This is a genomic window from Streptomyces sp. SID14478, from assembly GCF_010548525.1.
Lineage (GTDB): Bacteria > Actinomycetota > Actinomycetes > Streptomycetales > Streptomycetaceae > Streptomyces.
On sequence record NZ_JAAGMG010001065.1, the window covers coordinates 1 to 115,343 of the forward strand.

General features: G+C 70.6%; 91 protein-coding genes, 2 pseudogenes and 1 riboswitch (1 of these 94 running past the window's edge). Of the genes and pseudogenes, 58 read left to right on the top strand and 35 right to left on the bottom strand.

Annotated features, from left to right (window positions below):
* The coding region (locus G3I40_RS34025; protein WP_164558692.1) for an ATP-dependent helicase at positions 1–4,078 on the bottom strand (4,078 nt) is incomplete at its 3' end.
* A gap of 87 nt (positions 4,079–4,165) precedes the next feature.
* On the opposite strand from G3I40_RS34025, the pseudogene G3I40_RS34030 reads away from it, so the two are divergent.
* From G3I40_RS34030 to G3I40_RS34040, 3 genes and pseudogenes are all read left to right on the top strand, one after another.
* Positions 4,166–4,915, top strand: a pseudogene (locus G3I40_RS34030) (AraC family transcriptional regulator); the annotation flags it as partial.
* 143 nt (positions 4,916–5,058) lie between these two features.
* Positions 5,059–5,811: an AzlC family ABC transporter permease gene (locus tag G3I40_RS34035; RefSeq protein ID WP_164558804.1), complete on the top strand. Its 753-nt coding sequence runs from the start codon at positions 5,059–5,061 to the stop codon at positions 5,809–5,811.
* On the top strand, positions 5,808–6,116 hold the full coding sequence (locus tag G3I40_RS34040; RefSeq protein WP_164558693.1) for an AzlD domain-containing protein: 309 nt from the start codon (positions 5,808–5,810) through the stop codon (positions 6,114–6,116). Before G3I40_RS34035 ends, G3I40_RS34040 begins: the two co-directional genes overlap by 4 nt.
* Before the next feature lie 78 nt (positions 6,117–6,194).
* Here the strand turns inward: G3I40_RS34040 and G3I40_RS34045 are convergent, their stop codons facing one another.
* Complete coding sequence (locus G3I40_RS34045) at positions 6,195–7,484, bottom strand: MFS transporter (protein WP_239092112.1); 1,290 nt, start codon at positions 7,482–7,484, stop codon at positions 6,195–6,197.
* Positions 7,484–8,875, bottom strand: a complete 1,392-nt coding sequence (locus tag G3I40_RS34050) for an alkyl sulfatase dimerization domain-containing protein (RefSeq protein ID WP_164558695.1) — start codon at positions 8,873–8,875, stop codon at positions 7,484–7,486. The genes G3I40_RS34045 and G3I40_RS34050 overlap by 1 nt, the downstream gene beginning before the upstream one ends.
* Before the next feature lie 180 nt (positions 8,876–9,055).
* On the opposite strand from G3I40_RS34050, the gene G3I40_RS34055 reads away from it, so the two are divergent.
* On the top strand, positions 9,056–10,234 hold the full coding sequence (locus G3I40_RS34055; RefSeq protein WP_164558696.1) for a helix-turn-helix domain-containing protein: 1,179 nt from the start codon (positions 9,056–9,058) through the stop codon (positions 10,232–10,234).
* A gap of 17 nt (positions 10,235–10,251) precedes the next feature.
* On the opposite strand, the gene G3I40_RS34060 is transcribed toward G3I40_RS34055, so the two are convergent.
* Positions 10,252–11,202, bottom strand: a complete 951-nt coding sequence (locus tag G3I40_RS34060; protein WP_164558697.1) for a hypothetical protein — start codon at positions 11,200–11,202, stop codon at positions 10,252–10,254.
* A gap of 80 nt (positions 11,203–11,282) precedes the next feature.
* On the opposite strand from G3I40_RS34060, the gene G3I40_RS34065 reads away from it, so the two are divergent.
* Together G3I40_RS34065 and G3I40_RS34070 are read left to right on the top strand one after the other, a co-directional pair.
* On the top strand, positions 11,283–11,477 hold the full coding sequence (locus G3I40_RS34065) for a DUF3046 domain-containing protein (RefSeq protein ID WP_164558698.1): 195 nt from the start codon (positions 11,283–11,285) through the stop codon (positions 11,475–11,477).
* A 59-nt stretch (positions 11,478–11,536) separates the two neighbouring features.
* Positions 11,537–12,775 carry an AI-2E family transporter gene (locus tag G3I40_RS34070; RefSeq protein WP_164558699.1) on the top strand — a complete coding sequence of 413 codons (1,239 nt, stop codon included), beginning with the start codon at positions 11,537–11,539 and terminating at the stop codon, positions 12,773–12,775.
* A gap of 21 nt (positions 12,776–12,796) precedes the next feature.
* Here G3I40_RS34070 and G3I40_RS34075 read toward each other — a convergent pair whose 3' ends face one another.
* Complete coding sequence (locus G3I40_RS34075; RefSeq protein WP_239092111.1) at positions 12,797–13,558, bottom strand: hypothetical protein; 762 nt, start codon at positions 13,556–13,558, stop codon at positions 12,797–12,799.
* A gap of 186 nt (positions 13,559–13,744) precedes the next feature.
* Between G3I40_RS34075 and G3I40_RS34080 the strand changes: the two are divergent.
* The 5 genes and pseudogenes from G3I40_RS34080 (at position 13,745) to G3I40_RS34100 (ending at position 20,134) form a co-directional block, all read left to right on the top strand.
* Positions 13,745–14,810 (top strand): annotated as a pseudogene (locus G3I40_RS34080) (NADP-dependent oxidoreductase).
* 40 nt (positions 14,811–14,850) lie between these two features.
* A complete protein-coding gene (locus G3I40_RS34085) occupies positions 14,851–15,222 on the top strand; it encodes a MerR family transcriptional regulator (protein WP_164558806.1) in 372 nt (123 codons plus the stop codon).
* Positions 15,223–15,450: 228 nt separating this feature from the next.
* Complete coding sequence (gene recA, locus G3I40_RS34090) at positions 15,451–16,575, top strand: recombinase RecA (protein ID WP_164558700.1); 1,125 nt, start codon at positions 15,451–15,453, stop codon at positions 16,573–16,575.
* 3 nt (positions 16,576–16,578) lie between these two features.
* Positions 16,579–17,364 carry a recombination regulator RecX gene (gene recX / locus G3I40_RS34095; protein ID WP_164558701.1) on the top strand — a complete coding sequence of 262 codons (786 nt, stop codon included), beginning with the start codon at positions 16,579–16,581 and terminating at the stop codon, positions 17,362–17,364.
* Positions 17,365–17,593: 229 nt separating this feature from the next.
* The gene (locus G3I40_RS34100; RefSeq protein ID WP_164558702.1) at positions 17,594–20,134 is read left to right on the top strand and encodes an ABC transporter permease; all 2,541 of its coding nucleotides are present in this window, start codon (positions 17,594–17,596) and stop codon (positions 20,132–20,134) included.
* Between the two features lie 226 nt (positions 20,135–20,360).
* On the opposite strand, the gene G3I40_RS34105 is transcribed toward G3I40_RS34100, so the two are convergent.
* The 7 genes from G3I40_RS34105 to G3I40_RS34135 all read right to left on the bottom strand — a co-directional run bounded on the left by G3I40_RS34105 (position 20,361) and on the right by G3I40_RS34135 (position 26,771).
* The gene (locus G3I40_RS34105) at positions 20,361–20,762 is read right to left on the bottom strand and encodes a rhodanese-like domain-containing protein (protein WP_343245107.1); all 402 of its coding nucleotides are present in this window, start codon (positions 20,760–20,762) and stop codon (positions 20,361–20,363) included.
* Complete coding sequence (locus G3I40_RS34110) at positions 20,759–21,337, bottom strand: cysteine dioxygenase (protein ID WP_164558703.1); 579 nt, start codon at positions 21,335–21,337, stop codon at positions 20,759–20,761. Before G3I40_RS34110 ends, G3I40_RS34105 begins: the two co-directional genes overlap by 4 nt.
* A 219-nt stretch (positions 21,338–21,556) precedes the next feature.
* Positions 21,557–23,176: an FAD-dependent monooxygenase gene (locus G3I40_RS34115; protein ID WP_164558704.1), complete on the bottom strand. Its 1,620-nt coding sequence runs from the start codon at positions 23,174–23,176 to the stop codon at positions 21,557–21,559.
* Positions 23,177–23,410: 234 nt separating this feature from the next.
* Positions 23,411–24,301 carry an amino acid ABC transporter permease gene (locus G3I40_RS34120; protein WP_164558705.1) on the bottom strand — a complete coding sequence of 297 codons (891 nt, stop codon included), beginning with the start codon at positions 24,299–24,301 and terminating at the stop codon, positions 23,411–23,413.
* On the bottom strand, positions 24,298–24,963 hold the full coding sequence (locus G3I40_RS34125) for an amino acid ABC transporter permease (RefSeq protein ID WP_164558706.1): 666 nt from the start codon (positions 24,961–24,963) through the stop codon (positions 24,298–24,300). Before G3I40_RS34125 ends, G3I40_RS34120 begins: the two co-directional genes overlap by 4 nt.
* 98 nt (positions 24,964–25,061) lie before the next feature.
* Positions 25,062–25,898: a glutamate ABC transporter substrate-binding protein gene (locus G3I40_RS34130; protein WP_164558707.1), complete on the bottom strand. Its 837-nt coding sequence runs from the start codon at positions 25,896–25,898 to the stop codon at positions 25,062–25,064.
* A 93-nt stretch (positions 25,899–25,991) separates the two neighbouring features.
* Positions 25,992–26,771: an amino acid ABC transporter ATP-binding protein gene (locus tag G3I40_RS34135; RefSeq protein WP_164558708.1), complete on the bottom strand. Its 780-nt coding sequence runs from the start codon at positions 26,769–26,771 to the stop codon at positions 25,992–25,994.
* Positions 26,772–27,024: 253 nt separating this feature from the next.
* On the opposite strand from G3I40_RS34135, the gene G3I40_RS34140 reads away from it, so the two are divergent.
* The gene (locus G3I40_RS34140; RefSeq protein ID WP_164558709.1) at positions 27,025–27,711 is read left to right on the top strand and encodes a response regulator transcription factor; all 687 of its coding nucleotides are present in this window, start codon (positions 27,025–27,027) and stop codon (positions 27,709–27,711) included.
* Between the two features lie 21 nt (positions 27,712–27,732).
* Positions 27,733–29,184 (top strand): HAMP domain-containing sensor histidine kinase, encoded by a 1,452-nt coding sequence (locus G3I40_RS34145; protein WP_164558710.1) that lies wholly within the window; start codon positions 27,733–27,735, stop codon positions 29,182–29,184.
* Here the strand turns inward: G3I40_RS34145 and G3I40_RS34150 are convergent.
* The gene (locus tag G3I40_RS34150; protein WP_164558711.1) at positions 29,163–30,158 is read right to left on the bottom strand and encodes a TAXI family TRAP transporter solute-binding subunit; all 996 of its coding nucleotides are present in this window, start codon (positions 30,156–30,158) and stop codon (positions 29,163–29,165) included. The two genes, G3I40_RS34145 and G3I40_RS34150, sit on opposite strands and share 22 nt — an antisense overlap.
* 114 nt (positions 30,159–30,272) lie before the next feature.
* Positions 30,273–31,202 carry a TIGR01777 family oxidoreductase gene (locus tag G3I40_RS34155; RefSeq protein ID WP_164558712.1) on the bottom strand — a complete coding sequence of 310 codons (930 nt, stop codon included), beginning with the start codon at positions 31,200–31,202 and terminating at the stop codon, positions 30,273–30,275.
* A 205-nt stretch (positions 31,203–31,407) separates the two neighbouring features.
* Between G3I40_RS34155 and miaB the strand changes: the two genes are divergently transcribed.
* Positions 31,408–32,931, top strand: coding sequence for a tRNA (N6-isopentenyl adenosine(37)-C2)-methylthiotransferase MiaB (gene miaB / locus G3I40_RS34160; RefSeq protein ID WP_164558713.1), 1,524 nt, complete (start codon positions 31,408–31,410; stop codon positions 32,929–32,931).
* Positions 32,932–33,187: 256 nt separating this feature from the next.
* A complete protein-coding gene (locus tag G3I40_RS34165) occupies positions 33,188–33,904 on the top strand; it encodes a class III extradiol dioxygenase subunit B-like domain-containing protein (RefSeq protein WP_164558714.1) in 717 nt (238 codons plus the stop codon).
* 80 nt (positions 33,905–33,984) lie between these two features.
* On the opposite strand, the gene G3I40_RS34170 is transcribed toward G3I40_RS34165, so the two are convergent.
* Both G3I40_RS34170 and G3I40_RS34175 read right to left on the bottom strand, forming a co-directional pair.
* On the bottom strand, positions 33,985–34,239 hold the full coding sequence (locus G3I40_RS34170; protein ID WP_164558715.1) for an antitoxin: 255 nt from the start codon (positions 34,237–34,239) through the stop codon (positions 33,985–33,987).
* A gap of 22 nt (positions 34,240–34,261) precedes the next feature.
* Entirely contained in the window at positions 34,262–34,555 is a 294-nt protein-coding gene (locus tag G3I40_RS34175; protein ID WP_164558716.1) for a hypothetical protein, read from the bottom strand.
* Positions 34,556–34,737: 182 nt separating this feature from the next.
* Here G3I40_RS34175 and miaA point away from each other — a divergent pair, with 182 nt between their 5' ends.
* The 6 genes from miaA (at position 34,738) to hflX (ending at position 42,750) form a co-directional block, all read left to right on the top strand.
* Positions 34,738–35,676: a tRNA (adenosine(37)-N6)-dimethylallyltransferase MiaA gene (gene miaA / locus G3I40_RS34180; RefSeq protein WP_164558717.1), complete on the top strand. Its 939-nt coding sequence runs from the start codon at positions 34,738–34,740 to the stop codon at positions 35,674–35,676.
* A gap of 107 nt (positions 35,677–35,783) precedes the next feature.
* Positions 35,784–36,251 carry a hypothetical protein gene (locus G3I40_RS34185; protein WP_164558808.1) on the top strand — a complete coding sequence of 156 codons (468 nt, stop codon included), beginning with the start codon at positions 35,784–35,786 and terminating at the stop codon, positions 36,249–36,251.
* Positions 36,252–36,285: 34 nt separating this feature from the next.
* Positions 36,286–37,209 carry a diaminopimelate epimerase gene (gene dapF / locus G3I40_RS34190; RefSeq protein WP_164558718.1) on the top strand — a complete coding sequence of 308 codons (924 nt, stop codon included), beginning with the start codon at positions 36,286–36,288 and terminating at the stop codon, positions 37,207–37,209.
* Between the two features lie 139 nt (positions 37,210–37,348).
* On the top strand, positions 37,349–39,475 hold the full coding sequence (locus G3I40_RS34195; RefSeq protein WP_164558719.1) for an HD domain-containing protein: 2,127 nt from the start codon (positions 37,349–37,351) through the stop codon (positions 39,473–39,475).
* A gap of 78 nt (positions 39,476–39,553) precedes the next feature.
* Positions 39,554–41,023 (top strand): M1 family metallopeptidase, encoded by a 1,470-nt coding sequence (locus tag G3I40_RS34200; RefSeq protein ID WP_164558720.1) that lies wholly within the window; start codon positions 39,554–39,556, stop codon positions 41,021–41,023.
* A 230-nt stretch (positions 41,024–41,253) separates the two neighbouring features.
* Entirely contained in the window at positions 41,254–42,750 is a 1,497-nt protein-coding gene (hflX, locus tag G3I40_RS34205; RefSeq protein WP_164558721.1) for a GTPase HflX, read from the top strand.
* 67 nt (positions 42,751–42,817) lie between these two features.
* Here the strand turns inward: hflX and G3I40_RS34210 are convergent, their stop codons facing one another.
* Together G3I40_RS34210 and G3I40_RS34215 are read right to left on the bottom strand one after the other, a co-directional pair.
* Positions 42,818–44,014 (bottom strand): hypothetical protein, encoded by a 1,197-nt coding sequence (locus tag G3I40_RS34210; RefSeq protein ID WP_164558722.1) that lies wholly within the window; start codon positions 44,012–44,014, stop codon positions 42,818–42,820.
* Between the two features lie 273 nt (positions 44,015–44,287).
* Positions 44,288–45,514: a hypothetical protein gene (locus G3I40_RS34215; protein WP_164558723.1), complete on the bottom strand. Its 1,227-nt coding sequence runs from the start codon at positions 45,512–45,514 to the stop codon at positions 44,288–44,290.
* Positions 45,515–46,021: 507 nt separating this feature from the next.
* Between G3I40_RS34215 and G3I40_RS34220 the strand changes: the two genes are divergently transcribed.
* The 5 genes from G3I40_RS34220 (at position 46,022) to G3I40_RS34240 (ending at position 54,411) form a co-directional block, all read left to right on the top strand.
* Positions 46,022–47,446 (top strand): diaminobutyrate--2-oxoglutarate transaminase family protein, encoded by a 1,425-nt coding sequence (locus G3I40_RS34220; protein WP_343245109.1) that lies wholly within the window; start codon positions 46,022–46,024, stop codon positions 47,444–47,446.
* A gap of 96 nt (positions 47,447–47,542) precedes the next feature.
* Positions 47,543–49,612 (top strand): IucA/IucC family protein, encoded by a 2,070-nt coding sequence (locus G3I40_RS34225; protein ID WP_164558725.1) that lies wholly within the window; start codon positions 47,543–47,545, stop codon positions 49,610–49,612.
* Positions 49,613–49,664: 52 nt separating this feature from the next.
* Positions 49,665–50,456 carry a GNAT family N-acetyltransferase gene (locus G3I40_RS34230; protein WP_164558726.1) on the top strand — a complete coding sequence of 264 codons (792 nt, stop codon included), beginning with the start codon at positions 49,665–49,667 and terminating at the stop codon, positions 50,454–50,456.
* Positions 50,457–50,513: 57 nt separating this feature from the next.
* Positions 50,514–52,373, top strand: a complete 1,860-nt coding sequence (locus G3I40_RS34235) for an IucA/IucC family siderophore biosynthesis protein (protein WP_164558727.1) — start codon at positions 50,514–50,516, stop codon at positions 52,371–52,373.
* Positions 52,374–52,413: 40 nt separating this feature from the next.
* Entirely contained in the window at positions 52,414–54,411 is a 1,998-nt protein-coding gene (locus G3I40_RS34240; RefSeq protein WP_164558728.1) for an ATP-dependent DNA helicase, read from the top strand.
* Positions 54,412–54,491: 80 nt separating this feature from the next.
* Here G3I40_RS34240 and lexA read toward each other — a convergent pair whose 3' ends face one another.
* On the bottom strand, positions 54,492–55,277 hold the full coding sequence (gene lexA, locus G3I40_RS34245) for a transcriptional repressor LexA (RefSeq protein WP_164558729.1): 786 nt from the start codon (positions 55,275–55,277) through the stop codon (positions 54,492–54,494).
* Between the two features lie 517 nt (positions 55,278–55,794).
* Here lexA and nrdR point away from each other — a divergent pair.
* Both nrdR and G3I40_RS34255 read left to right on the top strand, forming a co-directional pair.
* Positions 55,795–56,340 carry a transcriptional regulator NrdR gene (gene nrdR / locus G3I40_RS34250; protein WP_164558730.1) on the top strand — a complete coding sequence of 182 codons (546 nt, stop codon included), beginning with the start codon at positions 55,795–55,797 and terminating at the stop codon, positions 56,338–56,340.
* A gap of 139 nt (positions 56,341–56,479) precedes the next feature.
* On the top strand, positions 56,480–59,392 hold the full coding sequence (locus G3I40_RS34255) for a vitamin B12-dependent ribonucleotide reductase (protein ID WP_164558731.1): 2,913 nt from the start codon (positions 56,480–56,482) through the stop codon (positions 59,390–59,392).
* 68 nt (positions 59,393–59,460) lie between these two features.
* On the opposite strand, the gene G3I40_RS34260 is transcribed toward G3I40_RS34255, so the two are convergent.
* Positions 59,461–59,997, bottom strand: a complete 537-nt coding sequence (locus G3I40_RS34260) for a TerD family protein (protein WP_164558732.1) — start codon at positions 59,995–59,997, stop codon at positions 59,461–59,463.
* 156 nt (positions 59,998–60,153) lie between these two features.
* Here G3I40_RS34260 and G3I40_RS34265 point away from each other — a divergent pair, with 156 nt between their 5' ends.
* The 3 genes from G3I40_RS34265 to G3I40_RS34275 all read left to right on the top strand — a co-directional run bounded on the left by G3I40_RS34265 (position 60,154) and on the right by G3I40_RS34275 (position 62,564).
* A complete protein-coding gene (locus tag G3I40_RS34265; protein WP_164558733.1) occupies positions 60,154–60,759 on the top strand; it encodes a YdbC family protein in 606 nt (201 codons plus the stop codon).
* A gap of 92 nt (positions 60,760–60,851) precedes the next feature.
* Entirely contained in the window at positions 60,852–61,505 is a 654-nt protein-coding gene (locus tag G3I40_RS34270) for a histidine phosphatase family protein (RefSeq protein ID WP_164558734.1), read from the top strand.
* Between the two features lie 147 nt (positions 61,506–61,652).
* Positions 61,653–62,564, top strand: coding sequence for an ADP-ribosylglycohydrolase family protein (locus tag G3I40_RS34275; protein ID WP_164558735.1), 912 nt, complete (start codon positions 61,653–61,655; stop codon positions 62,562–62,564).
* Positions 62,565–62,700: 136 nt separating this feature from the next.
* On the opposite strand, the gene G3I40_RS34280 is transcribed toward G3I40_RS34275, so the two are convergent.
* Complete coding sequence (locus G3I40_RS34280; protein ID WP_164558736.1) at positions 62,701–64,176, bottom strand: MFS transporter; 1,476 nt, start codon at positions 64,174–64,176, stop codon at positions 62,701–62,703.
* A 297-nt stretch (positions 64,177–64,473) separates the two neighbouring features.
* Complete coding sequence (locus tag G3I40_RS34285; RefSeq protein WP_343245110.1) at positions 64,474–65,703, bottom strand: MFS transporter; 1,230 nt, start codon at positions 65,701–65,703, stop codon at positions 64,474–64,476.
* Between the two features lie 98 nt (positions 65,704–65,801).
* Here G3I40_RS34285 and G3I40_RS34290 point away from each other — a divergent pair, with 98 nt between their 5' ends.
* The 4 genes from G3I40_RS34290 (at position 65,802) to G3I40_RS34305 (ending at position 68,681) form a co-directional block, all read left to right on the top strand.
* Positions 65,802–66,263: a helix-turn-helix domain-containing protein gene (locus G3I40_RS34290; RefSeq protein ID WP_164558738.1), complete on the top strand. Its 462-nt coding sequence runs from the start codon at positions 65,802–65,804 to the stop codon at positions 66,261–66,263.
* A gap of 355 nt (positions 66,264–66,618) precedes the next feature.
* Positions 66,619–67,245: a TetR/AcrR family transcriptional regulator gene (locus tag G3I40_RS34295; RefSeq protein WP_164558739.1), complete on the top strand. Its 627-nt coding sequence runs from the start codon at positions 66,619–66,621 to the stop codon at positions 67,243–67,245.
* A gap of 51 nt (positions 67,246–67,296) precedes the next feature.
* Positions 67,297–67,998 (top strand): ribonuclease HII, encoded by a 702-nt coding sequence (locus G3I40_RS34300; protein ID WP_164558740.1) that lies wholly within the window; start codon positions 67,297–67,299, stop codon positions 67,996–67,998.
* Between the two features lie 68 nt (positions 67,999–68,066).
* The gene (locus tag G3I40_RS34305) at positions 68,067–68,681 is read left to right on the top strand and encodes a hypothetical protein (protein ID WP_164558741.1); all 615 of its coding nucleotides are present in this window, start codon (positions 68,067–68,069) and stop codon (positions 68,679–68,681) included.
* Between the two features lie 72 nt (positions 68,682–68,753).
* Here G3I40_RS34305 and G3I40_RS34310 read toward each other — a convergent pair whose 3' ends face one another.
* Entirely contained in the window at positions 68,754–69,392 is a 639-nt protein-coding gene (locus G3I40_RS34310; RefSeq protein WP_164558742.1) for a hypothetical protein, read from the bottom strand.
* A 211-nt stretch (positions 69,393–69,603) separates the two neighbouring features.
* On the bottom strand, positions 69,604–71,766 hold the full coding sequence (locus G3I40_RS34315) for a RecQ family ATP-dependent DNA helicase (RefSeq protein ID WP_164558743.1): 2,163 nt from the start codon (positions 71,764–71,766) through the stop codon (positions 69,604–69,606).
* A gap of 133 nt (positions 71,767–71,899) precedes the next feature.
* Here G3I40_RS34315 and G3I40_RS34320 point away from each other — a divergent pair, with 133 nt between their 5' ends.
* The 7 genes from G3I40_RS34320 to G3I40_RS34350 all read left to right on the top strand — a co-directional run bounded on the left by G3I40_RS34320 (position 71,900) and on the right by G3I40_RS34350 (position 82,636).
* Positions 71,900–73,267, top strand: coding sequence for a DUF4192 domain-containing protein (locus G3I40_RS34320; RefSeq protein ID WP_164558744.1), 1,368 nt, complete (start codon positions 71,900–71,902; stop codon positions 73,265–73,267).
* Between the two features lie 482 nt (positions 73,268–73,749).
* Positions 73,750–75,672, top strand: a complete 1,923-nt coding sequence (locus G3I40_RS34325; RefSeq protein ID WP_203645269.1) for a glycogen debranching N-terminal domain-containing protein — start codon at positions 73,750–73,752, stop codon at positions 75,670–75,672.
* Between the two features lie 106 nt (positions 75,673–75,778).
* Complete coding sequence (locus G3I40_RS34330) at positions 75,779–76,540, top strand: NUDIX domain-containing protein (RefSeq protein ID WP_164558746.1); 762 nt, start codon at positions 75,779–75,781, stop codon at positions 76,538–76,540.
* Positions 76,541–76,687: 147 nt separating this feature from the next.
* Positions 76,688–78,610: an ABC transporter ATP-binding protein gene (locus tag G3I40_RS34335; RefSeq protein WP_164558747.1), complete on the top strand. Its 1,923-nt coding sequence runs from the start codon at positions 76,688–76,690 to the stop codon at positions 78,608–78,610.
* 163 nt (positions 78,611–78,773) lie between these two features.
* A complete protein-coding gene (locus G3I40_RS34340; protein WP_164558748.1) occupies positions 78,774–79,658 on the top strand; it encodes a FadR/GntR family transcriptional regulator in 885 nt (294 codons plus the stop codon).
* 438 nt (positions 79,659–80,096) lie between these two features.
* Positions 80,097–81,632, top strand: a complete 1,536-nt coding sequence (locus G3I40_RS34345) for an RNA polymerase sigma factor (protein WP_164558749.1) — start codon at positions 80,097–80,099, stop codon at positions 81,630–81,632.
* 173 nt (positions 81,633–81,805) lie between these two features.
* A complete protein-coding gene (locus G3I40_RS34350) occupies positions 81,806–82,636 on the top strand; it encodes a serine protease (protein WP_164558750.1) in 831 nt (276 codons plus the stop codon).
* Between the two features lie 94 nt (positions 82,637–82,730).
* Here the strand turns inward: G3I40_RS34350 and G3I40_RS34355 are convergent, their stop codons facing one another.
* Positions 82,731–82,961 carry a hypothetical protein gene (locus tag G3I40_RS34355; protein WP_018535956.1) on the bottom strand — a complete coding sequence of 77 codons (231 nt, stop codon included), beginning with the start codon at positions 82,959–82,961 and terminating at the stop codon, positions 82,731–82,733.
* Between the two features lie 441 nt (positions 82,962–83,402).
* On the opposite strand from G3I40_RS34355, the gene G3I40_RS34360 reads away from it, so the two are divergent.
* From G3I40_RS34360 to G3I40_RS34385, 6 genes are all read left to right on the top strand, one after another.
* Positions 83,403–85,526, top strand: coding sequence for a DNA topoisomerase IV subunit B (locus G3I40_RS34360; RefSeq protein WP_164558751.1), 2,124 nt, complete (start codon positions 83,403–83,405; stop codon positions 85,524–85,526).
* Between the two features lie 137 nt (positions 85,527–85,663).
* Complete coding sequence (locus G3I40_RS34365; protein ID WP_164558752.1) at positions 85,664–86,170, top strand: DUF1453 domain-containing protein; 507 nt, start codon at positions 85,664–85,666, stop codon at positions 86,168–86,170.
* Complete coding sequence (locus tag G3I40_RS34370) at positions 86,167–87,324, top strand: histidine kinase (protein WP_164558753.1); 1,158 nt, start codon at positions 86,167–86,169, stop codon at positions 87,322–87,324. Before G3I40_RS34365 ends, G3I40_RS34370 begins: the two co-directional genes overlap by 4 nt.
* A complete protein-coding gene (locus G3I40_RS34375; RefSeq protein WP_164558754.1) occupies positions 87,321–88,022 on the top strand; it encodes a response regulator transcription factor in 702 nt (233 codons plus the stop codon). The genes G3I40_RS34370 and G3I40_RS34375 overlap by 4 nt, the downstream gene beginning before the upstream one ends.
* Positions 88,023–88,074: 52 nt before the next feature.
* Positions 88,075–88,704 (top strand): DUF485 domain-containing protein, encoded by a 630-nt coding sequence (locus G3I40_RS34380; protein ID WP_164558755.1) that lies wholly within the window; start codon positions 88,075–88,077, stop codon positions 88,702–88,704.
* Entirely contained in the window at positions 88,701–90,305 is a 1,605-nt protein-coding gene (locus tag G3I40_RS34385; RefSeq protein ID WP_164558756.1) for a cation acetate symporter, read from the top strand. The genes G3I40_RS34380 and G3I40_RS34385 overlap by 4 nt, the downstream gene beginning before the upstream one ends.
* A gap of 46 nt (positions 90,306–90,351) precedes the next feature.
* Here the strand turns inward: G3I40_RS34385 and G3I40_RS34390 are convergent, their stop codons facing one another.
* From G3I40_RS34390 to G3I40_RS34405, 4 genes are all read right to left on the bottom strand, one after another.
* Positions 90,352–91,029, bottom strand: coding sequence for a response regulator (locus tag G3I40_RS34390; RefSeq protein WP_164558757.1), 678 nt, complete (start codon positions 91,027–91,029; stop codon positions 90,352–90,354).
* Positions 91,026–92,669, bottom strand: coding sequence for a sensor histidine kinase (locus G3I40_RS34395; RefSeq protein ID WP_164558758.1), 1,644 nt, complete (start codon positions 92,667–92,669; stop codon positions 91,026–91,028). The genes G3I40_RS34390 and G3I40_RS34395 overlap by 4 nt, the downstream gene beginning before the upstream one ends.
* Positions 92,670–92,747: 78 nt before the next feature.
* Entirely contained in the window at positions 92,748–93,674 is a 927-nt protein-coding gene (locus G3I40_RS34400; RefSeq protein WP_164558759.1) for a sucrase/ferredoxin-like family protein, read from the bottom strand.
* Positions 93,675–93,701: 27 nt separating this feature from the next.
* On the bottom strand, positions 93,702–94,970 hold the full coding sequence (locus tag G3I40_RS34405; RefSeq protein WP_203645271.1) for a citrate synthase: 1,269 nt from the start codon (positions 94,968–94,970) through the stop codon (positions 93,702–93,704).
* Between the two features lie 111 nt (positions 94,971–95,081).
* Here G3I40_RS34405 and G3I40_RS34410 point away from each other — a divergent pair, with 111 nt between their 5' ends.
* Complete coding sequence (locus G3I40_RS34410) at positions 95,082–96,251, top strand: citrate synthase/methylcitrate synthase (protein ID WP_164558761.1); 1,170 nt, start codon at positions 95,082–95,084, stop codon at positions 96,249–96,251.
* 51 nt (positions 96,252–96,302) lie between these two features.
* Here the strand turns inward: G3I40_RS34410 and G3I40_RS34415 are convergent, their stop codons facing one another.
* Together G3I40_RS34415 and G3I40_RS34420 are read right to left on the bottom strand one after the other, a co-directional pair.
* Positions 96,303–96,539, bottom strand: a complete 237-nt coding sequence (locus G3I40_RS34415) for a hypothetical protein (protein WP_164558762.1) — start codon at positions 96,537–96,539, stop codon at positions 96,303–96,305.
* A gap of 95 nt (positions 96,540–96,634) precedes the next feature.
* The gene (locus tag G3I40_RS34420; protein WP_203645272.1) at positions 96,635–97,135 is read right to left on the bottom strand and encodes a DUF6082 family protein; all 501 of its coding nucleotides are present in this window, start codon (positions 97,133–97,135) and stop codon (positions 96,635–96,637) included.
* Between the two features lie 328 nt (positions 97,136–97,463).
* On the opposite strand from G3I40_RS34420, the gene G3I40_RS34425 reads away from it, so the two are divergent.
* Positions 97,464–98,600: a GTP-binding protein gene (locus G3I40_RS34425; protein ID WP_164558763.1), complete on the top strand. Its 1,137-nt coding sequence runs from the start codon at positions 97,464–97,466 to the stop codon at positions 98,598–98,600.
* A gap of 172 nt (positions 98,601–98,772) precedes the next feature.
* Here the strand turns inward: G3I40_RS34425 and G3I40_RS34430 are convergent, their stop codons facing one another.
* A complete protein-coding gene (locus tag G3I40_RS34430; protein ID WP_164558764.1) occupies positions 98,773–101,229 on the bottom strand; it encodes a DNA topoisomerase IV subunit A in 2,457 nt (818 codons plus the stop codon).
* A 299-nt stretch (positions 101,230–101,528) separates the two neighbouring features.
* Between G3I40_RS34430 and G3I40_RS34435 the strand changes: the two genes are divergently transcribed.
* The 4 genes from G3I40_RS34435 to G3I40_RS34450 all read left to right on the top strand — a co-directional run bounded on the left by G3I40_RS34435 (position 101,529) and on the right by G3I40_RS34450 (position 106,406).
* On the top strand, positions 101,529–102,878 hold the full coding sequence (locus G3I40_RS34435; protein WP_203645305.1) for a pitrilysin family protein: 1,350 nt from the start codon (positions 101,529–101,531) through the stop codon (positions 102,876–102,878).
* A 17-nt stretch (positions 102,879–102,895) separates the two neighbouring features.
* Positions 102,896–104,263: a pitrilysin family protein gene (locus G3I40_RS34440; RefSeq protein WP_164558811.1), complete on the top strand. Its 1,368-nt coding sequence runs from the start codon at positions 102,896–102,898 to the stop codon at positions 104,261–104,263.
* 258 nt (positions 104,264–104,521) lie between these two features.
* Positions 104,522–104,686, top strand: a riboswitch (cyclic di-AMP (ydaO/yuaA leader).
* 12 nt (positions 104,687–104,698) lie between these two features.
* Positions 104,699–105,487: a M23 family metallopeptidase gene (locus G3I40_RS34445; protein WP_164558765.1), complete on the top strand. Its 789-nt coding sequence runs from the start codon at positions 104,699–104,701 to the stop codon at positions 105,485–105,487.
* Between the two features lie 232 nt (positions 105,488–105,719).
* Complete coding sequence (locus tag G3I40_RS34450; RefSeq protein WP_164558766.1) at positions 105,720–106,406, top strand: GntR family transcriptional regulator; 687 nt, start codon at positions 105,720–105,722, stop codon at positions 106,404–106,406.
* A gap of 129 nt (positions 106,407–106,535) precedes the next feature.
* On the opposite strand, the gene G3I40_RS34455 is transcribed toward G3I40_RS34450, so the two are convergent.
* Positions 106,536–106,817, bottom strand: coding sequence for an HPr family phosphocarrier protein (locus G3I40_RS34455; protein ID WP_030021209.1), 282 nt, complete (start codon positions 106,815–106,817; stop codon positions 106,536–106,538).
* A 176-nt stretch (positions 106,818–106,993) separates the two neighbouring features.
* Here G3I40_RS34455 and G3I40_RS34460 point away from each other — a divergent pair, with 176 nt between their 5' ends.
* The 4 genes from G3I40_RS34460 (at position 106,994) to G3I40_RS34475 (ending at position 112,405) form a co-directional block, all read left to right on the top strand.
* Entirely contained in the window at positions 106,994–109,822 is a 2,829-nt protein-coding gene (locus tag G3I40_RS34460; RefSeq protein WP_164558767.1) for a bifunctional GNAT family N-acetyltransferase/acetate--CoA ligase family protein, read from the top strand.
* 83 nt (positions 109,823–109,905) lie between these two features.
* The gene (locus tag G3I40_RS34465) at positions 109,906–110,496 is read left to right on the top strand and encodes a DUF5998 family protein (RefSeq protein ID WP_203645275.1); all 591 of its coding nucleotides are present in this window, start codon (positions 109,906–109,908) and stop codon (positions 110,494–110,496) included.
* Positions 110,493–111,680 (top strand): nucleotide pyrophosphatase/phosphodiesterase family protein, encoded by a 1,188-nt coding sequence (locus G3I40_RS34470; protein ID WP_164558769.1) that lies wholly within the window; start codon positions 110,493–110,495, stop codon positions 111,678–111,680. The genes G3I40_RS34465 and G3I40_RS34470 overlap by 4 nt, the downstream gene beginning before the upstream one ends.
* Positions 111,681–111,754: 74 nt before the next feature.
* Complete coding sequence (locus G3I40_RS34475; RefSeq protein ID WP_164558770.1) at positions 111,755–112,405, top strand: thymidine kinase; 651 nt, start codon at positions 111,755–111,757, stop codon at positions 112,403–112,405.
* A gap of 256 nt (positions 112,406–112,661) precedes the next feature.
* Here the strand turns inward: G3I40_RS34475 and G3I40_RS34480 are convergent, their stop codons facing one another.
* Positions 112,662–114,836, bottom strand: a complete 2,175-nt coding sequence (locus G3I40_RS34480) for a TerD family protein (protein ID WP_164558771.1) — start codon at positions 114,834–114,836, stop codon at positions 112,662–112,664.
* Between the two features lie 132 nt (positions 114,837–114,968).
* Positions 114,969–115,343: the final stretch of a VOC family protein gene (locus G3I40_RS34485; RefSeq protein ID WP_164558772.1), read on the bottom strand. Its footprint extends 417 nt past the window's final position; 375 of the gene's 792 nt are visible here — the last part of the coding sequence; its start codon lies beyond the right edge, outside the window; its stop codon occupies positions 114,969–114,971.

A 115,343-nucleotide genomic window follows, 5' to 3' on the forward strand; every position in this document is an offset into this window, starting at 1 on the left:
GGGCGTGGGCGCGCACCGTCGGGTCGGGCTCCGGGGCAGGCAGCAAGGACCAGCGTCCGGCGACGGTGGGCGGGCCGGTGCGCGAGGTGGGCCGGGCGGCACCGGTCAGGCTGCCGTAGCGGCCGCGCGGGACGGCACGGCGGGCACGGTGGGCGGTGGAGCCGGCGGTGCGGCCCGAGCCGAGCAGGGAGCGCATGGGGGCGAGCGTGTCGTTCGTGAGGCGGCCCGACCAGGCCAGCTCCCACAGGGCGTCGGCCAGTTGGGGGTCGGCGGGTTCGAGGGGGGCGCCCGAGGGATCTGTCAGGCCGCTGGAGTGTGCGGTGGCGCGGACCTGGTCGGCGATCTGCCGGAAGAACAGTCCGTAGCCGCCCGAGAGGGTGTCCATGATCGACTGATGGAGCGGCGTGAGCTCCAGGGGGTGTGCGGGAGGCAGGAGGAGCGGGGCCGCGTCGGCGAGGTACAAGGAGACCCAGCCGTCCTTCCCCGGGAGCGAACCCACGCCGGCCCACAACACCTCGCCGGACGCCGTGAGTTCGTCGAGCATCGCCGGTGCGTAGCCCGAGACGCGCGAGGGCAGGACGAGCTTCTCCAGCGCCGAAGCGGGCACGGAGGCGCCCTGCAGTTGCTCGACGGCCCGGACCAGGCCGTCGATGCCGCGCAGGCCCTGGCCGCCCAGGTGCTGCCACTGGGGCAGGAACTGGGCCAGGGCGGCGGGCGGCACCGGTTCGAGTTCGTGCCGCAGGGCCGCCAGGGAGCGGCGGCGCAGCCGGCGCAGGACCGCTGCGTCGCACCATTCCTGGCCGATCCCCGCCGGGTGGAACTCGCCTTGCACGACGCGGCCGTTGGCGGCGAGACGCTGGAGGGCGCCTTCGGTGACCGCGGTGCCGAGGCCGAAGCGGGCGGCTGCCTGGGTCGACGTGAAGGGGCCGTGCGTGCGCGCGTAGCGGGCCAAGAGGTCGCCCAGGGGATCCTTGACCGGTTCGGTGAAGGCTTCCGGGACGCCTACGGGCAGTGCCGTACCGAGGGCGTCGCGCAGGCGGCCCGCGTCCTCGATCGCCGCCCAGTGGTCGGTGCCGGCGATGCGGACGCGGAGGGCGCGCCGGGCGGACGCGAGGTCCTCGGCCCAGCCCGGCTCGGCGCCGCGCTCGGCCAACTCGGCGTCCGTGAGCGGCCCCAGGAGCCGCAGCAGGTCGGCGACTCCCTCGGCATCCTTGACGCGGCGGTCCTCCGTGCGCCACTGCAGCTCCTGCTCGAGGTCGGTGAGGACGTCGGCGTCGAGGAGCTCGCGAAGTTCGGCCTGGCCCAGCAGTTCGGCCAGCAGATGGGAGTCGAGGGACAGCGCCGCCGCGCGGCGCTCGGCGAGCGGGGAGTCGCCCTCGTAGAGGAACTGCGCGACGTAGCCGAACAGGAGCGAGCGGGCGAAGGGGGACGCCTCCGGGGTGGTGACCTCGACGAGACGCACCTTGCGGGACTCGATGTCGCCCATCAGCTCCGCGAGGCCCGGTACGTCGAAGACGTCCTGGAGGCACTCGCGCACCGCTTCCAGGACGATCGGGAAGGAGCCGAACTCGCTTGCCACCTGGAGCAGTTGGGATGCCCGCTGGCGCTGCTGCCACAGCGGGGTGCGCTTGCCCGGGTTGCGCTTGGGGAGCAGCAGCGCGCGGGCCGCGCACTCGCGGAAGCGGGAGGCGAAGAGGGCCGAGCCGCCCACTTGGTCGGTGACGAGCTGGTCCACGTCCCCCTTGTCGAAGGCGACGTCGGCGGCGCCGATGGGCGCCTGCTCCGCGTCGTACTCCATGCCCGGCTTCGCCGGTTCCTGGTCGAGGAGGTCCAGGCCCATCAGATCGGCGTCGGGCAGGCGCAGCACGATGCCGTCGTCGGCGTGCATGACCTGGGCGTCCATGCCGTACTTCTCGCTGAGGCGGGCGCCGAGGGCCAGTGCCCAGGGCGCGTGCACCTGGGCGCCGAACGGGGAGTGGACGACGACGCGCCAGTCGCCCAGCTCGTCCCGGAAGCGCTCGACCACGATGGTGCGGTCGTCCGGGATGTGGCCGCACGCCTCGCGCTGCTCCGCCAGGTACGCCAGCACATTGTCCGCGGCCCACTGGTCGAGGCCCGCCGCGCTGAGCCGCACGCGCGCGTCGTCGGGCTTCGAGGAGCCGACCTCGCGCAGGAACGCGCCCACCGCACGCCCCAGTTCCAGCGGACGGCCCAGCTGGTCGCCCTTCCAGAAGGGGAGGCGGCCCGGGACGCCCGGCGCGGGGGAGACCAGGACGCGGTCGCGGGTGATGTCCTCGATGCGCCAGGAGCTGGTGCCCAAGGTGAATACGTCGCCCACGCGCGACTCGTAGACCATTTCCTCGTCGAGCTCCCCGACGCGGCCGCCGCCCTTCTTGGGGTCGGCTCCGGCGAGGAAGACCCCGAAGAGCCCGCGATCGGGGATCGTGCCTCCGGAGGTGACCGCCAGGCGCTGTGCCCCGGGGCGGCCGGTGACCGTGCCGGCGACGCGGTCCCACACGACGCGCGGCCTCAACTCGGCGAAGGCGTCCGACGGATACAGGCCCGCCAGCATGTCGAGGACGCCGGTGAACGCCGATTCGGGCAGGGAGGCGAAAGGAGCCGCCCTGCGGACGAGAGCGAGGAGATCGTCCACCTGCCACACGTCCAGGGCGGTCATGGCGACCACCTGCTGGGCGAGCACGTCCAGCGGATTGGCGGGGACGCGCAGCGACTCGATGGCGCCCGAGCGCATCCGCTCGGTCACGACCGCCGACTGCACCAGGTCCCCGCGGTACTTCGGGAACACGACTCCCGTCGACACCGCACCTACCTGGTGACCCGCACGACCCACGCGCTGCAGGCCGGAAGCCACGGACGGCGGTGACTCCACCTGGACGACGAGATCGACCGCGCCCATGTCGATGCCCAGCTCAAGGCTGGACGTGGCGACGACGGCGGGCAGACGGCCCGCCTTCAGGTCCTCCTCGACCAGCGCGCGCTGTTCCTTGGAGACCGAGCCGTGGTGGGCGCGGGCGATGACCGGTGGCGCGCCCGCGGCCGCGCCGGAGCCGCCCATCAGCTCGGCGGGGGAGTGCTCCTCGGGGAGGGGCTCACCGGTGGCGCGCTCGTACGCGATCTCGTTCAGCCTGTTGCACAAGCGCTCGGCCAGGCGGCGGGAGTTGGCGAAGACGATCGTCGAGCGGTGGGTCTCGATGAGGTCCGCGATGCGCTCCTCCACCGAGGGCCAGATCGACGGGCGCTCGGCCCCCTGGTCGGAGTCGGCGACGGGGGAACCGCCCAGCTCGCCCAGGTCCTCGACCGGGACGACCACGGACAGGTCGAACTCCTTGCCGGACGGCGGCTGGACGATCTCCGCCTTGCGCTGCGGCGACAGATAGCGCGCCACCTCGTCGACCGGGCGCACCGTCGCGGACAGGCCGATGCGGCGCGCCGGGCGGGGCAGCAGCTCGTCCAGGCGCTCCAGGGACAGCGCCAGGTGGGCTCCGCGCTTGGTGCCGGCCACCGCGTGCACCTCGTCCAGGATCACCGTCTCGATGCCGGTCAGCGCGTCACGCGTAGCCGACGTCAGCATGAGGAACAGCGACTCCGGAGTCGTGATCAGGATGTCCGGCGGGCGAGTGGCCAGTGCGCGGCGCTCGGCGGGCGGGGTGTCGCCGGAGCGGATACCGACCTTCACCTCGGGCTCGGGCAGGCCGAGGCGGACGGCTTCCTGACGGATGCCGGTGAGTGGGCTGCGCAGATTGCGCTCCACGTCGACCGCGAGGGCCTTCAACGGCGACACGTACAGGACGCGGCAGCGCTTCTTCGGGTCCGCGGGCGGGGGCGTGGACGCGAGCTGGTCGAGGGCGGCGAGGAACGCGGCGAGTGTCTTGCCCGAGCCGGTCGGGGCGACGACCAGCACGTCAGACCCCGCGCCGATCGCCCGCCAGGCACCGGCCTGCGCGGAGGTGGGCGCGGAGAAGGCCCCCGTGAACCAACCACGCGTCGCGGGGGAGAACCCGTCAAGGGCGCTGCGGGCATCGGGGGCGCCAGGGGCCCCTTGCCTGGACCTGACCATGCCCCCATCCTGCACCCCACCACTGACAATGGCCTTGACCTGCGGAAACGACTGGTTCACCGGAGTGACATGACGCAGAATGGGCGTATGGCGGGAAAGGGCGAATGGGCGCGGCACTGGCGGTACGAGCGGCTGCCCGGGCTCGATCTGCTGCAGGCCCGCTACCTTCGGCACACCTTTCCGCGCCACAGCCACGACGGATATGTGTTCGGCGCGGTCACGCGCGGCGTGGAGGAGGTCGGCCTGCCCGACGCCACCGTGCATGCGGGGCCCGGCAGCGTCGTCATGATCAACCCTGAGGTCGCCCACACCGCACGGGCGGGCGGGCCCGACGGCTGGTCGTACTTCACGCTCTATCCGTCGGCGGACGTCGTCGCCGAGATCGCCGCGGAGACGGTGACGGTCCGGGGCACCGCGGGCTTCGGCGAGACCATCGTCACCGACCCGCAGGCCGCGCAGCTGATCGTGGAGGTGCACCGGGCCGCCGAACAGGGCAACGCGCTGGCGGCCGACAGCCTGCTGCGGATCGTCCTCGCCCGGCTGCTGCGTGAGCACGGCACGGCGCTCGCCCACCGGCCGCGCCGCTCCGCCGGGGCCAGGGCCGCCTCACGCGCACGCGAGCTGCTCGAAGGGAACATGACCGATCCGCCGTCCCTGGAGATCCTCGCCGCCGATCTCGGCACCAGCCCGTTCGCACTCCTGCGCGCCTTTCGTGACGCCTACGGAATGCCGCCGCACGCCTGGCTCACCAACGCGCGGGTACGTGCCGCACGCGGCCTCCTGGAGAGGGGAACCGCCCCGGCCGAGGCCGCCGTGGCCGTCGGCTTCACCGACCAACCGCACCTGAACAGGCACTTCACCCGGATAGTCGGGGTGCCCCCTGGCGCGTACCAGCAAGGGCGCAAGAACGTACAAGACCCTGACGCGACGCTCCTCGTACCGTCGGGGACGTGGCAGCAGAACAGACAGCAACCGCAGACATACGAACAGCCGACGGCCCCCGACCCGAGCACGACGGAGCGCTCACCAAGCCCGACGCCGCCGTCGTCCGTGACGCGCTCGGCGTCGGCATCGCCGTCGGACTCTCCGGATTCGCCTTCGGAGTGACCTCGGCGGGCAGCGGCCTCAGCGTGCTGCAGACCTGCGCGCTCAGCCTTCTTGTCTTCACCGGGGCGTCCCAGTTCGCGCTCGTCGGCGCGCTCGCGGCCGGCGGCAATCCCTTCACCGCTGCGGCGGGCGCGTTCTTCCTCGGGGTGCGCAACGCGTTCTACGGGCTGCGCCTCTCGCAGTTGCTGGCCCTCCCGCGCGCGGTGCGGCCGCTCGCCGCGCACTGGGTGATCGACGAGACGTCGGCCGTCGCGCTGGCCCAGCCGACGCGCCGCAGCGTGCGCATGGGCTTCACCGTGACCGGGGTGAGCCTGTACGTCCTGTGGAACCTGACGACGTTCGTCGGCGCCCTCGGGGCCCGGGCCATCGGGGACACCGACGCGTGGGGGATCGACGCGGCCGGTCCCGCGGTCTTCCTCGCGCTGCTCGCGCCGATGCTGAAGACCACCAGGGAACGTGCTGCCGCGGGCCTCGCCGTCGTGCTGATGCTCGGGCTGCTACCTGTGCTGCCCGCCGGAGTTCCCGTTCTGGCGGCCGCGCTCGCCGCGCCGGCCGTGCTCTACGTAGAGGGGCGCCGCCGGGGTGCGGCCTCCGACTCCGATGCCGTACAAGGAGGGGGCCGATGAACATCTGGATCGCCATCGCTGTCACCGCGGTGGGCTGCTATGCCGTCAAGCTGATCGGTCTCCTTGTGCCCGCCGGCGCTCTGGAGCGGCCTGTGGTCAAGCGGCTCGCGGCGCTGTTGCCGGTCGCCCTGCTCGCCGCGCTCACGGCCCAGCAGACGTTCGCGGACGGGCGCACCTTGATCCTCGACGCCAAGGCCGTGGGGCTCGCCGCGGCAGCCGTGGCGCTGGTGCTGCGTGCGCCGTTCCTCGTGGTCATCGCCGTCGCCGTCGTGGTCACGGCAGGAGTGCGGGCCCTGACCGGGTGACGTGAACCGCACAGCGCGACATGTAGGGCCCGACTTGCTGTGGTGAAGTGCGGGCCTCTACATGTCACTTGAGGACCTTCAGTGCGCTACAGGGGCAGCTGGCGCAGTGCTCGCGGTCTCCGGGACACCCAGTTGTCGTGCTGTGCGTTCCGGGCGGAGGAAGAGGGTCGCGAGAACACCGCCGGCCACCAGGAGCCCCGCGGTCAGCAGCCAGCCGTGTTCGTAGCCCACGGAGACGGTGGCGGCGCTGTCCACCATGCCGCCCAGTACGAGGGGCGAAAGGATGCCTCCGAGCGCGTACACGAAGGTCAGCGCGCCCAGGACGACGCCTCGTTGTGCGGGCGGCGTGATGCGGGCACACGTGGTCGACGCGGCGGTGAGCATCACCATGGCGAGCGCCATCGGGCCCAACATCATGATCACCCTCACCGCCATGGACCCCGTCGTTCCGTAGACGGCCGTGGCGCAGCCCGCGAGTGCGACAAGGATGCCCGCACCGGCACCTACGGGGAGGCGTGGTGGCGTCCCGCGCAGCGCCGAGCGCCGCGCGAGCAGGCCGTGCACCAGAAGCACGGCACCGTTGGCGAGGGCTCCTATGCCGACCATGGTGCCGGCCTGGTGCAGGTCCCAGCCGACGACGCTCTCCAAGTAGTCAGGCGCCCAGGTGAGCAGCGTGCTCATCGACCAGTAGGCGGCGAACGAACCGAAAGCCGCGGTCAGGAAGGTGGGCGACAGCAGGATCCGGCGCAGCGGCACGTCGGGGGTGTCCTGCACGGTCTGTGCCACCTCCTTGCGGGCTTTCGGGGCCAACGGGCCTTCCGCGCCCCACAGCCGCCACACCGACGCCCACACGAGGCCCGTCAGACCCACCACACCGAACGACCAGCGCCATCCCCAGTGCGTGATCACCCAGCTCAGGGCCGGCGAGGCCACGGCGACACCGGCCGCCGCGCCCACGAGCAGGATCGCCGTCGGCAGGGCCCGCTCGCGGTGCGGGAACCAGCCGTGCACGTGATGCATCGCGACCGGGGCCGCAGGCCCCTCAGCGGCACCGAGAAGGATCCGCGTGGCCACGAGTGCGCCGAACCCGGCCGCGCCCGCCAGCATCGGCAGCTGTGCCGCCGACCACAGCAGAGCGAGGATCAGGAGCAGCGTCGTCGTACGGACGCGTCTGGTGAGGGCCGACACCCCGAGAGCCGCGATCGAGAACAGCGCGAAGAACGCCGATTGCGCGATCCCGAACTCCTGGCGGCTGATGCCGAGGTCCGCCCTGATCTCCGGCCCCGCGAGACCCAGCACTGCTTTGTCGGCGAAGTTCACGACCATGAAGGCGAGCAGCAGCCACGTCGTGCGCCACGCCCCGCGCATCAGCAGCACCGGTCCTCGTCGTCGACCACGCCGACGCTGATCATGCCTCCGGCGCGCTTGCGGCCTTCTGGGGAGCGCGTCAGCTCCGTGGCCACGTCCGTGCCTTCGACCACCGCGGCGGACTCGGCGGCGGCCCAGTTGAAGACACCGCGCGCCATCGTGGAGGTCTCCTCCAGGGCCCGCTGCGCGTACACCTCCGCACGCGCGCGTGCCACCTCGACATCAGTGGGTGCGGCCAGCGCCGCCGTCTCCGCCAGATGGGAGGCGAGGCGCAGGTCCCCCTCGGCGAGGAGTTCCCGGGCCCGTCGGGCCAGCGTCAGGGCGCCACCGGCGGCGCGCGCGTACTCGGCCGCGACGGCCGCCTCCGGGGCCGGCTTGAGGTGCGCCGGGTTCTGGTCGTACCAGCCGCCCCACAGCCGCCACAGGTTCCGTACGACGAACTCGGGCTCGTCGTAGGCCGGGTGGAGGTACGGCCGGGACAGCAGCTCCTCGGGAACCTCCACGCCGTGGATCACCGCGTCGAGCCGGTGGCCGGCATTCATCAGCTCACGGGTCTGCTCGCACAGCGACTCCAGGAGGCGCGCGGTGTCGTCCAGCGCCCGGTTCACGCGCTCCGCCCCCATGATGGGCACCCCGTGACCGGGCAGCAGCAGCTCGGCCCCCAGCTCCTGCATCGCGCGCAGGGCCCGCGCCCAGTCCTCCGGGTAACGCTGCACCTTCTGGGGGTTGCCCGCGTTCGGCGTGTTCCAGATGAACAGGTCGCCCGTGCACAGGGTCTTCAGTTCCGGCACCCATACGTACGTGTGGTCGTCGGTCTCCCCGCGCGCGTGCACCAGCTCGAACGTCAACTCCCCGCGACGGAGGGACAGCCGGTCCTGGTAAACGGTGTCCGGGTAGCGGTACGTGGTGGGCCACTCCAGGGAGGGCACGCCGAACTGCCTGCGGTTGATCCAGGAGTTGTAGCCGGCCGTCCGTATGTAGCGATCGAAACGGGCCGCCACGGCCTCGTGTGCGACCACCTCAGGGCGAGCGGAACGCGCATCCTCCGCCTCCTTGTCGAAGGGCGACACCCCGAAGACGTGGTCCACATGCCCGTGCGTGTACACCACGGAACGCACCGGACCGGCCCCGAACGCCTTCACCGCCGTGTGCAGTTGGGCCGCAGTACGGAAGTCACCCGAGTCGACGAGCACCACACCGTCACCGGTGTCGAAGGCGGCGACGTTGGCGAACGCGGGGAAGAACCCCACGCGAGGGCGCAGCCGCACCAGCTCGTCCCCGGTGTACGCACCCGACAAGTGCGGCAGAAGCGTCTCCGAGCCCTGCCAGACCTGGTCCGCATAGGTGGCGTAGTCGGCCCGATCCTTCTCGGCTTCGTTGTGCTCTGTCATGTGTGCGGCTCCTCCATGTGCGGGTGGTCCGGCGGCGGGGCGAGGCCGTCGCCCCGCCGGTCGCACACGAGTTAAGGCGGCATCTGTGACATGGAACACCGCCCCGCGTCACACGTTGATCCCGTGGGTAATGTGACGCGTCACAACAAGCCGCCAGGTGCGCAGCCGAGGGAGGAACCCGTGCCTCTGTCGCCCGAAGCGCGCTCCCTCGCCGCACGCTGCGAGCCGCGTGTCAACGAGCTGGCGCGCCGCATGGCCCGTGAATCGTTCGAGGAACTTCCGGGGTACGCGGATCTGCCCGACGACGTGAAGGACCTGGAGATCGCGGCGACCGCCCGGCACGGCGTACGGCTGTTCCTGCGCCGCGTCAGCGACCCCGACCTGGACCGGCCCGGCAGCAACCGGCTGTTCCGCGAGAGGGCCGCACAGCGTGCCGAGGAGGGCATGCCGCTGCACCTCCTGCTGCGCACTCACACGCTCGGCGTCTACGTCCTGTGGCAGGCGCTGCGCGACGTGGCCCGGCCCGGTGAGGAGTCCGCCCTCATCGAACTGGTCGACATCCTGCTGCAGAGCCATCCCACCATCGTGGGCGCGGTCACCGAGACGTACCTGGACGAACGCTCCGCCCTGGAGGCCGAACAGCGGGCGCAGCAACGGTCGTTGGTGCGAGGGCTGTTGGACGGCATGGTCCCGCCCGGCCACGTGCTGCTCGACCAGCTCCGGCTCGAGGGTCCGGCGCTCGTCCTCGCGCTGGGCCTGGACTCGCCGCCGCTCGAAGGCCCGGTGGCGGTGCGGCGCCGGCTGCGGCGCGTTCAGACCGTTCTGGACCGCGCGTTCGGCGCGGGCGTGCTGGCGCTCCTGGACGGCGACGGCGGCCGCGTCATCGTCCCCGAGGACTGTGCCCCGCCCGACGACCTGCCGCAGCGCCTGAGCAAGGCCGGCGGGCTGCACGTGCGCGTCGCGGCGGTGCGGGCGGACGGGCCCGAGCACATCACCGACGCCGCCCGCACCGCGACCGAGATCCTGCGCATCACGCGCGCGTGCGGCCTGCCACCCGGTCTGCACCGGCTCGACGACGTCCTGCTGGAGTACCACCTCTCGCGGCGCAACGAGAGCAGCCACCGCATCGCCGCGCTCCTCGACCCCGTCGCCGAGCGGCCCGCGCTCCTGGAGACGCTGCGCACGCACCTGGCCCACCAGCAGGACCGCAGATCCACCGCCGCCGCCCTCGCACTGCACCCGAACACCGTCGACAACCGGCTGGCGAAGATCGCCGAGCAGACGGGCATCGACCTCTCGTCGCCGCGCGGAACGGCCCTTGCGATCGCGGCACTGCTGCTGCGCGACTCCGAGCTCTGACCCTGTAGGACGCCGTCCTACAGGAGGCGTCCGTAGGCGCGCAGGGTGCGCAACGCCTCGATCGTCACCATGGGGCGGGCCTCCAGAGCGGCGCTCGGCGCCCACTGGCGCCAGTTGACGGGCCACCCGCCGTCCTCCTGCTGCGCGCCCTCCAAGTGGTCGAGCGCCCGCACGATCTCCTCGTCGGTGAACCAGGTGCGGGCCAGCGACTCGGGCGCCTTCGCGTAGTCGTACGGGAAGTGGTGCTCCCCCGGTGCGTAGCCGGGCGCGACCGGGTAGGCGTCCCTTTGCCCCGGATCGAGCACGGCGAGGCGGTGCTCGCGCACGAGACGGCCGAGCCGGTCGGCGGCCACGCGTGCGCGCGAGCGGTCCGGCACGCCGTCCAGGAAGGCGACCGCGGCTTCGATCTCGTAGGGATGCGACGTCTTCAGGGACTCGACGGCGGACCAGCAGAAGTCCGTGGCCCGGAAGAGCCAGGCGTGCCACACCTCGTTGCGGTGCAGCAGACCGACGACCGGGCCGGTGGCCAGCAGCTCGCTCGGCGGGTCGTCCACCACGGGCACGAACGGCGCGTGCGGGTAGCCACGTTGGCTGGGATGCACTGCCGGAAGGGCGCCTTCCGGGGTGGAGACGTCGGTCAGATAGCGGCACACCCGATCCACACGCCGGCCCGAGCAGCGCCCGATCGCGTCCAGGACGCGCAGTGCGTGACCGGTGTGCAGGGGCTGGCTGACCGGGCCGCGCAGATCGGGTTCGAGACCGTGCCCGTAACCGTCGTCCTCGTTGCGGTAGGCGGCCAGAGCGGTCTCCACCGCATCCGCCGCGGCGGGCGAGCCGTCCAGGAAGTGGTACGCGAAGCGACGCTGTTCCAGGACGCGCGCGGTCAACCAGATGAACGGTTCGGCACGGGAGAGCGGGGAGCGTGCCGACGGCGATGAGGGGAGTGGGGAAGCTCCGGATTCGGCCATGCACCGCACCGTAGGGCGGAAAGCGTTCTCGGAAAGCCTCCCCGGCAAGGCTGCACTCTCAGGGGCGGGATACTGGAGGCATGCGGTTGACGGTCTTCTGGCAGCGAATGGCGGATCACTTCGGGTCCGGGTACGCCGACACGTTCGCGCGCGACCACGTGATGGCGGGTCTCGGCGGGCTCACGGTCAACGAGGCGCTCGACGCCGGCTGGGAGGCGAAGGACGTCTGGCGGGTGGTGTGCACCACCATGGACGTGCCCGCCGAGCAACGGTGACCGGGACGCCCGGCCGGGGGCGGCCACCGATTGTCGGTGACGTGGGCGAGACTGGCCCCGTGGCAGCGACAGACGAGACCCTTCAGGTGACGGCCGACGCCGCACCGCCCGGCACGACGCCCCCCGAGCACCCGGCGGGCCCGGCGCCGACTCCGCGTGCGCGCATGCCGCGCTGGCTGCCGCGTGCCATGGTGCTCGCCCTGGCGCTCATCGCCTGCTTCCAGTTGGGAAGTTGGGCCTTTCATCAGGTCACCGGGCTGCTGATCAACGTGCTGATCGCGTTCTTCATGGCGCTCGCGGTGGAGCCCGCCGTGAGCTGGATGGCAGCGCGTGGCCTGCGCCGCGGTCTGGCCACGTTCCTCGTCTTCCTCGGGGTGCTGATCGCGGGCGCGGGCTTCGTCGTGCTGATGGGGTCGATGCTCGCGGGTCAGATCGTGGACATGGTCGAGGACTTCCCGAAGTACCTCGACCAGGTCATCAACTGGATCAACGAGACGTTCCACACGGAGCTCAACCGCGTCGAGGTCCAGGACAGCCTGCTGCACTCGGACTGGCTCCAGAAGTACGTCCAGAACAGCGCGAGCGGTGTCCTGGACGTCTCCGGACAGGTGCTCGGCGGGCTGTTCCAGCTCCTGACGATCACCTTGTTCTCGTTCTACTTCGCCGCCGACGGGCCGCGGCTGCGGCGCGCGCTGTGCTCGGTGCTGCCGCCCGCCAAGCAGGCCGAGGTGCTGCGCGCCTGGGAGATCGCCGTCGACAAGACGGGCGGCTATCTGTACTCGCGCGGTCTGATGGCGCTCATCTCGGGGATCGCGCACTACATCCTGCTGCAGGCGCTCGGTGTGCCGTACGCGCCGGTGCTCGCCGTGTGGGTGGGGCTTGTGTCGCAGTTCATCCCGACCATCGGCACCTACTTGGCGGGCGCGCTGCCCATGCTGATCGCCTTCACTGTGGACCCCTGGTACGCGCTGTGGGTGCTCATCTTCGTAGTCGTGTACCAGCAGTTCGAGAACTACATGCTGCAGCCGAAGCTGACGGCGAAAACCGTGGACATCCACCCCGCGGTCGCCTTCGGATCGGTCATCGCGGGCACGGCACTGCTCGGCGCCGTGGGCGCGCTGATCGCGATCCCCGCCGTCGCGACGCTGCAGGCGTTCCTGGGGGCGTACGTGAAGCGGTACGACGTCACGGACGACCCGCGCGTCCATGGACACCGCAAGCGCAGCGGCGCGTCGATCCTCGCTCGGGCGCGGCGCGCCCTGAGAGGGCCGAACCAGCCGCACTCGGAGGAGCAGTAGGCCGGTGGGCGTGATTCCCGGTTAGTAGGTGACCGCAGCCCAGACCCCGGCGGTGAGAACTGCCGCCACGTAGCAGCCGACCGCCGCATACATGACGCGCTCCTTGGTGCGTTCGCCCCACGCCGTACGGGACATGAACCAGGCCAGGACCGGAAGCACGAGCACGGCGTGCAGGCTCACGCCGTGCAACGGCTTCAAGGCGGCTGTCGAGTGGTACGCCGCCTCCTGGTGACCCGTTCTCGTGAGGACGACGCCGCGCGCGATCATCGCCGCGCCGGACGCGAGCGCGACCAGAAGGGCGGCGAAACCCGCCCGTACGGCGAGGGACATCCCTGTAGGACCGCTCGGACGGTTCCTGAAGGAGGCGACGGCGAAGGCCGTCAGGAGTACCACCAGGATGCCGCCGCCCACGGCGAGGGACATGGAGACCACGGTGTTGAAGGCGCTCTCCATGTTGAGATGCGAGGGGACCTTGCGCCATGCCTGGAGCGTGATGCCACCGACCTCAAGCACACAGTCCGCCGCGAACACGACGAGCAGGACGGTACGCACCCGGGCACGCACTTGTAGATACGAGGTCACCCAGGTCAGAGCCATCAGCGTCAGCCCGAAGGAGAGCCCGAAGGTGAACGGCTTTCGCCAGGAGACAGGGCCGTCCCACGGGCCGCCGTCGATCCCGAGGACGGCGAGATGAACGAGCCCGGACGCGACCAGGGCGACACCGGTCGCGTAACACAGGCGCTCGGCGGGGCGAGCGGTGTGCCCGACCATCAGGATCTCCATGCCTCGAGCCTCCCCGGGCCGGACCGCGCCGTCGTCGTCCGGCCGAAGACACCCTGTGTACGGCGAGGGGAGTACGGCCCCGCGCGCCCTCGACCTTGACCTTGACGTACGGGTCAGGGGTTAGCGTCACCGCACTCCGGCGGCGACGGGCCGCCGGACCCGTCCGCGTCCGACCGGAGGCCGACCATGACCGCACCTCTGCCCGCGACCGCCCGCCAGATCCGGCTCGCCGCCGTTCCCCAGGGGCTGCCCGCGCCGGAACACTTCAGCGTCGTCGAGGAGCCGCTCGCGACACCCGGAGGGGGCCAGGTCCTGGTCAGGAACCGGCACTTCCTGGTCTTCCCCGGACTGCGCACCCTGATAGGCGGGGAGACGAACGAGGTGCCGATGCCCCAACTGCACCGCGGGGACGCACTGTTCGGCCCCGCGGTCGGCGAGGTGGTGGCCGCGCCCGCGGACGGACCGCTGCGCACCGGCGACCTGGTGACCCACATGCTCGGCTGGCGCGAGTACGCCTCGGTGGACGCCGCCGCGTGCGTTCCGCTGGACGGCGCGCTGCCCGACCCGATCGCTTCCCTCTCCCCGGGGTCGGCCGCCTACGGGGCGCTGACCCGTCTCGCCGGCGTAGGCCCGGGCGACGTCGTGCTGGTCACCGGAGCGGCGGGAGCAGTGGGGTCCCTCGCGGGGCAGATCGCCCGACTGCTGGGCGCCCAGAAGGTCATCGGCAGCACCGGGTCGCGGGCGAAGGCGGAGCGGCTGGTCGCCGAACTCGGCTACGACGCGGTCGTGCTGCGGGGCGCGGGACCGTTCGCCGACCAGCTCGCCGAGGCGGCGCCCGAAGGAATCGACGTCCTGGTGGACAACGTCGCGGGGGAACAGCTCGCGGCGGCGCTCGGCGCGGCCCGGCAGGGTGCGCGGTTCGCGCTGATCGGCGCGCTGTCGGGGCAGCTGGCGGCCGACCGGGCCGGTGGCAGCGCCCCCGTGGAGATCGACGCCTACCGCCTCGTGGTCAAGAGCATCTCGCTGCGCGGGTACAACGGCGTGGACCATCCCGAGGTCGAGAAGGAGTGGCACGGCCGGTTCGGGGACTGGCTGCGCTCGGGTGGGATCGTCTTCCCCCACGAGCGGATCGCGGGGATCGACCGCGCACCGCAGGCGTTGCGGGACGATCGCGGGGATCGACCGCGCACCGCAGGCGTTGCGGGACATGATGGAAGGCAGGTACTTCGGGGCTGTCGTCGTGGACGTCTAGCCGTCACGTCCAACCGTCACGGCAGGGGGAGTGGAGCGGTATGCGGATCGGCGAGGCGGCCGCTGCGGCCGGGACCACTCCTCGGGCGCTGCGGTTCTACGAGCAGCGCGGACTGTTGCCCCCGCCCGTGCGCACCGCCTCCGGCCAGCGCGAGTACGGCTCCGCTGAGATCGCTCAGGTCCGCGTCATCCGTGATCTGCTGGCCCTGGGACTCACCGTCGAGGACCTGCGCGGCAGCGCGGACCGGCTGCCGCTGCTCGCCCAGGAGTCGCCGCCACGGTGTGCCGCCTTCGAGCGCGACGCCGGTAGTTCCTCGGTCGTCGGCCGCCGGCTCGCCGCTCTCGACGCCGAGATCGACCGGCTGATCGGGCTGCGAGAGAGCCTCGCCCGACGGGCCCGCGGGGACGGGTGACCGCGGGTACTCCGTTCCGCGTGGTGCGCTTGACACCAAAATCGAACATCCATTCTTATGGGATGTCCAGGGGCGCTTTTCCCAGGAATCCCAAGGGATCCATGAAGAGTGACCGGGCGAAGAGCCTCGAGTTATCCACAGGCGGACGGGCGTCGAGGCCGATTGTCAGTGGCAGGCGTTAGCGTCTTTGACGTGAAGCGATCGACTCAAGCAAATCGGGTGGAACCCATGGCAGGAACCGACCGCGAGAAGGCGCTCGACGCCGCGCTCGCACAGATTGAACGGCAATTCGGCAAGGGCGCGGTCATGCGCATGGGAGAGCGGCCGAACGAACCCATCGAGGTGATCTCCACCGGGTCGACCGCGCTCGACGTCGCGCTCGGCGTCGGCGGCATCCCGCGCGGCCGCGTGGTGGAGGTCTACGGCCCGGAGTCCTCCGGTAAGACGACCCTGACCCTGCACGCAGTGGCCAACGCACAGCGGGCCGGCGGTTCGGTGGCGTTCATCGACGCCGAGCACGCCCTCGACCCCGAGTACGCCAAGAAGCTCGGCGTCGACATCGACAACCTGATCCTGTCGCAGCCGGACAACGGCGAGCAGGCTCTCGAGATCGTCGACATGCTGGTCCGCTCCGGCGCCCTCGACCTGATCGTCATCGACTCCGTCGCCGCGCTCGTGCCGCGTGCGGAGATCGAGGGCGAGATGGGTGACTCGCACGTGGGTCTGCAGGCCCGCCTGATGAGCCAGGCCCTGCGGAAGATCACCAGCGCGCTCAACCAGTCCAAGACCACCGCGATCTTCATCAACCAGCTCCGCGAGAAGATCGGCGTGATGTTCGGCTCGCCGGAGACCACGACCGGTGGCCGCGCGCTGAAGTTCTACGCCTCCGTGCGCATGGACATCCGCCGCATCGAGACCCTGAAGGACGGCACGGACGCGGTGGGCAACCGCACCCGCGTCAAGGTCGTCAAGAACAAGGTCGCGCCGCCCTTCAAGCAGGCCGAGTTCGACATCCTCTACGGGCAGGGCATCTCCCGCGAGGGCGGCCTGATCGACATGGGCGTGGAGCACGGCTTCGTCCGCAAGGCCGGCGCCTGGTACACGTACGAGGGCGACCAGCTCGGCCAGGGCAAGGAGAACGCGCGTAACTTCCTGAAGGACAACCCCGACCTGGCCAACGAGATCGAGAAGAAGATCAAGGAGAAGCTGGGCGTCGGTGTCCGTCCGGCGGAGGAGCCGGCCGCCGAGCCGACCGTGGACGCGGCGGCTGCCGTTGCCCCCGTCGAGGACGCGGCCAAGACGGTACCCGCACCCAAGGCGGCCAAGTCCAAGGCCACGGCGGCCAAGAGCTAGTCCGTGACACGACGAACCGACTGGGCCGAGTACGACGCCGGCCCCGCAGTCCCTGAGGGCCGGGGGCGCGGGGGCGACGAGGCGTACGACGATGCCGCCGTGCACGGGGAGACCGGGCACGACGGCACAGCGGGGGACAGCACGGTGGGCCGGCCGCGACGTGGGGGACGCGCGCGAAGCGGGACCGGGCAGCGCGGGCGCCGGCGCAAGGGCGGGTTCGGGGACCCGTCCGGCGCCGCACAGGACGACGGCCCCCCTGACTCGTCGAGGGCCGAGCGAGGGGAACCGTCAGGGGACCCGGCGGAGCGGGCGCGGAACATCTGTCTGCGCCTGCTCACCGGGACCCCGCGCACCCGCAAGCAACTGGCCGATGCCCTGCGCAAGCGGGAGATCCCGGACGAGGTGGCGCAGGAGGTGCTGTCCCGGTTCGAGGAGGTCGGACTGATCAACGACAGTGCCTTCGCGGATGCCTGGGTGGAGTCCCGGCACCACGGGCGGGGCCTGGCCCGTCGGGCGCTCGCCCGGGAACTGCGCACCAAGGGCGTGGATTCCACGGTGATCGACGAGGCGGTCGGGCAGCTCGACGCCGAGCGGGAGGAGGAGACCGCGCGCGAACTCGTCGCCCGCAAGCTCCGTTCCACGCGCGGCCTCGACCGTGACAAGCGGCTGCGCCGGCTCGCGGGGATGCTCGCCCGCAAGGGCTACTCCGAGGGCATGGCCCTGCGCCTGGTGCGCCAGGCGTTGGAGGAAGAGGGGGAGGAGACCGAGGACTTGGGGTTCGAGGAGTAGGAACAGGCGGTGGTGACGCGACGTGCAGGCGTCGCTCACCGCAAGACGGGAGCGCCAAGGCCGCACGGTGGACGGAGTGCGCGCTCCTCCGAGTACCTCGGCCCGCCCGAGATCCTCGGGCACGCGCCCTGGTGGGGTTTACCCCCGCCTGAAGACGCCTGACCGCCGCAGTGTCAGGGGCAGGGGGTGCGGGCGATCGTAAGCGCATGATGAAGAACTGCGGAACGTCATGATGCTGCGCTACGCCCTCGCGTCCGTTCGGGACCGCAAGGGTGGATTCGTCGGCGCCTTTCTCGCTCTGGTGTGTGCGGCCGCCCTCGTCGCGGCCTGCGGCACCCTGCTCGAGACGGGTCTGCGCGGCACCGTCCGCACCGAGCGGTACGCGGCGGCCCCTGTCCTCGTCTCCGCCGACCAGGACGTCCATCAGACGGTCGTCAAGCACAAGAAGGGCAAGACGAAGGTCAAGCACAAGGCCAAGCCGCTCGCCGAGCGGGCCTGGTTGTCGGCGGACGTCGCCCGGACGGTCCGGAAGGTGTCCGGGGTGCGGCGGGTGGTGCCCGAACTGACCTTCCCCGCGCAGCCGTTGGCCCCGGGGGCGGCCGACGCCGGTCGGCCCGCGTACGGGCACGCCTGGGACTCCGCCGCCCTCACGCCGTACGCGCTGGCCTCGGGCGCCGCTCCCCGCACCGCGGGCGAGGTCGTGATCGATCGTGACCTCGCGCGCCGCGCCCATCTCGCACCGGGCGACCGACTTGCCGTGCAATCGACACAGGACCCCCGGACCTACCGGGTCACGGGCATCGCCGCTCCCGGCGCGGGCGCCACGGTCACCCACCAGACGTCGCTGTTCTTCTCCACCGGCGAGGCCGAACGGCTGGCCGCACACCCCGGCAAGGTCACGGCCGTCGGCATCGTCCCCGAACAGGGCCAGGACGTCGGGGAGTTGAAGGCGGCCGTTGCGCGGGCGCTCGAAGGAACGGCCGCGCGCGTCACCACCGGGGACGCCCGCGGCCCGGTCGAGTTCCTCGACGCCTCGGCCGCCCGCGTGAAGCTCATCAGCATGGGCGGGGCCATGGGGGGCACGTCCCTGCTCGTCGCCGTCCTCGTGGTCGTCGGCACCTTCGCCCTTTCCGTGCAGCAGCGGTACCGCGAACTCGCCCTGCTGCGCGCCATCGCTGCCACGCCCCGGCAGATCCGTGCGCTGCTCGGGCGTGAGGCCCTGCTCGTCGGTGCTGCCGCCGGAGCCGTGGGGGCTCTCCTGGGACTGCCCCTCGGCGGATGGCTGTACCGCCGATTCGTCTACCTGGGCGCCGTACCGGCCACATTGGAGCGCACCGTCAGCCTCTTCCCGGTGGCCGCCGCGCTCGGTGCCACCCTGCTCGGCGCCTGGGCGGCCGCCCGGGTGGCGGCTCGCCGCGTTGCCCGCATCCGGCCCGCGGAGGCGCTCTCCGAAGCGAGCGCCGAGCCGAAGAGGCCGGCCGTCGCCCGGATCGTCGCCGGCCTCCTGGCCCTCGCCGGTGGCACCGTACTCGTCGTCGTACTCGGCGGGCTGCGCACCGAGGCGGCGTCAACTCCCGTGACGTTCCTGACCGTTGTCGTCCTCGCCGTCGCCGTGTCCCTTCTCGGCCCCCTCCTCGTCAAGGCGGTCATGGCCGTCCTGGGGCTGCCGCTGCGGTGGGCCGGACCCGGGTCCCGGCTCGCCGCCGCCAACCTCCGGGGCAACGCGGGCCGCATGGCCGCCGTCGTCACCCCGCTCACCCTGCTCGTCGGTATGGCCTGCACCGTCCTGTTCTGCCAGCCGACCCTCGGCAACGCCGCCCGCGCCCAGGTGCGCGACGGCGTCCGCGCCGACTGGGTGCTCGCGGCCCGGGGGCCGGGTGTTCCCGGAGCCGCCGTGCGCGCCCTGCGTGCGGAGCCGGGGACCACGGCCACCGAGATCGTCCGCTCCACCGTCCGGGTCGGCCTCGACAAGTACGCGACGCAGGGCGTCACCGCGGCGGGGCTCACCCGCACCTGGGACCCGCACGTCACCGCGGGGTCCCTCGACGGCTTCGGGGCGCACTCGGTCGCCGTCAGTGAACTCGCCGCCGATCAGCAGCACTTGAGGCCCGGCAGTCGGCTGAAGTTGACCCTCGGTGACGGCACGCGCACCACTCTCACCGTCGCCGCCGTCTACGCCAGGGGTCTCGGCTTCGGCGATCTGACCGTCGCCCACGCTCTGCTCTCGCGCCACATCGACAATCCGCTCGCCTCCTCCGTGCTCGTCTCCACCAGCCGTGCACAGGGACAACTCGCAACTACGCTCCGTGAGTTCCCGAACGTGCGGATTCTTTCCCCGGACGCGGCCGACGGATTGCAGGAGGCCAGGCAGCAGGCCAACGCCGAGGTCAATCTCCTCGCCATGGCGCTCGTCCTCGCGTTCACCGCCATCGCCGTCGTGAACACCCTTGCGATGTCGGTCTCCGAGCGGATCCGCGAGTTCGCGCTGCTCCGGCTCGCCGGCGCCACCCGGCGTCAGGTCCTGCGGATGCTCCGGGTCGAGGCACTGACCGTGGTCCTCATGGGAGTGGTGCTGGGCAGCGGGATCGCGCTGGCCGTGCTCACCGCGTTCAGCCTGGGCATGACCGGCGCCGCGGCACCGGCCGTGCTGCCTCTCGTGTACGCGACCGTGGTCGCGGCTGCCGCTCTGCTCGCCCTCACCGCGACCCAGCTGCCCGGACGGGCGGCCCTGCGGGTCCGGCCCGTCACCGTCGCCACCGCCAAGGAGTGACCAGCAAGGCGCGGCCACTCGGAACTGACCCACTATGAAGTGGCCCACTGAGAAGTGACCGGCAAGGTGCGGCCCCCATGACGTGATCAGCGCGCTGGGGCCGTCATGACGTGATCGGCGCGCTGTGGCGCCACCAAGAAGTGACCGGCGAGGTGGGTCCACCAGCAGTGGCCACCAAGAGGTAATTGCCACCAGGTAAGGGGCGGTTCGCTATGGCGGGCGCCCCTTACGCCTCGTCGATCGGCAGTCCCTCCGCCCGCCACGCCTGGAACCCGCCCACCAGGTCCGTCGCCCGGTGCAGCCCCAACTGCCGTAGGGACGCGGCCGCGAGGCTGGAGGCGTAGCCCTCGTTGCACAGGACCACGACGCGCAGGTCGTGGCTCGTCGCCTCGGGGGCCCGATGGCTGCCCTGGGGGTCGAGGCGCCACTCCAGTTCGTTGCGCTCGACCACCAGCGCGCCGGGGATCAGCCCGTCGCGCTCGCGCAGTGCCGCGTACCGGATGTCGACCAGGAGCGCCTCGCCCGACGCCGCCGCCTCGAAGGCCTGCCGGGCCTCCACCCGGTCGAGCCCTGAGCGCACCTGTTCCAGCAGTTCATCGATGCCGACCGGTGAAGGGGGAGTGCTCACTGCCAGTCCTCCGGGCGCTCCACCGACTCGAGCCGCAGGACCTGACCACTACGGCTGTAGCGGCGGATCTGCGGCAGCGGCGGGTAGTAGGCGTGCACCGAGACGGCGTGCTCGGTGAGGGACTCGTTCAGGACCTCGTGCACATGATGGCGGCCGAAGGCGCGGCCTTGGCCTGCCGTCAACTGCCGCTCCCTGTCGATCTTTTCGGACAGCTCCAGGGTCTTCCAGCCGTCGGCGGGCAGCCGGGCAGCGAGGGAGTTCTCCTTCAGCTCGCCCGAAGCGGTGAGGAATGCGCCGACGGACTCGGCGTGGTCGTGCCAGCCGGTGCCGGTGCCCGGCGGCCAGCCGATGAGCCAGGCCTCGCTGCCGCCGGGACCTTCGAGCCGCACCCAGGTACGGCCTTGTGGATCCAGCGGCAGGGAGGCGATGAGGTCGGTGTCCGCGGCGGTGCGGCGGACGAAGTCGAGCAGTTCGGCCTGGTTGGGCGCGGCCACGGCAGCGGGCCGCGGGCTCGCGGCGGCCGTGGGCGCAGGGGAAGCCGTCGTGGGCGCAGAGGAAGACGTCGGCAGTGACATGGGTACCGTCCTGAGATTTCGCGGAGGACGCGCGCAGCGGGTGCCGACCGACGGGACGGCACCACGGAACAGGCGCGCGGAAGGGAGGAGAGCGAATTCAGCAGGACGGGCGACAGACGCAGCCCGCGTAGCGGACGAGGTCCATATGGACCCTCCGCCACAGGCGTACATCGGTGTCGATCGTCACGGTCCGGAGTACACCACGGTGGTGGACCCCGGTCAACTCACGTCGGTGGAGGCCCCCTCGAGCGCGGGTGCGGACCCGCCCAGCGCCGTCTGCGCCGCCTCGTACAGCTCAGCGGGGCGCACTCCGCTCAGTGCGGTCACCAGATGGCCGTCGGGACGGATCAGCAGCACCGTGTGGGCGGCGGCCCCGGGGTAACTCTCCGTGACGAGGAGTTCGGCCTCGTGCGGGAGCGCCGTGACGGCGGCCGCGAGGCGCGGCATCAGCCCCGCCGACATCCAGTGCTTGCGCTCCCACACACCGGTGCCGGGCGCCACGAGGACGACGAGCAGCTGTCCGAGGCCGAGCCGGTCCCGCAGCTGTACGAAGGAGCCGTCGGGAGCCGTCACCCGCACGTCGGCGACCGGAGCGCCCGGCGCCGTGTCCGTCTCCGTCTGCGACTCGGCGGGCGCGGGCGCGAGGGGCGAATCGGCGTACGTACCGGGGGCGCCCAGCGGGCCCAGCCCGAGGTGGCCGTCCGTGAGCAGGGTGTCGTGACCGCGCGCGGCCCCGGGAACGTACGACCGAAGTCCCCTGCCGCCGCGCAGTATCGGCAGCGCCTGGTCGGCGGCGCGCAGTCGGCCCGCGACGACGGCGCGGCGCTCGGCCTGATAGCTGTCGAGCAGCGCGTCCTGGGCCGGGCGCGGTCCGTCGTGCCAGACGAGGGCGAGCTTCCACGCGAGGTTGTCCGCGTCGCGCAGCCCCTCGTCCAGGCCCTGGGTGCCGAGCGCGCCCAGTAGGTGGGCGGCGTCCCCGGCGAGGAAGGCGCGGCCCACGCGCCAGCGGCGGGCGAGGCGGTGGTGAACCGTGTGGACGCCCGTGTCGAGGAGCTCGTACGGCGGGGTGGAGCCCCCGCACCAGCCCGCGAGCGTCTCCCGGATGCGCGCCACCAGCACGTCCGGAGTGATCAGGTCGCTGCGAGGCGGCAGCAGCCAGTCCAGGCGCCAGACGCCGTCGGCGAGGGAACGGCCGACGATCTCCGCGCCCGAGGTCCGCCACGGAGGACTCCGATGGAGCAACGCTTCGCCGGGCCACGGAAGTTCCGTGCGCAGTGCGGCGACCGCGTGTCGTTCGACGGAGGTGCGGCCGGGGAAGCGGATGTCGAGGAGCTTGCGGACGGTGGAGCGCGGGCCGTCGCAGCCCGCGAGATAACTGCCGCGCCACCACGTGCCCTTGGGGCCGCGGGTGTGTGCGGTGAGGCCGGACCTGTCCTCCTCGATCGCGTCGAGCCGGCTGTCGACCGCGAGCTTGATGAGCCGTTCCCGTGCGGCGGCCTCGCGCAGCGCCCCGGTCAGTTCGTGCTGGGCGATGTGCAGGGGAGCCGACAGTGACTCTCCTGTGTCACCTTGCTCACCGAAGGTGAGCGTTCGCATCTCCTGCTTGCGGCGCAGCGAGCGCCAGCCGGTCCAGCGGGCACCGGGCGCGTCGAACGACGTACCGGTCAGACGTTCGGCGAGGGCCGCGGTGTCCTCGCGCAGCACCACGGTGCGGGCGGGGCGTTGCTCGTCCTTGCCGGGACCCTCGTCGAGCACCACGGACGGCACGCCGTGGCGGGCGAGGGCGAGGGACAGCGTGAGCCCGACGGGGCCCGCGCCGACGACGATCACCGGATCCACGGCGCGGCTCCTCCTGCCCCGTGGACCCCGCCGAGGAGCGCCCCGTGCGGGGGCGTGGGCGGTGTACTGGTCGTACAAGGACGGGCAGTTGGAGCGGGGTGCGCGTTCACAGAGCGTATGCAACCCATTGCCGGTGCTTGCGTCAAGTGACGGAGGCAGTGGCGATCACGCCACTGCCTCCGTGGTGCCGGGACGCTCGACCGACAGTAGGACGACCCGTCAAATGCTGGTGCCTTACCCGGCGCCACCGGCTCCGGTGGACTCCGCACCGCCGACGGACGCCGCCGGCAGCACCGCGCCGGTCGACTTCTTCCCGCGGCGCAGCCGCCCCTCCAGCCAGGAGGCGAAGGTCGTGAGCGAGAAGTTGATGGCCACGAAGATGACCGCGACGATCGTGAAGCACGCGATCGTGTTCGCTCCGTACGCGGCGCTCATCGGGCGGACGGACGCGAGGAGTTCGCCGAACGTGAGCATGGCGCCGCCCAGCGCGGTGTCCTTCACGATGACGACCAACTGGCTGACGATGGCCGGGAGCATCGCCGTCACCGACTGCGGGAGCAGGATCGAGCGCATGGTCTGGCCCTTGCGCAGACCGATGGCGTACGCGGCCTCGGACTGCCCCTTGGGGAGGGCCAGGATGCCCGCGCGGACGACCTCGGCGAGTACGGACGCGTTGTAGAGCACGAGGCCCGTGACGACCGCGTAGAGCGGGCGGTCGTCCGTGGGGATGTCCGTGTACTCGGCGAACGCGGCGTTCGCGAAGACCATCAGGATGAGGACCGGGATCGCGCGGAAGAACTCGACGACCGCGCCCGACGGCATGCGCACCGCCAGGTGGTCGGAGAGGCGCGAGATGCCGAAGAGGGCGCCGAGCGGCAGTGCGATGACCATCGCCAGTCCGGCCGCCTTCAAGGTGTTCTCAAGGCCCGGCCATATGTAGGTCTCCCACGGGCGGTGGTCCGTGAAGAAGGGCTTCCACTTCTCCCAGTCGAGCTGGTGCTTGTCGTTCAGCTGGACGACGACCCACCAGATCACGGCGGCGAAGGCGATCAGGAAGACGATCGAGTAGAGGATGTTGCGCCGCTTGGCCCGGGGGCCCGGGGCGTCGTAGAGGACCGACGTCATCGCTTCACCGCCACCTTCTTGCTCAGCCAGCCGAAGAACAGGCCGGTCGGCATCGTCAGGACGATGAAGCCGAAGGCGAAGACGGCGGCGATCAGGATGAGCTGGGCCTCGTTCTCGATCATTTCCTTCATCAGCAGCGCGGCCTCGGCGACACCGATGGCGGCGGCCACCGTGGTGTTCTTGGTCAGCGCGATCAGCACGTTGGCCAGCGGGCCCACGACCGAGCGGAAGGCCTGGGGCAGGATCACGATGCCGAGCACCTGGTTGAAGCTGAGGCCGAGCGCGCGCGCCGCCTCCGCCTGGCCGACGGGAACCGTGTTGATGCCCGACCGCAAGGCTTCGCAGACGAATGCCGACGTGTAGGCGATCAGGCCGAGCACCGCCAGACGGAAGTTGACCGTGTCGAAGTTGTCGGACCCGAACGTGACGCCCAGCGTCTGGTTCAGGCCGAGCGACGTGAACACGATGATGATCGTCAGCGGAATGTTCCGCACGATGTTGACGTACGCGGTGCCGAAGCCGCGCATCAAAGGCACCGGGCCGACGCGCATGCCGGCCAGCAGAGTTCCCCATATGAGGGAGCCGACGGCTGAGAGAGCGGTGAGTTTCACCGTCACCCAGAACGCTCCCAGCAGGTCGTAACCTTCAAGAAAGTCGAACACGATCTCCCGCGCTTCCGCGTGTGTGGAGGGCTGCCGGATGTGCTCAGGGCGCGGCGGTCCGCCCAGTGGTACGGACCGCCGCGCCCTGCGTCACCACGTCACTTGACGATGTTGCCGATCTTCGGCGCGGGCTCGTTCTTGTAGTTCGCCGGGCCGAAGTTGGCCTTCACGGCCTTCTCCCAGGAACCGTCCGAGACCATCTTCTCCAGGGCCTTGTTGATCTTGGCCTTGAGGTCGCTGCCCTTCTTGACGCCGATGCCGTAGTTCTCGTTGGTCATCTTGAAGCCGCCCAGCTTGAACTTGCCCTTGAACTGGGACTGCGCGGCGTAACCGGCGAGGATCGAGTCATCGGTGGTGAGGGCGTCGAGCGCGTTGTTCTCCACGCCCGTCAGGCACTCCGAGTAGCCGCCGTAGTTCTGGAGCTGCGCCTTGGGGGCGAGCTTGTCCTTGATGTTCTGCGCGGACGTCGAACCCGTCACCGAACACAGCTTCTTGCTGTTCAGGTCCTTGGGGGCCTTGATCGAGTTGTCGTCCGCACGGATCAGGACGTCCTGATGGGCCAGGAGGTAGGGGCCGGCGAAGTCGACCTTGGCCGCGCGCTCGTCGTTGATCGAGTAGGAGGCGGCGATGAAGTCCACGTCACCGCGCTGCAGCATCGTCTCGCGGTCGGCGCTCTTGGCTTCCTTCCACTGGATGTCGCCGGCGTCGTGGCCGAGCTCCTTGGCGACATACGTGGCGACGTCGACGTCGAAGCCCTCGTACTTGCCGTCCGGGGTCTTCTGGCCGATGCCGGGCTGGTCGAACTTGATACCGATGCTGATCTTGTCGCCACCGCCCGACGAACCCTTGTCGTCGTCACTGCCGCCGCACGCGGTGGCGGTGACAGCGAGGGCGAGGGCGGCGGACGTCGCCGCGGTGACCTTGCGGAGCTTCATGGGGAACTTCCTTCGTGTCGGCAGATTCGGCAGGAGGAAAAACTCAACACGCGCGCGCGGGACGCATCTTGGCGGCGTACGCGCACGCGCGCGTCAGTGGTGCAGGATCTTCGACAGGAAGTCCTTGGCCCGATCGCTGCGCGGGTTGCTGAAGAACTGGTCGGGGGTGGCCTCTTCGACGATCCGGCCGTCCGCCATGAAGACGACGCGGTTGGCCGCGGAGCGGGCGAAGCCCATCTCGTGCGTGACCACCACCATCGTCATCCCGTCCCGGGCGAGCTGCTGCATCACCTCGAGGACCTCGTTGATCATCTCCGGGTCGAGCGCCGAGGTCGGCTCGTCGAAGAGCATCACCTTCGGGTCCATCGCCAATGCCCGTGCGATGGCGACGCGTTGCTGCTGGCCGCCGGAGAGCTGGGCGGGGTACTTGTCCGCCTGCGCGCCGACGCCGACGCGGTCGAGGAGGGCGCGAGCCTTCTGCTCGGCCTGCTTCTTGTCCGTCTTGCGGACCTTGACCTGGCCCAGCGTCACGTTCTCGAGCACCGTCTTGTGCGCGAAGAGGTTGAAGGACTGGAAGACCATGCCCACGTCCGCGCGCAGTCGGGCGAGTTCCTTGCCTTCCTGGGGCAGCGGCTTGCCATCGATCGTGATGCTGCCGTCGTCGATGGTCTCCAGGCGGTTGATCGTGCGGCAGAGCGTCGACTTGCCGGAACCCGACGGCCCGATGACGACGACGACCTCGCCCGGCGCGATGGCCAGGTCGATGTCCTGGAGCACGTGCAGCGCACCGAAGTGCTTGTTGACTCCGCTCAGCGCGACCAGCGCGTCGCCCGCAGGGGGAGTCGCGTCCTTGGTCACCGAAACTTCGGTCATCGGGGTCTTGCTCCATCCTCCTCGGTTGGGAGGACAGTAGTAACGCCGTACGACCAGCGTCATTACATCTGAGGGGAAATTGAGCATAACGATCCGGCCGCAACCGGACACTATGCGTGAAGGGGGCGCGGCCCCGCGTACCGGCTGCATAACGGAACACGGACGTAACCAGTAGGGCCTTGACGACATCCTTGTGGATCGGCGTGGATGCCTTGGTGAACCTGAAGAGGCCGGGACATGAGAGGGGGCCGGAATGAGACTGCTGCTCGTCGAGGACGACGACCACGTCGCCGCGGCCCTGTCCGCCGTGCTGTCCCGGCACGGCTTCGCGGTGCAGCACGCCCGCAACGGGGAGGAGGCGCTGCAGGCGCTCGTCCCCGAGCCCGACGCCTTCGGGGTGGTCCTGCTCGATCTGGGACTGCCCGATCAGGACGGCTACGAGGTGTGCGGCAAGATCCGCAAGCGCACCGCGACGCCCGTCATCATGGTGACCGCGCGCGCGGACGTACGTTCCCGCATCCATGGGCTCAATCTCGGCGCGGACGACTACGTAGTGAAGCCTTACGACACAGGGGAGTTGCTCGCCCGTATTCATGCCGTCAGTCGGCGCAGCGCGGGCGGCGAGAGTGCCCCCGCGGCCGAGAACGGACTGCGGCTCGGCGGCGTGCACATCGAACTGCCCACGCGACAGGTCACGGTGGACGGGGCCGCCGTCCAGCTCACCCGCAAGGAGTTCGACCTGCTGGCGCTGCTCGCGCAGCGGCCGGGTGTCGTCTTCCGTCGGGAGCAGATCATCTCCGAGGTGTGGCGCACGAGTTGGGAGGGCACCGGACGCACCCTGGAGGTGCACGTCGCCTCCCTGCGCTCCAAGCTGCGGATGCCCGCACTCATCGAGACCGTGCGCGGCGTCGGGTACCGGCTCGTCGCCCCGGCCGCGTAGCGGAAGCCGTAGAGTCCCCGGGTGCGCGCCCGTCTGCTTCCGCTGCTCATCGTCCTCATGGCGGGCGTGCTGCTCGCGCTGGGCTTCCCGCTCGCGGTGAGCGTGGCCTCCGCGCAGCAGCAGAAGGTCGTGGTCGACCGGATCGATGACACCGCCCGGTTCGCGTCGCTCGCGCAGTTCGTCACGACACGTCCGGACGAGGGCGAACCGCACATGACGGACGAGCGGCAGCAGACGCTGCAGAACGAACTCGCCCGCTACCACGACGTGTACGGCATAAGGGCCGGTGTCTTCTACCGGGACTTCGAGCCGATGGGCCGGGCACCGGGAGACTTCCGGGTGCCCGCGGGCGGGGCCGTGCGCGCCGCCTACGACGAGGCACTGTACTCGCGCGGCAGCCACGACCCGTCGCAGGTGTGGCCGTGGCAGCGGGGCCGGCTCGTGGTCGCCTCGCCGGTCATCCGCGACGGCGATGTCGTCGCGGTCGTCGTCACGGACTCGCCCACCGGCGCGATGCGGGCCGCGACGTTGCGCGGCTGGCTCGTCATCGCGGCGGGCGAGGTGGCCGCGATGCTGCTCGCGATGGGCGCGGCGCTGCGGCTGACCGGCTGGGTGCTGCGTCCCGTGCGGGTGCTGGACGCGACCACCCACGACATCGCCACCGGGCGCCTGAAGTCGCGGGTCGCGGCGGCCGGCGGCCCTCCGGAACTTCGGCGCCTGGCCCGGTCGTTCAACGAGATGGCGGACAACGTCGAGGACGTGCTGGAGCAGCAGCGCGCCTTCGTCGCCGACGCCTCGCACCAGCTGCGCAATCCGCTCGCCGCCCTGATGTTGCGCATCGAAGTCCTGTCGTACGAACTACCGGAGGGGAACGAGGAGATCGCGTCCGTACGGGCCGAGGGCAAGCGCCTGGCCCGGGTCCTCGACGACCTGCTCGACCTGGCCCTGGCCGAGCACGCCGCCGCGGACCTGCAGCTGACCGACATCGGTGAGCTGGCCGCCGAGCGCGTCGAGGCCTGGCGCCTGAGCGCCGAGGAGAAGGGCGTGCGGCTGGTCGCCGACTGCCCCGCCGCGACCGGCTGGGCCGATCCGATCGCACTGTCCAGCGCCCTGGACGCGGTGGTCGACAACGCCCTGAAGTTCACGCCGGTGGGCGAGCAGGTCACCGTCAAGGTCGCGGCGAACGGGGACACCTGCTCCATCGAGGTCGCCGACCGCGGCCCCGGCCTGCGCGAGGAGGAGCTCGCGCGGATCGGCGACCGGTTCTGGCGCAGCGGACAGCACCAGAACATCAAGGGCTCGGGCCTCGGCCTGTCCATCTCCCGGGCGCTGTTGGCCGCGGGGGGCGGCTCTCTCACGTACGCGCATCACGAGCCGCACGGACTGAAGGTGACGGTGCGCGTGCCCAGGACCGCGCCGGTGCCGCAGGCGCGGGACGCCCTCTCAGGCGCTCAGGGCTTGACGGAGCGGTAGTAGCGGCGGGCGCCCTCGTGCAGCGCGAGCGGGTCCGTGTACACGGCCGTTCTGAGGTCGACGAGCTGCGCCGCGTGCACCTGTGTGCCGATGTGGTCGCGGCTGTCGATGACCGTACGTGTCATCGCCTCGGTCAGTCCCGGGTCCGTGCGGTCGGTGGTCACCAGCAGGTTCGCGACGGCCAGCGTGCTGACGGCCTTGCCCTGCTGGGCGTACGGGTAGGCGTCGGCGGGCATCACGGCGGCCCGGTAGTAGCGCGACTCGCCGCCCTGGTCGTGGAGCTTGTCGACCAGGCTGCCGAGTTCGACCAGACGGATCGGGTACGCCTTCGACAGTTCGCGGACGTGGTTGGTGGGCAGACCGCCGGACCAGAAGAACGCATCGATCTTCTGCGACTTGAGGGCGGTCGGCATGGTGTCTATGCCGATGCCCACCGGTGTGACGTCCTTGTCGATGTCCAGACCGGCCGCCTTGAGCACCCGCTCCGCGATCAGCCGCACGCCGGACCGTTCCCCGCCGACGGCGACCTTCTTGCCCCGCAGGTCCGCGACCGACTTCACGGACGAGGAGCGGGGCACGACGAGCTGCATGTAGTCGTCGTAGAGCCGGGCGCAGCCGCGCAGGCTGGCCGCCCCCGGCAGCTTCTCGCGCTGGTACTTGGCGACCGCGTCCGCCGCGGTGATGGTGAAGTCGGCCTTGCCGGTGGCCACCCGCTCGACGTTGTCCCACGAGCCCTCGCTGCCGGTGAGGGTCACGCCGAGGTCGGGGAGGTCGCGGGCCAGCGCCTTCTTCAGCAGCTTTCCGTAGGTCTCGTAGACGCCGGTGGAGGCGCCGGTGCTGATGGTGACCCGTCCCTTCTGGGTGGTCTCGCCCAGCGGAAGCAGCCACCACAGCAGCAGTCCGAACGCGACGAGCCCGGCCGTGGCGCCGGTGAGCGCACGGCGGCGGGTGATGCGGGCGAACGGCTGGGGCATGCGCGCGATCCTGCCAGTTCGCACCGCGCGCTGACCAGGCCTTGCGGTTCTCCTCGGAGCCGCACCTCGGTGGCGGTGCGGCTCCTGGTTCCGGCGGTGTACGAGGCCAGGTGTTCAGCGGCGTACGAGATCGCGTGCGGCGCTCTCCCAGTCGTCGTACGCGAAGGAGAACCCCGCGTCCAGGAGCCGGCCAGGCACCACCCGGCGGCTCTTGAGGAGCAGCTCCGTGTCCGAGCGCAGGGCGAAGGCGCCGAGCCCGGCCATCCACCGGGTGGCGGGCAGGCCGAGCGGGATCCGCCGCGCGCGGCGCAGGACGCGCATGAACTCGCGCTGGGGGAGCGGGTGCGGCGCGGCGAGGTTCACCGGCCCCCGGAGGTCCTCCCGGGCGATCAGGAACTCGACCGCGCGCACGAAGTCCTGGCCGTGGATCCAGGACATGTACTGGCGGCCGCCCGCGACCGGGCCGCCGAGGCCGAGCCGTGTCAGCCACGACAGCACGTCGAAGACGCCTCCGCGGTCGGGGCTCATCACCATCGCGGCGCGCAGGGCGACCTTGCGGGTGTCCGGGGTGTCCGCCTCCTCCTGTGCGCGCTCCCACTGCCGGGCGATGTGCACGCTGTACGCCCAGTAGTCGGGGACACCGGGTTCGGTGCCGCCGAGGACGCCGTTCGCCTCGTCGTGGGCAGCACCGAAAGTGTGGGCGTAGAGGGTTGCCGTGCTCATCTGCAGCCAGAGCGCCGGCGGGCGGCCCGCCGCCCGGATGGCCTCGCCCACGGCGCGGGCGGAGTCGACGCGCGAGTCCAGCATGGCCTTGAGGTTCTCGGGTGTGTAGCGGCAACTCACGCTGCGCCCGGCCAGGTTGATGACGACGTCGCTGCCGTCGATCTCCTTGTACCAGGCCCCGGCGCTCCGGCCGTCCCACGCCACCTCGCCCGCGCGCGTGGGAGCTCTGCTCAGTACGACGACCTCGTGTCCGGCAGCGGTCAGTGCGCGGCGCAGAACACTCCCGACCTGTCCGGTCCCGCCTGGAATCACGATCTTCATGACGCCCCCCTACGGTGAGTTGAACGTGTTCAAAATACCGTAGGCGACAAGAAGGCGAGAATCCGGGGCGGTCCTTGCCCGTCCGTTCCGTCCGCAAGCTCAGTCGTCGCTCCGACCTGGAGCGAAGTGAGGGGTGATTGGTGGTGGAGCACCCCGGAACCAGGCGGGAGAAAGGGTCCTCCCGGGACCGCATACCCTGGAGACCATGACCCGTAGCGACCGGAGCCAGGCAGTGGACGTCCAGAACCCCAAGACATACGAAGTGCTGACCTACGGGTGCCAGATGAACGTCCACGACTCCGAGCGCTTGTCGGGCCTCCTTGAGGACGCGGGTTACGTCCGGGCGCCCGAGGGCTCCGACGGCGACGCCGACGTCGTCGTCTTCAATACCTGCGCGGTCCGCGAGAACGCGGACAACAAGCTCTACGGCAACCTGGGCCGGCTCGCTCCCCGTAAGACCACGCGTCCGGGGATGCAGATCGCCGTCGGCGGCTGCCTCGCGCAGAAGGACCGCGACACCATCGTGAAGAAGGCGCCCTGGGTGGACGTCGTCTTCGGCACGCACAACATCGGCAAGCTGCCCGTCCTCCTGGAGCGCGCCCGCATCCAGGAGGAGGCGCAGGTCGAGATCGCCGAGTCGCTCGAGGCCTTCCCGTCCACGCTGCCGACCCGCCGCGAGAGCGCGTACGCGGCCTGGGTCTCCATCTCGGTCGGCTGCAACAACACCTGCACCTTCTGCATCGTCCCCGCCCTGCGCGGCAAGGAGAAGGACCGCAGGACCGGCGACATCCTCGCCGAGATCGAGGCACTGGTCGCCGAGGGCGTCTCCGAGATCACGCTGCTCGGCCAGAACGTCAACGCCTACGGCAGCGACATCGGCGACCGCGAGGCCTTCAGCAAGCTGCTGCGCGCCTGCGGGAAGATCGAGGGCCTGGAGCGCGTGCGCTTCACGTCCCCGCACCCGCGCGACTTCACGGACGACGTGATCGCCGCCATGGCCGAGACGCCGAACGTGATGCCGCAGCTCCACATGCCGATGCAGTCCGGCTCGGACACGGTCCTCAAGGCGATGCGCCGCTCGTACCGCCAGGAGCGCTTCCTGGGGATCATCGACAAGGTCCGCGCCGCCATCCCGTACGCGGCCATCACCACCGACATCATCGTGGGATTCCCCGGCGAGACCGAGGAGGACTTCGAGCAGACGATGCACGCCGTGCGCGAGGCCCGCTTCTCCGCGGCCTTCACCTTCCAGTACTCCAAGCGCCCCGGAACGCCGGCGGCGACCATGGAGAACCAGGTCCCCAAGGAGGTCGTGCAGGCACGCTACGAGCGTCTGGTCGCCCTTCAGGAGGAGATCTCCTGGGAGGAGAACAAGAAGCAGGTCGGCCGCACCCTGGACCTCATGGTCGCCGAAGGAGAGGGCCGCAAGGACGGTGCGACGCACCGCCTGTCCGGCCGCGCCCCCGACAACCGCCTGGTCCACTTCACCAAGCCGGACACCGAGGTCCGTCCCGGCGACGTGGTCACGGTCGAGATCACCTACGCCGCCCCGCACCACCTCCTCGCCGAGGGCCCCGTCCTGAACGTGCGCCCCACGCGCGCGGGCGACGCCTGGGAGAAGCGCAACAAGGAAGCGCAGGACAAGCAGCAGGGCGTCATGCTGGGCCTGCCCCAGGTGGGCGTCCCGGAGCCGCTGCCGGTGGTCACCGGAGGCTGCGCCGTCGACTGACCGGCTGTGACGGGGGAGCGGACCACGGCCCACCGCGTCGATCACTGCGGAGCACGGCAAGGGCGACCACGTGCAGAGCATGGGGCGCCCTGACCACGTACTGCCTGCCGTACAGCCTCGCGGAGCCGGTCCGGAGCGATCCGGAGCGGTCCGGAGCACCGGGCGGCCCGCCCCGGCCGCCACACGACGGGGTCGGCCGATCCCCGGTACGCGGTCCCTCCCTGTCGGCGTTCCCCCGAGCAGTAGGCTGCTGATCATGCTCGTAGCCGCCGCCGTCTGCCCCTGCCCGCCTCTCCTCGTCCCCGAGGTTGCCGCGGGGGCCGCTCCCGAGCTGGACGCCGCCCGGGCGGCGTCCGAGGAGGCGCTCGGTGCGGTGCTCGCCGCCGCGCCGGACGTGCTGTGGGTGATCGGCGCGGGGCCGCGTCAGGGAGTCCACCAGCCGGGCTCCAGGGGCACCTTCCGCCCCTTCGGTGTCGACCTCGACGTGCACCTCGGGGCACCGGCCGCCGAGCCCGCCGCGGCCACTCTGCCGCCGTCCCTCTCCGTAGGGGCGTGGCTGATCGCGCGCGCGGGCTGGACGGGCGAGGTGCGGGGCTACGAGGTCAGCGGTGACGGCTCGTCGTTCGCCCACGCGGACGGCGCCTGGCGTCTCGCGGAGGGCCGCACGGGGCAGGAACGCGTGGGCTTCCTGGTCGTGGGCGACGGCACCGCCTGCCGCACCGTGAAGGCGCCCGGCTACCTCGACGAGCGCGCCGAAGGCGTGGACGCCCGGATCGCCGAGGCCCTGCGCACCCTGGATCACGACAACTACCTGGCCCAGCTGGACGCCACTCTCGCCGACGAGCTGAAGATCTCCGGACGCGCGCCGTGGCAGATCCTGACGGGGGCGTGGGAAAAGGCCGACGGGACGGCCCGCCTCCTGTACGAGGACGCGCCCTACGGAGTCGGCTATTTCGTGGCTTCCTGGACGTGAGCAGCAGCCGGCTGTGAACGGCGACGGCCGCGAAGCCCTCGGGCTTCGCGGCCGTCCGCCGTCTGCGACGCGCGCTGCGTTCAGGACGCCGCGGGCGGAGACGGCGGGGTACCACCGTCCTTGCTGTCCGGACCGGAGAGCTTGTCCAGGGCGTCCTTCGCCTTCTCCGAGCCCTGCTGGATCTTGTCGCTGTACTTGCCCTTGGTCTTGTCGTCGACCACCTTGGCCGCCTTGTCCAGGCCCTGGTCGATCTTGTCCCCGTGCTGTTGCGCGAGGTCGGAGACCTTGTCCTTGGCAGGGCTGAGCTTGGCCTTCAAGTTGTCCAGGAAGCCCATGGATTCACCTTCCCTCGCGGAACTACTTGCGGACGCTCTCGCCGGCCTCGTTGTCGGCGGCCTGTTCCGCGGACTGCTGCTTCGGAATCTCCACGTTCTCCGCGGTGTCCGCAGCGGCGGCCTCGGCAGTCTCACCGGCCTCCGTCTCCTCGGCCTTCTGCTCGGCCTCGGCGGCTTCGACGGCCTCGGACGCGGACTCGGTGCCCTGGTCGGCGTCCGAGGCGGGCTCGGCCGTCACAGCGGCGGCCTGAGCCTCGGACGGAGACACCGCGTCGTTGTCCTTGGCCTTGCGGCGAAACATGGCAAAAACGCCCATTTCAACTCCATACGTTACTCGTGTGGGCGAAATCCCGCCCTGCCCGGTGCGTCCCATTGCGTCGCCCGGGTCACCGGCCCTCGAAACCGGCGGCTGGAACCTCGCAACAGGCAACGACCCCGGATCCGTGCCGTCACGTAGCTCGTTCGAGAAGAGGCCCCCGGGTTTGCGAGACTGGGGCAGTGAGTAGCGCAGCTCCCGCCCCGCGGGTCATCGCCGTCGTCGGTCCCACCGCGGCGGGAAAGTCAGATCTCGGTGTCTTCCTCGCCAAGGAACTCGGCGGCGAAGTCGTCAACGCCGACTCCATGCAGCTGTACCGGGGGATGGACATCGGCACCGCCAAGCTGACGCCCGAGGAGCGCGCCGGAGTGCCGCACCACCTCCTGGACATCTGGGACGTCACGGTGACCGCGAGCGTCGCCGAGTACCAGAAGCTCGCCCGCGCCGAGATCGACCGCCTCCTTGCCGAAGGCCGCTGGCCCGTCCTCGTAGGCGGATCGGGGCTCTACGTAAGAGGGGCCGTCGACAAGATGGAGTTCCCCGGCACCGACCCCGAGGTCCGCGCCCGCCTGGAGGAGGAACTCGTGCAGCGCGGTTCCGGCGCCCTGCACGCCCGCCTCGCCGCCGCCGACCCGGAGGCCGCCGCCGCGATCCTGCCGAGCAACGGCCGGCGCATCGTGCGGGCCCTCGAAGTCATCGAGATCACCGGAAAGCCGTTCACGGCCAACCTCCCCGGACACGACTCCGTCTACGACACCGTCCAGATCGGCGTCGACGTCGCCCGCCCCGAACTCGACGAACGCATCGCCACGCGCGTGGACCGCATGTGGGAGGAGGGCCTCGTCGACGAGGTGCGATCCCTGGAGGCCGAGGGCCTGCGCGAAGGGCGTACGGCGTCGCGCGCGCTCGGCTACCAGCAGGTCCTCGCCGCCCTCGCGGGGGAGTGCACCGAACAGGAGGCGCGCTCGGAGACGATCCGTGCCACCAAACGCTTCGCGCGCCGCCAGGACTCATGGTTCAGGCGGGACCCGCGGGTGCACTGGCTCAGTGGGGCGCTCGCCGAACGCGGGGAACTCCCGGACCGGGCAATGGCGTTGGTCGAACGACCGGTTACAGCCTGATCACGTGATGGCATCGGGACGCTCGGGCGGTCATCGCGGCCTCTTGGAGCGTGCCATCATCGACCATCGATCGACCAGTGGAGTCCGAAGTGGGAGGGCGCGTGGCGATGGAGGCCGGCCCTCGTGACACCGCACCGGGCGGGGAACAGTTGAGCCCCGACGGTCCTCAGGCGATCCCCGACGGCGTGGTCGCCGACGGTCCGACCGCCGACGAGATCACGGCACAGACCGGCGCCGCCGAGGTCGAGGTCGAGCTGCGCCCGCAGCGCAGGCTCCGCATCTGGCAGCTCGCCCCCATCGTGATCCTGGCCACCATCGGCTCCCTGATGTTCGCGTTCCCGCTGTTCTTCGAGTTCGGCGACGGCGGCGCGGTCGTCGCCATGCTCGGCCTGCTGATCAGTTCGTGCGCGGCCGGCTGGGGCATGATGGCGGCCCGCCGGGTGGGCTACACACTGCCCGGTTTCCCGCCGCGCGGCTCGGGCAGATGGCCGGACTGGCGCGTGGTGAGTGCCTACGTGGTCGTGGTGGCGGCAGTGGCGGTGCTGGCCGTCTGGCGCGTGGCCCGGCTCCGCTGAACCGGTTGTCGGACCCATCTCGTACGATCGAGAAATGACCGCTCACCCGGCGCCCACCGCCACCCCCGGCCGAGGTGCTTCAAGCCGCCCCGTCCCGTTCCTCAAGGGCCACGGGACGCAGAACGACTTCGTGATCTTCCCTGACCCGGAGAACGCGAGGGTGCTCTCCGCGTCCGTAGTGGCCTCGGTGTGCGACCGCCGCGCCGGGATCGGCGCGGACGGCGTCCTCCACGTCGTGCGCTCCGCCGCCCACCCCGAGGCGCGGGACATGGCCTCCGAGGCCGAGTGGTTCATGGACTACCGCAACGGGGACGGCTCGATCGCCGAGATGTGCGGCAACGGCGTGCGGGTCTTCGCCCGCTACCTCCAGTACGCCGGACACATCACCGAGGGCGACGTCGCCGTGGCCACCCGAGGTGGCGTCAAGACGGTCCACGTCGACAAGGAAGGCCTGATCACGGTCGGCATGGGCAAGGCGGAGCTCCCCACGGGCGAGGTCACCGTCTCCGTCGACGACCGCACCTGGCCCGCGACGAACGTGAACATGGGCAATCCGCACGCCGTCGCCTTCGTCGACGACCTCGCCCACGCCGGCCCGCTCTACGACCCGCCTCCCTTCGCGCCGGCGAGCGCCTACCCGCAGGGCGTGAACGTCGAGTTCGTCGTCGACCGGGGCCCCCGGCACGTCGCCATGCGCGTGCACGAGCGCGGCTCCGGCGAGACCCGCTCCTGCGGCACCGGCGCCTGCGCGGTCGCCGTCGCCACGGCCCGCAGAGACGGCCTCGACCCGGCCCTGACCGGCGCTCCGGTCACGTACGACATCGATCTGCCCGGCGGTCGGCTGACCATCACCGAGCGGCCCGACGGCGAGATCGAGATGATCGGCCCGGCCGCGATCGTCGCCGAGGGCACCATCGACGCGGACTGGTTCGCGGCGATCGAAACCGTAAACCCGTGAGGTGTCGCTCGAATGGGTGATCCGTTTCACGCTGGGCGAGAGCTGGACTGCACCACGTGATGGGCTCGGTAGCATCAAGCACCGGTCCGGACGGGTGCCCCCGCCAGCCCGCCACCGGTCGACAAAGCCGGAGGTGCTCATGAGTGCGGAGGCGACCAACCCCGCCAGTCCCGGGCCGATCACGCCCGGAGCACACCGCAGGCGCGGCCGTCCCCGGATCGACCTGCGCCGACTGGGCCGCGCCGCGCTCCTCGGCCCCACCGCCCGCGGCCGTCTCCCCGACGCCATCGGCCACGTGGTCGAGGCACACCGCGCCCACTACCCGGACGCCGACCTCGACCCGCTGCGCCGCGCCTACGTCCTGGCCGAGTCCTCGCACCGCGGCCAGATGCGCAAGAGCGGTGAGCCGTACATCACCCACCCGCTCGCGGTGACGCTGATCCTGGCCGAACTGGGCGCGGAGACCACGACGTTGACCGCCTCCCTGCTCCACGACACGGTCGAGGACACGGACGTGACGCTCGACCAGGTGCGCACGGAGTTCGGCGAGGAGGTCGCCTATCTCGTCGACGGCGTCACCAAGCTCGAGAAGGTCGACTACGGCGCCGCGGCCGAACCCGAGACCTTCCGCAAGATGCTCGTGGCCACCGGGAACGACGTGCGCGTCATGTCGATCAAACTCGCCGACCGCCTGCACAACATGCGCACCCTCGGCGTCATGCGCCAGGAGAAGCAGGAGCGCATCGCCAAGGTCACCCGCGACGTCCTCATCCCGCTCGCCGAGCGCCTCGGCGTCCAGGCGCTGAAGACCGAGCTGGAGGACCTCGTCTTCGCGATCCTGCACCCGGAGGAGTACGCGCAGACGCGCGCGCTCATGGTGACCAACGCGGAGCGCGCCGACGACCCGCTCGCGGCGATCGCCGAAGAGGTGCGCGGCGTACTGCGCGAGGCGGGTCTGAGCGCCGAAGTCCTCATCCGGCCACGGCACTTCGTATCGGTGCACCGGGTGCGGCGCAAGCGCGGCGAACTGCGCGGCGCCGACTTCGGCCGTCTCCTCGTCCTCGTCGCCGAGGACGCCGACTGCTACGGCGTCCTCGGCGAGTTGCACACGTGCTTCACGCCGGTGGTCTCGGAGTTCAAGGACTTCATCGCCGTACCGAAGTTCAACCTGTACCAATCGCTGCATACTGCCGTCGCCCGCGGCGACGGCGAGGTCGCCGAAGTCCTCATCCGTACGCACCAGATGCACAAGGTGGCGGAGGCGGGTGTCGTCGCCCTCGGCAACCCGTACATGCCGTCCGGCGAGGAACACCTCGACACCGTCGGCGAGCGCGCCGACCCCACGCGCCCCGGCTGGCTCTCCCGGCTCCTCGACTGGCAGCAGTCCGCGCCCGACGCCGACATGTTCTGGTCGACGCTGCGCGAGGACCTCGCCCAGGACCGCGAGATCACCGTGTTCCGGCCGGACGGCGGCACCATCGGGCTGCCCGCGGGCGCCAGTTGCGTGGACGCCGCCTACGCCCAGTACGGCGAGGACGCCCACGCCTGCATCGGCGCGCGGGTCAACGGCCGCCTGGCGACGCTCGGCACAGTCCTCAGCGACGGAGACACCGTGCAGCTGCTGATGGACGGGATGGACGGCGCCGCGACCTCCGAGCCGTCCCGCGACTGGCTCGACCACGCCCGTACGCCCGCCGCACGCATCGCCATCCGGCGCTGGCTGACCGCCCATCCGGAGGGCCCGAGCGCCACCGAGGCGGCGCCCCGCGCCCCCTACAGCGGCCCCTCCGTGCGGCCCGTCGCCGCGAACACCGTCGTCGACCAGCCGGGTGCCACCGTCCGCCTCGCCGGCTGTTGTACGCCCGTCCCGCCCGACGAGGTCACCGCCTTCGCCGTCCGCGGCGGCGTCGTCACCGTGCACCGCGTCGCATGTCCCGGGGCGACGCGCATGAAGAGCGCGGGACGCCCCGAGGTGGGCGTGCGGTGGGCCGACGCCGAGGAGCGGGCCGAGTACCGGGTGACGCTCATGGCCGAGTCGTTCAGCCGCCCGCACCTGCTCGCGGACCTCACGGAAGCCATAGCGCTGGAGGGCGTCGCCATCATCTCGGCGACCGTCGAGCCGCCCGCCCAGGGCCGCGTCCGGCACACGTACACGCTCCAACTCCCGGACGCCGGCCACCTCCAGGGGCTCATGCGGGCGATGCGGAACGTGCCGGGGGTGTACGACGTGGGGCGCGCCCAGCACGCGGCGGCCGGAGCACTCTGAGGCCCGGGTAGGTCTCGTTCGGGTGGGTGCGGCGTGTGCCGCCCCCTGCGCGGGGCGGTGCGCTGGTAGCCGTAGTTCATGCTGCTCACTCCCCGCCTTCGGCCACGAACGTCCCGTACCGCCGCTCTGGTCGCCGCCTGCGCCTCCGTCGCGCTCCTCGCCGCGGCCGCACCCCAGCCGGCCACTCCGCTGGGCATCGGCGACCGGCTCTTCCCGCACCTGGGCAACCCCGGCTACGACGTGCAGTCGTACGACATCGCCTTCACGTACAAGGGCGACAACCGCAAGCCCCTCGACGCGGTCACCAAGATCGATGCCCGTGCCACGTCCCGGCTCGACCGGGTGAACCTCGACTTCTCGCACGGAACGGTCCGTTCCGTCGAGGTGAACGGTGCCCCCGCGCGTTTCGCGACCAGTGACGAGGACCTGATCGTCACGCCCGCCCGGCCCGTCGTGCCCGGTCAGCCGCTGCACGTCGTCGTGCGGCACACCAGTAACCCCGTCCCCGGCAAGGAGGAGGTCGGCTGGGTCCGCACCAAGGACGGGCTCGCCATGGCCAACCAGGCGGACGCCGCGCACCGGGTGTTCCCGTGCAACGACCACCCCGCGGACAAGGCCTACTTCACCTTCCACGTGAGCGCACCCAAGGGGTACACGGCCGTCGCCAACGGCCTTCCCCTCGGGAAAATGCGACAAGGAGGCGCCACGAACTGGGCCTACCGCACCCTCCACCCCATGGCCACCGAACTCGCGCAGGTCTCCATCGGCCACTCGGCGGTGATCCACCAGAAGGGCCCGCACGGTCTGCCCGTACGCGACGTCGTACCGGCCAAGGACGCCAAGGCGCTGGCTCCGTGGCTGAAGAAGACACCCGGGCAGCTCGCCTGGATGGAGAGCAAGGTCGGGCGCTACCCCTTCGAGAACTACGGGGTGCTCGTTGCCGAGGCCTCCACCGGCTTCGAACTCGAGACGCAAACGCTCTCTCTCTTCGAGAGAGAGCTCTTCATGCGTCCCGAGTACCCCAAGTGGTACGTCGACTCGATCCTGGTCCACGAGATGGCGCACCAGTGGTTCGGCGACAGCGTCAGCCCGCGCACCTGGTCCGACCTGTGGCTCAACGAAGGCCACGCCACCTGGTACGAGGCCCTGTACGCGCAGGAGAAGGCGCACCAGTCCATGCAGACGCGGATGCGGAACGCCTACCGCGACTCCGACGGCTGGCGTGCCGCCGGAGGGCCGCCCGCGGCTCCCAAGGGGCCCGCGGCCGGCGAGAAGATCAGCATCTTCCGGCCCGTCGTCTACGACGGCAGCGCCCTGGTCCTGTACGCCCTGCGCCAGGAGATCGGCACGGACCGCTTCGAACGCCTTGAGCGCATCTGGGTGCGCACGCACCGTGACTCCACCGCCACCACCGCGGACTTCACTGCGCTCGCGTCCAGGATCGCGGGGCGCGACCTGACCGGCTTCTTCGACGGCTGGCTCTACGGAGCGAAGACGCCGCCGATGCCGGGACATCCGGACTGGAAGTCGCAGCCGGCACAGAAATAGCCCGGGATCACGGGCTTCGGCCCGTCGGCAGCGGGAAATAATGCGGGTGACGAGACGGCCCGTTCCGTGCGACGATCCTCGGGTCGACGGCGCGGGCCATCGGATCTCCGATCGATTTCGATCGGTTCTGATGGGCTTCCCCGGGAATCCGGGGGACGGGCCGTGCGTTGTGCATGATGACGGGCGAGACGTCCGTCACCTTCTTCGAATCCCAGCGACGTAAGGATCCAATGACCTCCTCTTCTTCCCCTTCCCAGGAAGCGCAGAGCCTCGCGCAGCAGCACACCGAAGGTCTTCGGGCCGATGCCCTGATGGAAGAGGACGTCGCCTGGAGCCACGAGATCGACACAGCGCGGGACGGCGATCAGTTCGACCGCTCCGAGCGCGCGGCGCTGCGCCGCGTGGCGGGACTGTCCACCGAGCTCGAGGACGTCACCGAGGTCGAGTACCGACAGCTCCGTCTGGAGCGTGTGGTGCTCGTCGGTGTGTGGACCTCCGGCACCGTGGACGACGCGGAGAACTCCCTCGCGGAGCTGGCCGCCCTCGCCGAGACCGCAGGCGCGATGGTGCTCGACGGCGTCATCCAGCGCCGCGACAAGCCCGACGCGGCGACGTACATCGGATCGGGCAAGGCTCTGGAGCTGCGCGACATCGTGCTCGAGACCGGAGCCGACACCGTCGTGTGCGACGGTGAGCTCAGCCCCGGCCAGCTCATCCACCTGGAAGACGTCGTCAAGGTCAAGGTGGTCGACCGGACCGCGCTGATCCTCGACATCTTCGCCCAGCACGCCAAGTCCCGAGAGGGCAAGGCGCAGGTCGCGCTCGCGCAGATGCAGTACATGCTGCCGCGGCTGCGCGGCTGGGGTCAGTCGCTCTCCCGGCAGATGGGTGGCGGCGGCGGTGGCGGCATGGCCACGCGTGGTCCCGGTGAGACCAAGATCGAGACTGACCGGCGCCGGATCCGCGAGAAGATGGCGAAGATGCGCCGGGAAATCGCGGAGATGAAGACGGGCCGCGAGATCAAGCGCCAGGAGCGCCGGCGGAACAAGGTGCCTTCGGTCGCCATCGCCGGCTACACGAACGCGGGCAAGTCGTCCCTGCTCAACCGCCTCACGGGCGCGGGCGTCCTGGTGGAGAACGCGCTGTTCGCCACCCTCGACCCGACCGTGCGCCGGGCCGAGACCCCGAGCGGGCGGCTGTACACGCTGGCCGACACGGTCGGGTTCGTACGCCACCTGCCGCACCACCTCGTCGAGGCGTTCCGCTCCACGATGGAGGAGGTCGGCGACTCCGACCTGATCCTGCACGTGGTCGACGGTTCGCACCCGGCGCCGGAGGAGCAGCTCGCCGCGGTGCGCGAGGTCATCCGCGACGTCGGTGCCACGAAGGTGCCGGAGATCGTCGTGGTGAACAAGGCGGACGCGGCGGACCCGTTGGTCCTCCAGCGGCTGCTGCGCGTCGAGAAGCACGCGATCGCCGTCTCGGCCCGCACCGGCGCCGGTATCGAGGAGCTGCTCGCACTCATCGACGCCGAACTGCCGCGTCCCGAGGTCGAGATCGAGGCCCTCGTGCCGTACACGCACGGCAATCTGGTCGCTCGGGCGCACACCGACGGCGAGGTGATCTCCGAGGAGCACACTCCGGAGGGCACGATGCTGAAGGCCCGCGTCCACGAGGAGTTGGCGGCGGATCTCGCGCCGTACGTCCCGGCGGCGACCGGGAGCTGATGTCCGCGTAGTGAAGGAGCCCCGGCCGGGACGACCCGGCCGGGGCTCCTTCACGTGCACGACCGCCTTACCGGTTGCCGTACTTCTCGCTCATGTTGTCGAAGACCTGCTGGGCTTCCTTGCCCAACTGCGGTCCGGCGAGCCAGGTGTTGGTGGCCGGGCCGATCGAGGTGTTCGACACCAGGACGTTCTTGCCGTCGCGGACACGGAACCAGCCGCCGCCCGACGAGCCGCCCGTCATCGTGCAGCCGATGCGGTACATCGTCGGCTGCTCGGGGCTCAGCGAGAGCCGGCCGGGCCGGTCGATGCACTTGTTCATCAGCAGACCGTCGAAGGGCGGAGCGGCCGGGTAGCCCCATGCGCCCATCGAGCCGATGGACTGCACGGCCGGTGCGGAGAAGTCCACCTCCAGCGCGTTCCCGACCGTCTCCTCCAGGGACTTGGTGCCCTGCTCCGGCTTCACGTGCAGTACCGAGAAGTCGTACGGCGCGCCCGCCCCGCCCGACTCGGCGCCCTGGCTGATCCACTCGTTGGACGTCGACACCCAGTCCGCCCAGTACGTGCCGTACGGCGCGACCTGGGACTGCGTCGCGTTGCGCAGCGCGTTCGCCTTCAGGCCCTGGTCGTTGTAGGAGGGCACGAACGCGATGTTGCGGTACCAGCCGCCTGCCGCGCCCGCGTGCACACAGTGGCCCGCGGTCCACACGAGGTTGGACTTCCCGGGGTTGCGCGGGTCCTTCACGACGGTGCCGGAGCAGACCATCGAACCCTCGGGGGAGTCGAAGAAGACCTTGCCGACCGGGGCCGCGTGCTCGTGGTATGGCGTCTTCTCGGCCTGCGCCTCGACAGGCTCGGGCTCCGGGTCGGTGACACCCTGGTCGTTCGCGAAGTCCTTCGCCGCGACCGTCTTGTTCGGATCCTTGGCGGACTTCATGCGCTCGGGCTTCCACAGCCCGTCGATCACCGGGTTGACGAAGTCCTTGGCCTCACGCAGCCAGGTGTCCTTGTCCCAGTTCTTCCACGCCCCGTTCTTCCACTTGTCGGGGTCGATGCCGTGCTTCTTCAGCTGGTCGGAGAGGTTGCCGGGCAGCTGTGTGTCACCGTCGGACGCTGCCGACGTGGTGGCGGCGGGCTTGTCGCCGGCCGTGTCCTTGCCGTCGTTGCAGGCGGTGGCGGTGAGTGCCAGGGCTGCGGCGAGTCCGGTCGCGGCCAAGGCGGTGCGCCGCCCTCGACCGCGCGTGGCGGACGGACGTATGGAACGCATGGTGCGGATACCCCCGAAGATCAAGCGATGCGCGGCTCGCCCCGCGGCGCGGTGGCCGGGAGGTCGAGGCGCAATGTCTGTCATGAGCGTGTCATGCGTGGGCGGGAAGTCGTCCTCGCCCGCTGTGACACAGCACCCCACTATGCCTGTGAGGTGAAGGACGAACGACGGCGGGGTGGTGAAGATTTCTGCACCCCGCGCCCCTTCGCCCGGTCCAAGTCGGCGGCCGGAACGGGCAGCTGACGCTCCCGCCCGCTCCGGCCGCCCGCGCTGCTACTGCCCGGCGAACTTCTTGCTCACCGAGTCGTAGATCCCCTTGGCTTCCTTGCCCAGTCGCGGTCCCGCGAGCCAACCCGCCGTCACCGGGCCGATCGCGGTGTTCGACACGAGTGCCGGCTTGCCGTCCGATCCCTGCGCGATCCAACCGCCACCGGACGAACCGCCGGTCATCGTGCAGCCGATCCGGTACATCGTCGGGTCCGTCGAGTTCAGCGACAGGCGACCCGGCTTGTCCGCGCACTGGAACAGCTTCTGGCCGTCGAACGGCGGCGCCGCCGGATAGCCCTTCGCCGTCAGCTGCGACACCTTCGGCACCGCGGGCGCGTTGAAGTTCACCGGGAGCGACGAACCGACCGTCTCCTCAAGGGACTTGCCCGTACTGCCCTTCTCCGGCGTCACGTGGATGACGGCGAAGTCGTACGGCGCACCCTGGCCACCGGTCGGTCCGCCCTGCTCGATCCACTGGTCGGACGTCTGCGCCCAGTCGCCCCACCAGACGCCGAACGGGGCGACCTCGTCCTTGGGTGCCCCCTGCAGTTCCTCGGCGGACTTGCCGCTGTCGTTGTACGAGGGGACGAACGCGATGTTGCGGTACCAGCCGCCGCTCTTGCCCGCGTGCACGCAGTGACCGGCAGTCCAGATCATGTTCGACTTACCGGGGTGAGCGGGGTCGGACACCACGGTGGCCGAGCAGACCATCGACCCCTCGGGGCCGTCGAAGAACAACTTGCCCGCGTACGGGGCGCTGCCGTGATACGGGTTGGCCACGGCCGCTGCCTTCACCGGCTGCGGCGTCGGGTCCGTCACGCCCTGGTCGCCGGAGATGTCGTTGTCGTCGACCTCACCGCCCGGGTTCTTGTCGGCGTCGCGCATCCGGTCCGAGTCCCACAGACCGTCGATGATGGGGTTGACGAAGTCCTGCGCCTCACGCAGCCACTTGTCCCTGTCCCAGTTCTTCCACTCGCCGTTCTTCCACTTGTCCGGGTCGATCCCGTGCTCTTTGAGCTTGTCCTTGATGTTGTCCGGGATCCTGATCGTGTCGTTGCTGCCCGCCGTCGCGGACGAGGACTGCTTGTCGCTCGCGTCGTCCTCGCTCGGACCGCAGGCGGTGGCGGTCAGGGCGAGGACGGCGCCGAGCACAACTGCCGCTGCCACGGGGGATTTTCTGCCGTGCGCGCTCCCTGCGCGGCGAGCGGCGAGCGGCGAGCGTATGGGTCGCATGTCGTGAATCCCCCTGGGCTTCGAGATCGTTGCACTGCTGAACCGGTGCGGTGGACGGACGACATGGCCCCTCCCCCGAACGGCATCCCACACTATGCCGGTGCCGTCGGGGACGACCGACGGAACCGCAACGGTTCCGTCACGGAGGGATCTTGGCCCCAGGTACGCCAGGTGCGCCGGGCACACCAGGTATGCCGGGCACGTCGGGCATACCCGGCCCGTCCGTGTGCGGAGCGTGAGGCGCCGCGCGTCGGCGGTGGACTGTGGCGCAGGTCTCGCCACGAGTCCCGGACCGACCCGTGATTGTCCCGCCCCCTCGTCGTTAGTGCGTACGGGGGATCCGCAGTCGGCGTTCAGTCCTCGGGCCGTCCTGGCGTGCTGCCAGGGCGGTTCTTCGGTGCTCGGTATGCCAACGCGCCTCGCCCACCGGTGAGTCGACGCCCGTCGACCGTGTTTCCAGCGGGAGGACCAGCAGCAGTGGCCGTGACCGATCCTGCATCCGTGGCGGTGCCTGCCCCGTACAAGGGAGAGGCACTCGGGACAGCCGCACACGAAGGTGCCGTGCACGAAGGGATCCTGCGCCGTCAGGCCGCGCGGGAGTCGGCGGCACGCACCTACGCGCGCGCCCTGCCGATCGTGCCGGTACGGGCCCGCGGCCTGACGATCGAAGGAGCCGACGGCCGCCGCTACCTGGACTGCCTCTCGGGCGCGGGCACCCTCGCCCTCGGCCATAACCACCCCGTGGTGCTCGAAGCGATCCGCAAGGTACTCGACTCCGGCGCGCCGCTCCACGTCCTCGATCTGGCCACGCCGGTCAAGGACGCCTTCACCACGGAACTCTTCCGCACGCTGCCGCGCGGGCTCGCCGACCGGGCGCGGATCCAGTTCTGCGGACCGGCCGGGACCGACGCCGTCGAGGCGGCCCTGAAGCTGGTCCGCACCGCCACCGGCCGTACCGGCCTCCTCGCCTTCACCGGGGCGTATCACGGCATGACCGCAGGCGCGCTCGAAGCGTCGGGCGGTGCGCAGGACGGCCGCGTCACACGGCTGCCCTATCCGCAGGACTACCGCTGTCCGTTCGGAATCGGCGGGCCGCGCGGGGCCGAACTCGCCGCCCGCTGGACCGAGTCGCTCCTCGACGACACGAAGTCGGGCGTGCCGCGGCCGGCCGGGATGATCCTGGAGCCCGTACAGGGGGAAGGCGGTGTCCTTCCCGCCGCCGACGCCTGGCTGCGCCGCATGCGGGCGCTCACCGAGGAGCGCTCGATCCCGCTGATCGCCGACGAGGTGCAGACAGGGGTCGGCAGGACCGGTGCCTTCTGGGCGGTGGACCACAGCGGTGTCGTACCGGATGTGATGGTCCTGTCCAAGGCGATCGGCGGCAGCCTCCCGCTCGCCGTGCTCGTCTACCGCGACGACCTCGACGTCTGGCCTCCCGGGGCGCACGCCGGCACCTTCCGCGGCAACCAACTGGCCATGGCCGCCGGAGCCGCGACGCTGGCCCACGTGCGCGAGAACCGGCTCGCGGAGCGCGCCGCGGAGCTGGGAGCCCGCATGATCGGCCAACTCAGGTCTCTGGCCGCGGAGTTCCCTTGTATCGGTGAGGTCCGGGGCCGGGGGCTGATGATCGGTGTGGAACTGGTCGACCCGGAGGCCGCACCTGTGCCGCCCACCGGCGCGGACGCACTGGACCTGACGGCCGACCCGCTCCTGGGCGGCCCGGGGCCGACGCCGATGCCCGCGGCCCCGGCACTGGCCGCGGCCGTTCGTGACGCCTGTCTCGACCGGGGTCTGATCGTCGAGCTCGGCGGTCGCCATTCCAGCGTCGTACGCCTCCTGCCTCCGCTGACCATCACCGACGAGCAGGCCGCGGCCGTGATCGACCGACTCGCGGACGCCCTGGCCGCCGTGGCCCGGACCCAGCACGCGTAGCCGCACCAGTACCCGGCGGCACGCCCTGCACCAGCGACAGCCGCGGCAAGCGGACCACCGCCTCACGGAGCCCACCACCCACGCAAGGAAGCACTCTTGAACGCCACTCCCGCACCCGACGGCCGTTCCCGCCCTCTTGCCGGCGGAGCCTGCGACACGCAGTCCCCGCGTGAGCCGGAGCGCGACACGGTTCCCCGGCAGAAGGGCGGCGGCCAAGATGCCGGACGTCTGCAGACGTCCACCGTCGACCTCCTCGAACACCCCGACCCCGCAACTGCCGCCCAGGCCGCGGCAGTCGAGAACCTGCTGCGCTGCTGGGTGCGCGAGAACAACATCGCTCCTCCTTCTCTGGGTGCCCTCCGCGTCCCGCTGGCCGCGAGCGGCACCGCTCTCCTCGTCCCGATCCACTACTGGTCGGCGACCGGCTGGCATCGCTTCGGCCTGCCCTACCTGGAGGACGGACCGCACGGCGCCCCGTGCGTCGACGCGGTGACCCTCGCCGCCCTCCTGAGCCGCGAATCGGCCCGGGGCGACGCGGCTTCGACCGCCACCGCCCCCACCTGGGCGGACGGCGGCGCCGGCGCAGAGCAGCGACCGGCAGCGGAGGGCCACGCCGCCCCGGCCACCTGGGACGTCGGCACCCCCGAGCAGGCCGCGTCGGGGCCCGACGCCCCCGCTCGAACCGTCAGACCCCCCGTCCCCTCCGGCGACGGCGGTGATCTCGTCGGCCGCGTCGCCGATTCGGTGCGCCGCACGACCGAGTTCATCGCCGATCGCCGTCGCCGACGCGCCGACGACCCCGACCGCTTCCTCGCCGCGGAGCAGGCACTCCTCCTCGGCCACCCGCTGCACCCGACCCCGAAGAGCCGCGAGGGACTCTCCGAGGCCGAATCCCGCCGCTACTCACCGGAACTGCGCGGCTCCTTCCCCCTGCACTGGATCGCTGTCGCACCGGCCGCCCTCGCCCATGACTCGGCCTGGACCGAACGTGGCCGCGCCGTCACCGCCACGCACCTCACCTCCCAACTGGCCGGCCCCGGACTCCCGTTGCCCGACGGCCACGCCGCTCTGCCCCTGCACCCCTGGCAGATCCGCGAACTCACCCACCGCCCCGACACCGCCGCCCTCCTGGACGCCGGCCTCCTGCGCGATCTGGGCCCCTACGGCGAGCCCTGGTTCCCCACCTCCTCCGTCCGCACGCTGTACCGGCCCGGCGCACCCGCGATGCTGAAGCTGTCCCTCGGCCTGCGGATCACCAACTCCCGCCGGGAGAACCTCCGCAAGGAACTCCACCGGGGCGTCGAGGTCCACCGACTCCTACGGGGCGGCCTCGCCGAGCAGTGGCACGCCGCGCATCCGGGCTTCGACATCGTCCGCGACCCGGCCTGGCTCGCCGTCGACGGCCCGAACGGCGACCCCGTCCCCGGCCTCGACGTCATGATTCGCAACAACCCCTTCGGCCCCGACGACGACGCCGCCTGCGTCGCCGGGTTCGTCTCCCCCCGCCCGCCGCGCGACGCCGCGGGCGCGACGGACCGGACGCCCATGGGCTCACAGCTCGCCGACACCGTCACCCACCTCGCGGCGCACACCGGTCGCCCCCGCCAAGCCGTGGCCACCGAGTGGTTCCTCCGCTACCTCGAGCACGTGGTGCGCCCCGTGCTCTGGCTCGACAGCGAGGCCGGTATCGCCCTCGAAGCCCACCAGCAGAACACCCTCCTCCTGCTCGACGCCGACGGATGGCCCACCGGTGGCCGCTACCGCGACAACCAGGGCTACTACTTCCGTGAGTCCCGGCGCGACGAGCTCGACCGCAGGCTCCCCGGCATCGGCGCGCAGAGCGACACCTTCGTCCCCGACGACGTCACCGACGAGCGGTTCGCCTACTACCTCGCGATCAACAACGTCCTCGGCCTCATCGGGGCCTTCGGCTCCCAACAGCTCGCCGACGAACAACTGTTGATCTCCGCCTTCCGCCGTTTTCTCGGTGAAGCAGCCGCTGGGCCCCGCCGTCTGCGCAGCCCGCTGCCCCACCACCTCCTCGACTCGCCCACGCTGCGCTGCAAGGCGAACCTGCTCACCCGGCTGCACGGACTCGACGAGCTCGTCGGCCCCGTCGACACCCAATCCGTCTACGTCACCATCGCCAACCCCCTTCATTCCTGAGGCCCCGCGAACCCGAGAACCCCACTCCGCACCACTTCCTGAGAGGAGCGTCGTGCCCCCCACCGATGCGAGCACCGACGCCGACACCACCCCCGTCGCCGACCCGGGCGAAGCGCAGGACCGGGTGGAGAACACGGACGGCCAGGACACCCTTGACCTACGCCTGCCCGACGAACTGATCGCGCTCATCGGCGAACAGGACAGGACGGGACCCGCGCCGGGGACGGACAACCCGTACCGGAGCACCCTCACCGTGACGGGCGCGGCCGAGCACGACCTGCTCGACAGCGTGGGGGAGTGGGGACCGGTCACCACTCCCGCAGGCGTGTTCCAACTCGTCCCGGCTCGCGTCGAGCGCGATCTGACGCTCATCAGCCGCTGGATGAACGACCCTGCCGTGGCAGCCTTCTGGGAACTTGCGGGCTCCGAAAACGTCACGGCGCAACACCTGCGCCCCCAACTCGACGGCGACGGGCGCAGCGTGCCCTGCCTCGGCGTCCTCGACGGCACACCGATGAGCTACTGGGAGGTCTACCGGGCCGACCTCGACCCGCTGGCCCGTCATTACGCCGCCCGCCCGCACGACACCGGAATCCACCTCCTCATCGGTGGCGTCGCCAACCGGGGGCGAGGGCTCGGCACCACGCTGCTCAAAGCCGTCGCCGACCTCGTACTCGACCATCGTCCGCAATGCGCACGTGTCGTGGCAGAACCAGACCTGCGCAACACCCCCTCCGTCTCCGCATTCCTGAGCGCTGGATTCCGCTTTTTCGCCGAGGTGGATCTCCCCGACAAGAGGGCCGCGCTCATGGTCCGTGACCGAGCCCTGCGCACCGTGTTGTGAGCCGGTCACTCTTAGTACACCGCTCGACCCGATCCGGTTCCCTCACGAGGAGTCCCCGTGCCGAATCCGCCCGTCGTCCCGAGTTCCGCAGAGCCGCCCGTGCTGTACGCCCCGCCCGAGCTCACACGGGAGAACTGGGACAGGGCGGGAGGGCGCCTGCTGGCCAAGCTGATCGGCGAATTCGCCTATGAGGAGATCCTCCGGCCGGTCCCCATCGGCCGCGAGACGACCTCTGCGCCGGGCCGTCACCCCTATGTCCTCCCCGTCCCGGGCCAGGGGGAGTCGGACGGCGGACTCGTGGGGTTCCAGGCCCGCCGCGGCGCGTACGGCAGTTGGCAGGTGGACGCCGACAGCATCGAGTGGACGGCCCAGCAGGGTGAGCCGGAGCCGCTGAGGGACCCGCTCGCCTTCCTCCTGCGCACCAAGCACCTCCTCGGTCTGGACGGCACCACGCTGGGCCACCTCATCCGCGAGCTCTCCGTCACGCTCGCCGCCGACGCCCGGCTCGATCACACCGCCCTCACCGCGGCCCAGCTCGCCGACCTCGGGTACGCCGAACTCGAGGGACACCAGACCGGCCACCCCTGGCTCGTCCTCAACAAGGGGCGCCTCGGCTTCTCGGCGACCGACTCGTCCCGCTGGGCCCCCGAGTCCCGCCGCCCCACCCGACTTCCCTGGATCGCCGTCCGCATCGGCCTCGCCACCTATCGCGGCGTCGCCGGCCTGGAATCCGCCGACACTCTCTACTCCAGAGAACTGGACGCCCCGACCCGGGCGTTGTTCGCCGAGACTCTGCGCGCACGGGGTCTGGATCCGGGTGCGTACCTGTATCTGCCGGTGCACCCCTGGCAGTGGGACGACATCGTGCTCCCGCTGTTCGCATCCTCCGTCGCTTCGGACGAGATCATTCCGCTCCCCGCCGACGGTGATCTACGGCTGCCGCAGCAGTCCATCCGGACGTTCCTGAACACCACCCACCCGCAACGCCACACCGTCAAACTGCCCCTGTCCATTCTCAACACCCTTGTCTGGCGCGGGCTGCCGACGGAGCGCACCATGGCCGCGCCCGCCGTGACCACCTGGATGCTCGGGCTGCGCGACGCCGATTCCTTCCTGACGGACGAGTGCGGGGTGATCCTGCTCGGTGAGGTCGCTTCGGTAGCGGTGCAGCATCCCTTGTACGACGGACTCGACGAAGTCCCGTACCAGTACAAGGAACTGCTCGGAGCCATCTGGCGCGAGCCCGTGGCGCGACACCTCGCATCCGGAGAGCGCGCCCGCACGCTCGCCTCCTTGTTGCACGTAGATCCCCAAGGAGTCGCCTTCACCGCAGCGCTGGTCGCCCGCTCGGGACTGAGCCCACGATCCTGGTTGCGCAGGTTGTTCGCGGCCCTGCTCCCGCCTCTGCTGCGTTTCCTGTACCGGTACGGAACAGTCTTCTCGCCGCACGGAGAGAACGCCATCGTCGTCTTCGACGACCACGACGTGCCCGTGCGGCTCGCGGTCAAGGACTTCGTGGACGACGTGAATGTCAGCGCACAGCCGCTCCCGGAGCACGACTCCATGCCCAAGGACGTACGCGACGTACTGCTCACGGAGAGTCCCGGATTCCTGACGCAGTTCATCCACTCCGGTCTCTTCGTCGGCGTCTTCCGGTACCTGGCCCCGCTGTGCGAAGAACAACTCGGAGTCCCCGAGTCGGAGTTCTGGTCCTTGGTGCGCGCCGAGATCCTGCGCCACCACGCCCGCTTCCCTGAGCTGAAGGAGCGGTACGAGATGTTCGACCTGCTCACCCCCCGGATCGAGCGGCTGTGCCTCAACCGCAACAGGCTCCACCTCGACGGCTACCGCGACCGCGCCCACCGCCCGCACGCCGCCGTGCACGGCACCGTCGCCAACCCCCTCCATCAGCCGTGATCGCGGGATTGTCAGTGGGGCCCTTTAGGGTGGTCGAGCTATGACGAAGCCCTCACTCCCCGAGCTCCTGCACGCCGCCGTCACTGCCGTCGGCGGCACGGAGCGCCCTGGCCAGGTGACCATGGCCGAGTCCGTCGCCGAGGCGATCGACGACGGTGCCCACCTCCTCGTCCAGGCCGGCACCGGCACCGGAAAGTCCCTCGGATACCTGGTGCCCGCCCTGGCCCACGGGGAGCGGGTCGTGGTGGCGACCGCCACCCTGGCCCTCCAGCGCCAGCTCGTCGAGCGGGACCTCCCGCGCACGGTGGACGCGCTGCATCCACTGCTGCGCCGCCGCCCCGAATTCGCGATGCTCAAGGGCCGGTCGAACTACTTGTGCCTGCACCGGCTCCACGAAGGCGTCCCGCAGGACGAGGAGGAAGGCCTCTTCGACCAGTTCGAGGCCGCCGCACCGACCAGCAAGCTCGGGCAGGACCTGCTGCGCATGCGGGACTGGGCGGACGAGACGGAGACGGGCGACCGGGACGATCTCACGCCGGGCGTCTCCGACCGGGCCTGGTCCCAGGTCTCGGTGTCGTCGCGGGAGTGTCTGGGCGCGACGAAATGCGCGTACGGGCAGGAGTGCTTCGCCGAGATGTCCCGTGAGCGGGCGAAGCTCGCCGACGTCATCGTCACCAACCACGCGCTGCTCGCGATCGACGCCATCGAGGGTGCACCGGTACTGCCGCAGCACGAGGTCCTCATCGTGGACGAGGCCCATGAGCTGGTGTCACGTGTGACCGGAGTGGCGACCGGCGAGCTCACCCCGGGGCAGGTCAATCGCGCGGTGCGCCGTGCCGCGAAGCTGGTGAACGAGAAGGCGGCCGACCAGCTCCAGACCGCCGCCGAGGGCTTCGAGCGGCTGATGGAGCTGGCCCTGCCCGGCCGCCTCGAAGAAATCCCGGAGGACCTCGGCTATGCGCTGATGGCGCTCCGGGACGCCGCACGGACGGTCATCACCGCCCTCGGTTCCACGCGGGACAAGTCCGTCCAGGACGAGGACGCCGTACGCAAACAGGCACTCGCCTCCGTGGAGACGATCCACGACGTCGCGGAGAGGATCACGAACGGGTCGGAGTGGGATGTCGTCTGGTACGAGCGCCACGAGCCTCGCAGCGGATCGACATATCGACAAAGTGGAGCATCCTTGCGGGTGGCGCCCATGTCCGTCTCGGGCCTGCTCCGGGAGAAACTCTTCTCCGACCGTTCCGTGACCCTCACCTCGGCGACGCTGAAGCTCGGCGGAGACTTCAACGGCGTGGGAGCGTCCCTGGGCCTGGCCCCCGAGGGCACGCAGGGCGAGGACCTGCCGGTCTGGAAGGGCGTCGACGTCGGCTCGCCCTTCGACTATCCGAAGCAGGGCATCCTCTACGTCGCCAAGCACCTGGCGCGCCCCGCCCGCGAAGGCACACGGACCGACATGACGGACGAGTTGGCCGAGCTGCTGCAGGCGGCCGGCGGTCGCACCCTCGGCCTCTTCTCCTCGATGCGCGCGGCACAGGCGGCGGCTGAGGAACTGCGCACGCGCATCCCGGAGTTCCCGATCCTGCTGCAGGGCGAGGACACGCTCGGCGAGCTGATCAAGAACTTCGCGGCGGATCCGACGACCTGCCTGTTCGGAACCCTGTCGCTGTGGCAGGGCGTCGACGTCCCCGGACCCAGCTGTCAGCTGGTGGTCATGGACAAGATCCCGTTCCCCAGGCCCGACGACCCGCTGATGAGCGCACGCCAGAAGGCGGTCGAGGACGCGGGCGGCAATGGCTTCATGGCCGTGGCGGCGACACATTCAGCGCTTCTGATGGCGCAGGGCGCGGGTCGTCTCGTACGGGCGATGGGAGACAAGGGCGTCGTCGCGGTTCTCGACCCCCGCTTGGCGACGGCCCGCTATGGCAGTTACCTACGGGCTTCCATGCCGGACTTCTGGTACACCACGGACCGGAATCAGGTGCGGCGCTCCCTCGCGGCGATCGACACGATGGCGAAGGCGGACGGGAAGTAGCGCCTGGTGTCGGGCCCGGCGCGGACAGCGCTGGGCCCCGGAACCGGCGCAGTTGGTCCCGGGGCCCGGTCAGGGAGGAGTCACACCCGGCGCAGAACCGCCACCACCTTGCCGAGGATCGTCGCCTCGTCACCGGGGATCGGCTGGTACGCGGAGTTGTGGGGGAGGAGCCATACATGGCCGTCCTCGCGCTTGAAGCGCTTGACGGTGGCCTCGCCGTCGAGCATCGCCGCGACGATGTCACCGTTCTCCGCGACGGGCTGACGACGGACCGTGACCCAGTCGCCGTCACAGATCGCGGCCTCGATCATAGAGTCGCCGACGACCTTCAGGACGAAGAGCTCACCGTCGCCGACCAGCTGGCGGGGGAGGGGGAAGACGTCCTCGACCGACTCCTCGGCGAGGATCGGGCCACCGGCGGCGATGCGACCGACCAGCGGCACGTACGAGGCGGCCGGCTTGCCCGTCGTGTCCGTGGGCTGGGCGCTGGTCTGGTCCGAGCCGCGGACCTCGTACGCGCGGGGCCGGTGCGGGTCGCGGCGCAGGAAACCCTTGCGCTCGAGAGCCATCAGCTGGTGAGCGACCGACGACGTGCTGGACAGGCCCACCGCCTGGCCGATCTCCCGCATCGACGGGGGGTACCCACGGCGCTGCACCGAGTCCCGGATGACCTCGATCACGCGGCGCTGGCGGTCGGTGAGACCCGAACTGTCTGCACGGATCCCCGGAGGTCGGCCGGGCAGGGAGCGCCCGGGCTTGGGGCCCTCCTGGCTCATGGCTGCGTCATTCATGGCATGCACCGGCTCGAGTCGGCCCTGGGCGCGGCCCTGGGCAGTGATGGTGGCACTGTCTGCGGTGGTGGTCACGTCGTTAGGCCCCTCTCGAGAATGTCTCCCTAGCTAGCCAACGGTAGTTCCTTTCGAAAGGTTGCGCCAAACACACGTTCGAGTGAAAAACCGTAGATTGCTTGTCGTGATCATGTGCCTGGGTGTATGGCTCGCCCTCGACCGGAGTAGCAATTCGGCTGAATCCGGTACGCTTCACCGCCGGGGCCGAGGCCCACTCTGAGGGCTCGCCCAGTCTGCCACCCGCCGCCTCGTCAACGGGGCACCGCCCCCTCCTTGCGTGCGTCGCGTCCGCCCCGGAGGTGTGGCCTGTAGGGATGTCGCGCACGGCGCGGGCAACTCTGGCTCCGCGACACGCGATGGGGCCCAAAAAGCAGCCGAACCCCAGATGTAGTGGTTGGATTGCAACAGCAGCCCAGAAGTTGTGGTCCCCGGTCCTTCGCGGCCGCAGCCATCGCCTATGCTGGGGGCTGCTTCGAGGGGCGGAACCAGCCTCTCGGGGCTATCGAGTCGTGCCGTGAGGGAGGGTTGGGAGTTCATGCACTGCCCCTTCTGCAGGCATCCCGACAGCCGTGTCGTCGACAGCCGCACCACCGACGACGGCACGTCGATCCGCCGGCGCCGTCAGTGCCCGGACTGCTCCCGCCGTTTCACGACGGTGGAGACGTGTTCGCTGATGGTCGTCAAGCGGAGCGGGGTGACCGAGCCCTTCAGCCGGACCAAGGTCATCAACGGCGTACGCAAGGCGTGCCAGGGGCGGCCGGTCACGGAGGACGCCCTCGCCCTGCTCGGCCAACGGGTCGAGGAAGCGGTGCGTGCCACCGGCAGTGCCGAACTGACCACCCATGACGTGGGCCTGGCCATACTCGGCCCGCTTCAGGAGCTGGATCTCGTCGCCTACCTGCGCTTCGCGTCCGTGTACCGGGCGTTCGACTCGCTGGAGGATTTCGAGTCCGCGATCGTGGAACTGAGGGAACAGGCGCCCGGCGCGGAGGCGGACGGCGCGGGCGCAGAGCGCGTAGAGAGCGAATGCGGGCCCGGAGGGACTGGAGAAGTCCCCGTGCCCGCGCACGCCGCCGACTGACCGGCCAGGGGCCGGGCGGCGGCGATCCACAGACCTGTTGCGGGGCGGCGAAGGCGGCGGCCGCAACACAAGACACACATCGTGCCTCGGGAAGAACGTGGCACTTTAGGGCGTTTTAGCCCAGTAAATGGGAGGCGGCATGACAGAGACGGCGAGCGGCCCGGCGCGAGGTTCCCGTACGAAGGGTTCCAAGGGCACCAAGGGTCTGCGCATCGAGCGCATCCACACCACCCCCGGCGTGCATCCGTACGACGAGGTGGAATGGGCGCGTCGTGACGTCGTCATGACCAATTGGCGCGACGGCTCGGTCAACTTCGAGCAGCGTGGCGTCGAGTTCCCCGAGTTCTGGTCGGTGAACGCGGTCAACATCGTCACCAGCAAGTACTTCCGCGGTGCTGTCGGCACCCCGCAGCGCGAGGTGAGCCTCAAGCAGCTCATCGACCGCATCGTGAAGACGTATCGGAAGGCCGGCGAGGACTACAAGTACTTCGCTTCGCCCGCCGACGCCGAGATCTTCGAGCACGAGCTGGCGTACGCCCTCCTGCACCAGATCTTCAGCTTCAACTCGCCGGTGTGGTTCAACGTCGGCACCCCGCAGCCCCAGCAGGTCTCCGCCTGCTTCATCCTGTCCGTCGACGACTCCATGGAGTCGATCCTCGACTGGTACAAGGAAGAGGGCATGATCTTCAAGGGCGGCTCCGGCGCCGGCCTGAACCTCTCCCGTATCCGATCCTCCAAGGAACTGCTGTCCTCCGGCGGCAACGCCTCGGGCCCCGTCTCCTTCATGCGCGGTGCCGACGCCTCTGCAGGAACGATCAAGTCGGGTGGCGCGACGCGCCGCGCGGCCAAGATGGTCATCCTCGACGTCGACCACCCCGACATCGAGGGCTTCATCGAGACGAAGGTGAAGGAAGAGGAGAAGATCCGCGCCCTGCGCGACGCGGGCTTCGACATGGACCTGGGCGGCGACGACATCACGTCCGTCCAGTACCAGAACGCCAACAACTCGGTCCGCGTGAACGACACGTTCATGAAGGCGGTCGAGGAGGGCGGCAAGTTCGGTCTGACGTCGCGCATGAACGGCGAGGTCATCGAGGAGGTCGACGCCAAGTCGCTCTTCCGCAAGATGGCCGAGGCCGCGTGGGCCTGTGCCGACCCCGGCATCCAGTACGACGACACCATCAACCGCTGGCACACGTGCCCGGAGTCCGGCCGCATCAACGGCTCGAACCCGTGCAGCGAGTACATGCACCTGGACAACACGTCCTGCAACCTCGCCTCGCTGAACCTGATGAAGTTCCTGAAGGACGACGGCCTCGGCCACCAGTCCTTCGACGTGGACCGCTTCTCGAAGGTCGTCGAGCTGGTCATCACCGCGATGGACATCTCCATCTGCTTCGCGGACTTCCCGACGCAGAAGATCGGTGAGAACACCCGCGCCTTCCGCCAGCTCGGCATCGGTTACGCGAACCTGGGCGCCCTGCTCATGGCGACCGGCCACGCCTACGACTCGGACGGCGGCCGCGCCCTCGCCGGCGCCATCACGTCGCTGATGACGGGTACCTCGTACAAGCGCTCCGCGGAGCTCGCCGCGGTCGTCGGCGCGTACGACGGCTACGCCAAGAACGCCACGCCGCACCAGCGCGTCATGAAGCAGCACGCCGACGCCAACGGCGTGGCCGTACGCATCGACGACCTGGACACCCCGATCTGGGCCGCCGCGACGGAGGCCTGGCAGGACGTCGTCCGCCTCGGCGAGAAGAACGGTTTCCGTAACGCCCAGGCGTCCGTCATCGCCCCGACCGGCACCATCGGTCTCGCGATGTCCTGCGACACCACCGGCCTCGAGCCCGACCTCGCCCTGGTCAAGTTCAAGAAGCTGGTCGGTGGCGGCTCGATGCAGATCGTCAACGGCACCGTCCCGCAGGCCCTGCGCCGCCTGGGTTACCAGGAGGAGCAGATCGAGGCGATCGTCGCGCACATCGCCGAGAACGGGAACGTCATCGACGCGCCCGGCCTCAAGACCGAGCACTACGAGGTCTTCGACTGCGCCATGGGCGAGCGTTCCATCTCCGCGATGGGCCACGTCCGCATGATGGCGGCCATCCAGCCGTGGATCTCCGGCGCGCTCTCCAAGACGGTCAACCTGCCGGAGACGGCGACCGTCGAGGACGTCGAGGAGGTCTACTTCGAGGCGTGGAAGATGGGCGTCAAGGCGCTCGCGATCTACCGCGACAACTGCAAGGTCGGCCAGCCGCTCTCCGCCAAGACGAAGGAGGCGGAGAAGACCGAGGTCACCGCGAAGACCGAGGCGACGATCCGTGAGGCTGTCGAGAAGGTCGTCGAGTACCGTCCGGTCCGCAAGCGTCTGCCGAAGGGGCGTCCCGGCATCACCACCTCCTTCACGGTGGGCGGCGCCGAGGGCTACATGACCGCCAACTCCTACCCGGACGACGGTCTCGGTGAGGTCTTCCTGAAGATGTCCAAGCAGGGCTCGACCCTCGCGGGCATGATGGACGCCTTCTCCATCGCCGTCTCGGTGGGCCTCCAGTACGGCGTACCGCTGGAGACCTACGTCTCGAAGTTCACCAACATGCGCTTCGAGCCGGCCGGCATGACGGACGACCCGGACGTGCGGATGGCGCAGTCGATCGTCGACTACATCTTCCGCCGCCTGGCGCTCGACTTCCTGCCCTTCGAGACGCGCTCCGCGCTCGGCATCCACTCCGCCGAGGAGCGTCAGCGTCACCTGGAGACGGGCTCCTACGAGCCTTCCGAGGAGGAGCTCGACGTCGAGGTCGAGGGTCTGGCCCAGTCCGCGCCCCTTCAGACCCGGCAGGCCGAGTCCCTGAAGGCCGTCGAGACGCCGAAGGCCGCGGCCGCCGCCACGCAGCCCGCTCCGCAGCAGGCGCACACCAGCGCCGAGCTCGTCGAGATGCAGCTGGGCATCCAGGCCGACGCCCCGCTCTGCTTCTCCTGCGGAACGAAGATGCAGCGCGCCGGCTCCTGCTACATCTGCGAGGGCTGCGGCTCGACCAGCGGTTGCAGCTGATCGGGCTGATCGCCTGACCTGAAGGGCGGCGGGACCACTACGGTTCCGCCGCCCTTCGGCGTGTGCGCCTACAAGGTGCCCATGGCCGCGGCGAAGGTCTGCAGGTCGCCTTCGAAGCCGCGTATCACCTCATGGAACGACCACTCGCCGTCCGTATCCCGTCTGAACTCGCCGATCATCGCCGCGGAACTCTCGTGCACCGTGGAGAGATCGTGCTGCGACAGATCGGTGTACCCCTCCCGTATGCGGACAGCGGTGTTCGCGACATCTGCGAACACCGTGCCCCGCTCGGAGGGTTGATCGCTCTGCTGGATGGCCACGCCCACGACCACGCGCGCGTACTGCGTCCCGAGCCGCTCCAGTTCGAGCGTCATCACCTCGTCGAAGCCGAAGCCCTGACCGGTCCTGCTGTCCCGGTTGAGGGTGATGGTTCCGTCGGGGGAGCGGCTGTCGAAGTGGACGAGATACGCAGGGCGGCCGTGGGGGTCGTCCCTCGTGTACGTGGCGGCGACGAGGTCCAGGTCGTGGGGCGGCGAACCCAGCGGGCTCGGATCCCATTTCAGACCGACCTCGACCTTCTCGAGCCCCTTGCGGAGACTGCTCACCGAACTCCCCCTTCTCGGTGCGACGTTGAGTGCTGGTGACACGCTACGTCGTCCCACTGACACGGGGTGGCCGTCCGGCTCGGTCGGCCACCGGTCCGCGTGCACTGCAACCGGAGAGTGACCCCGCGTCACGCACCGCGCCCGTACGATGGCGCGGTGCTGGTCAAGTGGATTCGCTGCACTGTGGTGGACCGTCGGGGGTTCGAGCGGGGACAGCGGAAATGGGCGGGGCTCCTAGGCGAGCCGGGGTTCCGGGGTCAGGGCGGGGGATGGAGCAGGAAACGTCCCGATGTGGCCCATGTCTTCGCCTTCTGGGAGAGCCGTGCCTTCTACGACTCCTTCATGGCGCGGTCCCACGACCGGCTCGCTGCCGGACAGTCGGGGACGTACAAGGGCATCCAGGCGAAGCTCTTCGACCACCTCTTCGATGTGAAGACGGGGTTCGAGCCGAGGTTCACGGATGCGGATGTCGTCCGGATCGCCCTGTGCCGGGTGCACGCGGAGCGGGCGGAGCACTTCACGCTGATGCAGCAGAAGGTCTGGAACCCGGCCATGGCCGGGTCGCCGGGGATGGTGCGCGGCCTGTACGGGGAGGCGCCGGGCGACGAGTTCCTGGTCCTGTCGATGTGGCGGTCGGCCGCGGAGCACGGCAAGTACCAGGCGGACCGGGTGGAACGGCTGTCGGTGCGAGCCCAGACCGAGACCGACATCGTGGACGTCACCGGCGACATCGTGCAGTTGGAGCCGACCTGGACCGTGTGAAGCGGGCGGCCACGCGCGCGTGGCGTGTGATCTACGCCGGATGGAGCCCGCACGGGTGCTCGAACACGGCCGGATCGATCTAGGGTCGATGCATGGCACGACCGCAGCGCATCGTTCTGGTCCGACACGGTGAGTCCGAGGGCAACGCCGACGACACCGTGTACGAGCGCGAACCCGACCATGCCCTGGCGCTCACCGAGAAGGGATGGCGCCAGGCCGAGGAGACCGGCACCCAGTTGCGGGAGCTGTTCGGCCGCGAGCGGGTGAGCGTCTACGTCTCGCCGTACCGGCGCACCCATGAGACGCTCCGGGCCTTTCGGCTCGATCCCGACCTGGTCCGCGTACGCGAGGAGCCCCGCCTGCGGGAGCAGGACTGGGGGAACTGGCAGGACCGCGACGACGTACGGCTGCAGAAGGCCTATCGCGACGCCTACGGGCACTTCTTCTACCGATTCGCGCAGGGCGAGTCCGGGGCGGACGTCTACGACCGGGTCGGGTCCTTCCTGGAGAGTCTTTACCGCAGCTTCGAGGAGCCGGACCACCCGCGGAACGTGCTGCTCGTGACCCACGGGCTGACGATGCGACTCTTCTGCATGCGGTGGTTCCACTGGACCGTCCAGGATTTCGAGTCGCTGTCGAATCCCGGGAACGCCGAGACCCGGACGCTCGTTCTCGGGGACAACGGCAAATACACCCTGGACCGGCCGTTCGATCGCTGGTGCGAGCCCCGGCCGTGGGGGCTCTAGACCCGCTGCTGCCCCTGTGGTGTGTCCCGCAAGGAGTTCCTTGGATGTGTGCAGGAGACATGTGTGCAGAAGGCAGTGGGGCAGGCCGCCGGTTCGCATGCATGCGAACCGGATCTCCGTGCGGTCTCCGGATAGAGTGGTAATGCGATGAACACTGCTGATTCCTCCCCCGCGGGGCGCCTGGACCGTGCCCTCTCCAGCCTGCGCGGACTGTCCGTGGGCGATGCGCTGGGATCGCAGTTCTTCGTTCCCGCGAATTATCCGCTGCTCAAGGACCGTGAGGTCCCCGGTGGGACGTGGCAGTGGACGGACGACACCGAGATGGCGTGCTCCGTGGTCGCCGTCCTGGCCGGTCACGAGCGCATCGACCAGGACGACCTGGCGCGGTCGTTCGCCGAGCACCACAACTTCGACCGTGGATACGGTCCCGCGGTGAACCGGCTGCTGCGGCAGGTCCGGGAGGGTGGCGACTGGCGGACGCTCGCGTCCGCGCTGTTCAAGGGACAGGGGTCCTGGGGCAACGGGGCGGCTATGCGGATCGCGCCGCTCGGCGCCTACTACGCCGACGACCCGGAGCAGGCCACGCACCAGGCCGAGATCTCCGCGTACCCCACGCACCAACACCGTGAGGCCGTCGTCGGCGCGATGGCGGTGGCCGCCGCCGCGGCGCTCGTCGCCGATCCCGCCGGGCCGCCGGCGCCGCAGGAGCTGTTGGACGGTGTGATCGCGCTCGTGCCGCGCAGCGCCGTAGGCGCGGGCCTGCGCCGGGCCAGGGACATGCTCGACTACGGCGACCCGTCCACGGTGGCCGCCGTGCTCGGGTGCGGGCGCCGGACGACCGCCCACGACACCGTGCCGTTCGCCCTGTGGTCCGCCGCGCGCGGACTGGGCGACTTCGAGCGGGCATTTTGGAGCACCGCCCAGGTGGGCGGCGACATGGACACGACCTGCGCGATCGTGGGCGGCGTCGTCGCTTCGGGCCCGGGCGGAGGACCGCCGGCCGCGTGGCTGGAGTGCACCGAGGCGCTTCCCGCGTGGGTTGCGACAGCGTCGGTCTGACGCCGCCCGTCGTCTCGCCGCCCACCCCCTTGCTTCGCCACACTCCGTACAGCAGTCGCCCGGGGCCGGGGGACCTGCGGGAGGCAGGATTCTCCGGACCCGGGCGTCGTGGCGCCGGGGGACAGGCGGGATCGCCCTACAGGACGGGAGCGCCGCCCCCTGTGCCGCCGAGGGCGTCCAGGTCGCTCTTGCGGACCCGAATGACGACGGTGGCGACGACGAGGGCGAGGACGCCCATGGCGGCGGCCGGGATGAAGGCCGTCGAGATGCCGTGGGAGAGCACTTCGTGACTCCATGGCGCGGGCAGTTGGTGGGACTTGGCGAAGGCGGCCTTCTGCTCCGGTGTGGCTTTGGCCATGAACGACGCGACCTGCTTGGTCGCCTCGTCGCGGCTGGCCGAGCCGAAGACGGTGGTCAGGATGGAGAGCCCGAGCGAACCACCCACCTGCTGGGTGGTGTTGAGCAGGGCGGAGGCCGCGCCCGCATCGTGCGGGGCGACGCCGGCGACGGCGGTGACGGTGAGGGTGACGAAGTTGAGTCCCATGCCGAAGCCGAAGATCAGCATCGGGCCCAGCACTCCGCCGGCGTACGAACTGCCGACGTCGACCATCGATTGCCAGACCAGACCGATGGTGACGAAGGCCGCGCCGGATATCAGGAAGGGCTTGGGACCGAGCACGGGCAGCAGGCGCTGTGAGATTCCCGCCCCGAGCGCGATCACGACGGTGACCGGAAGGAAGGCGAGACCGGCCTTGGTCGGCGAGTAGCTCAGCACGTTCTGCACGAAGAGCACGATGTAGAAGAACATGCCGAACATCGCCGCAGCGAGGCTGATCATGATCACGTACGTGCCTGAACGGTTGCGGTTGGTGAACATCCGCAGAGGCGTGATCGGCTCCTTCGCGCGGCTCTCGACGAGCATGAAGGCCGCGAGCAGCACCACGGCCGCCCCGAACGCGCCGAGCGTGAGCGAGTCCCGCCAGCCGTCGGACGCCGCCCGGATGAATCCGTAGACCAGAGCGACCATGCCGAGTGTCGAGGTGGCCGCTCCGGTGAGGTCGAAGCGGCCGGGGTGGCGCTCCGATTCGCTGATGTAGCGCGGTGCGAGCGCTGCGATGAGGATGCCGATGGGTACGTTCACGAAGAGCACCCAGCGCCAGTCGAGCAGGTCGGTCAGGACGCCACCCGCAAGGAGCCCGATGGCGCCTCCGCCCGCGGAGACGGCCGCGAAGATGCCGAACGCCCTGTTGCGTTCGGGGCCTTCGGGGAACGTCGTGGTGATGAGCGCGAGCGAGGTGGGTGAGGCGATCGCGCCTCCGGCCCCTTGGAGCACTCGCGCGGCCAGCAACTGCCAGGGTTCCTGGGCGAGTCCGCCGAGCAGGGACGCGAAGGTGAAGAGCAGGATGCCGGTGATGAAGACCCGACGGCGGCCGAGGATGTCCCCGGCCCGACCGCCCAGCAGGAGCAGGCCGCCGAAGGTGAGGGTGTAGGCGCTGACCACCCAAGTGAGGTTCGTCGTCGAGAAGTTCAGCGCGGTCTGGATGTGCGGAAGCGCGATGTTCACGATCGTGGTATCCAGCACGACCATCAGCTGGCAGGCGGCGATGACCATGAGCGCGATGTTCCGGTGCCGCGCTTTCGCGGCGGCATCGGCTGGTGCGGACGCGGGCGACTGTGTCTCTATCTGATCGTACGTCACAAGGGGTCCCCCCAAGGCGAAGTAGTGAACGTCAACGTTCACTAAGCGAGACCATAGCGAGTCGCCCTTCGTGAACACAAGCGTTCACTAAAGGAGTTGACTCCAAGCGGCCTTGGCGGGTTGAGCGACGTGACGCAGCAGACGTTGTCGGGTCTCGGCGACCTCGGTCCGAGCCCCTGGGACGGGCGACTCCCGGCGAGTGCGGCCCGTTCACTGACGTCGCTCGAACGCCCACACCACAAGTCCCAGGCAGCTGAACGCGGCACCCAGTGCGCAGACCGCACCCCAACCGGACGCCGCGTAGAGGGTGCTCGCGGAAAGGGCGCCGGTCGCACTGCCGAGGGAGTAGAAGATCATGTACCCGCCGATCAGTCGGCTGCCGGCGTCCGGGCGGAGCGCGTAGATCAGGGTCTGATTGGTGACATGAACCGCCTGTACCGCCAGGTCGAGTAGGACCACCCCCGCGGCCAGGGCCCACAGGGAGCTGCGAGTGAAGGCCAAGGGGAGCCATGAGGCAGTGAGCAGGGACAAGGCGATGCCGGTGGTGCGTCGGGACAGTCCGCGGTCGTTCAGGCGACCCGCGGCGGTCGCGGCCAGGGCGCCGGTGACCCCGATCAGTCCGAGCGCCCCGATCGCGCTGTGGGACAGGAAATACGGGGCCGCGCTGAGCGGCAGCGCGACGCTGCTCCACAAGGTGCTGAAGGCCGCGAAGACAAGCAGGCCGAACAGGGCGCGGCGCCGCAGCACGCGCTCCGTCGCGAACAGGGTGACGGTCGAGCGCAGGAGCTGTCCGTAGCGCAGGGGCGACGCTGGGGCAGGAGGGCGGCGCGGCAGTACCCGGTGCAGGATCAGGGCGAGCAGTGCCGTGAGTGACGCGGAGGCCAGGTAGACGGAGTGCCAGCCCGCGAGGTCGGCCATCAGGCCGGAAGCGGTGCGGGCGAGCAGGATCCCCAGAAGGACGCCGCTGGTGACCAGTCCGACGACCTTCCCGCGCTCGGCGACTGCCGCCAGAGATGCCGCGTAGGCCACCAATGTCTGTGTGACGACGGCGAAGAGGCCCGTCGCAGCCATGCCGACGAGCAGGGTTGCCGCCGTGCGGGCAGAGGCCACCACGGCCAGTGCCACCACCAGGAGCAGCAACTGGCACACGATGAGCCGCCTGCGGTCAACCACGTCGCCCAGCGGCACGAGGAAGAAGAGCCCGACGCCGTAACCGACCTGCGTGAGCGTGACCACGGCGCCGACCAGTGCCGGGCTCATGGCGAGGTCGTGCCCCATGGTCACCAGGAGTGGCTGCGAGAAGTAGACGTTGGCCACCGAGGCCCCGCAGGCGGCGGCGAACAGGAGGATGACGCCCCGGGGCAGGACGAACGTGGCACCTTCCTGGTCGCGGGGCCCGGGTCGCTGCGTCACGGCCTCGCAATTGCCGTCCATTAGCACTCCTTTATCCACGTGGTTGCAAGTTGCTACCACGTGGACGCTAACTTCTTTTGGTAGCATGTTGCAACCAGTATGCGTAAGAGAAGGTGAGGGGCGCCGTGGTGACCAGGACGCGCTTCGACGACAGTGAATGTCCCGTTGCCCGGTCGGTGGACGCGATCGGGGACTGGTGGTCCCTGCTGATCGTGCGGGACGCCTTTGACGGGAGCCGGCGCTTCGGAGAGTTCCAGCGCAGCCTCGGCGTCGCGAAGAACATCCTCACCGCGCGCCTGCGGGCGCTGGTCGCCGGCGGCGTCCTCGAATCCGTCCCGGCCTCGGACGGCAGCGCCTACCGCGAGTACGTCCTCACGGCGAAGGGCAAGGAGCTCTTTCCCGTCATCGTGGCGCTGCGGCAGTGGGGCGAACGAAACTTCTTCGCCCCGGGAGAACCGCACTCGGAACTGGTCGACGGCGACAACGGCCAGCGCCTCCGTCCGCTGGAGGTGGTGGCCGCCGACGGACGGCGACTGCACCCCGACGACACCGCCGTCCATAAGGTCCGCCCCGCGAGCGACAACTGATCGCCTGTACGCGGCTCTTGACCGGTCGATCGCTTCCGGTGTGTGTCCGCGTTATCGCCAGAACGGGGACTGCCTGACATGCTCACCGAGGGAGTGGCCGCGTCGTGGGCCCGCCGCGGGCGGGCGGCGATGACGGTGAGTGCGTCTCGCGCGCCCCAACCGATGCACGGCTCCCGGGTGCTGATCCTGCGTCGACGGAGAGGTTGTCACTATGGACCCCCCACGAGCGGGTCGGTGAATGATCCTGTTCACTGTCGCGTCTGCGGCGGCGACTCCCCTGCGGTGAACGTGCCCGTTCACCGACATCGCTGCCGCGCGTCTCGTACCGCTCGCCCTGCTCAACGGAGAGATGACGATGGTTACTTCGCGCTGGACGGCCTCCTCCGCTCCGTCGGCCGCCGCGATGCGCAGGCGTGGTCCCGTACTGGAACGGGCCATCCTGGATGCCGCCCTGGACCAGCTCAGCACGGTCGGCTGGAACGGCCTCACCATGGAAGGCGTCGCCGCGGGCGCGCAGACCGGAAAGGCCGCGGTGTACCGGCGCTGGCCCTCCAAGGAGGACCTCGTCGTCGACGCCCTCCAGGCCGGACTGCCGAAGCTGGACTCCATCCCTGACCACGGGAGCGTGCGGGAGGACCTGCTGGAGCTGTGCCGGCAGATCCGGGAGGGCATGTACTCACGACCCGGATTTGCTCTGCGGTCTGTCCTTCACGAATGCGACACCTTTACCGCCGAACGCTTCCATGCGGTGATCGTCGAAGGTGTCATCGAGCCCAGCGTCCAGGTGATCAAGGAGGTCGTACGCCGTGGGATCGAGCGCGGTGAGGTGCGCCCAGACGCCGCGAACTCCTCCGTGTACGACGTCATCCCCGCGATGATGATGTACCGCTCCAAGGTGTGCGGAAGCGAATGGGTGGAGGTGGATCTGGTGGAGATGATCGACCAGGTCGTGGTGCCCCTGGTGCGGCGGCACGCGGACTGAGCCCGGCCGGGTGTCGCGGCGGCACGGCGGCGGCGTACGCTGTGTGCCGCCATGCCGTACGAAGCACCCACTCACACCGTCGAGCGCTCACTGCGCGCCACCACCGGAGCCAAGATCGTCGCCGGTGTCGATGAGGTCGGCCGCGGTGCCTGGGCCGGCCCGGTCACCGTCTGCGCCGCCGTCACGGGGCTGCGCCGCCCGCCCGAGGGGCTGACCGACTCCAAGCTGATCAGCCCCAAGCGGCGCGAGACGCTCGCCACGGAGCTGGAGAGCTGGGTCACCGCGCACGCCCTCGGGCACGCCTCGCACGAGGAGATCGACGACCTGGGGATGACCGCGGCGCTGCGTCTCGCTGCGGTGCGCGCCCTGGAGGGTCTGCCGGTCCAGCCGGACGCGGTCATCCTGGACGGGAAGCACGACTACCTGGGTGCGCCCTGGAAGGTCCGTACGGTGATCAAGGGCGACCGTTCCTGCATCGCTGTCGCCGCAGCCTCGGTGATCGCCAAGGTCCGTCGCGACAAAATGATGGCCGAACTGGGCATCGACCATGCAGACTTCGGGTTTGCGGCCAACGCCGGATACCCGTCGCCGGTGCATCGCGCCGCGTTGGAGGAGCGGGGGCCCACCCCGCACCACCGGCTTTCGTGGGCGTATCTTGATGCGTTGCCCCAGTGGCGGCACCTCAAGAAGGCCCGCAGCTGGGCGGACGCAAGTGTTCCGGAAATCGAGGGCCAGCTCGGCTTCGACTTCTGACCACTGCGTTCGCACTGATGTGCCACCCGCTGGCGCGAGCCACACCTGTGTTTGATAGATATCACCTCATGCCTCTCATTCCCGAGGAGCCTCAGATTCACGAGAGCGCCCAGGGTCCCCGCACCGCGCCGACCCCTCGTCCCGTACCCGGCCCGCGTTCCGCGGCGCCGCCGCGACCCGGCCGTCCGGGTCCCGCAAGGCCCATGCCGCCCGCGCAGCGCACCCCGCGCGAGCCGGCTGCCGCCGCCAAGCAGGGGACCAACGCCCCTGCCGTCCCGTCGACTTCGGCCTCCCGGCCGCAGATCCAGCTCCTCCCGGCCTCGGTCGAGGGTGCGCTGGACGCCGCGGAGGAAGCCGTCGACCTGTTGCTCGACTCGGGCCGTGCGCCCGGCGACGTCCTGGTGATCACCACCGGCGACCCGCACCCGTGGGCCGCGCACGAGCTGTCGTTCGGCGAGGACGCCTATTGGGCACAGCACGACTCCGGCGACGACGTCTTCTACGCCGACGCCACCGCCCTGGACCGTGCCGCGTCGAGGCCCGTGGTCGTGGTCGCCGTGAACGGCGGCCCCGACGAGACGGCCGCGACGACGCTGCCGCTCGCCCTCGGCCGGGCCGGTGCCCTGCTGATCGTGTGCGGCAACACGGAGCGCATCAACTCGCTGCTGGGCGCCGGGGTCTGACACGCAGCTCGTCGGCCACCCGCACCGCTCGCCGGTGTTCGGGGGCCCGACGGGCCGGTGTGCGGCCTCGGCTCAGCGGGCCGCCGCGCGGCGGAGCATCTCCGTCGCGGCGCCACCGGTCCGCGGCGCCGAATCCTGGTCGCCGCCGAGGACTTCGGCTATCGAGCCGACGCTGGGGCGCCGGCCGCCCCGGCCCTCGCCGAGCACCTGCCAGCCGTCCCTCGTCATCGTGATGTACGCCCCGCAACGCAGGCCGTGCAAGGTGCACGCGTCGCGCAGCCCCCACATCCAGGCTCCGTCCTCCTCCGTCCAACGCTGGTCGCCCTCGCGGCAGTACAGCAGGACCGCGGTACGAACCGGAGTGCGGCGCCGCAGGTCGTGCGGGATGACCCGGCGCAGCTGCGAGAGGAGGGCGTTGCGGAACGTCCAGCCGTCGGTGGCGTTCTCCCGGCGGATGAACGAGGCGCTCGCTCTCAGCCGCTCCTCCGGATCGAGAACAGCCACCACGGCGGTGGAGGGCAACGGCCGGTGGCGGGTGTGCAGGCCGGTGACGACCTCGCGCGGATTGCGCAGCAGCGGTATGCCGGCTGCCGCCCACTCCGCGGGTTCCAGCAGCCTCGTCGGTCGGTCGGTGGAATCGGTGGACCTCTCGGTGCGCATCGAGGACGCGGACGTCGATGCGGCCGAGGACGGAGCGAATCCGAAGGTCACGGTCCTCCCTTCGGCTATACGCCCACACTGAGCGCGGGGTCGGACGGGGAGCGCACCGCGGCACAGCCCGGACCACGGGAGCCGCGCGGGGAGCGCTGCCAATTCTTCCCGTCGCACTGGCGCACGGCAACGAGCAATTGTGGTCGCGGGCCAGTATCTGGCGATGCGTCGGCTATATCCCTGCCCAAAGGGTGGGACGCCGACGCGTGCCTCAGCCTTGTACCGCCAGGACCAGCGGCAACACCCCCTGGGCGCCCGCCCGGCGCAGCAGCCGGGCCGCCATCGCCAGCGTCCATCCGGTCTCCGTGTAGTCGTCGACGAGCAGCACGGGGCCACCCGCCCGCGCGAGTGCCTCGGTCAGCTCCGGCGGCAGCGTCAAGGTCCCGTCGAGGGCACGCAGACGCTGGGCACTATTGCTGCGGGGCATGTGCGCGGTGTCGCTGTCCGGCGCGTAGGCGATGCTCCCGAGCAGGGGCATGCGGCCGACCTGCGCGATGCCCGCGCCCAGAGATTCGATGAGTCGAGGGCGGGTGTGGGAGGCCAGGGTGACCACACCGACGGGGCGCGGTGATGCGTCGGAGGCGCCGCTCGCCCAGCCGCCCGGCCCCTTGGCCCAGTCGGCAAGGACTTCCACGACGGCCCTCGCGACGTCGTCCGGCACCGGCCCGTCCGGGGCCTGGGGGGTGAGCATCGGCCGCAGTCGGTTGCCCCAGCCGATGTCCGACAGGCGGCCCAGCGCCCGCCCGGCAGCTGCCTGTTCACCCGCCGGAATGCGCCCCTTGAGGTCGATGCCCACGGACGCGAGACCGGTGGGCCACATCTTCCTGGGCTCCACCTCGACACCGGGGCGCCCCAGTTCGCCGCGGGCCGATCCCAGGGCCTCCTGCGAGACGGCGGAGTCGAACCGGCCTCCCGCGCAGTTGTCGCACCGCCCGCAGGGGGTCGCCGCCTCGTCGTCCAACTGGTGGCGCAGGAACTCCATACGGCAGCCGCTCGTCGTGACGTAGTCACGCATCGCCTGCTGCTCGGTCTCCCGCTGCTTGGCCACCCACGCATAGCGCTCGGTGTCATACGTCCAGGGCTGGCCGGTCGCGATCCAGCCGCCCTTGACGCGGTGCACCGCGCCGTCCACGTCGAGCACCTTGAGCATGGTCTCCAGGCGGGACCGGCGCAGCTCCACCAGAGGTTCGAGGGCGGGCAGGGACAGGGGCCTGTCGGACTGCGCGAGCACGTCCAGCGTGCGTCGCACCTGCTCCTCGGGAGGGAACGCGAGCGAGGCGAAGTAGCGCCAGATCGCCTCGTCCTCCGGGCCCGGCAGCAGCAGTACCTCCGCGTGCTCGACACCACGTCCGGCGCGCCCCACCTGCTGGTAGTACGCGATCGGCGACGAGGGCGAGCCGAGGTGCACGACGAACCCGAGGTCCGGCTTGTCGAAGCCCATGCCGAGCGCGGACGTGGCCACCAGGGCCTTCACCCGGTTCGCCAGCAGGTCCTCCTCGGCCTGTTGGCGATCCGCGTTCTCCGTCTTCCCCGTGTACGAGGCCACGGTGTGGCCGCACTGGCGCAGGTACGCCGTGACCTCCTCGGCGGCGGCGACCGTGAGCGTGTAGATGATCCCCGAGCCAGGGAGGTCCTCCAGGTGGTCGGCCAACCAAGCCAACCGGTGCGCGGCGTCCGGTAGTTGCAGCACGCCGAGGCTCAGGCTCTCGCGGTCGAGCGGGCCCCGTAGCACCAGGGCGTCCGAGCCGCCGCCGGTGCCGAGCTGGTCGGCGACGTCGGCCGTCACGCGCGCGTTGGCCGTCGCGGTCGTGGCGAGGACGGGGACGCCCTGCGGCAGATCGGCGAGCATGGTGCGCAGGCGCCGGTAGTCGGGACGGAAATCGTGTCCCCAGTCCGAGATGCAGTGCGCCTCGTCGACGACGAGCAGACCGGTGGCGGCGGCCAGCTGAGGGAGCACGTTGTCCCTGAAGTCCGGGTTGTTGAGTCGTTCCGGACTGACCAGCAGTACGTCGACTTCGCCCGCGGCGACCTCGGCCCGGACGGCGTCCCACTCCTCCGTGTTCGAGGAATTGATGCTGCGGGCGCGGATGCCGGCACGCTCGGCCGCCTCCACCTGGTTGCGCATCAGCGCGAGGAGCGGGGACACGATCACCGTGGGCCCGCTCCCGCGTTCCCGCAGCAATGCGGTCGCCACGAAGTACACCGCGGACTTGCCCCAGCCGGTGCGCTGTACGACAAGGGCGCGTCTGTGGTCGGCGACCAGGGCCTCGATCGCACGCCACTGGTCCTCGCGCAGGCGGGCGGTGCCGCTCGGGTCGGAGACGAGGCGGGCGAGGACGGCGTCGGCGGCCGAGCGCAGATCTTCGTTGCTCATGCCCCCATGCAACCCGATGGGACTGACATTGCGCGAACGAGCCCCTCGGCCTGTGGACAACTCGTGTCGTGTCCCTGATCGAGGTTATCCACAGGGCAAAACGGAATCCAGCGAAACGCGGCATGGTCGTCCCATGACGAATCACAGCGAGCCCGCCGGCATCACCGGCGAGGCGAAGATCACCCTGCGCACGGCCGGTGAACTGGCCGAGGCGCTCCCGTACTTGCTCGGGTTCCGCCCGGACGACAGCGTCGTGCTCGTCGCCCTGCACCAAGGACGATTCGGCGGGCGGGTGCGGCTCGGCATCCCCGAGCGTCCCGAGGACTGGCTGTCCGTCGCGCAGCAGATGGCCCGCTGCCTGATCGGCGAGTGCGAGCGCAGGGACGGTCGCCCGGACAGCATCGTCGCGTTCCTCTGCCAGGACGCGGCGGATCCGGGCACGGCCTCCGCGCAGCGCGTGATGGAGCGACTGCGTCCTCTCGCCCAACTGCTGCGAACGGCGTGCGGCAGCCTGGACGTGCCGGTCACGGAGGCGCTCTGCCTCTCCGGCGGCAGGTACTGGTCCTACTGCTGCCCGCGTCCGGACTGCTGCCCGCCGGAGGGCAGTGCCATCGTCGCCGGCGGCACGTCGGTGATGGCGGCCACGGCGGCCTACGCCGGTATTCGTGTCCGCGCATCGGTGCAGGAAGTGCGGGCGCGGCTCGCCCCACTGGAGACGGCACTCGTCGCGGACCAGACGCGGGCGCTGGACGCGGCGGCGATGGAGCTCGTGCCGAGAATCTTTGCCGGAGTCCCGCGCGAAGAGGTGGAGGCGGAGACCCTCGACCTGGCGCAGCGCCTCATGCGCCGTCTCGCGGACGCCCCGTGCGTGGAGGAGGCGCCGGACGCGGACCTCAAGGACGACGAACTGGTGGCGCACGACGAGGCCGCCGCGCTGATTCTCGGCCTTCAGGACCGGGTGACCCGCGACCGGGCTGCGGAGTGGATGGAGGGCGTGGAGGCCCCCTCCGCACTGCGTCTGTGGAGGGCTCTGGCTCGCCGCTGCGTCGGCCCCTACGGAGAGCACGCCGCGGCGCCCTTGACACTCGCGGGCTGGGTCGCCTGGTCGCTCGGCGACACGACGGAGGCCGACCAGGCACTGGAGATGGCCCTCACGGTCGATCCGCGTTACAAGTTCGCCGAACTGCTCAACGCGGCGCGGGCCGAAGGGGTCGATGCGGAGCCGGTGCGTCGCGCATTGCGCGGAAAGCGGGCGGAGCGCGGGACGATGGAGGCCGCGGATCCCGTGGGAGACGCGGGGCCCGTGGTCGCGGTGACTCCGGGAGGCGCGGTGGACCCGGGAGTGTCCCGGGCGGCTCGTGGCCTGGAAGCCGCACTGCGCCGACGGGGCGAGCGTCGTCAGCGAGCGGGGACCCGGCCCGCCCGGGCGGGAGCCCGTGCACCTCGGCGGCCCACCGGTCACCGTCGCGCGGGCAGGCAGCGCTCCAGGGGCGAGGGGTGAACAGGGCGGCGACAGCCGTCTGCCGGGTGGAACGTCGGCGGTTCGTCGCCCTGTGGCGTTACTTGAGGAGGGGCGGCTCCGTTCACCTGTGTGGCGGTAGCGGCGGCCGGGCCGTGCCGTCCGCTCGTCCACCGACCCGGCAGGATGCCGGCGCCTCGCGCGACCGTGCGCGAAAGGAGGTGCCCCGTGGGGGAGTTGACCATGTGGGCCACCGCGGGCGACGGCCCAGTGAGTCGTCCGCTCGGCGGGGGCGCGCCTGCCGCGTCCTGCGCGGTGCGTGCGCCGGGGAGGTGTCGACGGTGACGGCGGATGCCGCGCGGCAGCCCCCTGCGTCGCTCCTCGACGGCGGCCTCGTCCCGATACGGGACACCGGTCCGCAGCCTCCGCCCCGTCGGCCGCACACGACCTCGCCCGCTGCCCCACCGGCAGGCCGGACCCCGGTGACTCGACGGGCTTCCGAACTTCCGTCCACCCACCGGGCGTTGATCTGCGTGGCTCTGCCCGGTCTCGCGATCTCCTCCGACGAGGAAGGGCAGCTGACGGCCCGCGGGCTCGAAGGCTTCTACCGTGGAGGGCGCAGGCTTCTGTCGCGCTGCCAGATCCGGGTGGCGGGCCGCGAACCGCTCGCCGTGCAGGCCCGCATGGTGGCGGCCGACCGTGCGCGTTTCGTGGCGACCGTGCGCGCGGCCCCGGACGCGGGGCCGGATCCGGATGTCGTGGTGGAGCGGATCCGGCACGCGGACGGAACCGAACGCATCACGCTCCACAGCTCTGCTCCGCGGCCGCTGCGGCTGCCTCTGGAGGTGGCGCTCGCCACGGACCTGGCCGAGCTCGGAGCGGTGGCCTCCGGGAACGCGGGGCCCGAAGTGCCCGCGACCGTCCACGACGCGGGCATGCGCTGGTCGTCGCCCACCGGCCATGCCGTGGTCACCACGACACCCGCACCCATGGACGCCCTGGCCTCCGCAGGCTTGCTCCGCTGGGAGATCGACCTGCCACCCGGAGGCTCGTGCACGGTGGAGCTCAAGGTGCGGGCGGACGGTGCAGGGTTGGGCAGAGCGGCCGGGCACGGTGCGGTCCGGCCACTCGCCCCGGCCCGGGCACACGGCGACGACCCGCGCGTGGGGCCCCTGCTGCGGACCTGCATCGACGACCTGCAAGCACTCCTGGTGCGGGATCCAGCGCATCCGCCGGACGTGTATCTGGCCGCGGGCGCACCCTGGCGTTGTGGCCCCGCCCCTGCCGAGGCGCTCGCGGCCGCACGCATGGCGCTGCCGTTGGGAACCCGCCTCGCGGGGAGCACGTTGCGGGCCCTCGCGCGCACGCAACAGGCGGAACCGGGAGGGGATTTCGGGCGCCTGCCCGGTCCACTGCGACACATGGGCACGGGCCTGCCCCCGAGCTGCACCGGTATCGAGGCCACCCTGCTGTTCCCCGTGCTCCTGGCGGAGGCCCGGCGCTGGGGCCTGGCCGAGCAGGAGGTCGTGGAGCTGCTGCCCGCGGCGGAGCGATGCCTGCAGTGGTTGCGCACGGCCGTGCGCGAAGGGCCGTATCTGCCGGATCCGGGCCCTGGCGGACCGCTGCGGTGTGAGACCCAGGCCCATGCCCACCGGGCAGCGGTCCTCGGCGCCGACCTGCTCGACGCGTACGACAGAGCCGGCGGCGCGGAGCTGCGCCAGTGGGCGGAAGAACTGCGCCGACGGTTCCGGCAGGACTTCTGGATCGAGGACCGGGGAGGCGGCAGACCCGCGGCGGCACGCACCGTCGACGGGCGTCCGGTCCCGTATCTCGGCAGCAGTGCCGCCCACCTCCTGGACACCGGACTGCTCGGAGCGGGCGTGCACGCGCCGAGTCTCCTCGACAAGGTGCAGACCGAGCAGCTCGCGCGTCTGCTGGGCGGTCCAGGTCTGGACTCGGGCTGGGGACTGCGCACGTTGGGCGTGAAGGAGGCGTTGTACAACCCCTTCGGCCACCGCGGGGGAGCGGTCCGCGTCCAGGAGACGGCGGTCGCCGTCGCGGGGCTGGCCGTCGCCGGGTACGAGAAGGAGGCGGCCTCGCTGCTCGGGGGAGTCCTTGCCGCGGCGGAGGCCTTCGGCTACCGGCTGCCCGAGATGTACGCGGGGGAGCAGCGCGTCGAGGGAGCAACTCCGCTGCCGCATCCGGCCGCCTGCAGACCCGCCGCCGTCGCCGCGGCCGCGGGCGTGCACCTCCTGGCCACCCTCGCGGGTATCCGCCCGGACGTTCCGGCGGGCACGGTGACGCTGTCCCCGGTGCGCAGCGCCCCGCTCGGGGAGCTCGGGCTGACCGGCATGCGCGTGGGCGGGCACGCCTTCTCCGTACGGGTCAGCCGGCTCGGCCTCGCCATGGTGGAGGAGGCCGCGGACACCCTGCAGCTGGGGGTGTGACCCTTTGGGCGGGGCCGTCCGGACCTCTGAGCGAACAGCCTCACGAAGTGCGGAAGCAACAAGCGAAGGGAGTGTTTATCGTCAGGCAGACGACTATGATCGTTCCATGTCGCCCTACGACCCGTCGGCCTTCCCGCCCTTCGCTGTCACCGTCGACCTGGTCGTGCTGACCGTGCGCCGCCACGCCTTGTGTGCGCTGACGGTACGCCGAGGTGAGACGCCGTTTCAGGGGCGTTGGGCGTTGCCCGGTGGCTTTGTCCGGGAAGACGAGGATCTGACAGCCGCGGCCGCGCGTGAACTCGCCGAGGAGACGGGGCTCTGCGCCCACGATCCGGCCGGACCCGCGCAGGACAACGGCGCGCACCTGGAGCAGTTGGGCACCTACGGCGACCCGAAGCGGGATCCTCGGATGCGAGTGGTCAGCGTCGCCCATCTCGCGCTCGCCCCCGACCTGCCCGCACCGCGCGCGGGCGGCGACGCACACAGCGCGCGCTGGGCCCACGTCGAGGACCTGCTCGGCAGGAGCGGCTACGGGCGGGAGGGTGAGCCGGCCGCACCGCTCGCCTTCGACCACGCCCAGATCCTGGCGGACGGGGTCGAGCGAGCCCGCTCGAAGATCGAGTACTCGTCGCTGGCCACGGCGTTCTGCCCGCCGGAGTTCACCGTCGGTGAGCTGCGCCGCGTCTACGAGGCGGTCTGGGGCGTCGCACTGGATCCGCGCAACTTCCATCGCAAGGTGACGGGGACCCCCGGCTTTCTGGTGCCGACCGGGGGGACGACGACCCGTCAGGGCGGCCGCCCCGCCCAGCTCTTCCGTGCGGGTGGGGCCACGCTCCTCAACCCGCCGATGCTGCGACCGGACATCTGATCCCGCCGCCGACGGGGCGCGGCGGCCCCCTGCCCGAAAAGCCGGAAATATCGCGTTATCTTGCTGCAGTACCCGCGGGGTTCATCGGCCGCCCAGCGGCGGACGGACCCCGGCCGCCGAGCGGTCGCCCATCCTGCGAGAGAAGCGATGATCCAGGCCATCGGACTGACCAGCAACGCCCGTAAGGAGAATCCGCCCACGGTCGACGACGTGTCCTTCGAGGCGCACGCGGGCCGTGTCACCGCACTGCTCGGTGCCCGAGGAGCCGGCAAGACGACCGTGGTGCGGCTCATGCTCGAACTCCAACAGGGCCGTGGCATCACCTACTTCAGAGGCCGCCCCCTGCATCGCATCACGTACCCCGCTCGTGAAGTCGGCGTCCTGCTCGGCGATGTGCCCGGACATCCGGCCCGTACGGTCCGCGGACAGCTGCGCATGCTGTGCTCGGCCGCCGGGGTTCCGGTCCAGCGCGCCGACGAAGTGCTGGAGGTCGTAGGTCTGGTGAGCCTGCGCGACCAACGTCTGGGCACCCTGTCCCGCGGCATGGACCGGCGGCTCGGCCTGGCCTGCGCCCTGCTCGCAGACCCGCACACGCTGGTCCTCGACGGCCCCGCGAGCGGACTGTCCCACCGCGAGAGCAAGTGGCTGCACGGGATTCTGCGGGCCCATGCGGGGCTCGGCGGCACCGTCCTGTTCACCACCGACGACCCCAAGGAGGCGGCGCGGACCGCCGACCGGGTCGTCACCCTCGACGAGGGCGCAGTGGCGGCGGACCAAGACGTCAGCGACTTCGCGCGCACGCGACTGCGTCCCCGGGTCGCCGTCCGCAGCCCCCACGCCGCACGTCTCGGCGTCCTGCTGACCAAGGAAGCGCGCACCGCCAAGCGCACCGTCGAGGTGGTCCCGGAGGACGGCAGTCGGCTGTCCGTGTACGGCAGCACCTGCGCGGACGTGGGGGAGACGGCGTTCCGCCACGGAATCCTGGTCCACCAACTCGCCGACGAGATCGGGGACGCGGGCCCTGCGGTGGCACGTGCGCTCCCTCCGGCCGACAGCCCGAACGGGCAGGCCACGGCCGTAGGAGCCGATACCGAGACCGGTGAGCGGCCCTCCGACGCGCGCGACGCCGACTCCCTCAACACAGGGGCCAGGTCGAGCACGTTCGTGGCGCTCGTCGACACCACGCCCGTGTCCAAGGCCACCGGTGCTACCGCTGACGACCCGGGCCGCCCCGAGAGTTCGTCGACCAGGGGCGGGTCGGCCCTGCCCGACCTGCCGCCGCCCATCGCCGTCCGCCACGCGCGCAGCCCGCTGCGTCCTTTGCGCTACGAACTGCGCCGCGCGACCGGCATCGCCACCGGATACGTCACCGCCGCTCTCGTCCTTGCGCTCTCCGCGCTCCTCTCGGTGGTGCTCGCGCGCGCCGGGCACACCCCGCAACCCCGCCTCCTCGCCGCCTGGCCACAGGAGCTGCCCCTCCCGCCCGCAGCCCTGGGCGCAGGGTTGCTCGGAGCCTTCGCCTTCGGTGACGAATTCCGCCATCCCGCGCTAGCCGCCGACCGGGGCACCGTCCCCCGCCGCCTGGGACTGCTGGCCGCCAAACTGCTGGTCGGATCGGCGACCGCCCTCATCCTGGCCGTCCTCGTCATCGGCTGTGACGCGGCGCTGCTCCATCTCGTATACGGATCGGAGCTCACTCAAGTTCCCGCGGACTGGCCCTCGTTGAGCGCGAGCTGGCTCGTACTCGTCGTGGCGTGCTCCTGGGCAGGCGTTCTCGCGTCCGGCGTGTTCCGCTCCACCGCGGCCGGACTCGCGGCTGTGGTGGCCGTTCCCATCGTCATCGTGCCACTCGTACAAAAGGCCTTGGAGGGTCCGTCTGTGCGAACGGCGGCGGGACTTCCGGTCAGACTGCGAGATCTCGCTCTGGTGCACTGGCCGTTCGGCGCGGAGCGGTTCGTCGCCGCCGGAGTCCGGATGATCGCCCAACCCGTCGGCGGGGCGCTGATGTTGTCGCTCAGCGCTCTGCTCTGCGCATATCTGCTCATGGTGCTGCGTCCCAGGGTGCGATGACGACCGTCCGGCGCCTTCCTTTCCCCCGCCGCACACAACTCCCCCTGGAACGCCCATTTCTTTCCGATAAGGCGTCAATTGCAGCGAGGGAGGAGATCACCCTTTCGTGTGCTTTTCACCAAAGACCTCAAGGGAGTTGGAGGCGACGCCGACAACTCATTCCGTGAGTACCCTTGCGCACACCATGATGACCGCCGCCCGCTCCGCCGACTCAGGCCTCGCAGGACCGGGCGAACTCGACCGCTATCCCTACGGGGAGTCGGCCGCCGACCGTGTCGGCGCCCCCGTATGGGACAGCCCGGACCAGGATCTCGGCCGTGTCAGCCGGCGTGCCGCGGGCAGCCGGGGCCGCGGTCTGCACGGCCAACTCGTCCAGCAATTGGGGCAGATGATCGTCTCCGGCGACCTGGGCGCCGATCGCCCGCTGGTGCCCGAGGAGATCGGCCAGCGTTTCGAGGTGTCCCGCACCGTCGTCCGTGAGTCCCTCCGTGTTCTGGAGGCCAAGGGCCTGGTCAGCGCCCGGCCGAACGTGGGCACGCGCGTGCGTCCGGTCAGCGACTGGAACCTCTTGGACCCGGACATCATCGAGTGGCGTGCCTTTGGACCGCAGCGTGACGATCAGCGCCGGGAGCTCAGCGAGCTGCGGTGGACGATCGAGCCGCTCGCCGCGCGCCTTGCCGCCGGCCATGGCCGTGAAGACGTGCAGCAGCGCCTTGTCGACATGGTCGAGATCATGGGACACGCGCTCGGGCAGGGGGACTCGATCACGTTCTCCCGCGCCGACGCGGAGTTCCACTCGCTGCTCATCCAGCTCGCCGGAAACCGCATGTTGGAACACCTGTCCGGCATCGTCTCGGCCGCCCTTCAGGTCTCGGGCGGACCCGTCACCGGTTGTGACCGCCCCAACGAGACCTCCGTCGGGCACCACGGCCGCATCGCCGACGCGCTCGCCGCGGGCGACCGCTCCGGTGCCGAGGCGGCCATGCGCCAACTGCTCATCGTTCACCCCGAGGTCGAGCGCGTGGTGCCGGCTCCCCGCGAGCACTGACCGCGCCGAGGCCGTCAGCGAAGCGAGGGAGTACGAACCTGGTGTCGCCGGAACGGCGCCCCTTCATGTGCCGTGCGCATGTGTAGGCGGGCGCTGTCCGGCGACTCGGACGTGTGGGCGGCCCCTGGGGAGGCTGCCCACATGGGTCTTCGTTCGCTCGAACAGCGCCACGACCTGACCGGCTCTGCCCGTATCCGTCAGTTTTTGACCGCTTACGGGGTGTGACTCGGGCCACGCAGATTGGGCGTAACGCTCTTCGGGGCCACGCGATGACCTAAGAGGTGATAGCCGAGGAAGGAATACAGCAGCCGTTCGTGGCGCTGTGTATCTCCCCGGCCCTGCCCGCGCCGTCGACCCATCCCCAAGTCGGCGGTCGTCGGCTCCGGTCCACACAGGACGGGGCCGGAAGCCGTTTTCCAACGTTCCGAGAGGTTGTTCGTGTCGGCCAGCACATCCCGTACGCTCCCGCCGGAGATCGCCGAGTCCGTCTCTGTCATGGCGCTCATTGAGCGGGGAAAGGCTGATGGCCAGATCGCCGGCGATGACGTGCGCCGTGCGTTCGAGGCCGACCAGATTCCGGCCACTCAGTGGAAGAACGTTCTGCGCAGCCTCAACCAGATCCTCGAGGAAGAGGGTGTGACGCTGATGGTCAGTGCCGCTGAGCCCAAGCGTCCCCGAAAGAGCGTCGCAGCCAAGAGCCCCGTCAAGCGCACCGCCACCAAGACCGTCGCGGCGAAGACGGTCACCGCCAAGAAGGTCGCTGCCACGGCCGCTCCGGAGCCGGTGGTCACCGAGGACGTCGCTGAAGAGGTCGAGCCGGCCAAGAAGGCCGTCGCGAAGAAGACGGTTGCGAAGAAGGCCGTCGCGAAGAAGGCCGTCGCCAAGAAGACCGCCGCCAAGAAGACGGGCGGCAAGAAGGACGACGAGCTCCTCGAGGACGAGGCGTCCGAGGAGACCCCCGCCGCTGCCGCCAAGGAGGGCGAGGAGACCCCCGAGGGTCAGGGCTTCGTCCTGTCCGACGACGACGAGGACGACGCGCCCGCGCAGCAGGTCGCGGCCGCCGGCGCCACCGCCGACCCCGTCAAGGACTACCTCAAGCAGATCGGTAAGGTCCCGCTGCTCAACGCCGAGCAGGAGGTCGAGCTCGCCAAGCGCATCGAGGCCGGTCTGTTCGCCGAGGACAAGCTGGCCAACGCCGACAAGCTCGCCCCCAAGCTCAAGCGCGAGCTGGAGATCATCGCCGAGGACGGCCGCCGCGCCAAGAACCACCTCCTGGAGGCCAACCTCCGTCTGGTGGTCTCCCTGGCCAAGCGCTACACCGGCCGCGGCATGCTCTTCCTGGACCTCATCCAGGAGGGCAACCTCGGTCTGATCCGCGCGGTCGAGAAGTTCGACTACACCAAGGGCTACAAGTTCTCCACGTACGCCACCTGGTGGATCCGTCAGGCGATCACCCGCGCCATGGCCGACCAGGCCCGCACCATCCGTATCCCGGTGCACATGGTCGAGGTCATCAACAAGCTCGCGCGCGTGCAGCGCCAGATGCTCCAGGACCTGGGCCGCGAGCCCACTCCGGAGGAGCTGGCGAAGGAACTCGACATGACCCCCGAGAAGGTCATCGAGGTCCAGAAGTACGGTCGCGAGCCCATCTCCCTGCACACGCCGCTCGGCGAGGACGGCGACAGCGAGTTCGGTGACCTCATCGAGGACTCCGAGGCCGTCGTTCCGGCCGACGCGGTCAGCTTCACGCTCCTCCAGGAGCAGCTGCACTCGGTCCTCGACACGCTCTCCGAGCGTGAGGCGGGCGTCGTCTCCATGCGCTTCGGCCTCACCGACGGTCAGCCGAAGACGCTCGACGAAATCGGCAAGGTCTACGGGGTGACGCGTGAGCGCATCCGCCAGATCGAGTCGAAGACGATGTCGAAGCTGCGCCACCCGTCGCGCTCGCAGGTCCTGCGCGACTACCTCGACTAGTCACCAAGGCGGCTCCGGCCGCTGTACGGCTCTCTGAAGGCCCGGCACGCCCCGTCCGCGGGTGTGATGCCGGGCCTTCGGCGTACGTGGCTGTGGGCGGATCCTCGCGGTGCGTGGAGGGCACAGCTGAATCACTCTGGGTGTTCCCTAGCAACCCAGAGTGAGGAGACCGAATGCGTCGTCCTTTCGCGAGAGCGCTGACAGCACCGCTGGCCGTGCTGGCCGCGGCGGTCGTGTTGCCCCTGGCCCCGTCGGTGCCCGCATTCGCCGATGAGGGGGTCATCGGGGGGCAGCAGGTCCAGGTCTCGGGCAGCCCGTGGGTGGTGGCGCTCGCCAGTCGTGACCGGTTCGGGGGTACGCGCGCGGGACAGTTCTGCGGTGGTGTGGTCGTCGCACGCTCGACGGTCATCACCGCGGCGCACTGCCTGAGCGAGGACGTGCTCGGGGCGCCGCGCAAAGAGGTGCGGGACCTGAAAGTGATTGCGGGCAGGGACGATCTCCAGTCGTCCGAGGGCGTGGAGGTCGCGGTCCGCAGTGCGTGGGTCAACCCGGACTACGACGGGGCCACGAACTCCGGCGATGTGGCGGTCCTCACACTGGCCGCACCGCTGCCCGGGGGATACGTGATCCCGATGGCGGATGAGGGCGACCCGGCCTACGAACCGGGGACGGGAGCCGACGTCTACGGATGGGGTGACACGACGGGGGCCGGTGACTACGCGCGCGTGCTGCGCGCGGCGCACGTGAAGGTGCTGGCCGACGCCGTGTGCGAGCGGGCGTACCCGGGCAGTTCGGACGGGAGGTACGTGCCCGCGACGATGCTGTGCGCGGGGGAGCCGCGCGGCGGCAAGGACGCCTGTCAGGGCGACAGCGGTGGTCCGCTGGTCGCCAGGGGCAGGCTCATCGGCCTGGTGTCATGGGGGAGCGGCTGTGGACGGGCGGGGAGCCCCGGCGTCTACACCCGGGTGTCGGACGTGGTCCGGGTGCTGCGGGAGCACGCCTGACGGATACGAGGACGGGCGGCCGCCCCTGGGGTGCAGGGTTGGCCGCCCGATCACCGGCCTGATGCCGGAGCTGGCTCGTCGTGGGTGCGAGGCGTCAGCGTTCCTCGGTTTCGGCACTTGCCGGGGCAGCGGTGAGCCGCTCCGTCTCGTCCTGTATCTCAGCGGCGATCTTCTTGAGTTCCGGCTCGAACTTGCGACCGTGGTGGGCGCAGAAGAGCAGTTCACCACCGCTGATCAAGACGACGCGCAGGTATGCCTGGGCGCCGCAACGGTCACAGCGGTCAGCCGCCGTCAGCGGGCTCGCGGGGGTCAGAACAGTAGTCACGTCGCCTCTTCTCTAGCTCGACGAGCTGTCGTACCAGGGTCAACATCCAACCAGGCCGAAAACGTTCCCGCTCGCGGCTTTTCCTCGAAAAATTTCTCCGAGACCGGCTGTCTGTTGCCGGGTGGCGGCGAATGTGCCGTATTGCGTCTCTTACGTGTCTTACGGGTTCGCGCGTTCTGTCAGGTCGGTCCTCCCGGCCGGCTTGCCGGTTGTTCATGAGGACGTGCCCGGAGCCTAAATGGTTCATGCCTGGAAGGGAACGTGATGTGGGCTTCACTCCAACGAGGGATCGAACACTCATGCGACCGTGGACTAGTCTGGGCTGAGGTTGAGGGTGGCGTGACAACGGCTCTACCAGGCCTCGGTACCCTCTGACGGTCGACCGACGCCGGCTCTTTACCCATAAGGGCCCCATCTGAAATTCAGCGAGGAGCGAACCGCGTGACCGCCGAAACGTCCGTGCCGTCCACAGCGCTGCTGACCGGAGCAGACCGGGACGGTTCCAACTACACCGCGCGGCACCTTCTCGTCCTCGAGGGGCTCGAAGCCGTACGCAAGCGTCCGGGCATGTACATCGGCTCGACCGACAGCCGCGGTCTGATGCACTGCCTCTGGGAGATCATCGACAACTCCGTCGACGAAGCTCTCGGCGGCCACTGCGACCACATCGACGTGATCCTGCACGACGACGGCTCCGTCGAGGTACGGGACAACGGCCGCGGCATCCCCGTGGACGTCGAGCCCAAGACCGGCCTGTCCGGAGTCGAGGTCGTCATGACCAAGCTCCACGCGGGCGGCAAGTTCGGAGGCGGCTCGTACGCGGCCTCCGGCGGTCTGCACGGCGTGGGCGCCTCCGTGGTGAACGCGCTGTCGGCCCGCCTCGACGTCGAGGTGGACCGCAGCGGACACACCCATGCCATCAGCTTCCGTCGCGGCGTCCCCGGAGCGTTCTCCAAGCCCGGCCCGGACGCCCCCTTCGATCCCTCGGCGCGACTGAGCAAGACCAAGAAGGTGCCGAAGAACCGCATCGGCACCCGGATCCGCTACTGGGCGGACCGGCAGATCTTCTTGAAGGACGCCAAGCTCTCGCTGGAGAACCTGCACCAGCGTGCCCGCCAGACCGCGTTCCTCGTGCCCGGCCTGACCATCGTCGTACGCGACGAGCTCGGCCTGGGCGACGGCGGCAGCAAGGGCGAGGAGTCCTTCCGCTTCGACGGCGGCATCAGCGAGTTCTGCGAGTACCTGGCGCAGGACAAGCCGGTCTGCGACGTCCTGCGCTTCACCGGACAGGGCAGCTTCAAGGAGACGGTCCCCGTGCTCGACGAGCACGGGCAGATGACGCCGACCGAGGTCACCCGTGAGCTCGGCGTCGACATCGCGATGCGCTGGGGCACCGGCTACGACACGTCCATCAAGTCGTTCGTGAACATCATCGCCACCCCCAAGGGCGGCACCCACGTGAGCGGCTTCGAACGGTCGCTCACGAAGACGATGAACGAGGCGCTGCGCTCCCAGAAGCTGCTGCGCGTCGCCGAGGACGACATCGTCAAGGACGACGCTCTGGAGGGCCTCACGGCCGTCGTCACGGTGCGTCTGGCGGAGCCGCAGTTCGAGGGCCAGACCAAGGAGGTCCTGGGCACCTCGGCGGCCAACCGGATCGTCGCCAACGTGCTGGCCAAGGAACTCAAGGCGTTCCTGATGTCCACCAAGCGCGACGCCAAGGCGCAGGCCCGTTCCGTGATGGAGAAGGCCGTGGCCGCGGCCCGTACGCGCATCGCGGCCCGCCAGCACAAGGACGCGCAGCGCCGCAAGACGGCCCTGGAGTCGTCGTCCCTGCCCGCGAAGCTCGCGGACTGCCGCAGCGACGACGTGGAGCGCAGCGAGCTCTTCATCGTCGAGGGCGACTCGGCGCTCGGCACCGCCAAGCTCGCGCGGAACTCCGAGTTCCAGGCGCTCCTGCCGATCCGCGGCAAGATCCTCAACGTTCAGAAGTCGTCCGTCTCGGACATGCTGAAGAACGTGGAGTGCGGCGCGATCATCCAGGTCATAGGAGCGGGGTCCGGCCGGACCTTCGACATCGACGCGGCGCGCTACGGGAAGATCATCCTGCTCGTGGACGCCGACGTCGACGGCGCGCACATCCGCTGCCTGCTCCTCACGCTGTTCCAGCGCTACATGCGGCCCATGGTCGAGGCCGGCCGCGTCTTCGCCGCGGTGCCGCCACTGCACCGCATCGAGCTGGTCCAGCCGAAGAAGGGCCAGGACAAGTACATCTACACGTACTCGGACCGCGAGCTGCGCGAGACGCTGCTGGAGCTGCAGCGCAAGGGCACGCGGTACAAGGACTCGATCCAGCGCTACAAGGGTCTGGGTGAGATGGACGCGGACCAGCTGGCCGAGACGACGATGGACCCGCGCCACCGCACGCTGCGCCGGATCAACATCGGCGAGCTGGACGCCGCGGAGCAGGTCTTCGACCTGCTGATGGGAAATGACGTGGCGCCGCGCAAGGAGTTCATCAGCAGCTCCGCGGCGACCCTCGACCGCTCGCGCATCGACGCGTAGCACCATGCGGCTCCACCCCTGGGTGGAGCCGCATGATCCACCCAGGATCCACCCCGGCTCCGATCCGCTGAGCTGCTGGTTTCCGTAGCTTCGAAGGCGTTGAACAGTTCGCCCTCGAAAGCCTTACGGAGGCCGTCATGTCCGGGCTGAGCACTGTGATGGTGATCGTCGCAGTCGTCGCGCTCGTCCTCGTGCGTCAGTTCAGGACACAGCGCCTGTCCTCGGACCGCAGGTGGTGGTTGCTGCCCGCGATCCTCGGCTTCCTCGCGATCAAGGACGGCGCCCTGCTGGACGCCCACCACGTGGCGGGTTCGGTGGCTCTCGTCGTCGTCGAGCTTCTGGTCAGCGTCGGCATAGGGATCGGCTGGGCGGTCACCACCCGCGTCTGGAGCGACGAGCGGGGCGACGTGTGGGTCAAGGGCACGGCCGCGACCGCCGGCACCTGGATCGGGGGCATGGTGGCCCGGGTGGGCGTCGTCGGCCTGGGGCTGGCGTGGGGTATCCATCTCGGCACGTCGACCCTCATGCTGGGCTTCGCCGTCTCGCTCCTGGTGCGCTCCGGACTGCTGATGCTCAGGGCCGGGAGCGAGCGCTCGACGTACGTCGGTCCGGCCGTGCAGCCGGTCTGGGAGGACATGAGGTGACCCGCAGGCACTGGACGCAATGGCCCTCGCGGGAGGCGCTCTCCCGCGAGGGGCTGACGCGTGCCCGGCGGATGCTCACGCGCTTCGTACGGTTCTGCGTGCTCGCGGTCCTCGTGTGGACCGCCGTCAATCAGCGGGGCGTCGACGACTGGGCTCTTCTCCTGCTCCCGGTGCTGCTGATCGCGAGCGTCGCCGCCGCATGGGCCTTCTTCCGCACGACCCTGGACCACCGGTTGTGGCCTTCTCTGGGACTGCTCGCCTTTCTGGTCGCCGTCGCGATCTTCACCCAGTGGTCCGGGTTCATCGGTCCGGCGCTCGTGTTGTGGTGCGGCTGCGCCGTCTCCGCGCTCGAGCGGCTGCCCCTCGCCGCCTCGGTGCCCGCCACCGCGGCGTCCCTCACGGGGTTCGCCCTGGTCAACAACGACGCCTGGCTGACCACCGCGGTCATCGTCGTGGGGTTGTGCCTGTCCGGGTACGTGCTGAGGCTCGATGCCGAGGCCCGGGGCAATGCCCAAAGGCTGCTGGTGCAGGAGCGGGCGGCGCGGGCGGCCGAGGCGGAGTCGGCGGCGCTCGCCGAGCGGTCCCGTATCGCCCGCGAGATCCACGACGTCCTCGCGCACAGCCTCTCCGCGCAGCTCGTGCACCTGGAAGCCGCCCGGCTCCTCATCGAACGGGGCGCCGACCGGGACCAGATCCTGGAGCGGGTCGTCGCGGCGCGCGGCATGGCCCGCGACGGACTGTCCGAGACGCGGCAGGCCCTGTCCGCGTTGCGTGGCGACATGACTCCGCTGGAGGACTTCCTGCGCGAGCTGGTCGCCTCCTCGGACGGGGCCTCGCTGTCCGTGGCGGGCGAGCGCGGTCCGCTGGCGGCGGAGGCCTCCCAGGCGGTCCGCAGAGTCGCGCAGGAGGCACTGACGAACGTACGCAAGCACGCTCCGGGCGCGAAGACACAGATGCGGCTGGAGTACGGGCCGGTCGAAGTGGCCCTGGAGGTACGGGACTCGGGGGCGTCCCGGCCTCAGGGAGAACTCACTGTCAGTGGCTCCGGTTACGGTCTGTTGGGGATGAGGGAGCGCGCCGAGTTGCTGGGCGGCACGCTCGAGGCAGGACCGTGCGAGGAGGGGTTCATGGTCACGTTGAGGGTTCCGCGGTGAGCAGGGCCGAGGCAGGGGCGGTCAGGCCTGCGGCCCGTGTGGTGGTGATCGACGACCAGACGGTGGTGCGCGAGGGCATCGTGATGCTGCTCGGGCTGTTGCCGGGGATCGAGGTGGTCGGCGCCGGGGGAGACGGCGACGTCGCGGTGGAGCTCGTGGCCGAACTGGCCCCGGACGTCGTCCTGATGGACCTGCGCATGCCGCGCTGCGACGGTGTCGAGGCGACCCGGCGCATCCGCGCGGAGTATCCCGGGACCCAGGTCGTCATCCTGACCACGTACGCGGACGACGAATCGCTGTTCCCGGCCCTTAGGGCGGGAGCGCGCGGTTATCTGACGAAGGACGCGGGCGGGGACGAGATCGTGCGGGCCGTGGAGGACGTGCTGTCCGGCGACGCCGGGCTCTCGCCGAAGATCCAACGGCGCCTCCTGGAAAGACTGTCGCAGCCCGAAGCCGTCGCGCCCGGGCCCAAGGAGCCGCCGGACGGCATCACGACGAGGGAGGCAGAGGTCCTCGTGCTGATCGCCGACGGGCTGACCAACCACGAGATCGCGCGCGAGCTCCAGGTCTCCACGGCGACGGTGAAGACGCACATCAACAACCTTTTCGCGAAGACCGGGCTCAAGGACCGGGCCCAGGCCGTCCGTTACGCCTACCGTCACGGACTCGCGAAGCCACCGGAGTCGTCCATCACCTAATGGGGTGAAGGGCTTGCGAGGAGAGTCCGGGATCTTCCCGGTCTGTCCATCCTTGGGCACGCGGCCGCAGTGGGCCGCGGACAAGGAGAGTTCGGTGGACAAGCACGACGGGCGCGAGACGGCGCAGTCTCGGGCAGGTGATCGCGGCGGCTTGGGCGATCCCTGGTACGACGCGCTGGCCTCTGGGTGGGGCGAGTGGGACGGCACGGGTGCGTCGGCACCCGTTGTGCCCGCCCAGTCCGCGCACCGGGAGCGGAGTACGGCGGGGGTTTATCTGGAGGTGCAGCGCAGTGCCGCCTTCCAGCAAGTGCGCGGGCGGTACCGGAGGTTCGTCTTCCCCGCGTGCGCGATCTTCTTCGCCTGGTACGTCGCGTACATCGTGGCGGCCACCAGCGCGCCCACGTTGATGGCCCGCCCTGTCGCGGGCTCCGTGAACGTGGCGATGGTCGCGGGGCTCGGTCAGTTCGCCAGTACGTTCCTGCTGACATGGCTGTACGTGCGCCACGCCAGGCTGCACCGGGACCGGGCAGCTCTCGAACTGCGCTGGGACACACAGGAGATGACCCGAGGAATCGACGCATCCCCTCGCGTGAACGGTTCCGCGCGGGTGAACGGGACGGCGACGGCGCACGGGACGGGTCACCAGGACGGTTCGGCGCTCAGTGAGGGTGGCCAGCGATGACGGGAACCCATCAGACCCTGGCGCTGGTCCTGTTCAGCGTGTTCGTGGCGGTCACGCTCGCCATCACCACCTGGGTGGGCCGCAACCGGCACGGCTCGGCGGAGGAGTTCTACGCGGGCGGCCGGCTCTTCTCGCCGATGGAGAACGGTTTTGCCATCGCGGGTGACTACATGTCGGCCGCCTCGTTCCTCGGTATCTCCGGACTGATCGCGCTCTTCGGGTACGACGGCCTGCTGTACTCGGTCGGCTTCCTGGTGGCCTGGCTCGTCGTGCTCTTCCTGGTCGCCGAACTGGTGCGCAACTGCGGCCGGTTCACGATGGCCGACGTCGTGGCGGCCAGGATGCGGGAGCGACCGGTCCGCATCGCGGCGGGAACTTCCTCGGTCACCGTGTCCGTTCTCTATCTGGTGGCGCAGATGGTCGGCGCGGGGAGCCTCGTCGCGCTGCTGCTGGGTGGCGAGAGCGGGGGCGCGCAGGCGTGGACCGTCGTCGGCGTGGGCGCGCTCATGGTGATCTATGTGTCGTTGGGAGGGATGCGGGCCACCACGTGGATCCAGATCGTCAAGGCCGTCCTGCTCATGGGCGGGACGATCGCCCTGACGGTGCTCGTCCTGGCCCGCTTCCACGGGGACTTCGACGAGCTGCTGCGCACGGCCGCGACGCGCAGCGGGCACGGCTCCGACTTCCTCGTGCCCGGCCTGAAGTACGGCGGGAGCTGGACCGCGCGCTTCGACTTCATCAGTCTGGGCCTCGCGCTCGTGCTCGGCACGGCGGGCCTCCCGCACATCCTGTCGCGCTTCTACACGGTGCCGACCGCGCGGGCCGCCCGCCGATCGGTCGTCTGGTCCATCGGGCTCATCGGCAGCTTCTACCTGATGACGATCGTGCTCGGGTTCGGCGCGGCGGCCATCGTGGGCTCCGACGCCGTCCGGACCTCAAATGCCGCGGGGAACACGGCAGTTCCGCTGCTCGCCCTCGATCTGGGCGGTGGCGCGGACTCCACGGGCGGCACGGTGCTGTTCGCGATCGTCGCCGCGATCGCCTTCGCCACGATCCTCGCCGTCGTCGCCGGGATCACCCTCGCCTCCTCGGCCTCCGTGGCGCACGACCTGTACGCGTCGCTGCGCAGGCACGCCGGGAAGCACGGAGGAAAGCAGCACAGCGAGGTCGCGGTGGCACGGGTGGCCGCCGCCGGGATCGGTGTGCTCGCGATCGCGCTCGGGCTGCTCGCCCGCGATCTGAACGTCGCGTTCCTCGTCGGCCTGGCCTTCGCCGTCGCCGCGTCCGCCAATCTCCCCGTGCTGCTCTACTCGCTGTTCTGGCGGAACTTCACCACGCGCGGAGCGGTGTGGTCGGTGTACGGCGGACTGGTGCCGGCACTGGCGCTCGTCGTGCTGTCACCGGTGGTCTCCGGGAGCCCCACGTCCCTGTTCCCGGGCGTCGACTTCCAGTTCTTCCCGCTGGAGAACCCGGGGCTCATCTCCATCCCGCTCGGCTTCCTGGCCGGCTGGCTGGGCACGCTGACCAGTGCCGAGCCGCCGGACGAGGCCAAGCACGCGGAGACGGAGGTGCGCTCCCTCACCGGCGCGGGAGCCGTGTGACACGCAGCCGACCGGGCCCGGCGGCTCCGGCTGCCGGGCCGATCGCTCAGCGGCTGGCGGCCCACACGTAGCGGTGTTCGGGCCGCCCGGTGTCGCCGTACTTGAGGCTCAGCCGCACCCGCCCCGTGCGCTCCAGCAGCTTCAGATAGCGCTGCGCGGTCTGGCGGCTGAGCCGGGTCCGGTCGGCCAGCTCCTGCGCGGAGAGCGGCCCCTCGGCGTCCATCAGGGCCCGGCGGACGAGTTCGGCCGTGGTCGGGGAGTGCCCCTTCGGGAGCTCGGGCGTCGGGGTGGCCGACAGCGCGCCGAAGATCCGGTCGACCTCCGCCTGTTCGGCCTCGCCCCCGCCGTCCAGGGTGCGGCGCAGTACCGCGTAGGCCTCCAACTTGCCGCGCAGACCCGCGAACGAGAACGGCTTGACCAAGTACTGCAGTGCCCCGTGCCGCATCGCGGACTGCACGGTGGCCACGTCGCGGGCCGCGGTCACCATGATCACGTCGATCTGGTGGCCGCGCTCGCGCACCGTGCGCGCGACATCGAGACCCGTCTCGTCCGGGAGGTAGTGGTCGAGCAGGATCAGGTCGATCGCGAGATCCTCGACCCGCTGCAGTGCCTCGGCAGCGCTGTGCGCCTTGGCGGCCACCCGGAATCCGGCCATCTTCGCCACGTAGGCGGCGTTCACGTCGGCGACGCGGACGTCGTCGTCGACGACCAGGACCTCGATCATCGGACCTCCTGGGCGGGGCTCGGCACGGTGTCGGTGAAGGCTTCCGGAAGGACGACGACGAAGTCGGCTCCCCCGGTGGGCGACGCCTTCACTTCGGCCGTGCCGCCCTGGCGTTCGGCGAGCCGTCGCACCAGCGCGAGCCCGATCCCGCGCTTGCCGTGTGCCGGCGGCTCCTTGGTCGACCAGCCTTCCACGAAGACGCTCTCACGATGGTCCGCCGGGACCCCCGGGCCCGTATCGCGTACCCGAAGGACCGCGGCACGGCCCTCCGCTCGCAAGGACACCTCTACGCGCGCGTGCCGCCCCGAACCGGCGGCGGCGTCCAGGGCGTTGTCCACGAGGTTGCCGACGATCGTGACCAGCCCACGCGGATCGACGAGCCGGTCCGGCAGCTCGGTGTCGCGGGAGATCTCCAGCGCGACCCCGCGTTCCGCGGCGACCGTCGCCTTGCCCACCAGGAGCGCCGCGAGCAGCGGATCCTGGATCTTCTCGGTGATCTGCTCCGCGGTGACCCGGTGCGCGCCCGCGACCTCGCCGACGAACTCCGCCGCCTCTTCGTACATCTCCAGCTCCAGCAGCCCCAGCAAGGTGTGCATGCGGTTGGCGTGCTCGTGGTCCTGGGCGCGCAGCGCGTCGATGAGGCCGCGGGTGGAGTCGAGTTCGCGGCCCAGCTGCTCCAGCTCGGTGCGGTCGCGCAGGGTCGCCACGGCGCCCCCGTCGTCGGTGGGCATCCGGTTGGTGACGAGGACGCGATGGCCGCGCACCGTCAGCAGGTCGGTCCCGGTCACCCGGCCGGCGAGCACGTCCGTCGTCCGGCCGGGGCCCAGCGCGCCGTCCAAGGTCTGCCCGATCGCCGCGGCGTCCACGGCGAGCAGGCGCTGCGCCTCGTCGTTCAGCAGCCGTATCCGACCGGTCCTGTCGAGCGCGACGACGCCCTCACGGATGCCGTGCAGCATCGCCTCGCGCTCGGCCAGCAGAGCGGAGATGTCCGAGAACGCCAGGTCACGCGTCTGCCGCTGCACCCGGCGCGAGATCAGATACGCGGCGAGCGCGCCGACCGCCAACGCGCCGCCCGCGTAGGCGAACAGGCCGGGGATCGCGTGGACGAGGCGCGCGCGGACGCTGTCGTACTCGATGCCGACCGACACCGCGCCCACGATGGCCCCGTCAGCGTCCTTCAGGGGCACTTTGCCGCGCGCGGAGCGGCCGAGGGTGCCGTCGTCGATCTCCATCACCTTGCGGCCCGCCAGCGCCCGGCGGGGGTCCGTCGAGACGACCTTCCCGATCTGGCCGCGATCGGTGTGCGACCAGCGCACCCCGTCCTTGTTCATGATCACGACGTACTCGGCGCCGCTGGCCCGCCGGATCCGCTCGGCCGCGGCCTGCACGGGGCCCCGCGTGGTCGGCCGCGAGGACCGCAGGTCGGCGGCGATCTGCGGCTGCGCGGCCGTGGTCTGCGCGATGGCCAGGGCGCGCCGCATGGCCTGGTCGTCCAGTTGGTCGCTCAGCGGCGCGAGGAACAAGCCGGTCGCGAGCACGGCCACCCCGGCGGCGATCGCCACCTGCATCAGCAGGACCTGCGCGAACACGCGCCTCGGCAGACCGAGACGCAGACGGCGGGTGGGGACGGACGTGCTCATGAGGACGAACGGTACGGGGCCTTCCGGTCCCGTTCGAAGCCCTTGTGGCGCGGATCTCGTACGTCCTCGCAGGCGTCGTCAGCCGAGCGCCGCGGGAACCTCACGCACAGCCACGACGTCCATACGCGCCGGTGACCCGAGGGCGCCGCCGCAGCTCTCCGGGCGAGGCGGGAGGGAGGCGCCCTGGGCGACCGTCACGCGCCAATGGCGTCCGTCGGTGTGGGCGACGCTGACCTCCCAGTGCGGCACGTCACCTGCCACGGCCTGTGTCCTGACGACCGTCAAGGCGGCGGCACCGTCCACGTGGGCAGTGCGGCGCACCGCCAACTCCGCGGCCTGGCCCGGACGTTCCCAGGCGGAGCTGCCGCGGCAGCCGTCGGTCACGATGCGTTCCAGGCGCACCGCCTCCAGGATCTCCTTCACGTCCGCCGCCGTGGCCCTCGCGTAGGCGTACCCGTACGGCAGCACCAGGAGGGTGGGGGAGAAGCGGTGGCCGCCGAGATGTGTGACCTCCCAGACGCCCTCGACTCCGGAGCGGGCGAGTTCGGAGGCCAACGGCCGCCCTAGTAGCGCGCAGCAGCGGTCCCGCTTGCCATTGGTGCAGACGAGCGCGAGCGGTGCACCTGTATGCGGCTCACCGAAGCCTCCGTGATGGCCTGCTCCCAAGGCGGCGAAGTCGAGCCCCAGCAGTTCTTCGGGCCTCTGGGTGGTGGTGCTGCGCAGCCAGGCGTTCCCCGGAGTCGTGTGGGCCACGTACACCTGCTGCCGAGCCGGAGCGTGGCAGTCGGCATGCCGCCCGGGGCGGCGCACGAGGGCGACGCGCACTCCGGTGCCCTCGGCGGCCGCCTCCAGGGCGCGGCCCACGTCGGGATCGAGATGGCTGGAGGTCAGGGCCTTCGCTCCCCAGGGCCCCGGCTGCTCGATCAGCAGCCAGGTGCGGGCGGTGGCCGCGGTCCCGGCGGGAGATTCGGCAAGATCCAGCGAGGCGGTCGCGCACGTACTCACGCAGGGGAGCCTAACCCGCCTGCAGGGTCACTCCTCCCCGGGCGTCGACGGGAGGGGCTGCGGTGGACGCGGGCCTACGTAGTGGCCTGTCGGGCGCATACGTAGGGGGCGCTCCCCGTACTCCTCCAGGGCGTGGGCGATCCAGCCGGCTGTCCGCGCCACCGCGAAGATCGTCTCGCCCGCTTCGGCGGCCATGCCGTACGAGGCGGTGAACGCGGCGAGGGCGAGGTCCACGTTGGCGTGCAGGTCCGTGTGACGGGCGGTTGTCGCCACGACGTCGCGGGCCGCGGCCAGCGCGGGCTGTGCGGCGGGCAGCTCCTCCAGTGCGGCGAACAGGGCCGTCGCGCGCGGATCCTCACCCTTGTAGAGGCGATGGCCGAGCCCGGGGACGCGGCGCCCCGCGCGGAGTTCGTCGGCCACCACATGGCCCGCGCTGCCCCGGTCGAGGACGTCGAGGAGCATGCGGTGGGCCAGGCCGCTCGCCGCGCCGTGCAGGGGGCCTTCCAGGACGCCCAGACCCGCGGAGACCGCCGCGTAGGCGTGCGCCCTGGCCGACGCGGCGACGCGGACGGCGAGGGTGGACGCGGCCAGGTCGTGGTCGACCAGGAGGCCGAGTGCCAGGTCCAGGGCGCGCAGGGACGCCTCGTCGGGCTCCTTGTAGGACAGGCGGCCCCACAGGCGCCGGGCGATGGGCTCGCCGTCCCTGTAGGTGCTCCGCCGGAGCGGGAGCGCGGCCGCGAGCGTCGGGATGAGGGAGCGCGCGGCGCCGAGGACGGAGTCCTCGGACAGGTCGTACCGCAACGGATCGACTGTCGCGGCCGCCACGGCAGCGACCCGCAACTGGTCCACGGGGCTGCTGTGTTCGGGCAGGGCGCACACCGCCTGACGGGCCGCGGCGAGGGATTCCGCGGGGGCGGTGAACCCGGCACCGGAGCGCAGGGAGCCCGTCCAGAGCCACTCGGCGACCTCCTCGTACGAGTGGTCGGCGGCCAGCTGCGCCGCGTCGACCCCCCGGAAGAAGTACCGGTCCTGCTCGATGAGGGTGAGCCGGGTGCGCACCGACAGTTCGTCAGGGCCCGAACTCGACGTGCCCTCCCGCCTGTTGCGTCGGGCGAGGGCCTCGACCTCGGCGGCGTCGAAGGTGCTCCCGCGCCTGCCCTGGCCGCGCCGGCTGGAGAGCTGTCCGCGGCTCACGTACGCGTACACGGTCTCCGGCTTCACGCCGAGCAGCTCGGCGGTCTCCCTGGTGCTGAGTCGACGGGCCTGCTGTGCCGCTGCCGGTTCTTGATCCCTCATGCGCGTCACCGTATCCGCATCGTGAAGCATTGATCGTGACGTATTGATGCAATCAATATTGACAGAGATTGAGTCAATCATGGACAGTCGAATCAAGTCCAGGGAGGAAACATGCCGATCAACGGGACAACTGCCACCCCCGTCCTCGACGTACCGCGAGGGCTCGCCGGCGTCGTCGTCACCGACACCGCACTCGGTGACGTCAGGGGGCGCGAGGGCTTCTACCACTACCGCCAGTACTCGGCCGTCGAGCTCGCGCAGACCCGCGGTTTCGAGGACGTGTGGCACCTGATGATCCACGGTGAACTGCCTGATGCGGGGCGGTCGGAGGCGTTCGCCCGCGAGACGGCGGCGCTGCGCGTGCTGCCCGACGAGGTGCGGGCCGCGCTGCCCGCCGTCGCCCGCGCCGGATCCCGTTCCGGGCCGCTCGCCGGGCTGCGTACGGCGCTCTCGCTGTTCGGCGCCTCGCGCGGTTTCCGCCCCGTCTACGACATCGACGCCGACCGCCGTCGCGCGGACACGCTCGCCGCGGCGGCAGTGGTCCCCACGATGCTCACCGCGCTCCACCGGCTCGGCGAAGGGCTGGACCCGGTAGAGCCGCGCACGGATCTTTCGTATGCGGCCAATTACCTCTACATGCTGACGGGTGCGGTGCCGGAGCCCGCGCATGCGCGAGCGATCGAGAAGTACCTCATCTCAACCATTGATCATGGCTTCAACGCGTCCACGTTCACCGGTCGCGTCATCGCCTCGACGGGCGCGGACGTCGCCGCCTGCCTGGTCGGTGCGGTCGGCGCCCTGTCAGGGCCGTTGCACGGCGGTGCGCCCAGCCGGGCGCTCGACACCCTGGACGCGATCGGCACCCCTGACCGCATCGACGCGTGGATCCGTGAACGGGTCCTGGCCGGGGACCGGATCATGGGTTTCGGGCACCCCGTGTACCGCACGGAGGACCCGCGCTCGCGCATGCTGCGCGGTATCGCGGAACAGTTCGGCGGGCCGCTGGTGGAGTTCGCCGTCGAGGTCGAGCGTCATGTGGAGGCGATCCTGGCGGAGCTCAAGCCGGGGCGTGAACTCCACACGAACGTGGAGTTCTACGCGGGCGTGGTCATGGAGCTGTGCGGCCTGCCGCGCACGATGTTCACGCCGACGTTCGCCGCCGCGCGGGTGATCGGCTGGAGCGCCAACATCCTTGAACAGGCACAGGATTCGAAGATCATTCGGCCGGCGGCCAGGTACGTCGGGGCCGAGCCGCCGGTAGCGGTGCCGTTGCCGCAGTGACGCGTGAGACCCGGCGCACGATGCGCCGGGTCTCCGTCCGTCGGCCCGCGCTCACAGGTCCGGGATGTCCGCCTTGGCACGTACGAGGGTGTCCCGCGTGATGACGACGATCCGCTCGTAGTCGGCCCGCGCCGCATCGGACGGAAGTTCCGTGTCGAGCGTCTCGGTGGCATCCGTGCCGATGACGGCGAAGCTGCCGTCGGCGAGCTCGAAGATGTCGGGGCAGGTCTGGCCGGAGGCGCTTCCGCGTTCGCGGGGAGACGCACCGATGCGGCGCACGATTTTCAAAGGGATCCCGGTCCTTGGCACATGGGTGGGGAAGGAGCGGGGCAAGAGTAGCCGTTCGGGACGCCTGGTGTGGCCGCAGGATACGCCAACTGGGTTCATTCGCAAGGAGGTTCGCCGACGACCCACCACTCGTCGGTGTCCGCTCCCTCTTGGTCCTGCAGGAGCTGTTCCACCATGCGGCCGAGCTCGGCCTCGTCCGATCCGTCGTCCAGGCTGGCGCGATGGTGCCTGGTGGCGGTCAGGTAGTCGCGGACGATCCGGTTCTGGCAGATCACCCGAAGGTGGCCGTAGAGCTCGCGACGGCTCAGGGCGCCGATGCGGTGGAAGTACAGGGCGTTGGTGTAGAGCGCGTTGGCGAACAGGAACTGCCGCTGCCGTTCCGGCGGCACCGATTCCTCGTACGTGTCGAGGACCGCTGCCAGGGCCGGATCGTCCATGGCCTTGCAGAGCAGGTCGAAGTGGAGCCGGTGCTGTTCGGTGAGGGCGGCGTGCCTGCGCCAGCGCGTCACCAGTCCGGCCAGCGATTCCGCGGCGGTGGAGGCACCGGTCGCCACCGCGGCGGCCAGTGCTCGCGTCCCGTAACTCTTTGTGGCCATGTCAACCCCCGATACAGGCGACCGTCCGCCGGTCGTGGGGTGCGGGTCGACGGGCAAGGGACCGGCGAAGCGGTGGGCGGCGCGCTTGCCGTCTCCCAGGATGCCGAGCGGCTCTGATCGGCTGGGAGGCGGAGAGGAGGCGCGCGGAAGCATGCTCGGGTCGCGCGAACCGGCGCCATGTCCAACGTCTGCCCCGGGAGTGGAGCTAACAATCGTTTACTACGCGGCCTTTCTACGCGCGCCTATTGTGGGGCGGCATTCATTCTTCGTACGAGAGCCGGTCCGGATCGGCGCGCGCGCCCGCGTGATCCGGTGTGAGAGAGGTCGTGTGTTGAGCAAGGCGAGCCCGCAGCAGATCCCCGTCGTCGTCCTCGCGGGCTTCCTCGGTTCGGGGAAGACCACGCTGCTGAATCACCTGCTGCACCGCAGCGGCGGCACGCGGATCGGTGCCATCGTCAACGACTTCGGCGCGATCGAGATCGACGCGATGGCCGTGGCGGGGCAGCTGGGCGACTCGACGGTCGCGCTCGGCAACGGATGTCTGTGCTGTGCCGTGGACGCCAGTGAACTTGATGTGTACCTGGACAAGTTGACTCGTCCCGTCAATGACAGTCATGTCATGGACGTCATCGTCATCGAGGCGAGCGGCATCGCGGAGCCGCAGGAGCTGGTGCGCATGGTGCTGGCCAGCGAGAATCCCCGGATCGTGTACGGGGGACTGATCGAGGTCGTCGACGCGGCCGAGTTCGACGCCACCCGGGAGAAGCATCCCGAGGTGGAACGGCATCTCGGGATCGCGGACCTCGTCGTGGTGAACAAGGGCGACCGGGTGGCGGAAGCCGAGCGGGAGCGCGTCCTGGGCGCCGTGCGTGCCCTCGCCGGACGCGCCGCAGTGGTCTCCGCGTCGTACGGCCGCATCGACCCGGAGCTGCTCTTCGACTGCCGTCCCACGACGGAGCGGATCGGACAGCTGTCGTTCGACGACCTGCACCGGCACGACGGGAGCGGTGCACACGACGCGCACCTGCACTCCGCCTACGAAAGCGTGGCGTTCACGTCCGAGGTTCCCCTTGAGCCGCGCCGGCTGATGGCCTTCCTCGACAGCCGGCGCGAGGGGCTCTACCGCATCAAGGGGTACGTCGACTTCGGTGCGGGCGACACGGCCAACCGGTACGCCGTGCACGCCGTCGGGCGGTTCCTGCGGTTCTATCCCGAGCCGTGGCCGGCCGGACCACGCCTGACGCAGGTGGTCCTCATCGGTTCGGGCATCGAAGCGGAGGCGCTCGCCAAGGAGCTCACCGCGTGCAAGAACGACGCCCCACACACCGTGGACGAGCACAGCATGTGGGGCGTTCTCCGCTACGTACAGGACAAGTCCCCCGTAGAGGGCGAGCCTCTCGCACAGGACGAGCCTCTCGCGCAGGACGAGGACGAAGCGGGTGGCTACGAAGCGGCGGGCAGCTAGGGCGTGTTGTGAAAGTCCCGCCTGCCCCGCGACGCCCGGCACGCACGCTCGCGGCGTTGCCGAAGCGCCCGCATAGCTCCGCTATGAGGACGCTCCGGCGCCTTGCGATCGCACGCACCGGACGCCGCGGGGCCCGCCCTTCGGGCGAACGACGGGACTTTCACAACACGCCCTAGGCCGGCCCCGCCACCACCGCCACCGTCTTCGCCAGCGAGAGGCCGGAGCCGTCGCGGCGCGGGTCCATCTCGGGGAGCTCGGCCGGCGTGCCGTTCTTCTGCGCCGCGAGCGCGGGCACCGGGCCCGCCCAGGCCAGGCTCAGACAGTCCTCGCCCTTCAGGAAGCGCTGGCAGCGCACGCCGCCGGTCGCGCGGCCCTTGCGCGGGTACTGGTCGAACGGCGTCAGCTTCGCCGTCGTCTGCACCGAGTCGTCGAGCGTGCCGCGCGAACCCGCCACCGTGAAGACCACGGCGTCGGCCGCCGGGTCGACAGCGGTGAACGAGATGACCTTCGCGCCCGTCGCCAGCTTGATGCCGGCCATGCCGCCCGCGGGGCGGCCCTGCGGGCGCACCATGGCGGCCTGGTAACGCAGCAGTTGGGCGTCGTCCGTGATGAAGACCAGGTCCTCCTCGCCGGTCCGCAGCTCCATCGCCCCCACGATCCGGTCGCCGTCCTTGAGCGTGATGACCTCCAGCTCCTCCTTGTGGGAGGGGTAGTCGGGCACCACGCGCTTGACGATGCCCTGCTCCGTACCGAGGGCGATGCCTGGTGACGACTCGTCCAGGGTGGTGAGGCAGATGACGCTCTCGTCCGCCTCCAAGGACGACAGGAACTCGGAGATCGGGGCGCCGCCGGAGAGGTTCGGCGCGGACGCCGTGTCCGGGAGCTGCGGCAGGTCGACCACGTTCAGCCGAAGCAGCCGGCCTTCGGAGGTGACGGCGCCGATCTCGCCGCGTGCCGTCGCCGGCACCGCGGAGATGATCACGTCGTGCTTGACGCGCTTGGCGTCCTCGTCCCCGGCGGGAAGCTCACCGTTGGCCGTACGGGCCAGCAGGCCGGTCGAGGAGAGCAGCACCCGGCACGGGTCGTCGGCGACCTGCAGCGGAACCGCGGACACCGGAGCGCCCGCCGACTCCAGGAGCACCGTGCGCCGATCGGTGCCGAACTTCTTGGCCACCGCGGCCAGTTCGGTGGAGACCAGCTTGCGCAGCTCCGTGTCGGAGTCGAGGATGCCGGTCAGCTCGTCGATCTCGCCGTTGAGCTTGTCGCGCTCCGACTCCAGCTCGATGCGGTCGAACTTCGTGAGGCGGCGCAGCGGCGTGTCCAGGATGTACTGCGTCTGGATCTCGCTCAGCGAGAAGCGCTCGATGAGGCGCTCCTTGGCCTGCGCGCTGTTCTCGCTGGAGCGGATGAGGCGGATGACCTCGTCGATGTCCAGCAGGGCGACGAGCAGACCCTCCACCAGGTGGAGGCGGTCCTGCTTCTTGCTGCGGCGGAACTCGCTGCGACGACGTACCACGTTGAACCGGTGGTCCAGGTAGACCTCGAGGAGCTCCTTGAGGCCGAGGGTGAGCGGCTGGCCGTCCACGAGCGCCACATTGTTGATGCCGAAGGACTCCTCCATCGGCGTCAGCTTGTAGAGCTGCTCCAGGACGGCCTCGGGCACGAAGCCGTTCTTGATCTCGATGACCAGGCGCAGGCCGTGCTCGCGGTCCGTGAGGTCCTTCACGTCCGCGATGCCCTGGAGCTTCTTGGAGCCGACGAGCTCCTTGATCTTCGTGATGACCTTCTCGGGGCCGACCGCGAAGGGCAGCTCGGTGACGACGAGGCCCTTGCGGCGTGCCGTCACGGTGTCCACGGCGACCGTCGCACGGATCTTGAACGTGCCGCGGCCCGTCTCGTACGCGTCCTTGATGCCGGACAGACCGACGATCCGGCCGCCCGTGGGCAGGTCGGGGCCGGGGACGAACTTCATGAGCGTCTCGAGGTCGGCGCCCGGGTGCTTGATCAAGTGCCGCGCGGCGGCGATCACTTCACCGAGGTTGTGCGGCGCCATGTTGGTCGCCATGCCGACGGCGATGCCGGACGCGCCGTTCACCAGGAGGTTCGGGTACGCCGCGGGCAGGACGAGGGGCTCCTGCTCCTGCCCGTCGTAGTTCGGCTCGAAGTCGACCGTGTTCTCTTCGATGGACTCGGTCATCAGGCTGGCCGCCGGGTCCATGCGGCACTCGGTGTACCTCATGGCGGCCGGGCGGTCGTCATTGCCCAGCGAGCCGAAGTTCCCGTGCCCGTCGACCAGGGGGACGCGCATCGAGAACGGTTGGGCCAGGCGTACGAGGGCGTCGTAGATGGACGCGTCGCCATGGGGGTGCAACTTACCCATGACCTCGCCGACGACGCGGGCACACTTCACGTAGCCGCGGTCGGGGCGCAGGCCCATCTCGTTCATCTGGTAGACGATGCGACGGTGTACGGGCTTCATCCCGTCGCGGGCGTCGGGCAGGGCGCGGGAGTAGATGACCGAGTACGCGTACTCCAGGTAGGAGCCCTGCATTTCGTCGACCACGTCGATGTCGAGGATCTTCTCCTCGAAGTCGTCGGGCGGCGGGGTCTTCGTGCTGCGGCGGGCCATCGCTGCTGCGGCTCCTTCACCAACAAGAACGGGTACATGAACGGGATCTGTCGCGGACCATTGTGGACCTCCCCACTGACAACACCGATCGCGACCCGTCCGTACCGGGTGGTTCGGGGCCCGTGAGGGGCCGTCCTGCTCGCTTACGGCGTAGCACGGGCGGGAACTTCGCCAGGCGTCGGCGCGCTTGCATACAGTGGCAGGACTGGCAGCAGTTCTCTGTTCTCAGTGTCCTGTGAGTACATCAGTGTTCATCAGTGTTGTTCGCGTTCTCCGCGATCGAAGGGACGTACATGCCCATGGGTCACACGGCCACCGCCGAGGCCGGCTCCGGCGGTCTGACAGCGACCGAGCACCGGCTGGCCAACGGCCTGCGCGTGGTGCTCTCCGAGGATCACCTCACCCCTGTCGCGGCGGTCTGCCTCTGGTACGACGTCGGCTCGCGCCACGAGGTCAAGGGCCGTACGGGCCTGGCTCACCTTTTCGAGCACCTGATGTTCCAGGGATCGAAGCAGGTGCATGGCAATGGTCACTTCGAGTTCGTGCAGGGCGCGGGCGGCTCGCTCAACGGCACGACGAGCTTCGAGCGGACGAACTACTTCGAGACCATGCCCGCCCACCAGCTGGAGCTCGCGCTGTGGCTGGAGGCCGACCGCATGGGCTCGCTGCTCACGGCCCTCGACGAGGAGTCGATGGAGAACCAGCGGGACGTCGTGAAGAACGAGCGCCGTCAGCGCTACGACAACGTCCCCTACGGCACCGCGTTCGAAAAGCTGACCGCCCTCATGTACCCGGAGGGCCACCCGTACCACCACACGCCCATCGGCTCCATGGCCGACCTGGACGCGGCCACCCTTGAGGACGCGCGGAACTTCTTCCGCACCTACTACGCGCCCAACAACGCGGTGCTCTCCGTAGTGGGCGACATCGATCCCGAGCAGACGCTCGCCTGGATCGAGAAGTACTTCGGCTCCATCCCCGGTCACGACGGCAAGCCCGCCCCGCGCGACGGCTCGCTGCCCGAGGTGATCGGCGGGCAGCTGCGCGAGGTCGTCGAGGAAGAGGTGCCGGCGCGCGCCCTGATGGCGGCCTACCGGCTCCCCGAGGACGGCACGCGCGCGTCCGACGCCGCCGACGTGGCCCTGACGGTGCTCGGCGGCGGCGAGTCGTCCCGCCTCTACAACCGTCTCGTACGCCGGGACCGCACCGCCGTGGCCGCCGGGTTCGGTCTGCTGCGCCTGGCCGGGGCCCCCTCCCTCGGCTGGCTCGACGTGAAGACCTCCGGGGACGTCGAGGTGCCCGTCATCGAGGCGGCCGTCGACGAGGAGCTCGCCCGGTTCGCCGCACAGGGCCCGAGCGAGGAGGAAATGGAGCGCGCCCAGGCACAGTTGGAGCGCGAGTGGCTGGACCGGCTCGGCACCGTCGCGGGCCGCGCCGACGAACTGTGCCGCTACGCCGTGCTGTTCGGCGACCCGCAGCTCGCCCTCACCGCGGTGCAGCGCGTCCTGTCGGTGACCGCCGACGAGGTCCAGGAGGTCGCCAAGGCCCGCCTGCGCCCCGACAACCGGGCGGTGCTCGTGTACGAGCCCACGGCCCCCGCCGAGACCGAAGACGAGAGCGACGACAGCGACGAGGAGGCGGGCCGGTGACCGAGCAGCTCGCAGTCATGGACTTCCACCCCCGGCCGCAGGCGGGTGCGGCCAAGCCGTGGGCGTTCCCCGCCCCGCAGCGCGGCACGCTCGCCAACGGCCTGACCGTGCTGCGCTGCGACCGGCCCGGCCAGCAGGTCGTCGCCGTCGAGGTGAACCTGGAGGCGCCGCTGGACGCCGAGCCGGCCGGGCTCGACGGCGTCGCCACGATCATGGCGCGTGCCTTCAACGAGGGCACCGACAAGCACTCCGCCGAGGAGTTCGCGGCCGAACTGGAGCGTTGCGGCGCCACGTTGGACGCGCACGCCGACCACCCCGGTGTCCGCGTCTCCCTCGAAGTGCCGGTCTCCCGCCTTCCCAAGGCGCTGGCGCTGCTGGGCGACGCCCTGCGAGCCCCCGCCTTCGCGGACGGCGAGATCGAGCGGCTCGTCCGCAACCGCCTCGACGAGATCCCGCACGAGAGCGCCAACCCGGCCCGCCGCGCCGCCAAGGAGCTGTCCAGGCAGCTCTTCCCGGCCGGCGCGCGCATGTCGCGTCCGCGTCAGGGCACCGAGGAGACCGTCGCCGCCATCGACGCGGCGGCCGTACGCGCCTTCTACGAGAAGCACGTACGTCCCGCGACCGGCACCGTCGTCGTGGTGGGCGATCTTTCCTCCACCGACCTCGACGCCCTCCTCGAGGACACGCTCGGCGCCTGGACCGGCAACACGGCCGAGCCGCACCCGGTCTCGCCCATCACCGCCGACGACACCGGCCGCGTCGTCATCGTGGACCGTCCCGGCGCGGTGCAGACGCAGCTGCTGATCGGTCGCACCGGACCCGACAAGCACGACCGGGTGTGGGCCGCGCAGATCCTCGGCACGTACTGCCTCGGCGGCACCCTCACCTCCCGTCTGGACCGCGTCCTGCGCGAGGAGAAGGGCTACACCTACGGTGTGCGGTCCTTCGCCCAGGTGCTGCGGTCCGCTCCCGACGGGACGGGCGCCGCGATGCTCGCCATCAGCGGCTCCGTGGACACCCCGAACACTGGCCCCGCGCTCGACGACCTCTGGAAGGTCCTGCGCACCCTCGCCGAGGAGGGCCTCACGGACGCCGAACGGGACACCGCGGTACAGAACTTGGTGGGGGTGGCCCCGCTCAAGTTCGAGACCGCCGCGGCCGTCGCGAGCACCCTGGCCGACCAGGTCGAGCAGCAGCTGCCGGACGACTTCCAGGCCCAGCTGTACCGCCGGCTCGCCGAGACGGGCACCGTGGAGGCCACTGCGGCCGTCGTGAGCGCCTTCCCGGCGGACCGCCTGGTGACGATCCTCGTGGGGGACGCCGCGCAGATCGAGGAGCCCGTCAGGGCCCTCGGCATCGGCGAGGTGACCGTGGTCACCGGCTGACCCGCAGCCCCGCACGCCCGGCGAAGCCCCGGTGGTCCCGCCGACCACCGGGGCTTCGTGGTGCCACTCCCGACCACTCCCGGCCACTCGTGTCCGTTCACGCGTGCCCATGGATCACGTATGTCCGAAATGCGGCAGAGGTTGCCTGTCTGCTCTGTGGCATGCACTACAAAAGCCGGGATCCGTTTGTTGATTAAAAGATGTCCCGCTTAGCGTCGGTCCGGCTGTCCGCCAGACACGCGTCGCGCCCGCGACACCGGACAGTCATCGCCGAGTCCCCCACGGCGCGAGCCAGGGGAGCCGGGGACCCACCGCAGTCCCTGGGGTGAATCGGACGCTCTTCTCCGTAGAGGAGGGCGGCCGTAGGAGACCTTCCTGCTCCGAACCCGTCAGCTAACCCGGTAGGCGAGAGGGAAGGAAAGGACCAGCCACTTCATGGCGTTCACCCGTGCCACCGGGAAGCACCGTCGCCCGAGCCGCATCACGCGTACCACCGCGCAGGTCGCAGGCGTCGCCGCGCTGACCACCACCGGTGTCATCGGCGGCCTCGCCGCCCCCGCTCTCGCCGCCGACAGCGCGGCCGTCGACCAGAACGGCCTGACCCAGGCCATCTCCATCGGTGACTCCCTGGCCGACCAGATCGACGCCCAGGCCTCCGCGCAGCAGAAGGCCGCCGACGAGGCCGCCGCGAAGAAGAAGGCGGAGGCCGAGGCCAAGAAGAAGGCCGAGGAGGCCAAGCGCGAGGCCGAGGCGAAGGCCAAGAAGGAGCGCGAGGCCAAGGAGCGCGCCGCCCGTGAGGCCGAGCGCAAGCGCCTCAACTCCTTCGTGGCGCCCGTCTCCCACTCCTACGTGTCCACCGGCTACAAGAGCGGCGGCTCGCTGTGGTCCTCCGGCAGCCACACCGGCATCGACTTCCACGCGGCGAGCGGTACCGCCGTGCACGCGGTCGGCTCCGGCACCGTCGTCGAGGCCGGCTGGGGCGGCGCGTACGGCAACAACGTCGTGATCAAGATGAACGACGGCACGTACACCCAGTACGGTCACCTGTCGTCCATCGGTGTCTCCGTCGGCCAGTCGGTCACCCCCGGCCAGCAGATAGCCCTCTCCGGTGCCACCGGCAACGTCACGGGCCCGCACCTCCACTTCGAGGCCCGCACGAGCCCCGACTACGGTTCGGACATCGACCCCATCGCGTACCTGCGCTCGCACGGCGTGAACGTCTGACGCGTCCCGCCTGCCCGCAGCGGCATCCCCGAAAGCCCCGGCTCATCGAGTCGGGGCTTTCGTGCGTGCACACCGTTCCTGTCCAAAAAATATCCCTGGATTCCCGGCTGCCGTCGGAAATTCAAGAAGGGTGGAATAGAGTCACTGGGCAAGCGCGCGGGACGAGCGTCATTCGCGCCTGCACGAGCGTCAATCGACCGCGTTTCGCGGGGATTAAGGCGGAGGTCGGGTCATGCGCATTCCCGCGCACTCGGTATGCACGGCGATCCGCGACGACATCGTCGCGGGTGTCTACGAGCGCGGCAGCAGACTCACCGAGGAACTGCTCGCGCGTCGCTACGGCGTCTCGCGCGTGCCGGTCCGGGAGGCGCTGCGCACCCTGGAGGCCGAGGGCTTCGTCGTCACGCGCAGGCACGCGGGCGCGTGCGTGGCCGAACCCACCGAACAGGAGGCGGCCGATCTCCTGGAGATCCGCATGCTGCTGGAGCCGCTGGGCGCGGCGCGCGCGGCGCAGCGTCGCACCGAGGCCCACCTCAAGGTCCTGCGAGGCCTGGTCAGGCTGGGCCAGGAGCGCTCCAGGCGCGGCCAGAACGAGGACCTGCGCTCCCTGGGCGGCTGGTTCCACGAGACGCTCGCACAGGCCTCCGGGAGCCCGGGTCTGACCGCCCTGCTCACCCAGCTCCGGCACAAGATCGCCTGGATGTACGCGGTGGAGACCCCGGCTCAGCCGGCCGAGTCCTGGGCCGAGCACGGCGCCATCGTCGACGCGGTGGCCCGCGGCGACGCCGAGCGCGCCCGTTCCCTGACCGCCCTGCACACGGAGCGCGCGGCGACGGCGCACCGGCTGCGCGTGCCCCGGGCGGGCGACCGTGTGAGGACTTCGCAACGTCCCGTAAACATGGCGGGCGGCCATGCTTAACAATTGCGCCGTATACAAAGAGAAGTGAATTCGGGGGCGTGAATTCTTGCTGCCTAAAATGGCGTCCACATAACAGTGGCGGTGCTCTTCAACTGAAGAGCACCGCCACTGTTAATGGAAAAGCGCGGACTACACGGTCTCGGGAAGCTCCTCGAGCCCCTCGGCGACCAGCTTGGCCAGACGGTCGAGCGCGGCGTCCGCGCCTTCGGCGTCGGAGGCCAGGACGATCTCCTCGCCGCCCTGGGCGCCCAAGCCCAGCACCGCGAGCATGGAGGCGGCGTTGACGGGGTTGCCGTCGGCCTTGGCGATCGTCACGGGGACGCCGGCCGCCGTGGCCGCGCGGACGAAGATGGAGGCGGGGCGGGCGTGGAGACCCTCGGCCCAGCCGACGTTGACGCGGCGCTCAGCCATGTGATGCTGCCCTTCAGGTGACTCACGGTTGTCTAGACCATTCTCCCACACCGGGGCACGTGCTCGACGCGGACCCGGGTCCCGTGAGCTGCGCCCTTCGGCGTTCCTTAGCCTGCCTCGCACCCGCGTGCGCCGCGACCCGTACGACTGTCGGTGCCCGGCCCTACTCTTGCGGCATGGAGACCCCGTCGGACCGGCACGCCTACCCCGCGCACTGGGAGGCCGACGTGGTGCTGCGCGACGGCGGCACCGCGCGGATCAGGCCCATCACCACCGAGGACGCCGAGCGTCTGACCAGCTTCTACGAGCAGGTCTCGGACGAGTCGAAGTACTACCGCTTCTTCGCGCCCTACCCCCGTCTGTCCGACAAGGACGTCCACCGCTTCACCCATCACGACTACGTCGACCGGGTCGGGCTCGCGGCCACCATCGGCGGTGAGTTCATCGCGACCGTGCGCTACGACCGGATCGACGGCCAGGGCAGGCCGGCCTCGGCGCCCGCCGACGAGGCCGAGGTCGCCTTCCTGGTGCAGGACGCCCATCAGGGGCGAGGCGTGGCGTCCGCCCTCCTGGAGCACATCGGCGCGGTCGCCCGCGAGCGCGGCATCCGCCGGTTCGCCGCCGAGGTGCTGCCCGCCAACACCAAGATGATCAAGGTGTTCACGGACGCCGGGTACACACAGAAGCGCAGCTTCGAGGACGGCGTGGTCCGTCTGGAGTTCGACCTGGAGCCCACCGAGGCGTCCCTCGCGGTGCAGCGCGCCCGCGAGCAGCGCGCCGAGGCCCGCTCCGTGCAGCGCCTCCTCGCGCCCGGTTCCGTCGCCGTGATCGGTGTCGGCCGTGCGCCCGGCGGAGTGGGGCGCAGCGTCCTCGACAACCTCAGGGACGCGGGGTTCACGGGCCGCCTGTACGCCGTGAACAAGGAGTTCCCCGAGGACCTGACCGAGATCGACGGCGTCCCCGCGCACCGCTCCGTACGCGACATCGACCCGGCCGACCCCGTCGACCTGGCCGTCGTCGCCGTACCCGCACCGCTCGTCCCCGAAGCCGTCGCCGAATGCGGTGCACGCGGCGTACAAGGACTCGTCGTGGTCTCCGCCGGTTACGCCGAGAGTGGGGCCGAGGGCCGCGAGCGCCAGCGGGAACTCGTACGGCAGGCCCGCACCTACGGGATGCGCATCATCGGACCGAACGCCTTCGGAGTCGTCAACACCTCCCCCGACGTGCGGCTCAACGCCTCCCTCGCCCCGCAGATGCCACGGCCCGGCCGCATCGGACTGTTCGCCCAGTCCGGTGCCATCGGCATCGCCCTCCTGTCCCGCCTGCACCGCAGGGGCGGCGGCGTCACCGGCGTCACCGGGGTGTCGACCTTCGTCTCCGCAGGAAACCGCGCCGACGTCTCCGGCAACGACGTCCTTCAGTACTGGTACGACGACCCGGACACCGACGTCGCCCTGATGTACCTGGAGTCCATCGGCAACCCGCGCAAGTTCACCCGCCTCGCCCGCCGCACCGCCGAGGCCAAGCCCCTCGTCGTCGTACAAGGCGCCCGGCACAGCGGCATCGCCCCCACAGGGCACGCCGTACGCGCCACGCGTCTGCCGTACGCCACGGTCTCCGCCCTGCTGCGACAGGCCGGCGTCATACGGGTCGACACCATCACCGAACTCGTCGACACCGGGCTCCTGCTGGCCCGCCAGCCGCTGCCCGCCGGGCCCCGCGTCGCCATCCTCGGGAACTCGGAGTCGCTCGGCCTGCTCACCTACGACGTGTGCCTCTCCGAAGGACTGCGGCCCAAGACGCCCCGCGACCTGACGACGGCCGCCTCCGCGACGGACTTCCGTGCCGCCCTCGAAGAGGCGCTGGCCGACGACAAGACGGACTCCGTCGTCGTCACCGCCATGCCGGCCGTGGGGGAGGACTCCGCCCAGGACGCGGAGCTGGCTGCCGCCCTCAGCGCGGCCGCGGCGACCGCGCCCGCGAAGCCGGTGCTCGTCGTCCACGTGGAACTCGGCGGACTCGCCGAGGCACTCTCCGCCGCGGCCAGCACCGGCCCCAACGCGCCGGGCGCCCCCGGCGTCCAGACCCCTCGGCCGACCCCCGCCACGGCGGGGACGTCCGACGACACCCCGCGCCTCATCCCGGCCTACCCCGCCGCCGAGCGCGCCGTGCACGCCCTCTCCGAAGTCGTGAAGTACGCCCAGTGGCGGCGCGACGCGGCCGAGCCGGGCAGGGTGCCCGAGTACGACGGCATCGACGAGTCGGCGGCCGCCGACCTCATCACCGAACTGCTCGCCAAGGAGGACGACCCGCGCGGGGTCGAGCTCGCCCCGGACGACGCGCGCGCACTGCTCGCCCGCTACGGCGTCGCCGTACGGCAGACGCTGCCCGCCCCCGATCCGGACCGCGCCGTCGAGGCGGCGCGCACCCTCGGCTACCCCGTGGCCCTCAAGACGACCGCCCCGCACCTGCGTCACCGTGCCGACCTCGGCGGCGTACGCCTGGACCTCGCCGACGAGACGGACCTGCGCCGCGCCTACGAAGAGCTCACCGAGCACCTCGGCAAGCCCGCCGAGCTGCGCCCCGTGGTGCAGTCGATGGCACCGCGCGGCGTCGACACCGTCGTGCGGGCCGTCATCGACCCCGCGGCCGGAGCGGTGCTGTCCTTCGGCCTGGCCGGCGCCGCCTCCGAGCTGCTCGGCGACACCGCGCACCGCCTGATCCCGGTCACCGAGCAGGACGCCCGGGGCATCGTCCGCTCGATCAAGACGGCGCCGATCCTGTTCGGCTGGCGCGGCGCCGCGCCCGTCGACACCCCTGCGCTCGAAGAGCTGCTGCAGCGCGTGTCCCGCCTCGTCGACGACCATCCCGAGGTGGTCGGCGTCGCCCTCGAACCGGTCGTCGTCGCCCAGCAGGGGCTGACCGTGCTCGGCGCCTCCGTCCGGCTCGCGCCGCCCCCCGCCCGCGACGACCTCGGCCCGCGCACCCTGCCCGCCGCGTACTGACCGGCACACCCCGCGAAAGGCCCTCACCGAGGGTTGTCCACAGGGGCAACGGCAGCCTCTTCCCGGGCCTTAGGATGGACCCCATGGCCAAGACCAGTACGACGACCCAAGGGCTGCGAGCGGCGATCGAGCGCAGCGGCTACTACCCGGCCCTCGTGGCCGAGGCGGTGGAGGCCGCGGTCGGCGGCGAACCCATGTCGTCGTTCCTCGTGCACCAGGAGACCACGTTCGACGCGAACGAGGTCCGCCGTCACGTCACCGTCCTGGTCCTGACCGACACCCGCTTCATCGTCAGTCACACCGACGAGCAGGCGGCGGACACCACCTCCCCGACGCCGTACGCGACGACGTCCACGGAGTCCGTGAAGCTCGACCGGATCTCCTCCGTCGTGCTCAGCCGTGTCGTCGCCAATCCGGAGAAGTACGTTCCGGGCACGCTGCCGCGCGAGGTCGTCCTCACCATCGGCTGGGGCGCCGTCGCCCGCATCGACCTGGAGCCCGCCGCCTGCGGCGACCCCAACTGCGAGGCGGACCACGGCTACACGGGCAGCTCGACCGCCGACGACCTCAGCCTGCGCGTCAGCGAGGCGGGCGACGGGCCGGAGACCGTGCGGCAGGCCCTCGCCTTCGCCCAGTCCCTCTCCGAGGCCACCGCGGACGCGGGACGCCGATGACGCAGGCCGCCTGGGACGACGTAGAGCCGCTCCCCGTTCACTCCGCTCCCGTCCCGGCGTACGGCACCGGCTCCCTCGCCGACCTGCTGCCCACCCTCGGCTTCCACCTCGGCGTCCCCGGCTGCGCGGGGACGATCCCGGAGCTGCAGCCGGTCGACCGCGCCTGCGTCTTCCTGATCGACGGCCTCGGCTGGGAGCAGCTGAAGGCGCACCCGGACGAGGCCCCGTTCCTCAGCTCGCTCATAGCCTCCTCGCGGGGCGGCACCGGACGCCCGATCACCGCGGGCTTCCCCGCCACCACCGCGACCTCCCTCGCCTCGGTCGGCACGGGTCTGCCGCCCGGCGCGCACGGCCTGCCCGGTTACACCGTGCGCAACCCGGCCACCGGCGCGCTGATGAACCAGCTCCGCTGGCACCCGTGGACGAGCCCGCGCCCCTGGCAGCCGTACCCGACGATCTTCCAGCGCGCCCACGAGGCCGGGGTCCGCACCGCCCAGGTGTCCGCCCCCGCCTTCGAGTCGACACCGCTCACCAAGATCGCTCTCAGTGGCGGCACGTTCCACGGCCGTCTCTCCGGCGAGGACCGCATGGACCTGGCCGCCGAGCAACTGGCAGCGGGGGACCGGTCGTTGGTCTACACGTACTACAGCGAGGTCGACGGCAAGGGGCACCGCTTCGGCGTCGACTCCGACGCCTGGCGCGGCCAGCTCATGTACGTCGACCGCCTCGCCCAGCGCCTCGCCGAGCAACTCCCGCCGCGCAGCGCCCTGTACGTGACCGCCGACCACGGCATGCTCGACATCCCCTTCGACGAGCAGTCCCGCATCGACTTCGACGAGGACTGGGAACTGGGCGCGGGCGTCGCCCTGTTGGGCGGCGAGGGCCGCGCACGGCACGTGTACGCGGTCCCCGGCGCCCAGAGCGACGTCCTGGCCGTCTGGCGCGAGGTCCTCGGCGAGCAGTTCTGGATCGCGAGCCGCGACGAGGCGATCGCCGCGGGCTGGTTCGGTCCTGCGGTCGACCCACGGGTGTACGACCGGCTCGGCGACGTCATCGCCGCGGCCCGCGACGACGTGGTCATCATCGCCTCGCGCACCGAGCCGAAGGAGTCCCTGATGGTCGGCAACCACGGCTCCATGACTCCGGTGGAACAGCTCGTACCGCTTCTGGAAGTACGGTCCTGAGGCCTGCGAAGCCGGCCCTGTGTTCCCCCTGCCCCTCCGCACTCCTGCCCCTTCCGAAAGGTTCCGCTGTCCTGATGTCCGAACTTGCCTTCTTCTCCGGGACCATGGACTGCGGAAAGTCGACTCTGGCGCTTCAGATCGTCCACAACCGGTCGGCTCGCGGCCTGCAGAGCGTGATCTTCACGAGGGACGACCGGGCCGGTGAGGGCAAGCTGTCGTCCCGTCTGGGGCTGGTCACCGAGGCGGTGGAGGCGGCGCCGGACCTCGACCTCTACGGCTACGTGGTGGACCTCATCACGCGTGGCGGCAAGGTCGACTACGTCATCGTCGACGAGGCGCAGTTCCTGCGGCCCGAGCAGATCGACCAGCTGGCGCGGGTCGTGGACGACCTGGACCTCGACGTCTTCGCCTTCGGCATCACCACGGACTTCCGCACCAAGCTCTTCCCCGGTTCGCAGCGGCTGATCGAGCTGGCGGACCGGGTGGAGACGCTGCAGGTCGAGGCGATGTGCTGGTGCGGGGCGCGGGCCACGCACAACGCCCGCACCGTGGGCGCCGAGATGATCGTCGAGGGCGAGCAGGTCGTCGTCGGAGACGTGGGCACGGACGTCGAGATCGTCGGCTACGAGGTGCTGTGCCGTCGACACCACCGCAAGCGGATGACCAGCGCGTCCGCGCGCGCGGCGGCCCTGTCGCCCGACGTCCTGCCGGTGACCACGGCCTGACGCGCTGATCGGCCACTCGATGCGCACGCCGCGCTGTCCCGGCGGCGCACGACGAGGCCCCCGGCGCGGAACGCCAGGGGCCCGAAGTCGGCGGTGAGGAAAGCGAAGAGGCTATTTCTACAGGAAAGGTGTGAGAAGGAAGCCTCCTCATGGCCTCACCGGGCCGAGCCGAGGAGAGCGCGAGAGCTGATGTCGAACCCCCGAGAGGGTGGAGAAGGAAGCCCTCGCATGGCCTCGATGCGCCGGACGCTACCAGTCACTCCGGGATCACGTCGCGCAGATTTTCCGGCGTGAGGATCCGTGACGCCGGGTGCAGCCCTTCCGGCGACTGCAGCCCGATGTACGTGACCGGACCCTCCGGCACGCAGGTGCCGTCCCAGACGGTGACCTGCGCACGGCCCATCAGGCCGAGCAGCCAGCGCACGGTCAGCTGCTCCCGCTCGACGACGTCGCGCAGCAGCGCCTCCACCGTCACGCGGGTCTCCTCGACGCGGTTGGCGTGCGGGAAGCCCTTGAGATACAGGTGCAGCCAGCGCGCCCGCCACCGACCGTCCGCACCGCGCTGGAACACCAGCGGCAGCGCCACCCGGCCGGGGCCGCGCAGATCGGACTTCATCCGCACGGTCCGCGGCTCGAACGGCCGCCCCCGCTGCTCGCCTTCCCGCAGCATGAACCCGAAGAACGACTCCTCGACCTCCACGAAGCCCTCCCCGGAGTACAGCAGTACCTGCGGCACGACGAAGCTGCCGCGCACCGCCCCGAGCCGCAGCTCGATGAACTCCGAGGCGCCTTCCGGTGCTTCGGTGATGTCCCCGGAGTGCCGGCCCTCCACATCGGTCAGCTGTGTGTACGAGAGCCAGGTGACCTGTTCGTAGTCGTCGTCCAGGACCACCGCGGACAAGTCGTAGTCCGTGGTGAGGCTCTTCTGCTTCCAGTACACGAAGAACCGCAGCAGCTCACCGTCGACCGGCGACACCGAACCGCGCGGCAGCACCCCGAGCCCGGAGGAGACCGCCTTGCCGCTGAGCGGCAGCGCGACGTCGAGCACATCCGGGTCGACGAGCACCGGCCCGTCCTGCGGCAGGCGGCGCGTGATCTCCGCGTCCAGCAGCGCGACCAGCCGCTCCTTGACGGCGGTCGGCAGCGCGGGCCGGACGTCCTCGGTGACCCAGGCGCGCCCCAGCCGGTTGATGAACACCCGGCCTGCACCCGCCCGTTCGAGGCGGCCGCCCCGGTTCAGGAGGTGCTGGCGGACCGAGAGCAGCACCCGCCCGGCCGCCTGCGGCGCACATTCCTCGACGGCGGCGAGCACGGCCGTGAGCTCTTCGTCCGTACGGGCCGTGCGCACCAGCCGGTCCAGGGACCTCAGCAGCACACCCGGTGCTGACGTCAGCAGCTCGGCCGCGCCGGCCACGTCGCCGCGGCCGAGCAGTTCCTCGGTGCGGCTCGCGAAGGAGCGCACCCGCTGCTCACCGCGCGCCACCGCGAACACCTGGGCGGCGTACGGCCACTGCGGGTACTCGTGCGGGTGCAGCCGCTCACCGAGCCGCTTCCACGCCTCCCGGTGGGCTCCCGCGTCGGCGAGCTTCGCGGGCGCCGCGGCGACCACGCCGTCCAGACCCGCGAGCAGCGCCCGGCGCGTGGGCCGCGACAGCTTCACGAACCGGGTGGGCTCCAGCAGGGACACGTCCCCGTCGGCCAGTGCGCAGGCCAGGCGCAGCACATCGGTGACGGTGTCGAGGAGCAGCCCCGAACCCGCCCGCAGGCGCGCCTTGTTGATCACGGCGCGGTTCTCCCGGACCGGTATCTCCTCGGGCTGCGGGCCGTCCACGCAAGTCGCGGCGAGCGCGTCGAGATCCCGGAGGTGGTCCTCGCCGAGCGGAGTGCGGCTGCCCGCGAGGTGCAGGTACAGCGCGCCGACCTCGTCCCGCGCGTCCCGGCCGAGGTGCAGCACGGTCAGCCGGTCGCCGGCCGCCGCGATCAACTCCTCGTGGTGGCCGAGCATGTCGGCGTACGTGTGCGGGTAGCGCCCGTACGACGGCAGCGTGAGGAGATCGACCACGCCGGTGCTCAGCTGCCGGAGCGTGCCCGCGCGGGACGCGTCGTCGGCGAGCGCCTCGCGGATGCACCGCACCCAGAAGTCCAGCGTGTCCGGAACGTTCGCCGGGAAGTCGATGAAGTACGCGTTGTGCCGCACATGGTCACCGACCAGCTCGCGCACCGCGGCCAGGGTCCGCACGGCGACATCGGTCACCGCACCCTCGGACAGCCCTGCCAGCCGAGCGAGGAGCGGCGCCGACAGCTTGAACCCCACGGACATCAGCGCGGCATCGAACTGCCGCGCGGCGACGGCACCTTCACCGGCCGGCCCTTCGGGGGCGGGGAGACGGTGGGTGTGCCGGACGACCAGGTGATCGAGAGGGTGGGCCATGCGGGAAGGGTGACAGAGCGGTACGACCGTACGCACGTGGGTTTTCCGTGCGCGCCCGCGGGCGCTCGCCCGTCCCGGCCCGTCACTTCACCTGTCCCGGACCGCCCTTGGGGCCGGGCCCCGGGCAGCCGGTCAGCCCTGGTCCGTCGCGGGGTCCGGCGACGACACCACCGCGAACTGCGCGCCTTCCGGGTCCGCCACCGTCGCCACCCGGCCGTGCGCACCGTCCCGCGCGGGCTTGACGACATGGCCGCCCAGATCCGCGACCCGCTCGACGGCCTCGTCCACGTCCGCGACCTCGAAGTACGTCATCCAGTGCGGGCCGCGGTCGCGGGGCAGCGCGTGCCCGACACCGAGTACGGAGGCCACCGGGCGGCCCTCCAGGTGCAGCGTCAGGGAGTCGAAGTCCGCAGAGACCACGGCCTCCTCGGTGTATCCGAACACCGCCTGGTAGAACTTCGCGACGCTCACCGTCTCCCGCGTCACCAGCTCGTTCCACGACACCGC

Bases quoted from the DNA above. Each gene is read 5' to 3' on its own strand.
- G3I40_RS34040 (WP_164558693.1), top strand. From the start codon at position 5,808: ATGAACATCTGGATCGCCATCGCTGTCACCGCGGTGGGCTGCTATGCC.
- G3I40_RS34045 (WP_239092112.1), bottom strand. From the start codon at position 7,484: ATGCGCGGGGCGTGGCGCACGACGTGGCTGCTGCTCGCCTTCATGGTC.
- G3I40_RS34050 (WP_164558695.1), bottom strand. From the start codon at position 8,875: ATGACAGAGCACAACGAAGCCGAGAAGGATCGGGCCGACTACGCCACC.
- G3I40_RS34060 (WP_164558697.1), bottom strand. From the start codon at position 11,202: ATGGCCGAATCCGGAGCTTCCCCACTCCCCTCATCGCCGTCGGCACGC.
- G3I40_RS34065 (WP_164558698.1), top strand. From the start codon at position 11,283: ATGCGGTTGACGGTCTTCTGGCAGCGAATGGCGGATCACTTCGGGTCC.
- G3I40_RS34075 (WP_239092111.1), bottom strand. From the start codon at position 13,558: ATGGAGATCCTGATGGTCGGGCACACCGCTCGCCCCGCCGAGCGCCTG.
- G3I40_RS34085 (WP_164558806.1), top strand. From the start codon at position 14,851: ATGCGGATCGGCGAGGCGGCCGCTGCGGCCGGGACCACTCCTCGGGCG.
- recA (WP_164558700.1), top strand. From the start codon at position 15,451: ATGGCAGGAACCGACCGCGAGAAGGCGCTCGACGCCGCGCTCGCACAG.
- G3I40_RS34100 (WP_164558702.1), top strand. From the start codon at position 17,594: ATGATGCTGCGCTACGCCCTCGCGTCCGTTCGGGACCGCAAGGGTGGA.
- G3I40_RS34110 (WP_164558703.1), bottom strand. From the start codon at position 21,337: ATGTCACTGCCGACGTCTTCCTCTGCGCCCACGACGGCTTCCCCTGCG.
- G3I40_RS34120 (WP_164558705.1), bottom strand. From the start codon at position 24,301: ATGACGTCGGTCCTCTACGACGCCCCGGGCCCCCGGGCCAAGCGGCGC.
- G3I40_RS34130 (WP_164558707.1), bottom strand. From the start codon at position 25,898: ATGAAGCTCCGCAAGGTCACCGCGGCGACGTCCGCCGCCCTCGCCCTC.
- G3I40_RS34135 (WP_164558708.1), bottom strand. From the start codon at position 26,771: ATGACCGAAGTTTCGGTGACCAAGGACGCGACTCCCCCTGCGGGCGAC.
- G3I40_RS34140 (WP_164558709.1), top strand. From the start codon at position 27,025: ATGAGACTGCTGCTCGTCGAGGACGACGACCACGTCGCCGCGGCCCTG.
- G3I40_RS34150 (WP_164558711.1), bottom strand. From the start codon at position 30,158: ATGCCCCAGCCGTTCGCCCGCATCACCCGCCGCCGTGCGCTCACCGGC.
- G3I40_RS34155 (WP_164558712.1), bottom strand. From the start codon at position 31,202: ATGAAGATCGTGATTCCAGGCGGGACCGGACAGGTCGGGAGTGTTCTG.
- miaB (WP_164558713.1), top strand. From the start codon at position 31,408: ATGACCCGTAGCGACCGGAGCCAGGCAGTGGACGTCCAGAACCCCAAG.
- G3I40_RS34165 (WP_164558714.1), top strand. From the start codon at position 33,188: ATGCTCGTAGCCGCCGCCGTCTGCCCCTGCCCGCCTCTCCTCGTCCCC.
- G3I40_RS34170 (WP_164558715.1), bottom strand. From the start codon at position 34,239: ATGGGCTTCCTGGACAACTTGAAGGCCAAGCTCAGCCCTGCCAAGGAC.
- G3I40_RS34175 (WP_164558716.1), bottom strand. From the start codon at position 34,555: ATGGGCGTTTTTGCCATGTTTCGCCGCAAGGCCAAGGACAACGACGCG.
- G3I40_RS34185 (WP_164558808.1), top strand. From the start codon at position 35,784: ATGGAGGCCGGCCCTCGTGACACCGCACCGGGCGGGGAACAGTTGAGC.
- dapF (WP_164558718.1), top strand. From the start codon at position 36,286: ATGACCGCTCACCCGGCGCCCACCGCCACCCCCGGCCGAGGTGCTTCA.
- G3I40_RS34195 (WP_164558719.1), top strand. From the start codon at position 37,349: ATGAGTGCGGAGGCGACCAACCCCGCCAGTCCCGGGCCGATCACGCCC.
- G3I40_RS34200 (WP_164558720.1), top strand. From the start codon at position 39,554: ATGCTGCTCACTCCCCGCCTTCGGCCACGAACGTCCCGTACCGCCGCT.
- hflX (WP_164558721.1), top strand. From the start codon at position 41,254: ATGACCTCCTCTTCTTCCCCTTCCCAGGAAGCGCAGAGCCTCGCGCAG.
- G3I40_RS34210 (WP_164558722.1), bottom strand. From the start codon at position 44,014: ATGCGTTCCATACGTCCGTCCGCCACGCGCGGTCGAGGGCGGCGCACC.
- G3I40_RS34215 (WP_164558723.1), bottom strand. From the start codon at position 45,514: ATGCGACCCATACGCTCGCCGCTCGCCGCTCGCCGCGCAGGGAGCGCG.
- G3I40_RS34240 (WP_164558728.1), top strand. From the start codon at position 52,414: ATGACGAAGCCCTCACTCCCCGAGCTCCTGCACGCCGCCGTCACTGCC.
- nrdR (WP_164558730.1), top strand. From the start codon at position 55,795: ATGCACTGCCCCTTCTGCAGGCATCCCGACAGCCGTGTCGTCGACAGC.
- G3I40_RS34255 (WP_164558731.1), top strand. From the start codon at position 56,480: ATGACAGAGACGGCGAGCGGCCCGGCGCGAGGTTCCCGTACGAAGGGT.
- G3I40_RS34270 (WP_164558734.1), top strand. From the start codon at position 60,852: ATGGCACGACCGCAGCGCATCGTTCTGGTCCGACACGGTGAGTCCGAG.
- G3I40_RS34275 (WP_164558735.1), top strand. From the start codon at position 61,653: ATGAACACTGCTGATTCCTCCCCCGCGGGGCGCCTGGACCGTGCCCTC.
- G3I40_RS34280 (WP_164558736.1), bottom strand. From the start codon at position 64,176: ATGGTCATCGCCGCCTGCCAGCTGATGGTCGTGCTGGATACCACGATC.
- G3I40_RS34295 (WP_164558739.1), top strand. From the start codon at position 66,619: ATGGTTACTTCGCGCTGGACGGCCTCCTCCGCTCCGTCGGCCGCCGCG.
- G3I40_RS34300 (WP_164558740.1), top strand. From the start codon at position 67,297: ATGCCGTACGAAGCACCCACTCACACCGTCGAGCGCTCACTGCGCGCC.
- G3I40_RS34305 (WP_164558741.1), top strand. From the start codon at position 68,067: ATGCCTCTCATTCCCGAGGAGCCTCAGATTCACGAGAGCGCCCAGGGT.
- G3I40_RS34315 (WP_164558743.1), bottom strand. From the start codon at position 71,766: ATGAGCAACGAAGATCTGCGCTCGGCCGCCGACGCCGTCCTCGCCCGC.
- G3I40_RS34320 (WP_164558744.1), top strand. From the start codon at position 71,900: ATGACGAATCACAGCGAGCCCGCCGGCATCACCGGCGAGGCGAAGATC.
- G3I40_RS34330 (WP_164558746.1), top strand. From the start codon at position 75,779: ATGTCGCCCTACGACCCGTCGGCCTTCCCGCCCTTCGCTGTCACCGTC.
- G3I40_RS34335 (WP_164558747.1), top strand. From the start codon at position 76,688: ATGATCCAGGCCATCGGACTGACCAGCAACGCCCGTAAGGAGAATCCG.
- G3I40_RS34350 (WP_164558750.1), top strand. From the start codon at position 81,806: ATGCGTCGTCCTTTCGCGAGAGCGCTGACAGCACCGCTGGCCGTGCTG.
- G3I40_RS34365 (WP_164558752.1), top strand. From the start codon at position 85,664: ATGTCCGGGCTGAGCACTGTGATGGTGATCGTCGCAGTCGTCGCGCTC.
- G3I40_RS34385 (WP_164558756.1), top strand. From the start codon at position 88,701: ATGACGGGAACCCATCAGACCCTGGCGCTGGTCCTGTTCAGCGTGTTC.
- G3I40_RS34390 (WP_164558757.1), bottom strand. From the start codon at position 91,029: ATGATCGAGGTCCTGGTCGTCGACGACGACGTCCGCGTCGCCGACGTG.
- G3I40_RS34395 (WP_164558758.1), bottom strand. From the start codon at position 92,669: ATGAGCACGTCCGTCCCCACCCGCCGTCTGCGTCTCGGTCTGCCGAGG.
- G3I40_RS34405 (WP_203645271.1), bottom strand. From the start codon at position 94,970: ATGAGGGATCAAGAACCGGCAGCGGCACAGCAGGCCCGTCGACTCAGC.
- G3I40_RS34410 (WP_164558761.1), top strand. From the start codon at position 95,082: ATGCCGATCAACGGGACAACTGCCACCCCCGTCCTCGACGTACCGCGA.
- G3I40_RS34420 (WP_203645272.1), bottom strand. From the start codon at position 97,135: ATGGCCACAAAGAGTTACGGGACGCGAGCACTGGCCGCCGCGGTGGCG.
- G3I40_RS34430 (WP_164558764.1), bottom strand. From the start codon at position 101,229: ATGGCCCGCCGCAGCACGAAGACCCCGCCGCCCGACGACTTCGAGGAG.
- G3I40_RS34435 (WP_203645305.1), top strand. From the start codon at position 101,529: ATGGGTCACACGGCCACCGCCGAGGCCGGCTCCGGCGGTCTGACAGCG.
- G3I40_RS34440 (WP_164558811.1), top strand. From the start codon at position 102,896: ATGGACTTCCACCCCCGGCCGCAGGCGGGTGCGGCCAAGCCGTGGGCG.
- G3I40_RS34445 (WP_164558765.1), top strand. From the start codon at position 104,699: ATGGCGTTCACCCGTGCCACCGGGAAGCACCGTCGCCCGAGCCGCATC.
- G3I40_RS34450 (WP_164558766.1), top strand. From the start codon at position 105,720: ATGCGCATTCCCGCGCACTCGGTATGCACGGCGATCCGCGACGACATC.
- G3I40_RS34455 (WP_030021209.1), bottom strand. From the start codon at position 106,817: ATGGCTGAGCGCCGCGTCAACGTCGGCTGGGCCGAGGGTCTCCACGCC.
- G3I40_RS34460 (WP_164558767.1), top strand. From the start codon at position 106,994: ATGGAGACCCCGTCGGACCGGCACGCCTACCCCGCGCACTGGGAGGCC.
- G3I40_RS34465 (WP_203645275.1), top strand. From the start codon at position 109,906: ATGGCCAAGACCAGTACGACGACCCAAGGGCTGCGAGCGGCGATCGAG.
- G3I40_RS34470 (WP_164558769.1), top strand. From the start codon at position 110,493: ATGACGCAGGCCGCCTGGGACGACGTAGAGCCGCTCCCCGTTCACTCC.
- G3I40_RS34475 (WP_164558770.1), top strand. From the start codon at position 111,755: ATGTCCGAACTTGCCTTCTTCTCCGGGACCATGGACTGCGGAAAGTCG.
- G3I40_RS34480 (WP_164558771.1), bottom strand. From the start codon at position 114,836: ATGGCCCACCCTCTCGATCACCTGGTCGTCCGGCACACCCACCGTCTC.